Annotated in this window: 105 protein-coding genes, 1 tRNA gene and 1 pseudogene (1 of these 107 only partly in view); 33 read left to right on the top strand and 74 right to left on the bottom strand. The window is 71.3% G+C overall.

What is annotated here, in order from left to right:
- From scy to ACZ6JS_RS02165, 6 genes are all read left to right on the top strand, one after another.
- Window positions 1–3,529, top strand: partial view of a polarized growth protein Scy gene (scy, locus tag ACZ6JS_RS02190; protein WP_469295185.1) — the 3' portion only. 1,028 nt of this gene lie to the left of the window's left edge; 3,529 of the gene's 4,557 nt are visible here — the last part of the coding sequence; the start codon falls outside the window, past its left edge; its stop codon occupies window positions 3,527–3,529.
- Window positions 3,530–3,725: 196 nt separating this feature from the next.
- Window positions 3,726–4,664 (top strand): coiled-coil domain-containing protein, encoded by a 939-nt coding sequence (locus ACZ6JS_RS02185; protein WP_030660359.1) that lies wholly within the window; start codon window positions 3,726–3,728, stop codon window positions 4,662–4,664.
- A gap of 100 nt (window positions 4,665–4,764) precedes the next feature.
- Window positions 4,765–5,775 (top strand): ABC transporter ATP-binding protein, encoded by a 1,011-nt coding sequence (locus ACZ6JS_RS02180; RefSeq protein ID WP_469295184.1) that lies wholly within the window; start codon window positions 4,765–4,767, stop codon window positions 5,773–5,775.
- A gap of 2 nt (window positions 5,776–5,777) precedes the next feature.
- Window positions 5,778–6,554 carry an ABC transporter permease gene (locus tag ACZ6JS_RS02175; RefSeq protein ID WP_469295539.1) on the top strand — a complete coding sequence of 259 codons (777 nt, stop codon included), beginning with the start codon at window positions 5,778–5,780 and terminating at the stop codon, window positions 6,552–6,554.
- A 153-nt stretch (window positions 6,555–6,707) separates the two neighbouring features.
- Entirely contained in the window at window positions 6,708–7,823 is a 1,116-nt protein-coding gene (locus ACZ6JS_RS02170; RefSeq protein ID WP_469295182.1) for an ABC transporter ATP-binding protein, read from the top strand.
- A complete protein-coding gene (locus ACZ6JS_RS02165) occupies window positions 7,820–8,656 on the top strand; it encodes an ABC transporter permease (protein WP_469295181.1) in 837 nt (278 codons plus the stop codon). The genes ACZ6JS_RS02170 and ACZ6JS_RS02165 overlap by 4 nt, the downstream gene beginning before the upstream one ends.
- Before the next feature lie 17 nt (window positions 8,657–8,673).
- On the opposite strand, the gene ACZ6JS_RS02160 is transcribed toward ACZ6JS_RS02165, so the two are convergent.
- The gene (locus ACZ6JS_RS02160) at window positions 8,674–9,000 is read right to left on the bottom strand and encodes an ATP/GTP-binding protein (protein ID WP_469295180.1); all 327 of its coding nucleotides are present in this window, start codon (window positions 8,998–9,000) and stop codon (window positions 8,674–8,676) included.
- 229 nt (window positions 9,001–9,229) lie between these two features.
- Between ACZ6JS_RS02160 and ACZ6JS_RS02155 the strand changes: the two genes are divergently transcribed.
- Complete coding sequence (locus tag ACZ6JS_RS02155) at window positions 9,230–10,315, top strand: LLM class flavin-dependent oxidoreductase (RefSeq protein ID WP_469295179.1); 1,086 nt, start codon at window positions 9,230–9,232, stop codon at window positions 10,313–10,315.
- On the opposite strand, the gene ACZ6JS_RS02150 is transcribed toward ACZ6JS_RS02155, so the two are convergent.
- The gene (locus tag ACZ6JS_RS02150) at window positions 10,284–10,676 is read right to left on the bottom strand and encodes an SCO5389 family protein (RefSeq protein ID WP_030660337.1); all 393 of its coding nucleotides are present in this window, start codon (window positions 10,674–10,676) and stop codon (window positions 10,284–10,286) included. The genes ACZ6JS_RS02155 and ACZ6JS_RS02150 overlap by 32 nt on opposite strands.
- Before the next feature lie 219 nt (window positions 10,677–10,895).
- Between ACZ6JS_RS02150 and nucS the strand changes: the two genes are divergently transcribed.
- On the top strand, window positions 10,896–11,567 hold the full coding sequence (gene nucS, locus ACZ6JS_RS02145; RefSeq protein WP_031148292.1) for an endonuclease NucS: 672 nt from the start codon (window positions 10,896–10,898) through the stop codon (window positions 11,565–11,567).
- 51 nt (window positions 11,568–11,618) lie between these two features.
- On the opposite strand, the gene ACZ6JS_RS02140 is transcribed toward nucS, so the two are convergent.
- The 4 genes from ACZ6JS_RS02140 to ACZ6JS_RS02125 form a co-directional block, all read right to left on the bottom strand.
- The gene (locus ACZ6JS_RS02140) at window positions 11,619–14,174 is read right to left on the bottom strand and encodes an ATP-binding protein (RefSeq protein WP_469295177.1); all 2,556 of its coding nucleotides are present in this window, start codon (window positions 14,172–14,174) and stop codon (window positions 11,619–11,621) included.
- 191 nt (window positions 14,175–14,365) lie between these two features.
- On the bottom strand, window positions 14,366–14,689 hold the full coding sequence (locus tag ACZ6JS_RS02135; protein WP_030153791.1) for an STAS domain-containing protein: 324 nt from the start codon (window positions 14,687–14,689) through the stop codon (window positions 14,366–14,368).
- Between the two features lie 172 nt (window positions 14,690–14,861).
- Entirely contained in the window at window positions 14,862–15,710 is an 849-nt protein-coding gene (locus ACZ6JS_RS02130) for a 3-hydroxyacyl-CoA dehydrogenase family protein (RefSeq protein WP_037927951.1), read from the bottom strand.
- 161 nt (window positions 15,711–15,871) lie between these two features.
- Window positions 15,872–16,411 carry a hypothetical protein gene (locus ACZ6JS_RS02125; protein ID WP_469295175.1) on the bottom strand — a complete coding sequence of 180 codons (540 nt, stop codon included), beginning with the start codon at window positions 16,409–16,411 and terminating at the stop codon, window positions 15,872–15,874.
- Window positions 16,412–16,517: 106 nt separating this feature from the next.
- On the opposite strand from ACZ6JS_RS02125, the gene ACZ6JS_RS02120 reads away from it, so the two are divergent.
- Window positions 16,518–17,090: a cob(I)yrinic acid a,c-diamide adenosyltransferase gene (locus tag ACZ6JS_RS02120; RefSeq protein ID WP_469295174.1), complete on the top strand. Its 573-nt coding sequence runs from the start codon at window positions 16,518–16,520 to the stop codon at window positions 17,088–17,090.
- Window positions 17,091–17,095: 5 nt separating this feature from the next.
- On the opposite strand, the gene ACZ6JS_RS02115 is transcribed toward ACZ6JS_RS02120, so the two are convergent.
- Entirely contained in the window at window positions 17,096–17,671 is a 576-nt protein-coding gene (locus ACZ6JS_RS02115; protein WP_469295173.1) for a hypothetical protein, read from the bottom strand.
- 163 nt (window positions 17,672–17,834) lie between these two features.
- Here ACZ6JS_RS02115 and ACZ6JS_RS02110 point away from each other — a divergent pair, with 163 nt between their 5' ends.
- The 3 genes from ACZ6JS_RS02110 (at window position 17,835) to ACZ6JS_RS02100 (ending at window position 21,697) form a co-directional block, all read left to right on the top strand.
- A complete protein-coding gene (locus tag ACZ6JS_RS02110; RefSeq protein WP_469295172.1) occupies window positions 17,835–19,019 on the top strand; it encodes a sensor histidine kinase in 1,185 nt (394 codons plus the stop codon).
- A complete protein-coding gene (locus ACZ6JS_RS02105) occupies window positions 19,016–19,669 on the top strand; it encodes a response regulator (RefSeq protein ID WP_469295171.1) in 654 nt (217 codons plus the stop codon). The genes ACZ6JS_RS02110 and ACZ6JS_RS02105 overlap by 4 nt, the downstream gene beginning before the upstream one ends.
- Window positions 19,670–19,795: 126 nt before the next feature.
- The gene (locus tag ACZ6JS_RS02100; RefSeq protein ID WP_469295170.1) at window positions 19,796–21,697 is read left to right on the top strand and encodes a glycosyl hydrolase family 18 protein; all 1,902 of its coding nucleotides are present in this window, start codon (window positions 19,796–19,798) and stop codon (window positions 21,695–21,697) included.
- A 124-nt stretch (window positions 21,698–21,821) separates the two neighbouring features.
- Here ACZ6JS_RS02100 and ACZ6JS_RS02095 read toward each other — a convergent pair whose 3' ends face one another.
- From ACZ6JS_RS02095 to ACZ6JS_RS01975, 25 genes are all read right to left on the bottom strand, one after another.
- Window positions 21,822–22,268, bottom strand: a complete 447-nt coding sequence (locus ACZ6JS_RS02095; RefSeq protein ID WP_030660312.1) for a DUF2550 domain-containing protein — start codon at window positions 22,266–22,268, stop codon at window positions 21,822–21,824.
- 164 nt (window positions 22,269–22,432) lie between these two features.
- Complete coding sequence (locus ACZ6JS_RS02090; RefSeq protein ID WP_030027381.1) at window positions 22,433–22,804, bottom strand: F0F1 ATP synthase subunit epsilon; 372 nt, start codon at window positions 22,802–22,804, stop codon at window positions 22,433–22,435.
- A gap of 140 nt (window positions 22,805–22,944) precedes the next feature.
- On the bottom strand, window positions 22,945–24,387 hold the full coding sequence (gene atpD, locus ACZ6JS_RS02085; protein ID WP_030826852.1) for a F0F1 ATP synthase subunit beta: 1,443 nt from the start codon (window positions 24,385–24,387) through the stop codon (window positions 22,945–22,947).
- Window positions 24,387–25,304, bottom strand: coding sequence for a F0F1 ATP synthase subunit gamma (locus ACZ6JS_RS02080; protein ID WP_469295169.1), 918 nt, complete (start codon window positions 25,302–25,304; stop codon window positions 24,387–24,389). The genes atpD and ACZ6JS_RS02080 overlap by 1 nt, the downstream gene beginning before the upstream one ends.
- A 20-nt stretch (window positions 25,305–25,324) precedes the next feature.
- Window positions 25,325–26,920, bottom strand: a complete 1,596-nt coding sequence (gene atpA, locus ACZ6JS_RS02075) for a F0F1 ATP synthase subunit alpha (protein WP_350987888.1) — start codon at window positions 26,918–26,920, stop codon at window positions 25,325–25,327.
- A 129-nt stretch (window positions 26,921–27,049) separates the two neighbouring features.
- Window positions 27,050–27,865, bottom strand: a complete 816-nt coding sequence (locus ACZ6JS_RS02070) for a F0F1 ATP synthase subunit delta (RefSeq protein ID WP_469295168.1) — start codon at window positions 27,863–27,865, stop codon at window positions 27,050–27,052.
- Complete coding sequence (locus ACZ6JS_RS02065) at window positions 27,862–28,404, bottom strand: F0F1 ATP synthase subunit B (protein ID WP_030826858.1); 543 nt, start codon at window positions 28,402–28,404, stop codon at window positions 27,862–27,864. The genes ACZ6JS_RS02070 and ACZ6JS_RS02065 overlap by 4 nt, the downstream gene beginning before the upstream one ends.
- Before the next feature lie 37 nt (window positions 28,405–28,441).
- Entirely contained in the window at window positions 28,442–28,669 is a 228-nt protein-coding gene (locus ACZ6JS_RS02060) for an ATP synthase subunit c family protein (protein ID WP_046776171.1), read from the bottom strand.
- Window positions 28,670–28,749: 80 nt separating this feature from the next.
- On the bottom strand, window positions 28,750–29,556 hold the full coding sequence (atpB, locus tag ACZ6JS_RS02055) for a F0F1 ATP synthase subunit A (protein WP_046776170.1): 807 nt from the start codon (window positions 29,554–29,556) through the stop codon (window positions 28,750–28,752).
- A gap of 241 nt (window positions 29,557–29,797) precedes the next feature.
- The gene (locus ACZ6JS_RS02050; RefSeq protein ID WP_469295167.1) at window positions 29,798–30,235 is read right to left on the bottom strand and encodes a hypothetical protein; all 438 of its coding nucleotides are present in this window, start codon (window positions 30,233–30,235) and stop codon (window positions 29,798–29,800) included.
- 274 nt (window positions 30,236–30,509) lie between these two features.
- Entirely contained in the window at window positions 30,510–31,856 is a 1,347-nt protein-coding gene (locus ACZ6JS_RS02045) for an MraY family glycosyltransferase (protein WP_469295537.1), read from the bottom strand.
- Between the two features lie 104 nt (window positions 31,857–31,960).
- Window positions 31,961–33,190, bottom strand: a complete 1,230-nt coding sequence (locus ACZ6JS_RS02040) for a serine hydroxymethyltransferase (RefSeq protein WP_469295166.1) — start codon at window positions 33,188–33,190, stop codon at window positions 31,961–31,963.
- 245 nt (window positions 33,191–33,435) lie between these two features.
- Window positions 33,436–34,068, bottom strand: coding sequence for an arsenate reductase/protein-tyrosine-phosphatase family protein (locus ACZ6JS_RS02035; RefSeq protein WP_469295164.1), 633 nt, complete (start codon window positions 34,066–34,068; stop codon window positions 33,436–33,438).
- The gene (locus tag ACZ6JS_RS02030) at window positions 34,065–34,712 is read right to left on the bottom strand and encodes an L-threonylcarbamoyladenylate synthase (protein ID WP_030964254.1); all 648 of its coding nucleotides are present in this window, start codon (window positions 34,710–34,712) and stop codon (window positions 34,065–34,067) included. Before ACZ6JS_RS02030 ends, ACZ6JS_RS02035 begins: the two co-directional genes overlap by 4 nt.
- 49 nt (window positions 34,713–34,761) lie before the next feature.
- Complete coding sequence (prmC, locus tag ACZ6JS_RS02025) at window positions 34,762–35,607, bottom strand: peptide chain release factor N(5)-glutamine methyltransferase (protein ID WP_030853584.1); 846 nt, start codon at window positions 35,605–35,607, stop codon at window positions 34,762–34,764.
- A gap of 45 nt (window positions 35,608–35,652) precedes the next feature.
- Entirely contained in the window at window positions 35,653–36,732 is a 1,080-nt protein-coding gene (gene prfA, locus ACZ6JS_RS02020) for a peptide chain release factor 1 (RefSeq protein WP_469295163.1), read from the bottom strand.
- 126 nt (window positions 36,733–36,858) lie between these two features.
- Complete coding sequence (gene rpmE, locus ACZ6JS_RS02015; protein WP_030008686.1) at window positions 36,859–37,077, bottom strand: 50S ribosomal protein L31; 219 nt, start codon at window positions 37,075–37,077, stop codon at window positions 36,859–36,861.
- Between the two features lie 195 nt (window positions 37,078–37,272).
- The gene (locus tag ACZ6JS_RS02010) at window positions 37,273–38,373 is read right to left on the bottom strand and encodes an LCP family protein (protein ID WP_469295162.1); all 1,101 of its coding nucleotides are present in this window, start codon (window positions 38,371–38,373) and stop codon (window positions 37,273–37,275) included.
- A 363-nt stretch (window positions 38,374–38,736) separates the two neighbouring features.
- Window positions 38,737–40,824 carry a transcription termination factor Rho gene (rho, locus tag ACZ6JS_RS02005; RefSeq protein ID WP_469295161.1) on the bottom strand — a complete coding sequence of 696 codons (2,088 nt, stop codon included), beginning with the start codon at window positions 40,822–40,824 and terminating at the stop codon, window positions 38,737–38,739.
- 430 nt (window positions 40,825–41,254) lie between these two features.
- The gene (gene thrB, locus ACZ6JS_RS02000) at window positions 41,255–42,181 is read right to left on the bottom strand and encodes a homoserine kinase (RefSeq protein ID WP_030660261.1); all 927 of its coding nucleotides are present in this window, start codon (window positions 42,179–42,181) and stop codon (window positions 41,255–41,257) included.
- Between the two features lie 334 nt (window positions 42,182–42,515).
- Entirely contained in the window at window positions 42,516–43,586 is a 1,071-nt protein-coding gene (gene thrC, locus ACZ6JS_RS01995; protein WP_469295159.1) for a threonine synthase, read from the bottom strand.
- A gap of 6 nt (window positions 43,587–43,592) precedes the next feature.
- Entirely contained in the window at window positions 43,593–44,894 is a 1,302-nt protein-coding gene (locus ACZ6JS_RS01990) for a homoserine dehydrogenase (RefSeq protein ID WP_469295536.1), read from the bottom strand.
- A 127-nt stretch (window positions 44,895–45,021) separates the two neighbouring features.
- Entirely contained in the window at window positions 45,022–46,413 is a 1,392-nt protein-coding gene (gene lysA / locus ACZ6JS_RS01985) for a diaminopimelate decarboxylase (RefSeq protein WP_469295158.1), read from the bottom strand.
- A 19-nt stretch (window positions 46,414–46,432) separates the two neighbouring features.
- Window positions 46,433–47,407 carry an ArgS-related anticodon-binding protein NrtL gene (gene nrtL, locus ACZ6JS_RS01980; RefSeq protein ID WP_469295157.1) on the bottom strand — a complete coding sequence of 325 codons (975 nt, stop codon included), beginning with the start codon at window positions 47,405–47,407 and terminating at the stop codon, window positions 46,433–46,435.
- Between the two features lie 78 nt (window positions 47,408–47,485).
- The gene (locus ACZ6JS_RS01975; RefSeq protein ID WP_469295156.1) at window positions 47,486–47,983 is read right to left on the bottom strand and encodes a response regulator; all 498 of its coding nucleotides are present in this window, start codon (window positions 47,981–47,983) and stop codon (window positions 47,486–47,488) included.
- A gap of 82 nt (window positions 47,984–48,065) precedes the next feature.
- Here ACZ6JS_RS01975 and ACZ6JS_RS01970 point away from each other — a divergent pair.
- Both ACZ6JS_RS01970 and ACZ6JS_RS01965 read left to right on the top strand, forming a co-directional pair.
- Window positions 48,066–48,137 (top strand) — tRNA-Arg (locus ACZ6JS_RS01970).
- A gap of 176 nt (window positions 48,138–48,313) precedes the next feature.
- Window positions 48,314–49,075: a hypothetical protein gene (locus tag ACZ6JS_RS01965; RefSeq protein ID WP_469295155.1), complete on the top strand. Its 762-nt coding sequence runs from the start codon at window positions 48,314–48,316 to the stop codon at window positions 49,073–49,075.
- A 4-nt stretch (window positions 49,076–49,079) separates the two neighbouring features.
- Here ACZ6JS_RS01965 and ACZ6JS_RS01960 read toward each other — a convergent pair whose 3' ends face one another.
- The 14 genes from ACZ6JS_RS01960 to ACZ6JS_RS01895 all read right to left on the bottom strand — a co-directional run bounded on the left by ACZ6JS_RS01960 (window position 49,080) and on the right by ACZ6JS_RS01895 (window position 60,047).
- On the bottom strand, window positions 49,080–50,531 hold the full coding sequence (locus ACZ6JS_RS01960; RefSeq protein WP_469295153.1) for a tyrosine-type recombinase/integrase: 1,452 nt from the start codon (window positions 50,529–50,531) through the stop codon (window positions 49,080–49,082).
- Window positions 50,528–50,698, bottom strand: coding sequence for a helix-turn-helix transcriptional regulator (locus ACZ6JS_RS01955; RefSeq protein WP_007266569.1), 171 nt, complete (start codon window positions 50,696–50,698; stop codon window positions 50,528–50,530). Before ACZ6JS_RS01955 ends, ACZ6JS_RS01960 begins: the two co-directional genes overlap by 4 nt.
- A 320-nt stretch (window positions 50,699–51,018) precedes the next feature.
- Window positions 51,019–52,569, bottom strand: a complete 1,551-nt coding sequence (locus tag ACZ6JS_RS01950) for a YfjI family protein (protein WP_469295151.1) — start codon at window positions 52,567–52,569, stop codon at window positions 51,019–51,021.
- Complete coding sequence (locus ACZ6JS_RS01945) at window positions 52,566–53,492, bottom strand: bifunctional DNA primase/polymerase (RefSeq protein ID WP_469295150.1); 927 nt, start codon at window positions 53,490–53,492, stop codon at window positions 52,566–52,568. Before ACZ6JS_RS01945 ends, ACZ6JS_RS01950 begins: the two co-directional genes overlap by 4 nt.
- An 86-nt stretch (window positions 53,493–53,578) precedes the next feature.
- A complete protein-coding gene (locus ACZ6JS_RS01940) occupies window positions 53,579–53,869 on the bottom strand; it encodes a hypothetical protein (RefSeq protein WP_469287304.1) in 291 nt (96 codons plus the stop codon).
- Window positions 53,870–53,881: 12 nt separating this feature from the next.
- Entirely contained in the window at window positions 53,882–54,184 is a 303-nt protein-coding gene (locus ACZ6JS_RS01935) for a hypothetical protein (protein WP_469295149.1), read from the bottom strand.
- Window positions 54,181–54,786 (bottom strand): hypothetical protein, encoded by a 606-nt coding sequence (locus ACZ6JS_RS01930; protein ID WP_469295147.1) that lies wholly within the window; start codon window positions 54,784–54,786, stop codon window positions 54,181–54,183. Before ACZ6JS_RS01930 ends, ACZ6JS_RS01935 begins: the two co-directional genes overlap by 4 nt.
- A complete protein-coding gene (locus tag ACZ6JS_RS01925) occupies window positions 54,783–54,983 on the bottom strand; it encodes a hypothetical protein (protein WP_030717854.1) in 201 nt (66 codons plus the stop codon). Before ACZ6JS_RS01925 ends, ACZ6JS_RS01930 begins: the two co-directional genes overlap by 4 nt.
- Window positions 54,984–54,987: 4 nt before the next feature.
- Window positions 54,988–55,269, bottom strand: a complete 282-nt coding sequence (locus ACZ6JS_RS01920; RefSeq protein WP_469295146.1) for a hypothetical protein — start codon at window positions 55,267–55,269, stop codon at window positions 54,988–54,990.
- A gap of 140 nt (window positions 55,270–55,409) precedes the next feature.
- Window positions 55,410–57,587 (bottom strand): cell division protein FtsK, encoded by a 2,178-nt coding sequence (locus ACZ6JS_RS01915; protein ID WP_469295144.1) that lies wholly within the window; start codon window positions 57,585–57,587, stop codon window positions 55,410–55,412.
- A 54-nt stretch (window positions 57,588–57,641) separates the two neighbouring features.
- The gene (locus ACZ6JS_RS01910; protein ID WP_469295535.1) at window positions 57,642–57,986 is read right to left on the bottom strand and encodes an RRQRL motif-containing zinc-binding protein; all 345 of its coding nucleotides are present in this window, start codon (window positions 57,984–57,986) and stop codon (window positions 57,642–57,644) included.
- Window positions 57,986–59,083, bottom strand: coding sequence for a conjugal transfer protein (locus ACZ6JS_RS01905; RefSeq protein WP_469295143.1), 1,098 nt, complete (start codon window positions 59,081–59,083; stop codon window positions 57,986–57,988). Before ACZ6JS_RS01905 ends, ACZ6JS_RS01910 begins: the two co-directional genes overlap by 1 nt.
- A complete protein-coding gene (locus ACZ6JS_RS01900) occupies window positions 59,083–59,730 on the bottom strand; it encodes a GGDEF domain-containing protein (RefSeq protein WP_469295142.1) in 648 nt (215 codons plus the stop codon). The genes ACZ6JS_RS01905 and ACZ6JS_RS01900 overlap by 1 nt, the downstream gene beginning before the upstream one ends.
- Window positions 59,727–60,047 carry a hypothetical protein gene (locus ACZ6JS_RS01895; RefSeq protein ID WP_469295140.1) on the bottom strand — a complete coding sequence of 107 codons (321 nt, stop codon included), beginning with the start codon at window positions 60,045–60,047 and terminating at the stop codon, window positions 59,727–59,729. Before ACZ6JS_RS01895 ends, ACZ6JS_RS01900 begins: the two co-directional genes overlap by 4 nt.
- Before the next feature lie 895 nt (window positions 60,048–60,942).
- Here ACZ6JS_RS01895 and ACZ6JS_RS01890 point away from each other — a divergent pair.
- The gene (locus tag ACZ6JS_RS01890; protein WP_469295139.1) at window positions 60,943–61,632 is read left to right on the top strand and encodes an XRE family transcriptional regulator; all 690 of its coding nucleotides are present in this window, start codon (window positions 60,943–60,945) and stop codon (window positions 61,630–61,632) included.
- Entirely contained in the window at window positions 61,629–62,099 is a 471-nt protein-coding gene (locus ACZ6JS_RS01885) for an NUDIX domain-containing protein (RefSeq protein ID WP_469295137.1), read from the top strand. Before ACZ6JS_RS01890 ends, ACZ6JS_RS01885 begins: the two co-directional genes overlap by 4 nt.
- Here the strand turns inward: ACZ6JS_RS01885 and ACZ6JS_RS01880 are convergent.
- The 8 genes and pseudogenes from ACZ6JS_RS01880 to ACZ6JS_RS01845 form a co-directional block, all read right to left on the bottom strand.
- A complete protein-coding gene (locus tag ACZ6JS_RS01880; protein ID WP_469295135.1) occupies window positions 62,092–62,679 on the bottom strand; it encodes an HD domain-containing protein in 588 nt (195 codons plus the stop codon). The two genes, ACZ6JS_RS01885 and ACZ6JS_RS01880, sit on opposite strands and share 8 nt — an antisense overlap.
- A gap of 4 nt (window positions 62,680–62,683) precedes the next feature.
- Window positions 62,684–63,088 (bottom strand): GntR family transcriptional regulator, encoded by a 405-nt coding sequence (locus ACZ6JS_RS01875; protein WP_469295533.1) that lies wholly within the window; start codon window positions 63,086–63,088, stop codon window positions 62,684–62,686.
- A 165-nt stretch (window positions 63,089–63,253) separates the two neighbouring features.
- On the bottom strand, window positions 63,254–64,552 hold the full coding sequence (locus tag ACZ6JS_RS01870) for a serine/threonine-protein kinase (protein WP_469295134.1): 1,299 nt from the start codon (window positions 64,550–64,552) through the stop codon (window positions 63,254–63,256).
- Window positions 64,553–64,814: 262 nt separating this feature from the next.
- Complete coding sequence (locus ACZ6JS_RS01865; protein ID WP_469295567.1) at window positions 64,815–64,997, bottom strand: hypothetical protein; 183 nt, start codon at window positions 64,995–64,997, stop codon at window positions 64,815–64,817.
- A 63-nt stretch (window positions 64,998–65,060) separates the two neighbouring features.
- A pseudogene (locus tag ACZ6JS_RS01860) lies at window positions 65,061–65,561 on the bottom strand (endonuclease domain-containing protein); the annotation flags it as partial.
- 728 nt (window positions 65,562–66,289) lie between these two features.
- Window positions 66,290–66,544, bottom strand: a complete 255-nt coding sequence (locus tag ACZ6JS_RS01855; protein ID WP_469295132.1) for a hypothetical protein — start codon at window positions 66,542–66,544, stop codon at window positions 66,290–66,292.
- Window positions 66,545–66,975: 431 nt separating this feature from the next.
- Window positions 66,976–69,453 (bottom strand): helicase-associated domain-containing protein, encoded by a 2,478-nt coding sequence (locus ACZ6JS_RS01850; protein WP_469295130.1) that lies wholly within the window; start codon window positions 69,451–69,453, stop codon window positions 66,976–66,978.
- 120 nt (window positions 69,454–69,573) lie between these two features.
- The gene (locus ACZ6JS_RS01845; protein ID WP_469295128.1) at window positions 69,574–70,035 is read right to left on the bottom strand and encodes a DUF234 domain-containing protein; all 462 of its coding nucleotides are present in this window, start codon (window positions 70,033–70,035) and stop codon (window positions 69,574–69,576) included.
- A gap of 30 nt (window positions 70,036–70,065) precedes the next feature.
- Here ACZ6JS_RS01845 and ACZ6JS_RS01840 point away from each other — a divergent pair, with 30 nt between their 5' ends.
- The 3 genes from ACZ6JS_RS01840 (at window position 70,066) to ACZ6JS_RS01830 (ending at window position 72,463) form a co-directional block, all read left to right on the top strand.
- Window positions 70,066–70,701 carry a hypothetical protein gene (locus tag ACZ6JS_RS01840; protein WP_469295126.1) on the top strand — a complete coding sequence of 212 codons (636 nt, stop codon included), beginning with the start codon at window positions 70,066–70,068 and terminating at the stop codon, window positions 70,699–70,701.
- 315 nt (window positions 70,702–71,016) lie between these two features.
- Window positions 71,017–72,000 (top strand): XdhC family protein, encoded by a 984-nt coding sequence (locus tag ACZ6JS_RS01835; RefSeq protein ID WP_469295125.1) that lies wholly within the window; start codon window positions 71,017–71,019, stop codon window positions 71,998–72,000.
- Between the two features lie 67 nt (window positions 72,001–72,067).
- The gene (locus ACZ6JS_RS01830; RefSeq protein ID WP_469295123.1) at window positions 72,068–72,463 is read left to right on the top strand and encodes a DUF6479 family protein; all 396 of its coding nucleotides are present in this window, start codon (window positions 72,068–72,070) and stop codon (window positions 72,461–72,463) included.
- Window positions 72,464–72,662: 199 nt separating this feature from the next.
- Here the strand turns inward: ACZ6JS_RS01830 and ACZ6JS_RS01825 are convergent, their stop codons facing one another.
- Window positions 72,663–73,544, bottom strand: a complete 882-nt coding sequence (locus tag ACZ6JS_RS01825; RefSeq protein ID WP_469295531.1) for an ATP-dependent DNA ligase — start codon at window positions 73,542–73,544, stop codon at window positions 72,663–72,665.
- Window positions 73,544–74,440, bottom strand: a complete 897-nt coding sequence (gene ligD / locus ACZ6JS_RS01820) for a non-homologous end-joining DNA ligase (RefSeq protein WP_469295121.1) — start codon at window positions 74,438–74,440, stop codon at window positions 73,544–73,546. Before ligD ends, ACZ6JS_RS01825 begins: the two co-directional genes overlap by 1 nt.
- Window positions 74,441–74,471: 31 nt before the next feature.
- On the opposite strand from ligD, the gene ku reads away from it, so the two are divergent.
- The gene (gene ku, locus ACZ6JS_RS01815; RefSeq protein WP_469295120.1) at window positions 74,472–75,632 is read left to right on the top strand and encodes a non-homologous end joining protein Ku; all 1,161 of its coding nucleotides are present in this window, start codon (window positions 74,472–74,474) and stop codon (window positions 75,630–75,632) included.
- A 117-nt stretch (window positions 75,633–75,749) separates the two neighbouring features.
- Here the strand turns inward: ku and ACZ6JS_RS01810 are convergent, their stop codons facing one another.
- Window positions 75,750–76,679, bottom strand: a complete 930-nt coding sequence (locus ACZ6JS_RS01810) for a nuclease-related domain-containing protein (protein WP_469295119.1) — start codon at window positions 76,677–76,679, stop codon at window positions 75,750–75,752.
- A 205-nt stretch (window positions 76,680–76,884) separates the two neighbouring features.
- Between ACZ6JS_RS01810 and ACZ6JS_RS01805 the strand changes: the two genes are divergently transcribed.
- The 3 genes from ACZ6JS_RS01805 to ACZ6JS_RS01795 all read left to right on the top strand — a co-directional run bounded on the left by ACZ6JS_RS01805 (window position 76,885) and on the right by ACZ6JS_RS01795 (window position 79,857).
- Entirely contained in the window at window positions 76,885–77,517 is a 633-nt protein-coding gene (locus tag ACZ6JS_RS01805) for a hypothetical protein (protein ID WP_469295118.1), read from the top strand.
- 163 nt (window positions 77,518–77,680) lie between these two features.
- Complete coding sequence (locus tag ACZ6JS_RS01800) at window positions 77,681–78,541, top strand: hypothetical protein (RefSeq protein ID WP_469295117.1); 861 nt, start codon at window positions 77,681–77,683, stop codon at window positions 78,539–78,541.
- 83 nt (window positions 78,542–78,624) lie between these two features.
- Entirely contained in the window at window positions 78,625–79,857 is a 1,233-nt protein-coding gene (locus tag ACZ6JS_RS01795; RefSeq protein WP_469295530.1) for a histidine kinase dimerization/phospho-acceptor domain-containing protein, read from the top strand.
- Window positions 79,858–80,518: 661 nt separating this feature from the next.
- On the opposite strand, the gene ACZ6JS_RS01790 is transcribed toward ACZ6JS_RS01795, so the two are convergent.
- The 3 genes from ACZ6JS_RS01790 to ACZ6JS_RS01780 all read right to left on the bottom strand — a co-directional run bounded on the left by ACZ6JS_RS01790 (window position 80,519) and on the right by ACZ6JS_RS01780 (window position 82,560).
- On the bottom strand, window positions 80,519–80,791 hold the full coding sequence (locus ACZ6JS_RS01790; RefSeq protein WP_469295116.1) for a hypothetical protein: 273 nt from the start codon (window positions 80,789–80,791) through the stop codon (window positions 80,519–80,521).
- Window positions 80,792–80,801: 10 nt separating this feature from the next.
- A complete protein-coding gene (locus tag ACZ6JS_RS01785) occupies window positions 80,802–81,515 on the bottom strand; it encodes a TetR/AcrR family transcriptional regulator (protein WP_469295115.1) in 714 nt (237 codons plus the stop codon).
- Window positions 81,516–81,630: 115 nt separating this feature from the next.
- Window positions 81,631–82,560: an AurF N-oxygenase family protein gene (locus ACZ6JS_RS01780; protein WP_469295114.1), complete on the bottom strand. Its 930-nt coding sequence runs from the start codon at window positions 82,558–82,560 to the stop codon at window positions 81,631–81,633.
- Window positions 82,561–82,728: 168 nt separating this feature from the next.
- Here ACZ6JS_RS01780 and ACZ6JS_RS01775 point away from each other — a divergent pair, with 168 nt between their 5' ends.
- Window positions 82,729–83,844, top strand: a complete 1,116-nt coding sequence (locus ACZ6JS_RS01775; RefSeq protein WP_469295113.1) for a ferritin-like domain-containing protein — start codon at window positions 82,729–82,731, stop codon at window positions 83,842–83,844.
- A 222-nt stretch (window positions 83,845–84,066) separates the two neighbouring features.
- A complete protein-coding gene (locus ACZ6JS_RS01770) occupies window positions 84,067–85,281 on the top strand; it encodes a M23 family metallopeptidase (protein ID WP_469295529.1) in 1,215 nt (404 codons plus the stop codon).
- A gap of 127 nt (window positions 85,282–85,408) precedes the next feature.
- Here ACZ6JS_RS01770 and ACZ6JS_RS01765 read toward each other — a convergent pair whose 3' ends face one another.
- Entirely contained in the window at window positions 85,409–86,890 is a 1,482-nt protein-coding gene (locus ACZ6JS_RS01765; RefSeq protein ID WP_469295112.1) for a penicillin-binding transpeptidase domain-containing protein, read from the bottom strand.
- Window positions 86,887–88,257 carry an FtsW/RodA/SpoVE family cell cycle protein gene (locus ACZ6JS_RS01760; protein WP_469295111.1) on the bottom strand — a complete coding sequence of 457 codons (1,371 nt, stop codon included), beginning with the start codon at window positions 88,255–88,257 and terminating at the stop codon, window positions 86,887–86,889. The genes ACZ6JS_RS01765 and ACZ6JS_RS01760 overlap by 4 nt, the downstream gene beginning before the upstream one ends.
- A gap of 106 nt (window positions 88,258–88,363) precedes the next feature.
- Between ACZ6JS_RS01760 and ACZ6JS_RS01755 the strand changes: the two genes are divergently transcribed.
- Both ACZ6JS_RS01755 and ACZ6JS_RS01750 read left to right on the top strand, forming a co-directional pair.
- Window positions 88,364–88,771, top strand: a complete 408-nt coding sequence (locus ACZ6JS_RS01755) for a DUF6325 family protein (RefSeq protein WP_037631829.1) — start codon at window positions 88,364–88,366, stop codon at window positions 88,769–88,771.
- Window positions 88,771–89,184, top strand: a complete 414-nt coding sequence (locus ACZ6JS_RS01750) for an SHOCT domain-containing protein (protein ID WP_469295109.1) — start codon at window positions 88,771–88,773, stop codon at window positions 89,182–89,184. The genes ACZ6JS_RS01755 and ACZ6JS_RS01750 overlap by 1 nt, the downstream gene beginning before the upstream one ends.
- On the opposite strand, the gene ACZ6JS_RS01745 is transcribed toward ACZ6JS_RS01750, so the two are convergent.
- Window positions 89,150–89,617, bottom strand: a complete 468-nt coding sequence (locus ACZ6JS_RS01745; protein WP_469295107.1) for a hypothetical protein — start codon at window positions 89,615–89,617, stop codon at window positions 89,150–89,152. The genes ACZ6JS_RS01750 and ACZ6JS_RS01745 overlap by 35 nt on opposite strands.
- Before the next feature lie 590 nt (window positions 89,618–90,207).
- On the opposite strand from ACZ6JS_RS01745, the gene ACZ6JS_RS01740 reads away from it, so the two are divergent.
- On the top strand, window positions 90,208–91,401 hold the full coding sequence (locus ACZ6JS_RS01740; protein ID WP_469295106.1) for a C40 family peptidase: 1,194 nt from the start codon (window positions 90,208–90,210) through the stop codon (window positions 91,399–91,401).
- On the opposite strand, the gene ACZ6JS_RS01735 is transcribed toward ACZ6JS_RS01740, so the two are convergent.
- From ACZ6JS_RS01735 to ACZ6JS_RS01715, 5 genes are read right to left on the bottom strand one after another with little or no spacing between them, the layout of a single operon-like run.
- A complete protein-coding gene (locus ACZ6JS_RS01735) occupies window positions 91,317–92,612 on the bottom strand; it encodes a styrene monooxygenase/indole monooxygenase family protein (protein WP_469295104.1) in 1,296 nt (431 codons plus the stop codon). The two genes, ACZ6JS_RS01740 and ACZ6JS_RS01735, sit on opposite strands and share 85 nt — an antisense overlap.
- A 12-nt stretch (window positions 92,613–92,624) precedes the next feature.
- Window positions 92,625–93,245, bottom strand: a complete 621-nt coding sequence (locus ACZ6JS_RS01730) for a GTP-binding protein (protein ID WP_469295102.1) — start codon at window positions 93,243–93,245, stop codon at window positions 92,625–92,627.
- Complete coding sequence (locus tag ACZ6JS_RS01725) at window positions 93,226–93,615, bottom strand: DUF742 domain-containing protein (RefSeq protein ID WP_469295101.1); 390 nt, start codon at window positions 93,613–93,615, stop codon at window positions 93,226–93,228. The genes ACZ6JS_RS01730 and ACZ6JS_RS01725 overlap by 20 nt, the downstream gene beginning before the upstream one ends.
- Window positions 93,612–94,100 (bottom strand): roadblock/LC7 domain-containing protein, encoded by a 489-nt coding sequence (locus tag ACZ6JS_RS01720; protein ID WP_469295100.1) that lies wholly within the window; start codon window positions 94,098–94,100, stop codon window positions 93,612–93,614. The genes ACZ6JS_RS01725 and ACZ6JS_RS01720 overlap by 4 nt, the downstream gene beginning before the upstream one ends.
- Window positions 94,097–97,087: a sensor histidine kinase gene (locus tag ACZ6JS_RS01715; protein ID WP_469295098.1), complete on the bottom strand. Its 2,991-nt coding sequence runs from the start codon at window positions 97,085–97,087 to the stop codon at window positions 94,097–94,099. The genes ACZ6JS_RS01720 and ACZ6JS_RS01715 overlap by 4 nt, the downstream gene beginning before the upstream one ends.
- Before the next feature lie 398 nt (window positions 97,088–97,485).
- Between ACZ6JS_RS01715 and ACZ6JS_RS01710 the strand changes: the two genes are divergently transcribed.
- The gene (locus ACZ6JS_RS01710) at window positions 97,486–98,259 is read left to right on the top strand and encodes a protein phosphatase 2C domain-containing protein (protein ID WP_469295097.1); all 774 of its coding nucleotides are present in this window, start codon (window positions 97,486–97,488) and stop codon (window positions 98,257–98,259) included.
- Between the two features lie 30 nt (window positions 98,260–98,289).
- Here the strand turns inward: ACZ6JS_RS01710 and ACZ6JS_RS01705 are convergent, their stop codons facing one another.
- The 5 genes from ACZ6JS_RS01705 to ACZ6JS_RS01685 all read right to left on the bottom strand — a co-directional run bounded on the left by ACZ6JS_RS01705 (window position 98,290) and on the right by ACZ6JS_RS01685 (window position 104,713).
- Complete coding sequence (locus ACZ6JS_RS01705) at window positions 98,290–98,730, bottom strand: MarR family winged helix-turn-helix transcriptional regulator (RefSeq protein ID WP_469295095.1); 441 nt, start codon at window positions 98,728–98,730, stop codon at window positions 98,290–98,292.
- A gap of 139 nt (window positions 98,731–98,869) precedes the next feature.
- On the bottom strand, window positions 98,870–101,275 hold the full coding sequence (lon, locus tag ACZ6JS_RS01700) for an endopeptidase La (protein WP_469295094.1): 2,406 nt from the start codon (window positions 101,273–101,275) through the stop codon (window positions 98,870–98,872).
- Window positions 101,276–101,397: 122 nt separating this feature from the next.
- Window positions 101,398–102,153, bottom strand: a complete 756-nt coding sequence (locus ACZ6JS_RS01695) for a DUF4097 family beta strand repeat-containing protein (RefSeq protein WP_469295093.1) — start codon at window positions 102,151–102,153, stop codon at window positions 101,398–101,400.
- Between the two features lie 138 nt (window positions 102,154–102,291).
- Complete coding sequence (locus tag ACZ6JS_RS01690; protein WP_469295092.1) at window positions 102,292–103,170, bottom strand: sulfurtransferase; 879 nt, start codon at window positions 103,168–103,170, stop codon at window positions 102,292–102,294.
- Window positions 103,171–103,324: 154 nt separating this feature from the next.
- Window positions 103,325–104,713, bottom strand: coding sequence for a glycosyltransferase family 39 protein (locus ACZ6JS_RS01685; protein ID WP_469295091.1), 1,389 nt, complete (start codon window positions 104,711–104,713; stop codon window positions 103,325–103,327).
- A gap of 18 nt (window positions 104,714–104,731) precedes the next feature.
- Here ACZ6JS_RS01685 and ACZ6JS_RS01680 point away from each other — a divergent pair, with 18 nt between their 5' ends.
- The 4 genes from ACZ6JS_RS01680 (at window position 104,732) to ACZ6JS_RS01665 (ending at window position 111,752) form a co-directional block, all read left to right on the top strand.
- Window positions 104,732–105,349 carry a hypothetical protein gene (locus ACZ6JS_RS01680; RefSeq protein WP_469295090.1) on the top strand — a complete coding sequence of 206 codons (618 nt, stop codon included), beginning with the start codon at window positions 104,732–104,734 and terminating at the stop codon, window positions 105,347–105,349.
- A gap of 430 nt (window positions 105,350–105,779) precedes the next feature.
- Entirely contained in the window at window positions 105,780–106,520 is a 741-nt protein-coding gene (locus tag ACZ6JS_RS01675; RefSeq protein WP_030028984.1) for a response regulator transcription factor, read from the top strand.
- Window positions 106,517–107,614, top strand: coding sequence for a HAMP domain-containing sensor histidine kinase (locus ACZ6JS_RS01670; protein ID WP_469295089.1), 1,098 nt, complete (start codon window positions 106,517–106,519; stop codon window positions 107,612–107,614). The genes ACZ6JS_RS01675 and ACZ6JS_RS01670 overlap by 4 nt, the downstream gene beginning before the upstream one ends.
- Window positions 107,615–107,885: 271 nt before the next feature.
- Complete coding sequence (locus ACZ6JS_RS01665; RefSeq protein ID WP_469295088.1) at window positions 107,886–111,752, top strand: multifunctional oxoglutarate decarboxylase/oxoglutarate dehydrogenase thiamine pyrophosphate-binding subunit/dihydrolipoyllysine-residue succinyltransferase subunit; 3,867 nt, start codon at window positions 107,886–107,888, stop codon at window positions 111,750–111,752.
- A 495-nt stretch (window positions 111,753–112,247) separates the two neighbouring features.
- On the opposite strand, the gene ACZ6JS_RS01660 is transcribed toward ACZ6JS_RS01665, so the two are convergent.
- Window positions 112,248–112,539, bottom strand: a 292-nt coding sequence (locus ACZ6JS_RS01660; RefSeq protein ID WP_469295087.1) for a hypothetical protein, incomplete at its 5' end; no start/stop codon positions are given.

The raw sequence follows: 112,539 nt of genomic DNA, 5'->3' as shown, positions 1-112,539 counted from the left end.
CGAACGTCAGCGCACCGAGGCCGGCGAGCAGGCCCGTACGGCCGCGGCCGAGGACATGGCCGCGCAGCTGGCGAAGGCCGCCCGCACGGCGGAGGACGTGCTGAACAAGGCCTCGGAGGACGCCCGGGCCACCACCCGGGCCGCGTCCGAGGAGGCCGAGCGGATCCGGCGCGAGGCCCAGGCCGAGGCCGACCGGTTGCGGCTGCAGGCCGCGGCGACGGCGGACGAGCTCAAGGGCGCCGCGAAGGACGACACCGAGGAGTACCGGGCCCGCACGGTCGAGCTCCAGGAGGAGGCCCGCCGGCTGCGCGGAGAGGCCGAGCAGCTGCGCGCGGAGGCCGTCGCCGAGGGCGAGCGGATCCGCGGCGAGGCCCGCCGCGAGGCGGTCCAGCAGATCGAGGAGGCGGCCAAGACCGCCGAGGAACTGCTCGGCAAGGCCAAGTCCGACGCCGACGAGCTGCGCGCCGGGGCGACCACCGAGAGCGAGCGGGTCCGCGCCGAGGCCGTCGAGCGGGCCGGCACCCTGCGCAGGCAGGCCGAGGAGACCCTGGAGCGCACCCGCGCCGAGGCCGAGCGGCTGCGCGCCGAGGCCGAGGAGCAGGCCGAGTCGGTCCGCGCCGAGGCGGACGCGGCGGCCCTCGCGCGGCGCGAGGAGACCGAGCAGGCGCTGGCCGCGAAGCGGGCGGAGGCCGACGAGGAGCTCGTACGCCTCCACACGGAGGCCGAGAGCCGGCTGACCACGGCCGAGCAGACGCTGCGCGACGCCCGTGCCGCGGCGGAGAACATCCGCCGCGAGACGACCGAGGAGAACGACCGGCTGCGCGCCGAGTCGGCGGAGCGCATCCGCACGCTGCAGACGCAGTCCGAGGCGGAGGCAGACCAGCTGCGCACCGAGGCGGCGCAGGACGCCGGCCGGGTGCGCGCGGAGGCCGAGCAGGTCGCCGTACGGCTGCGGGGCGAGGCCGAGGCAGAGGCGGAGCGCGTGCGCTCCGAGGCCCAGGAGACCGCGGACCGGCTGCGTGCGGAGGCGAAGGCAGCCGCCGAGCGGGTCGCCGAGGAGGCCGCCGAGGCGCTGGCCGCCGCGCAGGAGGAGGCCTCCCGGCGCCGCCGGGAGTCCGAGGAGACCCTGGCCTCGGCCCGGACCGACGCCGAGCAGGAGCGGGCGCAGGCCCGCGAGCAGAGCGAGGAGCTGCTGGCCGCGGCCCGCCGCCGCTCGGAGGAGGCGCAGGCCGAGGCGGCCCGCCTGACCGAGGAGGCCGAGGCCCGCGCGTCCGAGCTGGTGTCGGCGGCCGAGGCCACCGCCCAGCAGGTACGCGACTCCGTGGCGGGGCTGCACGAGCAGGCCGAGGAGGAGATCTCCGGGCTGCGCAGCGCTGCCGAGCATGTGGCGGAGCGCACGAAGGCGGAGGCCGAGGAAGAGGCGGCCCGGGTCCGCGCCGACGCCTACGCGGAGCGGGAGCGGGCCGCCGAGGACGCGGGCCGCATCCGCACCGAGGCGCGCGCCGAGACGGACGCGGCGAAGGCCCTCGCGGAGCGGACCGTCGGCGAGGCGATCGCCGAGGCCGAGCAGCTGCGCGCCGACACGGCCGAGTACGCGCAGCGGCTGCGCACCGAGGCCACGGACGCGCTGGCCGCGTCGGAGCGCGACGCCGCCCGTACCCGGGCCGACGCCCGCGACGACGCCAACCGCATCCGCGGCGAGGCGGCGGAGTCCTTGGAGGCATCGCGCGCCGAGGCAGCCCGGATCACGGCCGAGGCTTCGGCCGAGGCCGAGCGGATCACCGCGGAGACCGTCGCGGCGAACGCGGCCGCGGTCGCCGGCGCCGAGGCGGAGGCGGAGCGGATCACCACCGAGGCGGCGGAGGCCGCCGAGGCCACCCGCATCGAGGCCGCGGCGACGCTGGACGAGGCCCGTGCCGAGGGCAACCGGCTGCGGAGCGAGGCCGCCGAGCAGGTCGACCGGCTCATCACCGAGGCGTCCGCGGAGGCGGACCGCCTCATCGAGGAGACCCGCGCCGCGAACGCGGCCACCGTCGGCGAGGCGGCGAAGGAGGCCGAGCGCCTCACCACCCAGGCGGCACGGCTGAAGTCGCAGGCGGCCGAGACGCTGGCGAGCGCCGAGCGGGACGCCGCGAAGATCATGGTCGACTCGCGTGCCGAGGGCGACCGGCTCATCGACGAGACCCGTGTGGCCAACGAGGCCATGGTCGGCGAGGCCGCGGCCGAGGCCGAGCGGTTGCGCGCCGACGCGGCCCGGGTCCTGGACGACGCCCGCGCGGAGGGCGGCCGGATCATCGGCGAGGCCACCTCGGAGGCGGACCGCGTCACGGCCGCGGCGGGCGAGACCCTGGCCGGCGCCGAGCGCGACGCCGAGCAGGCACTGGACGAGGCGCGCGCCGAGGCGAACCGGCTGCGCACCGAAGCGGCCGAGCAGGCGGACCGGCTCATCGCCGAGGCGGCGGCCGAGGCGGCCAAGCTCACCGAGCAGACCCGCAAGGACAACGAGCGCACAATCGGCGAGGCGGCGTCCGAGGCGGAGCGGCTGCGCGCCGACGCCTCGGAGGCGCTGTCCTCGGCGCAGGAGCACGCGGCCCGCACCCGGTCGGAGGCCGAGCGGGTCAAGGCGGAGGCCGCCACCGCGGCGGAGCGCACCCGCGCGGAGGCCCGTACGGAGTCCGAGCGACTGCTGGACGAGGCACGCGAGGAGGCGAACAAGCGCCGCAGCGAGGCGGCGGAGCAGGTCGACCGGCTCATCACCGAGGCGGCGGCGGAAGCCGACAAGCTCACCGTCGAGGCGCAGAAGCAGGCCCTCGCCGCCACCACGGCGGCCGAGGAGCAGGCCGACGCCATGGTCGACGCGGCCCGAAAGGAGGCGGCGCGGATCACCTCGGAGGCGACCGTCGAGGGCAACTCCCTGGTGGAGAAGGCCCGTACGGACGCCAACGAGCTGCTGGTGGGCGCGCGTACGGACGCCGCTGCCATAAGGGAGCGGGCGGAGGAGCTGCGGGGCCGCGTCGAGAGCGAGGTCGAGGAGCTCCACGAGCGGGCCCGCCGGGAGTCGGCCGAGCAGATGAAGTCGGCCGGTGAGCGTGTGGACAAACTGGTGCGCGCGGCGACCGAGCAGAGCGTCGAGGCCGAGGCGAAGGCCAAGGAGCTGCTTTCGGACGCGAGCAGCGAGGCGAGCAAGGTGCGCATCGCCGCGGTCCGCAAGGCGGAGGCGCTGCTCAAGGAGGCCGAGCAGAAGAAGGCCGAGCTGGCCCGGAAGGCCGAGAGCGCCCTGGCGGAGGCCAAGGCGGAGGCCGAGCGCCTCGTCGAGGAGGGCCGCCGCGAGCTGGAGGTCCTGGTCCGTCGGCGGCAGGACATTCAGGGGGAGATCTCCCGTGTCCAGGACGTTCTTGAGGCGTTGGAATCATTCGAGGCGCCTTCGGGTGGCGGGAAGCCCACGGTCGGCGGCCAGGGCCCGGGGGGCGCCAAGGCCGGAGTGTCCGCAGGTTCCACTCGTTCGGGTGGCAAGTCGTCGGAGGGGTAGCCAAGCGGTCCGGGTTGTGCGCACCTGATGGAGGTTCAGGCGAACGGGTGACAAGCATTCCGCCGCCTTGCCACTCAAAAGGGGTGTCATTGTCCAGATCAAACGCGGATTGACTCGATGACACGCCGCCTGGGCGCCTAGGATTCCCCTTAACACCTCACGTAGCACCTCATCGGTCTCATTCGACAGGAACCCCATGAGCGACACTTCCTCCCCCTTCGGCTTCGAGCTCGTGCGGCGTGGTTATGACCGCGGTCAGGTGGACGACCGCATTACCAAGCTGGTCTCCGACCGCGACAGCGCCCTTGGACGTATCAACTCTCTGGAAAAGCGGATCGAGGAGCTGCACCTCGAGACGCAGAACGCCCAGGCCCAGGTGAACGACGCGGAGCCGTCGTACGCGGGTCTCGGCGCCCGGGTCGAGAAGATCCTGCGGCTGGCCGAGGAGGAGGCGAAGGACCTGCGCGAGGAGGCCCGTCGCGCGGCCGAGCAGCACCGTGAGCTCGCCGAGTCGGCTGCCCAGCAGGTGCGCAACGACGCCGAGTCGTTCGCGGCCGACCGCAAGTCGAAGGCGGAGGACGAGGGCGTCCGCATCGTCGAGAAGGCCAAGGGCGACGCCGCCACCCTGCGCGCCGAGGCCCAGAAGGACGCGGCCTCCAAGCGCGAGGAGGCCGACGCCCTGTTCGAGGAGACCCGGGCCAAGGCCGCCCAGGCCGCCGCGGACTTCGAGACCAACCTGGCCAAGCGCCGCGAGCAGTCCGAGCGCGACCTGGCCTCCCGGCAGGCGAAGGCCGAGAAGCGCCTCGCGGAGATCGAGCACCGCGCCGAGCAGCTGCGCCTGGAGGCCGAGAAGCTGCGTACCGACGCCGAGCGCCGCGCCCGCCAGACCGTGGAGACCGCGCAGCGCCAGGCAGAGGACATCGTGGCCGACGCGAATGCCAAGGCCGACCGCATCCGCAGCGAGTCCGAGCGCGAGCTGGCGGCGCTCACCAACCGCCGTGACTCGATCAACGCGCAGCTGACCAACGTCCGCGAGATGCTGGCGACGCTCACCGGTGCGGCCGTGGCCGCGGCCAACCCGATCGTGGACGACGAGCCGGTCACCCGCGGCGTGCCGGCGCAGCAGAGCCGCTGACCACGGGGCATGACCCGCAGGTAGTCATTGAGCCTGATCGAGGGCCCTATGTCACCCGTTTGAGGTGGCGTAGGGCCCTCGGGCGTTCTAGCGTGGCCGCATGATCGAGCTCGATGGCCTCACCAAGCGATTCGGTGCGAAGACAGCGGTCGACAACCTCACCTTCCAGGTCAAACCGGGGTTGGTGACCGGCTTCCTCGGCCCCAACGGGGCCGGCAAGTCCACGACGATGCGTATGATGCTCGACCTCGACAACCCGACCAGCGGTGCGGTCAGGATCTACGGCAAGCGCTACCGGGAGCTCCGGGAACCGCTGAAGCACGTCGGGGCGCTGCTGGACGCGAAGGCCGTGCACGGCGGCCGCACCGCCTACAACAACCTTCTCTGCCTGGCCCAGTCGAACGGCATCCCCGAGCAGCGGGTGGCCGAAGTGCTGGACCTCGTCGGACTGACGCCCGCGGCACGGAAGAAGTCCAAAGGATTTTCGCTGGGCATGGGCCAACGGCTGGGAATCGCCGCCGCTTTGCTGGGTGATCCGCAGATCCTCATGTTCGACGAACCGGTCAACGGTCTGGATCCCGAGGGAATTCTCTGGATCCGCAATCTGATGAAGGGCCTGGCGGCGGAGGGGCGCACGATCTTCGTGTCCTCCCACTTGATGAGTGAAATGGCCCTGACTGCGGACCATTTGATCGTCATCGGTCAGGGAAGGCTACTGGCCGATACCTCTATGGCTGATTTCATTCACCAGAACTCCCGCAGTTACGTCCGCCTGCGCTCGCCGCAGGTGGAGCAGCTCAAGGACGTCCTGCACGAGGCCGGGATCGACGCCGTCGCAGTCCCCGCCACCGGCGCGCTGGAGGTCGACGGCGTAGGCGCGGAGCAGCTCGGCGAGCTTGCCGCCCGGCACCGGATCGTGCTGCACGAACTCAGCCCGCAACGGGCTTCACTGGAGGAAGCGTTCATGCGCATGACGGCGGACTCCGTCGAGTACCACTCCCACGCACCGGGCGCATCCGGCGCACCCGGCGCGGCCGACAACCCGGCCCGGCCGGCCGACGTGCCCGCCTGGGGCGCCTCCGTCGACTCCACGCGCAAGGGCGGGCGGTGACCATGGCCTTCTCCGCCGTCCTCACGTCCGAGTGGACCAAGATCCGCACCGTCGCCTCCACCAGCTGGACGCTCGCCACCGCGCTTCTGGTGACCGTCGCCATGGGCGCCGGCCTGTGCGCCGTGGTCAACGCGACCTTCGATTCCATGCCGGAGGCGCAGCAGATCGCCTTCGACCCCACCCAGATGAGCTTCTCGGGGATGCTTTTCGGCCAGGTGGCGGTGCTCATCTTCGGGGCCATGGTGGTAGGCAGCGAATACAGCACCGGCATGATCCGCAGTTCCCTTGCCGCCGTGCCCGTCCGCGGCTCCCTGCTGCTGGGAAAGCTCACCGTGGCGACCGCCCTCGCGCTGGTGGTCGGCCTCGCGACCGGATTCCTGTCCTTCTTCCTCGGTCAGGCCCTCCTCGGCGAGCACCGCACCACGCTCGGCGAGGAGAACGTCCTGCGCGCGGTGATCGGCGTCGGCCTGTACATGGCACTGCTCGCGGTGTTCGCCATGGGTGTGTCGATGATGCTGCGCAACTCCGCCGCCGCGATCTCGATCCTGATCAGCTTCGTCCTGATCCTGCCCATCGTCCTCAGCCTGGTCGACGCCACTCGCAAGATCGCCTACTACCTGCCGAACCAGGCCGGCTCCGCGATCATGCAGACCGTGTCCTCCCCCGCCGGCCCCTCGGACGCGCCCTACGGCCCGTGGGGCGGTCTGGGGATCATGGTCCTGTGGGTGGCCGCCGCGGTCCTCGGGGGCTACGTCGTCCTCAGCAAGAAGGACGCCTGACCGCCGGCCCCCTCCGGAAGGACTACGGGTCATGCCAGGGTCGGCGTCGGGGACAGGTCAGGGATCCGGCCGGGGACGGAACCGTAGGATCCTCGCTATCCTCTTAACCCTTACACGGGCGAGAGTCGTCCCGGCCTGGTAAGGGGCAGCAAGATGATCGAGGCAGTCGGCCTGACCAAGCGCTACGGCGCCAAGACCGCCGTCGACCAGTTGTCCTTCCAGGTCAAGCCGGGTCACGTGACGGGATTCCTGGGGCCCAACGGCTCCGGGAAGTCCACGACCATGCGCATGATCCTCGGCCTGGACCGGCCCACTTCCGGTCATGTCACGATCAACGGCTTCCCCTTCCGGGAGCTGCCGAACGCCCAGCGGCACGTCGGGGCCCTCCTCGACGCCAAGGCCGTGCACGGCGGCCGGCGGGCCCGTACCCACCTGCTGTCCATCGCCCAGCTCTCGGGGATCCCGGAGAAGCGGGTGGACGAGGTGCTGGCCGTCGTCGGCCTCCAGGACGCCGCCCGGCAGCGCACGAAGGGCTTCTCGCTCGGCATGGGGCAGCGCCTCGGCATCGCCACCGCGCTGCTCGGCGACCCCCAGGTGCTTTTGTTCGACGAGCCGGTCAACGGGCTCGACCCGGAGGGCATCCTCTGGGTCCGCAACCTCATGCGCCGGCTCGCCGCCGAGGGCCGCACCGTCTTCGTCTCCTCGCACCTCATGAGCGAGATGGCGCTGACCGCCGACCACCTGATCGTCATCGGCCGCGGACGGCTGCTGGCCGACATGGGTACGCAGGAGTTCATCGCGCACAACTCGGCCGGATTCGCTCGGGTGCGTGCGGCCGACACCAATCCCGATGGCCGGGACGCGTTGGGTACGGCCCTCACCCGGGCGGGCGGCCGGGTCCTCCAGGAGCCCGACGGAGCACTGCGCGTGACCGGCCTGGAGCTGCCGCGCATCTCCGATCTCGCGCACGCGGCCGGCGTACGGCTGTGGGAGCTGTCCCCGCACCGGGCCTCGCTGGAGGAGGCGTACATGCGGATGACGCAGTCCGCCGTCGAGTACACCTCCACCGAGGACCCGCGGGCCGAGCTGTGGGAGCAGGACCCGCTGGCCCTCCCGGCCTGGGAGGACGAGCAGGCGGCCCCCGAGGTCCCGCGCGCGGGCTTCTTCGCCCCGCCGCCGCCCGGAGCGGGCGGGAGCCCCTTCCTGATGCCCAGCAATCCCGGCGAGCTCGCGAGCACCGCCAAGGACTCCCCCGAGGACACCCGATGACCCCGACGACCACGACGCCGGACCAGCCGCGGAGCTACAGCTCTCCGCTGCCCTCGCCGCGGCCGCACCTGGGGCACGCCCTCGCCTCGGAGTGGACCAAGCTGATCTCGATCCGGTCCACCCTGTGGACGCTGGGCGCGCTCGTGCTGACCGTGGTCGGCGCCGGGATGCTCTTCGTCTCGCAGACCTCGGACCGGGACTACGAGTCCATCTCCTTCACCACGCCCGCCCTCTTCGGCCTGATGGTCGGCCAGGTCGCCGTGATGGTGCTCGGTGTGCTGACCATCTCCTCCGAGCACGCCACCGGACTGGTGCGGACCACGTTCACCGCCGCCCCGGACCGCTTCCGTGTCCTCACCGCAAAGTACCTCGTCTTCAGCATCACGGCCTTCGTCGCCACCTCGCTGTCCGTCTTCGTGGTCGGGATCGCCGCCTCCCTCGCCCACGGAGGGGCCGCCGCCGGTCCGCACACGGCCGACGAGTGGATGGGCGCCGCGGCCGGCTGCCTCTACGTCACCCTGCTCGGCGTGCTCGCCCTCGCGATCGGCGCCCTGGTGCGGCATTCGGCGGGCGCGATCGCCGTCATGCTCGGCGTGGTCACGCTGCCGCCGGTGCTGGGTGCCATGCTCATCGTCTGGGAGGCCGTGGCCCCCATCGGGCGGGAGATCCTCCAGCGCAACGTGCCGGTCGCGCTGAGCCAGCTGTTCGGCATGAAGGAGGGCGGCGACTTGGGCGCGGCGCCGAGCAACCTCTCGAACGTGCTGATCATCTTGCTGATCACGGGCGCGACCGTGGCCGCCTCGTACGTGATGGTCGGCCGCCGGGACGTCTGACGGAGCCCCGCCCGGGATCAGTACCTCGGCGCGTTGCGGGACCGCTGCACCTTCGTGGTGCGGCGGTCCTTCGCGTTCCAGCAGGCCTTGTGCCAGTGCCGCCGGTCGTCCACGCCGCCGTACTCGGGCCAGGCCACCAGGTGCGGGGTGCCGGAGGGGATCTCCTGGTCGCAGCCGGGGCAGCGGTAGCGCTTGCCCGCCGCGCTCGCGCCCGCGACGTGTCTGACCTTCCAGACCTCGCCCTGGTACTCCTCGGTGCGCTCCAGCCCGAAGCGGTCCAGGCCGATACCGGGGCGGTCGTCCGGGTTCTCGCCGCCCCTCGGGCGGTTGTTGCGCGGTGCCACGTATACCTCACGGATGGGCCGACGGCATGACTTTCTTCCAGACTACGCGCAGCGAGGCCGGGTACCCGCAGGGTGTCCACGGGGGGCGGGCCGACGGACCGGCACTGGCCCGACAATCCCAATAACTTTCGTGTCAGCCCGTGCCTTTGGCACGTGTCAGACGTTGTTGCCATAGGAAGAACCGGTCCACCTGGGGGAGGCCGCGTCAGCCGCGAGGAGGATGAAGGCGATGCGCGTAGGAGCGTTTGTACTGGCGGCCCAGTTCCCGGGCCAGGGACAGGGCGAGGCACTGCACCGGGCGGTGCGGACCGCGGAGGTGGCGGAGGAGGCCGGGCTCGACTCGGTCTGGCTGGCCGAGCACCATTTCGTCCCGTACGGGGTCTGCCCGTCGGCGGTGACCCTGGCGGGCCTGCTGCTGGGCCGGACCCGCCGGTTGCGGGTGGGCACGGCGGTGAGCGTACTGCCGAGCACGCACCCGGTCGCCCTCGGGGAGCAGGCGGCACTGCTGCACGTGGCCTCGGGCGGCCGTTTCACCCTGGGGGTGGGGCGCGGCGGGCCGTGGGTGGACCTGGAGGTCTTCGGAGGCGGCCTGGACGCCTACGAGAGGGGCTTCCCGGAGTCACTGGACCTGCTGCGGCGGTGGCTCACCGAGCCACGGGTGGGCGCCGCCGGCGAGCGGTACGCCTTCCGCGAGGTGGCGGTCGTACCGCGGCCGTCGGAGGCGCTGGACGGGGACGGGTCGGGCCCGGAGGTGATCGTGGCCTGCACCTCGCCGTCGTCGGTGCGGATGGCGGCGCAGCGGGGGCTGCCGATGCTGCTGGGCATGCACTGCGGGGACGACAACAAGGCCGAGATGGTCGCGCTGTGGCGCACCACGGCGCTGGCGGCGGGCCACTCCCCCGAACACGTCGCGGCGGCCGGGCACGTCTCCGCCGGGGTGTGCCAGATCGCGGACAGCACCGCCGACGCGCGGGAGACGCTGCTGAAGTCCATGCCGGGCTGGCTCAGGCTGGGCCTGGACGCGCACGTGACCGTGGACGGCCGCGTGCGCGCGATGCGTGATCCCGTCGCCTACACGGAACTGCTGTGCGACCTGCACCCGGTGGGCACCCCGGAGCTGGCGGCGGACCGCCTGGCGGCCACCTCCGCGCGCACGGGCATCACGCGCTTCGCCCTCCTGACGGAGGGCTCCGGCGACCTCGCCGCGACGGAGGAGAACGTACGACGGCTCGGCGTCGAAGTCCTGCCCCGTCTCGGCGGAGATCTACCGGCGTCGGCCCTGCTCAGCAGTCCCGCAGTTCCGGCGACTGGTTGAGCAGCTGGCCGCGGATCGAAGTGAACTTGGCCAGCCGGTCGTCCACCGAGGGATCCAGCGGGAAGACCGCCACCCGGTGGCAGTTCTGGAATGCCAGGCGCACTCCGAAGTGCCGCTGCAGCGCACCGCGTATCGCGTCACTCGCGAGTGCGCGCAGCAGCTGCCCACGCGCCTGCTCGTCGGGCGGCGGCGTCTGGTTGTCGGCGAACTGTCCGCCGTCCACCTTCAGCTGGGCCACCAGCGAGCTGATCATCTCCCATGCATAGGGCAGGGAGGTCCGGACGCAGTCGACGAAAGCGGCTTCGTCGACCTCGCCTCGCTCGGCCTGTTCGAGTAGGGCCGGTGAGACGTCGAGCGACATGGGTTCTCCTCTCGCGACCCCGGCTGACTGGTTGCCGGAGTCTTACGGGCAGGGAAGGAGATCGCGACGCAGAGTGCACGCTCGACGACCTCCCGCTCACCACCGTAGGCGCCCACTGGGTGACGCACCAGGAGAATGCGCATACAACGCGCCATCGGCGAACGGGGCTTTCAGGGGCGAATCGCGTGGAGGGCCGTAGGTCGAGTAGCGTTGCCGACCATGCGTCTCGTGATTGCCCGCTGCTCCGTCGACTATGCGGGCCGGCTCACCGCCCACCTGCCCTCGGCACCCCGTCTGATCCTCGTGAAGGCCGACGGCAGTGTCTCGATCCACGCGGACGACCGGGCGTACAAACCGCTCAACTGGATGTCGCCGCCGTGCACCCTCAAAGAGGGGAGCGGGGACGACGCCGGTGTGTGGACGGTCGTCAACAAGGCGGGCGAGAAGCTCATCATCACCATGGAAGAAGTGCTCCACGACTCCTCCCACGAGCTCGGCACCGACCCGGGGCTCATCAAGGACGGGGTCGAGGCGCACCTCCAGGAGCTGCTCGCCGACCGCATCGAAACGCTGGGCGAGGGCTACACCCTGATCCGGCGCGAGTACATGACGGCGATCGGCCCGGTGGACATCCTGTGCCGGGACGCCTCGGGCGCGACGGTGGCCGTGGAGATCAAGCGGCGCGGCGAGATCGACGGCGTTGAGCAGCTGACCCGCTACCTGGAGCTGCTCAACCGCGATCCGCACCTGGCCCCGGTCCGGGGCGTGTTCGCGGCGCAGGAGATCAAGCCGCAGGCGAAGGTGCTGGCGACGGACCGCGGGATGGACTGCGTGGTCCTCGACTACAACGCCCTGCGCGGCATCGAGGACGACAAGCTCCGGCTGTTCTGATCCCGCTGGAAACGAAACGGCTCCGTCCGCGAGGACGGAGCCGTCGGCGTTTCAGGGGGTGGCGACCGGCGAGGTGGCGGTGGCCGTGCCCGTTCCCGTGCCGGTGTCCGTAGGGGACGGCGCGGCGGTCTCCGTCGGCTCCTGGGTCGGCGCCTGGGAGGTCGTCGGGGCCGAGGAGGACGTGGGCGCCTGGGAGTTCGAGGGCGTCGTGGAGGGGCGCCGGGACGGGGTACGGCCGGGCGTGCGGCCGGGGGTCGGTGCGGCGCTCGCGCCCGGCGCCGGGGCCGTGGACCCCTGTGAGGGGGCCGATGCCGGCTGCTCCGGTGCAGGATCGCTCCCTCCGGTCTCCTGGACCGTCGAGGGCGTCCTGGAGGCTTCCGGGGTCGAGGAGACGGCGGGTCCCTGCGCGGGCGGCTCGCTGTCCGAGGAGCTCATCGCGAAGCTGACGACGGTGCCGAGCGCCACCGCCGCCAGCGCTCCCGCGGCGGCCAGCAGCACCAGCTTGCGGCGGCCCGCGTCCCGGACGGGCGGCGCGGCCGGAACCGGGGCCGCCGGGGCGGGCGCGTCCTGCTTCGGCGACAGCGGGAAGGCGTCCTCGAACACGGCCGACAGGGTCGTGGGCGGCTCGGGGCTCCGGTTCACCGGCACGACGGGGGTCATCCGCGTGACCGCCTCGGTGGACACCGGACCCGGGGGAACGGCGGCAGCGGCGGGGTCCGCAGGCGCCCCGGCGGGGAGGGCCGGAGCCGGCCGGGCGGCTGGGGAAGGCCGGGTGCCCCCCGTCGCCCGGGCTGACGGGGCCGTCCGGGCGGCGGAGGTCCTGCCGGCGGCAGGGGTGGCCACCGTCGTCGGCTCGGCGGCGGGAGTCGCCACCGTCAGGGCCTCCGAGGCCGTCGCGGGCGCTTCCAGGCGCAGCGGCGGCGACGCCGCCGCCCCCGCGACCTCACGGTCCACCACCAGCGCCAGAGCCCGCCGGCCGGCCACCGTGCCGCGCTTGTCCGCCAGCGCGCCCCGCAGTCCGATCGAGGTCTCCAGCTCGGCGCGGGCCCGGTCGAGCCGCCCCTCGCACAGGGCGAGCACGCCGAGCTCGTGGTGGAAGTACGCCTGCTCGGCGACCTCTCCCGCCTTGCGCGCGGCTTCCGCCCCCGAGCGCAGCACCCGCTCCCAGGCCTCCCAGTGCAGCGAGGCGGCAAAGGCGGGGGCGGCCGTACGCGCCAGCACCGCCGCGGCGACGACGTCAGCGCCGGCCAGCGCCGCCAGCACGGCGTCCGCCTCCGCCGCCACCCGCTCCGGGACCACCGAGGCGTGCCCGGTCCACCACGCATAATGCCGGGCGGCCGTACGGGCCTCCTCGGACGCGGTGTCCCCATAGCCGACGTCCTCGAGCTGGCGGGCGACGCCGGCGGCCAGCCGGTAGCGGGTCCCGACGGGCGTCAGCAGCCCGCAGGCCAGCAGTTCGGCCACCGCAGTGTCGGCGTGGGTGTCCCCCACGAGCGCCGGCAGGTGGGCGTGGTGCGGAAGTTCGCCGCCCAGCGCGCATGCGATCCGCAGGGCGGCCCGCGCCGATTCGCTGGCCCGCGAAGCCAGCAGCTCGGCCGGGGCCGCGCCTTCGGCGAGCGTCGGCAGCGGCACCACGCCGCTGTCGCGCGGGCGCTCCTCGAAGACGCCCGGCTCCTCCTCGTCGTCGTCCTCGTCGCCGTGGTTGAGCTCGTCGCGCTGCCGCAGCATCGCGGCGGCCTGCACGAAGCGCAGCGGCAGTCCCTCGGAGGCGAAGCTCAGGTCGCCCGCCCAGGCGGCTTCCTCGTCCGTCAGCGGGCGTCCCACGCCCGCTTCCAGCAGGGCCGCGCAGTCGGCCTTGCCGAGGCCGGTGAGGCAGACCTCTTCGATGTGGGAGTCGTCGGAGGGGGCCTTGGTGTCGGGGGTGGCCGCGAGCAGGTAGGCGCATTCGGGGGTGGCGCGCAGCAGCTCGTCGAGCGCGCTCCCGCCCATCTCCAGGTCATCGAGGAGGACGACGGCCCCGATGTCGCGCACGCGGGCGAGGAGCTCGTCGCGTTCGGGGCGTTCCCTCGGGGCGTCGTACACGGTCGCGTAGAGCGCGTGGAGCAGTTCTCCGGGCTGCTGGTGCCCGTGGCCGCTGAGCCGTACGACACCGTCGGGGGCGACGGACGCGCACTGGGCGGCGACCGCGTCGAGCAGCGCGCTGCGGCCGGACCCGGACGGCCCGGTCAGGCGGACGGAGCGGCCGCGGCCCAGGAGCCGGACGAGCCGCTCCAGCTCCTCGTCCCGTGCGAGCAGGGGCCGGGCGGGTATCGGGGGCCCCGGCAGTACGGGCGGGCGCGCCGCGGCGTCCCGGGCAGCGCGGCCGGCGGCGTCGCGCTTGGCGGGGCGGGCGCGTTCGGTGCCCGGCCGCAGCGGTTCGATCTCGCTGCCGTCGACGGGGTTGACGGTCAGGGTGAAGTCGCCGGCGGTCAGGGTGACGACCCGCGCAGGCCCTGCGGGCCCGGGCGGCGCCGCCCCGGGGAAGGCGGGCGCGGAGGCGGGGGCGGGCGACGCGGGGCCGCCCGCGGCCTGCTCGTCCCGCTCGCTCTGCCCTTGTGTACGGTCCATGACCCAGTCCCCCGATCGCGGGCCGCGCGCCTCGCCGTCGTACCGCCCGGCCGTCGCGCACCCGCTGTCGCCACTGGTCCGGTTTCCGCCCGAACCCTAGACGGTGGCCGGTCGTGCGGGAAACCGCAGGGGCTCGATCACCACCGGACCGTTACTTTCCGCAGGAAATGCAAAGGTCAGCGGCTTGCGGATCAGACCCGGGGAAGGGACTCGGCTTCCAGGCCGCCCTCGATCGCGAGGATCCGGTGCAGCCGGGTGGCGACGAGCAGCCGCTGCATCTGCGGCGGCACCCCCCGCAGGACGAGACGTCGTCCGGTCCGGCCGGCCCTGCGGTGCGCGCCCATGATCACGCCGAGGCCGGTCGCGTCCCAGGAGTCGAGCCCGGTGAGGTCGAGCACGAGGTCGCCGTGGCCGTCGTCGAGGGCGGTGTGGAGGGCCGTACGGGCGTCCGCCGCGCTGCGCACGTCGAGGCGGCCCCCGACAGCGAGTTCGGCGTGGTCGCCCCTGATGTGCATGTGTACTCCCGGCAGTACTGCGTACGTATGGCAACTGGTCCGTGGTCGGCAACTCTCACTGCAACTGACTGCCGCGCGGGCAGGGAAGTTGCCGACCGTGAGCGAACCGATACCTAATTCACCCTGACGGGTGAAGGCATTCGAACGATGGCGCTCAGTGGGTGGATCGTTCTCAGTGCTTGTAGAAGCCCTGGCCGCTCTTGCGGCCGATGTCCCCGGCGTCCACCATGCGGCGCATGAGCTCCGGCGGCGCGAACTTCTCGTCCTGGGACTCGGTGTAGATGTTGCTGGTGGCGTGCAGCAGGATGTCGACGCCCGTGAGGTCCGCGGTGGCCAGCGGGCCCATCGCGTGACCGAAGCCCAGCTTGCAGGCGATGTCGATGTCCTCGGCCGAGGCGACGCCCGATTCGTACAGCTTGGCGGCCTCGACGACCAGCGCGGAGATCAGACGGGTCGTCACGAAGCCGGCGACGTCGCGGTTGACGACGATGCAGGTCTTGCCGACGGACTCGGCGAACGCACGGGTGGTGGCGAGGGTCTCGTCGCTCGTCTTGTAGCCGCGGACCAGCTCGCACAGCTGCATCATCGGGACGGGCGAGAAGAAGTGCGCACCGACGACCCGCTCCGGACGCTCCGTCACGGCCGCGATCTTGGTGATCGGGATGGCGGAGGTGTTGGAGGCCAGGACGGCGTCCTCACGCACGATCTTGTCGAGGGCGCGGAAGATCTCGTGCTTGATCTCGATCTTCTCGAAGGCCGCTTCCACCACGATGTCGACGTCGGCGACCGCGTCCAGGTCGGTGGTCGTCGTGATGCGGGCGAGCGCCGCCTCGGCGTCCTCGGCCGTCAGCTTGCCCTTGGAGACGAACTTGTCGTACGAGGCCTTTATCCCGTCCGTGCCCCGGGTCAGCGCGGCGTCGGTGACATCGCGCAGCACGACGTCCCATCCCGCCTGCGCGGAGACCTGAGCGATCCCGGAACCCATGAGTCCCGCACCGATGACGGCGAGCTTCCCAGCCACTGCACACCCCTCGTTGTTCTCAAATACGGCACGGCTTCACAGCCACTCCGGCGGAGACTAGCGTCCGGGGGGTGCGGTGTGACCGCGAAGTAACACGCGTCACGTCTCAGATGACGGACATCACACCGGTACGGCCCAGCAGCCCTGCGCCGCCGTCCAGTTCATGTGACGCGGGTCGCGGCGTACCGCCCGGCCAGTGCGCGCAGCCGTCGCAGTTCCCTGCGCGCGGCGCCCGGGCGGCCGAGTTCGACGGCCATGGCGCCGCGGCCGGCGAGGTAGTGCGCGTCCGCCCTGGCCTGCGCGTCCGCTTCCGGCAGCGCGCAGATCTCCCGTTGCAGGAAGCGGAGCTGCTGCAGGAGGTCGCGGGCCGTCGGCACGTGGGGCGCCTGCGGCCCGTGCTTCGCGCGCAGCTCGTCCTTCGCGTAGTCCCAGACCCGTGCGTCGTGCTCTGCGGCACCCGGTTCGGCCGGGTGGTGGGGGTGTCCGGCCCATCGGGCGGCGTGCTCGCGCAGGCGGTCGACGTGGTCGAGGGCCTCCCCCAGACGCCCGGCGGCCACGGCCGCCCGCCCGGCCGCGGCGCATTCGGCCGGTTCGGCGAGATGGTCCGGGCCCGGCGCGTGCCGGGTGGCGAGGAAGCCCGCCAGGAGGTCGATCTGCTGGGCGGCCTCGGCCAACCGCCACAGGTAGTACGTCTCGGTCACGCAGCCCCTCTCCGGCTCCGGGGGCTCCGGCGGCCCCGACGGACCGTACGCGAGTGGCGGCGACCGCGCCCGGAATTTCCCCTGCGGGCCCGTCTACCCTGGCCGCATGGTGAACCTCACGCGCATCTACACCCGTACCGGCGACAAGGGCACGACCGCCCTGGGCGACATGAGCCGCACGGCCAAGACCGACCTGCGGATCTCCGCGTACGCCGACGCGAACGAGGCCAACGCGGCCATCGGGACGGCCATCGCGCTGGGCGCCCTCCCCGCCGAGGTCGTGAAGGTCCTGGTGCGGGTGCAGAACGACCTGTTCGACGTGGGCGCGGACCTGTGCACGCCGGTGGTCGAGAACCCGGAGTACCCGCCGCTGCGCGTGGAGCAGTTCTACGTCGACAAGCTGGAGGGCGACTGCGATCTCTTCCTGGAGCAGGTGGAGAAGCTGCGCAGCTTCATCCTGCCCGGCGGCGCTCCCGGTGCGGCCCTGCTGCACCAGGCCTGCACGGTGGTCCGGCGTGCCGAGCGGTCGACGTGGGCGGCGCTGGAGGTCCACGGCGAGACGATGAACCCGCTCACCGCGACCTACCTCAACCGCCTCTCCGACCTCCTGTTCATCCTGGCCCGGGTGGCCAACAAGGAGGTCGGGGACGTGCTGTGGGTGCCGGGCGGCGAGCGGTAGGCGGGTCAGCGCTCGGAGCGGGCCGGCGAGGGCTGCTCCTCGAAGGCACCCGCGGGCGCCTTCGGCGGCCACACCGTGTAGCAGACGGCGACGAGCGCGTGGATGACGACCGCCCGCAGGGCGCCGGACTGCCACGCCCGCAGCGAGCTGATGTCGCCCGCGTCGCCCACGTACCAGATCGCCGCCTGGAGCAGGCCGACGCCGACGGCGGCGGCGAGGACGGTCCGGGTCCACAGCTTCCACTCGTGCGCGACCCGGGCCTTCCCGTAGCCGGCACCGGCCGGCTTGGGGCCTCCGGCCAGCCGGTGGGCGGCGTGCCCGTCGAGCCACTTGATCGTGTAGTGGCCGTAGGCGACGGTGTAGCCGATGTAGAGGGCGGCCACGCCGTGCTTCCAGTCCGGCTCGGCGCCGTTCTTCAGGTCGATCGTGGTGACGACGAGCAGGACCAGCTCCATCAGCGGCTCGCACAGCAGGACCGCGGCGCCCAGCCGGGGCATCTTCGCGAGGTAGCGCAGGGCCAGCCCCGCCGCCAGCAGGACCCAGAAGCCGATCTCACAGGCGATGATCAGCGCGACGATCACGGGACTCTCCGTCCGCTCGGGTTGGTCGTTCCCCTCAAGGCTCCCGTCCGCCGCCGCCCGATTCGTCGTCGCGGATGACCATGTGCGTCTGCACCCTTCGATGTACCCGGACCTCGGCCGCTCCGCCGAGGTGCGGGGCACGTACACCCTGTTGGATGGGACCGTGACCGAGAAGAGCCTGCGCCCCCACCGTGACGACGTCCTCCTCGCGGTGGTCAGCGTGGCCGCGGGCCTGGTGTTCTGGTCGCTCGGCGTCTACAGCAGCCCCGGGCGCGGTCCGCTGCCTGCCTGGGCCGCTCTGGTGCCCCTCGTGGTGCTCGGCACGATGGAGCTGCTGCGCCGCACCGCCCCGCGGGTGACCCTGGCCGTCGGCACGCTGGGGGTGATCGCCGACCAGTTCACCGTCGGCAGCCTCGCCACCGTCGTGATCTTCACCGACCTGATGTACGCCGCCGTCGTGTACGGAAAACCGGCCATGGCCCGGCGGCTCCCGGTGACCACCGGCTTGATCACCGTCGTCGTCACGATCGCCTCGGTGGCCTGGCTGCGCACCCCGCAGGCGCTGCTGATCGGCGCGATCACCGGCATCGTGAGCTTCGCCCCCGCTTTGACCGGAGCCACCCTGCGCAACCACCGCGAGGCCGCCGAGGCAGCCCGGCTGCGCGCCGAGCAGACGGCGCTGCTGGCCGAAATGGACCGTAGCCAGGCCGTGGCCGCCGAGCGCGCCCGGATGGCCCGGGAGTTGCACGACATGGTGGCCAACCACCTCTCGGCGATCGCCATCCACTCGACCGCCGCGCTCTCCATCGACACGGCCGCGACCAGCCGCGACGCGCTCGGTGTGATCCGCGAGAACAGCGTGCAGGGGCTTGCCGAGATGCGCCGCCTGATCGGGCTGCTGCGGGACGCCGGGGGCGGCCAGGAGGCGGTCGCGGTGCCCTCGCTGGACGGGCTCGACGCCCTGATCGGGCAGGCGGGGACCAACGGCTCGGCGAGCGGGCTGACCTTCGTCCTGCACGACGACCGGCCGCCCGGGGAGCCCGCGGCGGCCCCCGTGGAGCTGGCCGCGTACCGGATCGTCCAGGAGTCCCTGACCAACGCCCTCAAGCACGCGGCGCCCGGCACGGTGACCGTACGCGTGGCGCACGAGGACGGACTGCTGAGCGTGGTGGTGGACTCCCCCTACGGCGACCGCCCCGGGCCGCGGGCACCGGGTTCGGGCGCCGGGCTGATCGGTATGAGGGAGCGGACGGAACTGCTGGGCGGGAAGTTCACGGCGGGCAGGGCCGGCAGCGTGTGGCAGGTGCGGGCGATCCTGCCCGCCGAGGAGAAGGCGGTGGAGATGTGACCATCCGGGTGGTGGTGGCCGAGGACCAGGCCGCGGTGCGGGCCGGGCTGGTGCTCATCCTGCGCAGTGCGGGCGACATCGAGGTGGCGGGCGAGGCGGCCGACGGGGAGGAGGCGGTGCGCCTGGCCCGGGAGCTGCGGCCGGATCTCGTCCTCATGGACGTGCAGATGCCCCGGCTCGACGGGGTGTCCGCGACCCGCCTGGTGGTCGAGGAGGGTCTGGCCGACGTGCTGGTGCTGACCACGTTCGACCTCGACGAGTACGTCTTCGGGGCGCTGCGGGCGGGGGCCTGCGGCTTCCTGCTGAAGAACGCGGACGCGGCGGAGCTGATCGAGGCGGTGCGGACCGTCGCGCGCGGGGAGGGCCTGATCGCCCCGGCGGTCACCAGGCGGCTGATCGCGGAGTTCGCGGCGCCGCGTCCGGCACGGAGCGGTCCTGCGCCGGAGCGGGAGGCGGCGGTCGCCTCTCTCACCCCCCGGGAGCGGGAGGTGCTGGGCGCGCTGGGCGAAGGGCTGTCGAACGCAGAGATCGCCGAGCGCCTGGGTATGGCGGAGGCGACGGCCAAGACGCACGTCAGCCGCCTGCTCGGCAAGCTGGAGCTGCGCAGTCGTCTCCAAGCGGCAGTGTTGGCGCAGGAGTTGGGCATCTGACGGACGAGGAGTGGCACCGGTCTGGACCTCTTGACGGTTGGTCCAGACCTTTCTACTCTCACGGGCAACACTGTGGTGAGCGTGCCATGACAAAGCGTGCTCACGGGCGGCGCAGGTCCCACCCCCATGTCGGCGTCGGCCCCACGACGGCGACGGACCTACGGAGGATCACCCTTGAGCACAGCATCCCCACCCCCCACCAGGCGCACCCGGTTCTTCACCCGAGTCGCGGCGGTCGTCGCCGTGCTCGCCCTGCCCGTGACCGGGCTCGTGGCCCTGGCCGGCCCGGCCCAGGCCGCGGCGTCCGCGACCGCGACGTACACCAAGGTCTCCGACTGGGGTTCCGGCTTCGAGGGCAAGTGGGTGGTGAAGAACACCGGCACCACCACGCTCACCGGCTGGACCGTGGAGTGGGACTACCCGGCGGGCACCTCGGTCACCTCGGCCTGGGACGCCACCGTCACCGGCTCGGGCACCCACTGGACGGCCAAGAACGTCGGCTGGAACGGCACCCTCGCCCCCGGGGCGACCGCCAGCTTCGGCTTCAACGGCTCCGGCTCCGGCGCACCCGGCGGATGCAAGATCAACGGCGCCTCCTGCGACGGCGGCACCCAGCCCGGCGACAATCCCCCCACGGCCCCCGGCGCCCCCGCGGCGAGCAACGTCGCCGACACCTCTCTGACCTTGACCTGGACCCCGGCCACCGACGACAAGGGCGTCAAGAACTACGACGTCTACCGGGGGTCCGCCAAGATCGCCACCGTCACCGGGACGAGCTACGCGGACGCGGGCCTGACCAAGGGCACGACGTACACCTACAGCGTCACCGCCCGCGACACCGTCGACCAGACCGGCCCCTCCTCCGGCTCCACCACGGTCACCACGACCGGCGGGGTCGTCCCGCCGGACCCGGGCGACAAGGTCAAGCTCGGCTACTTCACCAACTGGGGCGTCTACGGGCGCAACTACCACGTGAAGAACCTGGTCACCTCGGGTACGGCGGGCAAGATCACGCACATCAACTACGCCTTCGGCAACGTCCAGAACGGCCAGTGCACGATCGGTGACGCCTACGCCGACTACGACAAGGCCTACACCGCCGACCAGAGCGTCGACGGCGTCGCCGACACCTGGGACCAACCGCTGCGCGGCAACTTCAACCAGCTGCGCAAGCTGAAGAAGGCCTACCCGAACATCAAGATCCTGTGGTCCTTCGGCGGCTGGACCTGGTCCGGCGGCTTCCCGCAGGCCGCCGCCAACCCGACGGCCTTCGCCCAGTCCTGCTACAACCTGGTCGAGGACCCGCGCTGGGCCGACGTCTTCGACGGCATCGACCTGGACTGGGAGTACCCCAACGCCTGCGGCCTGTCCTGCGACAGCAGCGGCCCGGCCGCCTTCAAGAACCTGATGCAGGCCGTGAAGGCCCGGTTCGGCGCGAACAACCTGGTCACCGCGGCCATCACCGCCGACGCCTCGGACGGCGGCAAGATCGACAAGGCCGACTACGCGGGCGCCGCGCAGTACACCGACTTCTACAACGTCATGACGTACGACTTCTTCGGCGCCTGGGCGGCCCAGGGTCCGACCGCCCCGCACTCCCCGCTGACCTCGTACGCGGGCATCCCGCAGGCCGGCTTCAACTCGGCCGACGCCATCGCCAAGCTCAAGGCCAAGGGCGTACCGGGCTCGAAGCTCAACCTCGGCATCGGCTTCTACGGCCGAGGCTGGACCGGCGTCACCCAGGCCACACCCGGCGGCACCGCCACCGGACCGGCCCCGGGCACGTACGAACAGGGCATCGAGGACTACAAGGTGCTCAAGAACAGCTGCCCGGCCACCGGCACCGTCGCCGGTACGGCCTACGCCAAGTGCGGCAGCAACTGGTGGAGCTACGACACCCCCGCCACCATCGCCGGCAAGATGACCTGGGCCAAGCAGCAGGGCCTCAGGGGAGCCTTCTACTGGGAGTTCAGCGGCGACACCGCGGGCGGTGAACTCGCGAACGCGGTCCACACCGGACTCCAGTAGGCAGACGGAAGCCGGGGAGACGGGTCCGCCCCCCGTCTCCCCGGCTTCTTCATGCGCCTCTCGCCCGCCCCGGCCCGCCGCCCCGCCGGGGTACCGGGAATCGGGTAGCCCCCCAGCTCGGGGGCTAGGCGACGTTCACCCGCTGGCCGGGCGGAGCCGCCTCCAGCCACGCCAGGAAGCCCGTCAGCGCGTCCTCGCTCATCGCCAGCTCCAGGCGTGTCCCCCGGTGGAGACAGCCGAGCACGACGGCGTCGGACAGCAGGGCCAGCTCCTCCTCGCCCTCCGGGGCGCGGCGGGCGAGGACCTCGATGGAGGACCGCTCCAGCAGCCGGCGCGGGCGCGGGGAGTAAGAGAACACCCGGAACCACTCGATACGGTCACCGCTGTAGCGCGCGACCCCGTACACCCAGCCCTTGCCTGAGATGTCCGGCTCTTCGGACACACCCCAGCGCATGCTGCAGTCGAAGGTGCCGCCGGACCGCTGGATCAGTCTGCGCCGCAGTCCGAAGACGAACAGCCCGATCACCACCAGGGCTACGACCAGGCCGCTCACAAGCAGAGCGAGGAGCATCTTCACCGACCTCCTCGCTCATCGAATACGCATGAGAAAAAAACGGACCTGCATCGCCTCAGCCGCGACCCGGTCTGGAAAGTTCCAGAACGGACCGCGGCTGAGGTCTGCCGAGTCCCGCAGGTCGCCCTCCGGGACTCAGCGGTTGAAACTCCGACGGGCGATCAGCCCGTTACGGCGCGCAGCCGGACATCCGCGCGACGCTCGGCGGCCGCGTCGGCCTCCGCCTTCGCGCGCTCCAGTGCCCGCTCCGCACGCTGGACATCGATCTCGTCCGCGAGCTCGGCGATCTCGGCCAGCAGGGACAGCTTGTTGTCCGCGAACGAGATGAATCCGCCGTGCACCGCGGCGATGACAGTGTTGCCCTCGCTGGTGCGGATGGTCACCGGGCCCGATTCCAGCACACCGAGAAGCGGCTGGTGACCGGGCATGACGCCGATGTCGCCGGACGTGGTGCGGGCGACAACAAGGGTGGCCTCGCCGGACCAGACATTGCGGTCCGCCGCGACCAGCTCGACGTGCAGCTCAGCAGCCAAGGTGGCTCCTCGGGTCACCACCCGGCGGGTCTGCCGGGTGTTGGGTCAAATTCTAATGGGCGTGGGGAGAGGGACGGGACGCACCCGCCCCTCTCCTGTGAAACCTGCGAACCGGGTGCGCCCCTCGCGGAGCGCGCCGGTCAGGAGACGCCCAGCTCCTTGGCGTTGGCCTTCAGGTCCTCGATGCCACCGCACATGAAGAACGCCTGCTCGGGGAAGTGGTCGTACTCACCGTCGCAGATCGCGTTGAACGCGGTGATCGACTCGTCGAGCGGAACGTCCGAACCGTCCACGCCGGTGAACTGCTTGGCGACGTGGGTGTTCTGCGACAGGAAGCGCTCGACGCGACGGGCGCGGTGGACAACGAGCTTGTCCTCCTCGCCCAGCTCGTCGATACCGAGGATCGCGATGATGTCCTGGAGGTCCTTGTACTTCTGCAGGATCCCCTTGACGCGCATGGCGGCCGCGTAGTGGTCCGCCGCGATGTACCGCGGGTCGAGGATGCGGGACGTGGAGTCCAGCGGGTCCACGGCCGGGTAGATGCCCTTCTCGGAGATCGGACGGGAGAGAACCGTCGTCGCGTCGAGGTGGGCGAAGGTGGTCGCCGGCGCCGGGTCGGTCAGGTCGTCCGCGGGGACGTAGATCGCCTGCATCGAGGTGATCGAGTGACCACGGGTCGAGGTGATGCGCTCCTGGAGGAGACCCATCTCGTCGGCCAGGTTCGGCTGGTAACCCACCGCGGAGGGCATACGGCCGAGCAGGGTCGACACCTCGGAACCCGCCTGGGTGTACCGGAAGATGTTGTCGATGAAGAAGAGCACGTCCTGCTTCTGCACATCGCGGAAGTACTCCGCCATGGTCAGACCGGCCAGGGCCACGCGCAGACGGGTGCCCGGGGGCTCGTCCATCTGGCCGAAGACGAGCGCCGTCTTGTCGATGACGCCGGAGTCGCCCATCTCCTCGATGAGGTCGTTGCCCTCACGGGTACGCTCACCGACGCCCGCGAACACCGACACACCGTCGTGGTTGTTGGCGACGCGGTAGATCATTTCCTGGATCAGAACGGTCTTGCCGACACCGGCACCACCGAACAGACCGATCTTTCCACCCTTGACGTACGGGGTGAGAAGGTCGATGACCTTGACGCCGGTCTCGAACATCTCCGTCTTGGACTCGAGCTCGTCGAAGCTCGGGGCCTTGCGGTGGATGGGCCAGCGCTCGGTGACCTCGGCGTTCGCCTCGGGGTAGTTCAGCACCTCACCCAGCGTGTTGAAGACCTTGCCCTTGGTGAAGTCGCCGACGGGGACGGTGATGCCCTCGCCCGTGTCGGTCACCGGGGCCTGGCGGACCAGACCGTCGGTGGGCTGCATGGAGATGGTGCGGACCAGGCCGTCACCCAGGTGCTGGGCGACCTCAAGGGTCAGCGTCTTGAGCGCGCCGTCCTCGGCCGGGTCGGCGACCTGGACCTTGAGCGCGTTGTAGATGTCGGGCATCGCGTCGACGGGGAACTCCACGTCGACGACCGGGCCGATGACCCGGGCGACGCGGCCCGTGGCGGCGGCCGTCTCAACAGAGGTCGTCATTACTTGTCACTCCCCGCGGTCGCGTCGGCCATGGCGCTGGCGCCACCGACGATCTCGCTGATTTCCTGGGTGATTTCGGCCTGGCGGGCCGCGTTGGCAAGCCGGGAGAGGCTCTTGATGAGGTCTCCGGCGTTGTCGGTCGCCGACTTCATCGCGCGGCGGCGGGCGGCGTGCTCGGAAGCGGCCGACTGCAGCAGTGCGTTGTAGATACGGCTCTCGACGTAGCGCGGCAGCAGGGCGTCGAGGACGTCCTCCGCCGACGGCTCGAAGTCGAACAGCGGAAGGATCTCGCCCTTCGCACCGTCCTCCTCCGCAGCCTTGTCGAGGCTGAGCGGCAGCATCCGTCCGTCCACCGCGTTCTGCGTCATCATCGACACGAATTCCGTGTAGACGATGTGCAGCTCGTCGACGCCGCCCTCGGCCGTGTCCAGCTGGATGGCCTCGATCAGCGGTGCCGCGACGCGCTTGGCGTCGGCGTAGGCCGGGCTGTCGGTGAAGCCGGTCCACGACTCCGTGACCTTGCGCTCACGGAACCCGTAGTAGGCGACACCCTTGCGGCCGACGATGTACGCGTCGACCTCCTTGCCCTCAGCCCGCAGCCGCTCGGTGAGCCGGTCCGCCTGCTTGATGGCGTTCGAGGAGTAGCCGCCGGCCAGACCGCGGTCGCTCGTGATGAGCACGATCGCGGCGCGGGTCGGCGCCTCGACCTCGGTGGTCAGGGCGTGCTTGTTGTTCGAACCGGTCGCCACCGCGGTCACCGCACGGGTGAGCTCGGTCGCGTACGGCATCGACGCCGCCACCTTGCGCTGCGCCTTGACGATGCGCGAGGCGGCGATCATCTCCATCGCCTTGGTGATCTTCTTGGTCGCCGTGATGGCACGGATGCGACGCTTGTAGACCCGGAGCTGCGCTCCCATGAGTCAGGTCCCTTCCGTCGTCACTTGGAGACGTTGACGGCCGGCACGTCCTCGCCCAGGAGCTTGCCGTCCGAGGTCTCGAACTGGCGCTTGAAGGCGGCGATGGCGTCAGCGATCGAGCCCAGGGTGTCGTCCGACATCTTGCCGCCGTCGGCGATGGAGGTGAGGAGGTCCTTGCGCTCGCGGCGCAGGTGCTCCAGCAGCTCCGACTCGAAGCGACGGATGTCGGCGACCGGGACGTCGTCCATCTTGCCGGTGGTGCCGGCCCAGACGGAGACGACCTGCTCCTCGACGGGCATCGGCTGGTACTGGCCCTGCTTCAGCAGCTCGACCATGCGCTTGCCGCGCTCCAGCGAGGCCTTCGACGCGGCGTCCAGGTCGGAACCGAAGGCGGCGAACGCCTCCAGCTCACGGTACTGGGCCAGGTCGACGCGGAGACGGCCCGAAACCTGCTTCATGGCCTTGTGCTGGGCGGAGCCACCGACGCGGGAGACCGAGATACCGACGTTCAGCGCCGGGCGCTGGCCCGCGTTGAACAGGTCGGACTCCAGGAAGCACTGGCCGTCGGTGATGGAGATGACGTTGGTCGGGATGAACGCCGACACGTCGTTCGCCTTGGTCTCGACGATCGGCAGACCGGTCATCGAGCCGGCGCCCATCTCGTCGGACAGCTTCGCGCAGCGCTCCAGCAGACGGGAGTGCAGGTAGAAGACGTCACCCGGGTAGGCCTCGCGGCCCGGCGGGCGGCGCAGCAGCAGCGAGACGGCGCGGTAGGCGTCGGCCTGCTTCGACAGGTCGTCGAAGATGATCAGGACGTGCTTGCCGGCGTACATCCAGTGCTGGCCGATGGCGGAACCGGTGTACGGCGCCAGGTACTTGAAGCCGGCCGGGTCGGACGCCGGGGCGGCGACGATCGTCGTGTACTCGAGCGCGCCGGCCTCTTCCAGGGCGCCGCGAACGGACGCGATGGTCGAGCCCTTCTGGCCGATGGCGACGTAGATGCAGCGGACCTGCTTGTTCACGTCGCCCGAGCGCCAGTTGTCGCGCTGGTTGATGATCGTGTCGACGGCCAGAGCGGTCTTGCCGGTCTGACGGTCACCAATGATCAGCTGACGCTGGCCACGGCCGATCGGCACCATCGCGTCGACGGCCTTGTAGCCGGTCTGCATGGGCTCGTGCACCGACTTACGGACCATGACGCCCGGGGCCTGCAGCTCGAGGGCGCGGCGGCCTTCGGTCGCGATCTCGCCGAGGCCGTCGATCGGGTTGCCGAGCGGGTCGACAACGCGGCCGAGGTAGCCCTCGCCGACGCCTACGGAGAGAACCTCACCGGTGCGCTGCACCGGCTGGCCCTCCTCGATACCGCTGAACTCGCCGAGGACGATCGCACCGATCTCGCGCTCCTCGAGGTTGAGGGCGAGACCGAGGGTGCCGTCCTCGAACTTCAGCAGCTCGTTCGCCATGGCGGAGGGCAGGCCCTCCACCTTCGCGATGCCGTCGCCGGCAACGCTGACCGTTCCGACCTCCTCGCGCGAGGCCGCGTCCGGCTGGTACGACTGGACAAAGGTCTCCAGTGCGTCCCGGATCTCCTCCGGCCGGATCGTGAGCTCCGCCATCTGGGTTCCCTGCTCTCCTTGTTGGGCCTGAAGCTTCTTAGGGGTCTGGGGGTGACCCCCAGGAATCTTCTGCAAGTTCTGCACGGCCCAACCGGGCCGCTAGGAATGCTTTGTATTTTTGGTGGCTGGTCAGCCGGCCATGCGGCGGGACGCCTCTGCGAGGCGGTCCGCGATGGTGCCGTCGATGACCTCGTCGCCGACTCGCACCGAGATCCCGCCGAGGACCTCGGGGTCCACGTCGAGGTTCAGGTGCATCTGGCGGCCGTACAGCTTGGCCAGCACCGCGCCGAGACGCTGCTTCTGCACGTCGCTGAGCGGAACCGCGCTGGTCACGGTGGCGACCATGCGGTCACGGCGCTCGGCGGCGAGCTTGGAAAGGGACTCGAGTCCCGCTTCCAGGCTACGTCCACGCGGGTGCGTGACAAGACGGATCACCAGGCGCTCGGTGACGGCGTTCACCTTGCCGCCGAGCAGGCTGCGCAGCAGCTGGCTCTTGGCGGAGGCGGTCGCCGCGCGGTCGGTCAGCGCGGCACGCAGCTCGGTGCTCGAGGACACGATCCGGCCGAAGCGGAAGATCTCGTCCTCGACGTTGTCGAGCGCGTCGGTCTGCTGGGCCGCCGTGAGGTCGGCGGTGGCCGCCAGTTCCTCCAGCGAGTCCACCAGGTCGCGGGACTGCGACCAGCGGGACCGGGCCATGCCGGACACCAGGTCGAGGGTCTCCCCGCCGACCTGACCGCCGAGCAGCCGAGCGACGAGCTCGGCCTTGGCCTCGCCGGCCTGCGCCGGGTCCGTGATGACCCGACGCAGCGAGACCTCACGGTCGAGCAGCGCGGTGACAGCGGCCAGCTCACCGGCGAGCTTCGCCACGTCGACGGACGTGTTGTCCGTCAGCGCGTCGAGACGCTCGCGCGCGGAGGCCAGCGCCTCGCGGCTCGCTCCGTTCATCGGGCCGCCTCGGCCTTCTCCTCAAGCTCGCTGAGGAAGCGGTCGATGGTGCGGCTCTGCCGGGCGTGGTCCTCGAGGGACTCGCCGACGAGCTTGCCGGCCAGGTCGGTGGCGAGCTTGCCGACGTCCTGACGCAGCGCCTGAGAGGCGGCCTTGCGGTCAGCCGCGATCTGGGCGTGGCCGGCAGCGATGATCTCCTCACGCTGCCGCTGGCCCTCTGCGCGCAGTTCTTCCTTGAGCGCAGTGCCCTGCTCCAGCGCTTCCTGGCGCAGGCGCGCGGCCTCGTGCCGGGCCTCGGCGAGCTGGGCCTTGTACTGCTCCAGCACGCTCTGAGCCTCGGTCTGAGCGGCTTCCGCCTTCTCGATACCGCCCTCGATGGCCTCGCGGCGCTCTTCCAGAACCTTGTTGATGTTCGGGAGGAGCTTCTTCGCGAGGAAACCGAAGACGATGACGAAGGCGATCAGACCGATGACGAGCTCGGGGATCGGCGGAACGAGGGGGTTTTGAGGCTCCTCGGCCGCGAGAACCAGGAGGTTCACATCAGTGCCTTTCGTCGATTCGGACTAGTCGTGTTCGTCAGGCGTAGACGAACGGCATGACCAGACCGATGAGGGCGAGCGCCTCACAGAAGGCGAAGCCGAGGATCTGGTTGGCGCGGATCAGACCGGCAGCTTCGGGCTGACGGGCGAGCGCCTGGGTGCCGTTACCGAAGATGATGCCGACGCCGACGCCGGGGCCGATCGCCGCGAGGCCGTAGCCAACGGAGCTGAGGGAACCGGTGACGGCAGCAAGGGTCTGGGACATGCCAGTTCTTCCTTCTCTTTCACGGACCGGTGGGGGTTGGCCACCGGACGACTGGGGGGATTGCCTGGAGCGGGCCGCGCTCAGTGGTGCTCGGCGAGCGCGCCCTGCAGGAAGCTGCAAGCCAGCAGCACGAAGACGTAGGCCTGGACGGCCTGGATGAAGAGCTCGAAGGCGGTCATCACGATGACCATGACGAACGAGACGCCGGCGTACGCGATGCCGATCCCGTTCAGCAGGTACCAGCTGGCGATGGTGAACAGCAGCAGCAGGGTGTGACCGGCGAACATGTTCGCGAACAGTCGGACCGCGTGTGTGAACGGGCGGACCAGGACGTTCGAGAAGAACTCGATCACCATGACCATCGGCAGAACCGGGCCGAGCGTCTTGTCGTAGCCCGTGATGTTCTTGAAGCCGCCGACGAAGCCGTGGCGCTTGAAGGTCACCGACATCCACATGACGTAGATGACGAGGGCGAGACCAGCCGGGTACGCGATGACCGCGGTCACCGGGAACTGGGCGAGCGGGACGATGGACCAGAGGTTCATCATCCAGACGAAGAAGAACGTCGCGACCATGAAGGGGACGTACTTCTCGCCCTCCTTCTTGCCCAGCGTTTCGTAGACGATGCCGCGGCGCACGAAGTCGTAGCCCGCCTCGGCGACCATCTGCAGCTTGCCCGGGACGACCTTCGGCTTCCGGAACGCGGCCCAGAAGAAGGCGACGATGATGACCGAGCCCAGCAGGGCCAGGAGCATCGTCTTGTTGAAGTACAGGCCGTCCGCATCGCCGAACATCGGCTTGAACAGGAACGAGTACAGGGTCGGGCCCGGGAAGCCGCAGCCAGTGCCGTCTTCGAAATGACAATTGATCTCGAAGGCGAGCGTCATGTCAGCAGCACTCACCGCAGGGCTCCTTCAGCGTGGCGCATAGGTACGGCAACCTCGTTGTGTCGGCGCGGCGCACAGCCGCGGTTCGGCACTGGACTGGTGTAACGGATGGTGGGGCGGCAGTCAGGCATCGAGCCTCGCGATGGAACAGGCGTCAGCTCAGATGCCCGCGCCCGCAGTGCCGCAGTTGGCACCGGACGATAGCAGGATCTCGAACGCCCACTTATCCCGGCCCTACCCTTCACGACTTCGGTCCCGGATTTTCGGGCTTGTCGCCCTTCACCGAGTCCGGTTCGACGTAAAGGATCTTGGCCTTCATGTGGGCACGCGTCTGCGCGGCGATCCACACCAGGGTGGTGGCGACGAGCGTGATGGCGAAGGCCTTGGGGTTGAACAGCGTCGTGTTCTTGAACGCTGCGACAAAGACGAAAAGCAGCAGGATCTGGGCCGTGTAGAGCATGAGCCCCATGGCCTGGAAGAGGTGCGGAAGCGATTTCGCCGTGCGCTGCAGAACGACGAATCCGATGCCCATGAACAGGATCACGACCAGCGTCGCGACGACGGCTCCGACCACACCCTTGCCGCCGACGACAAGCCCACTGATCAACGCGGCGAGTGCGCCGGCGACGGCCGTGGGCACGGCGGCTTGCAGAAGGGATCGGACGTCATCTGACCGCATGGCGGTTTGCTCCGCGTGGTGGTGGGGGCACTGGACTCGTACGGGACGAGCGTAAGCCCGGTCCGAGAGAGAACCTCGGGCCAAGGGACCGTCGCACTACGGTCCTTCGGCTCTGTCGCCGGGTTTAGTGAACGGTATCACAAACTATTTGATGAGAGCTTTACCTGCCGGGTGTGCCGACTGTCACACATGAGAGTGACCCTGCGCGTGTGTGCGCGACAGGAGGGCCGACTGCCTGCTAATGGGCACCCATGTCGGATATGCGATGGGGCCGTCAGCGAGTGGATTCAGCCTTACGCCGCTCGGGGAAGCGCGAACGGGGGCCCACGGCGGTCGCTCCGTTGACGCCCGAGACGCCCGCGGCGATGGGCCTGGCGGGCTGGGGTTCGGCGCCCGACGCGTCCTGTGCGGCCGCCTCCGCGGCCGCCTCGGCCGCGCGTGCGGCGTGCCGGTAGCGCGGCGGGACCAGCCGCTCGGCCCAGGCCGGGGTGCGGGGCGTGAAGCGCGGCAGGAGCAGCAGGAAGAGGCCCACCGCGCTGAGCACGGCGATCACCAGCACGATCCACATCGCGGTGGAGTGCACGGAGTAGGCCACGGTACCGAAGGCGATCAGGCCCGACCAGAAGTACATGATGAGGACCGCGCGGCTGTGCGAGTGGCCGAGTTCCAGCAGCCGGTGGTGCAGGTGTCCGCGGTCGGCCGCGAACGGCGACTGGCCGTTCCACGTACGCCGCACGATGGCCAGGATCAGGTCCGCCATCGGGATCGCGATGACCGTCAGGGGCAGGATCAGCGGGATGTAGGCGGGCAGCATCGCGTGCGTCGCGTTGCGCTCACCACCGGCGAACAGGGCCAGCGCGTCCGGGTCAACCTGACCCGTCAGGGAGATCGCCGCGGCGGCCAGGACCAGGCCGATCAGCATCGAGCCGGAGTCGCCCATGAAGATCCGCGCGGGGTGCATGTTGTGCGGCAGGAAGCCCAGGCACATGCCCATCAGGATCGCGGCGAACAGGGTCGCGGGGGCCGCGGACTCGATCCCGTAGCCGAACCAGATCCGGTAGGCGTACAGGAAGAGCGCGGCGGCGGCGATGCAGACCATGCCGGCGGCGAGGCCGTCGAGTCCGTCGACGAAGTTGACCGCGTTGATGGTGATCACGACGAGCGCCACGGTGAGCAGGTTGCCCTGCCACTGGGTGAGCGGAACGGTGCCGATGAAGGGGACCGGGATCCACAGGATCGTCAGACCCTGCATGACCATCACGCCGGCGGAGATCATCTGGGCGCCGAGCTTGATCAGGGCGTCGATCTCGAACTTGTCGTCCAGTACGCCGATCAGCCAGATCAGGGCGGCGCCGGAGAGCAGGGCGCGCGGTTCGTTCGACTTCTCGAAGACCGCGTTGAGGTTCTGCAGGTGGTCGGCGACCAGCAGGCCCGCGCACAGGCCGCCGAACATCGCGATCCCGCCGAGGCGCGGCGTCGGCTCGCGGTGCACGTCGCGCGCGCGGATCTCCGGCATGGCCCCGGCCGCGATCGCGAACTTCCGCACGGGCCCGGTCAGCAGGTAGGTCACCGCGACCGTGACGCAAAGCGTCAGCAGATATTCACGCACTGGCTGCCCCAGATGTATCGCCGGCCATCTCAGCCCCACACATTAGCTGCGATGTCCCCTCCACCGAGGACGCGAGGGGGCCGTATACCGGTTCCACTACACCCCCCTTGTCCCATTTACCCCCCGTAAGGGGGAAATCCTGCTGTGAGCTCTCCGACGTCCGTACGTGTCTGCGCGGCTTCCCCGTGCAGCGCGGCGGCGAACATCTCCGCGATCCGGAGCATCTGCGGCTCCCCCATCCCCTGCGTGGTCACGGCCGCCGTGCCCATCCGCACGCCCCGCTGGTCCCCGTACGGCAGCACGCACGTGTCCAGCACGATCCCGGCGGCGGCCAGCCGGCCGCGGGCGGTCGGGCCGTCCACGCCCAGCGGCGCCGGATCGGCGGTGATCATGTGGGTGTCGGTGCCTCCGGTGGTGATCGTGAACCCGCGCTCCTCCAGCGCCCCGGCCAGCACCCGGGCGTTGGAGACCACCCGGTGGGCGTAGGTGGCGAAAGCCGGCCGGGCCGCCTCGCCGAAGGCCACCGCCTTGGCCGCGATGGTGTGCATCTGTGCGCCGCCCTGGGTGAAGGGGAACACCGCCCGGTCGATGCGCTCGGCGAACTCGCCGCCGCACAGGATCATCCCGCCGCGCGGCCCGCGCAGCACCTTGTGCGTGGTCGCGCAGACGACGTCGGCGTAGGGCACCGGACTCGGCGCGGCGCCGCCGGCCACCAGCCCGATGGGATGCGCGGCGTCGGCGATCAGGTACGCCCCGACCTCGTCGGCGATCTCCCGGAAGGCCGAGTACTCGAGGTGGCGGGGGTAGGAGATGGACCCGCACACGATGGCCCTCGGCCGGTGGGCCCGGGCGAGGGCCTGCACCTGGCGGTAGTCGACGAGGCCCGTCCCGGCGTCGACCCCGTACCCGACGAAGGTGAACCACTGGCCCGAGAAGTTGGCGGGCGAGCCGTGGGTGAGGTGCCCCCCGTACGGGAGCCCCATCGCCAGCACGGTGTCCCCCGGCCGCAGCAGCGCCGCGTAGGCGGCCAGGACGGCCGAGGATCCGGAGTGCGGCTGCACGTTCGCGTGCTCGGTCCCGAACAGCGCCTTGGCCCGCTCCACGGCGATCTGCTCGGCGAGGTCCGCGTATTCGCAGCCGCCGTGGTAGCGGGCGCCGGGGTAGCCCTCGGCGTACTTGTTGGCGAGCGGGGAGCCCAGCGCCGCCAGCACGGCCGTCGAGGTGAAGTTCTCGGCCGCGCTCAGCTGCAGCGTGCCGGCCTGCCTGCGGCCCTCCCCCGCGAGTACGTCGGCCATCTGCGGGTCCTGCCGGCGCAGCAGGTCCGTGGGCTGGGTGATGACGCTCATGGCGCGGCTCCAGGGGGGTACCGGGTACCAGCCACTGTAGGCCCGGCCCGCCCGTCACGCCTCGCGGCGACGCGGCCCCGCCGGGCAGGTCCCCCGCCGGGGCCGGCGGCGGGCCGTGGGGCCCATCAGGGCCGTCGCCACGGGGCGGCGGCCGGTCGGGCACCTTGCCGCCGTGCTCCTCGCACCGCTCGGCGCCCGCGGGCCTCCTGGGCACCGGCCGCTGCGCCCTCCTCCGGCCGCCGGGGTCAGCGGCGGGCCGTGACGCCCGTCAGGGCCGTCACCACGGGGTCCAGTGCCTGGTTGATCTCGTCGCCGATGGAGCGGAAGAAGGTGATCGGCGCCCCGTACGGGTCGTACACCTCGTCCGCGTCGGGCGACGGTGCCAGCAGCCACCCGCGCAGCGCCGCGGCGGCCCGTACGAGCGCCCGGGCCCGCTCCGCCATGCCGTCGTCCAGCGGCGGCAGCGTGGCCGGGTCTATGGCCCGGACCAGCCGGGTGAACTCTTTGAGCGTGAAGGTGCGCAGCCCCGCCGAATGACCCATCGAGATGACCTGCGCACGGTGGTCGCGCGTGGCGGTCAGCACCAGGTCGGCGCGTATGACGTGCTCGTCCAGCAGCTCGCGGCCGGTGAACCCGGACGTGTCCGCCCCGAAGTCCTCCAGCACGGCGGCGGCGTTCGCCTCCATCGGGGCGCCCTCGTGGCCCCACGTGCCGGCGCTCTCCACGATGAGGTCGCCGCCGACGGGGCCGCCGAGGCGGTGCGAGAGGGCGTGCCGGGTCAGCCGCTCGGTGATCGGCGAGCGGCACACGTTGCCCGTGCTGACGTGGAGTATGCGGAAAGTGTTTCCCCCTGCTATGCCACGCCCCTCAGGGCTCACGGGGCCACCTCGAGGTCGGGTACGACCTCCCGCAGCTGGTCGGCGCTGAGCGCCCCCTCGCGCAGCAGCACGGGAACCTTCCCCGTGACGTCGACGATGGACGACGGCTCGATGCCGGGCGTCGGACCGCCGTCCAGGTACACCGAGACCGAGTCGCCGAGCATCTCGCGCGCCGCGTCGCAGTCCTCGGGAGCCGGATGCCCGGAGAGGTTGGCCGAGGACACCGCCATCGGGCCGACCTCCGTCAGCAGCTCGATGGCGACGGGGTGCAGCGGCATGCGGACGGCCACGGTCCCATGGGTGTCGCCCAGGTCCCACGCCAGCGAGGGCTGGTGTTTGGCGACCAGAGTCAGCGCGCCGGGCCAGAAGGCGTCGACGAGCTCCCAGGCCTGCTCGGAGAAGTCCGTGACGAGGCCGTGCAGGGTGTTCGGGGAACCGATGAGCACCGGGGTGGGCATGCCGCGGCCGCGGCCCTTGGCGGCGAGCAGGTCGTGCACGGCCTCCGGGCTGAAGGCGTCCGCGCCGATCCCGTACAGGGTGTCGGTGGGCAGCACGACGAGCTCGCCGCGGCGCACGGCGGATGCGGCTTCGCGCAGACCCGTCTTGCGGTCCGTCGCGTCGTTGCAGTCGTATCGCCGGGCCATCAGCGGGCCTCCTCGTGCAGCAGGGTGGTGGCGGGGTTCGTCGGGCCGGTCACGGCAGCGCCTTGCGGGCCGTGGCGAAACGCGGGCGGTTGTTGAGGTCGGGGTGGTCGGCCGCGTCGGCCCAGCCCCGTTCCTCGGCGAAGATCCACGGCACCTGGCCGCCCTGGGTGTCGGCGTGTTCGACGACGACGATCCCGCCGGGCCGCAGCAGCCGGTGTGCGGTGCGCTCGAGGCCCCGGATGGTGTCGAGGCCGTCCTCGCCGGAGAAGAGCGCCATCTCCGGGTCGTGGTCGCGGGCCTCGGGCGCCACGTACTCCCACTCGGTGAGCGGGATGTACGGGGGGTTGGAGATGACCAGGTCGACCTGGCCGTCGAGCTCGGGCAGCGCGCTCAGGGCGTCGCCCTGGTGGACCGTGACCCGGGAGCCCTCGGCGTTCTTGCGGGTCCACCGCAGGGCGTCCTCGGACAGCTCGACCGCGTGCACGCGCGAGCGCGGCACCTCCTGGGCCATGGCCAGCGCGATCGCGCCGGATCCGGTGCACAGGTCGACGATCAGCGGCTCGACGACGTCCATCGCCCGGACGGCCTGTATGGCCCAGTCCACGACCGACTCGGTCTCGGGCCGGGGCACGAAGACCCCGGGGCCGACCTGGAGCTCCAGGTAGCGGAAGAAGGCGCGCCCGGTGATGTGCTGGAGCGGTTCGCGCGCCTCGCGGCGGGCGACGGCCTCCCAGTAGCGGGCGTCGAAGTCCGCGTCCTTGACGTGGTGCAGTTCCCCCCGTTTGACGCCGTGCACGAAGGCGGCGAGCTCCTCCGCGTCGAAGCGCGGTGAGGGCACGCCTGCGGCGGCCAGCCGCTGGGTGGCCTGGGCCACCTCGGCAAGCAGCAAGTTCACGCTGGTCCTCCGGGCTGCTGTCGTACGGGGGGTGAAGCCGGTCGGTCAGTTCGCGGCGGCGAGCTTGGCCGCGGAGTCCGTGTCCACGCAGGCCTGGATGACCGCGTCGAGGTCGCCGTCGAGCACCTGGTCCAAGTTGTACGCCTTGAAGCCGGTGCGGTGGTCCGAGATCCGGTTCTCCGGGAAGTTGTACGTACGGATCTTCTCGGACCGGTCCACGGAGCGGACCTGGCTGCGGCGCACGTCGGAGGCCTCCTGCTCGGCGGCTTCCTGGGCGGCGGCCAGCAGGCGCGACCGCAGGATGCGCATGGCCTGCTCCTTGTTCTGGAGCTGGCTCTTCTCGTTCTGGCAGGAGGCGACCACACCGGTCGGGATGTGCGTGATGCGCACGGCCGAGTCGGTGGTGTTGACGGACTGGCCGCCGGGGCCGGAGGAGCGGTACACGTCGATGCGGAGGTCGTTCGCGTTGATCTCGACCTCGACCTCCTCGGCCTCCGGGGTGACGAGCACGCCGGCGGCGGAGGTGTGGATGCGGCCCTGGGACTCGGTGGCCGGAACGCGCTGGACGCGGTGCACGCCGCCCTCGTACTTCAGGCGGGCCCACACGCCCTGGCCGGGCTCCGTGGCGCCGTTGCCGCCCTTGGTGCGGACGGAGACCTGGACGTCCTTGTAGCCGCCGAGCTCGGACTCGGTGGCGTCGATGATCTCGGTCTTCCAGCCCACGCGCTCTGCGTAGCGCAGGTACATGCGCAGCAGGTCGCCGGCGAACAAGGCCGACTCGTCGCCGCCCGCGCCCGCCTTGACCTCGAGGAGCACGTCCTTGTCGTCGCTGGGGTCGCGCGGGACGAGCAGCAGGCGGAGCTTCTCGGTGAGCTCCTCGCGCTGCTGGGCAAGCTCCTTGACCTCGGCGGCGAAGTCCGGGTCGTCGGCCGCGAACTCCTTCGCCGTCTCGATGTCGTCGCCCGTCTGCTTCCAGGCACGGAAGGTGGCGATGATCGGGGTCAGCTCCGCGTAGCGCTTGTTCAGCTTGCGCGCGTTGGCCTGATCGGAGTGGACCGAAGGGTCGGCGAGCTGCTTCTCAAGGTCGGCGTGTTCGCCGACCAGTTCCTCGACCGCCTCGAACATCGGGGGACTCCTGTGGTGAAAGTGCGGGGGGACTGCACGGGGGACGGGCTTGAACGACGACAAAGGCGCCGGTCCGGCCGCCCCCGAGTGGACAGGGGGCGGCCGAAGACCGGCGCCTGGGTCGCGCTACTTCTTGGCCGCGCCCTTGCCGAAGCGCGCCTCGAAGCGGGCCACACGGCCACCGGTGTCGAGGATCTTCTGCTTGCCCGTGTAGAACGGGTGGCACTCGGAGCAGACCTCGGCACGGATGGTGCCCTCGGTCAGGGTGCTACGGGTCGTGAACGACGCGCCGCAGGTGCAGCTGACCGCGGTCTCGACGTACTCGGGGTGAACATCGCGCTTCAAGGTGTCTCCTAGATTCGGGAGGGCGCCGGGTCGCAGGAGCCGAATTGCGCACTGCGTGAACCGGGGCCGACAGACCAGTCTGCCAGGACCGGGCTGCCTGTCAAAATTCTGAGGACACCACCCTCAACGGGAGGGGGTCCCGGTCTATTCCGGGGTCCCTTCCGGGGTGCTCCCGAGAGACCCCTGGGGCCGCGGCTACCGGACGACGGTCCCGGCCGTGCTCTTGTCCCCGGTGGAGTTCACGGTGGCCTCGGCGGGGATCGGGCGGTCGGCCAGCAGGGCGTCCCAGACCATCTTGGACTCCTTCTGCAGGGGCGCGACGCGGTTGGCGTCGAGGGCGTCCGCGGTCACGGGCAGGGTGATCATCTGCATGTCGGCGGCGTCGATGCCCTGGAGGCTCTGGGCGAAGCCGGCGAGCGACTTCACGTCGCCGAGCGCCTTGTCGGTGGTGAGCGCCTTTGTCCCGGCGTCGGCGAGGTCGAGGAGCTTCTTGGGGTTGTCGAACACCCCGACGCCCTTGACCTGCTTGATCAGTGCCTTGATGAAGGCCTGCTGCAGCTGTATTCGGCCGAGGTCTCCGCCGTCCCCGACGCCGTGGCGGGTGCGGACCAGGCCGAGGGCCTGCTCGCCGTTCAGCTTGTTGGGGCCGGCGGGGAGGTCCAGGTGGCTGTACTCGTCCTTGATCGGCTTGCTGGTGGTGACCTCGACCCCGCCGAGGGTGTCGATGATCTTCTTGAAGCCGGTGAAGTCGACCTCGATGTAGTGGTCCATGCGGATCCCCGACATCTTCTCGACGGTCTTGACCGCGCAGGCGGCGCCGCCGACGGTGTAGGCCTCGTTGAACTGCTTGCGACGGCCGCCCGGGTCGGTCCTCCCCTTGCCGCCGACGGCGCATTCGGGGCGGCCGGTCATGGTGTCGCGGGGTATGGACACGACGCCGGCCTTGTGGTGGCCCTCGTAGAGGTGGACGATCATCGCGGTGTCGGAGCGGGCGGAGCCGCCGTCGTCCCGGCCGTACTCGCCGTTGGCGCCGCCCCGGGAGTCGGAGCCGAGGACGAGTATGTCCATCGAGCCGTTGTCGACGTTCGCCGGGCGGTCGGTGCCCAGCGCCTGGTCGATGTCGACCGTCTTGAGGTTGCCGTTGAGCTTGAAGTAGAACCAGCCCAGACCCGCCCCGCCGAGCAGGACCACCACGGCGGCGCTCCACGCGGCTATGACGAGGGCCCGGCGGCGCGGCGCCGGTTTGCGCCGCCTGCCGGCGCCGCGCCGGCCGCGGCCCTTGCTGTCCTCGGTCATGGTCTCCTCGGTCCTGAGTCCGGTCCCCGGGTCCTGCCGGCCCGCCGTCCACCCCGCGGGTCCTCTGACACAGACGGGCGAACGACGTGAAGGGTTCCATGGCCGGCACAACCACCGTACGGCCGCCACTGACGTACGAACCGGGACAAAACTCTGGGTAGCGCCTTCCTCACCTGCGGTTTCGGGGTATGTGGCGGGAGGCCGCGCTCCGGGTGCGGTGTGGCGAAGCTCGCACGGCCCCGACGCCCTCCCGAGGTACCCCCGGTTGCAGGTGGAGAAAGCACGGCAGCCCCCGCCGCGGGTGTGCGGGGGGGCTGCCGTGGCGATGCCTCACGACCGGCGCGGGACGCCGGCCGACGGACCTCAGTCGTCGTTCTTGCCCGACGGGGTCGTCTTCGCGATCTGCATCAGGAACTCGGCGTTCGACTTCGTCTGCTTCATCTTGTCGAGGAGCAGTTCGATCGCCTGCTGCGAGTCCAGCGCGTGCAGCACCCGGCGCAGCTTCCAGACGATGGCGAGCTCTTCCGCGTTGAGGAGGATCTCCTCCTTGCGGGTGCCCGACGGGTCGACGTCGACGGCCGGGAAGATGCGCTTGTCGGCGAGCTTCCGGTCGAGCTTGAGCTCCATGTTGCCGGTGCCCTTGAACTCCTCGAAGATCACCTCGTCCATGCGCGAGCCGGTGTCGACCAGCGCGGTGGCCAGGATGGTCAGCGAGCCGCCGTCCTCGATGTTGCGCGCGGCACCGAAGAAGCGCTTCGGCGGGTACAGCGCGGTCGAGTCGACACCACCGGACAGGATGCGGCCGGAGGCGGGCGCCGCGAGGTTGTACGCGCGGCCCAGACGGGTGATGGAGTCCAGCAGGACGACCACGTCGTGACCCAGCTCGACGAGGCGCTTGGCGCGCTCGATGGCCAGCTCGGCGACGGTGGTGTGGTCCTCGGCGGGGCGGTCGAAGGTCGAGGAGATGACCTCGCCCTTGACCGACCGCTGCATGTCGGTGACCTCTTCCGGACGCTCGTCGACCAGGACGACCATCAGGTGGCACTCGGGGTTGTTCGTGGTGATCGCGTTGGCGATCGCCTGCATGATCATGGTCTTGCCGGTCTTCGGCGGGGCCACGATCAGGCCGCGCTGGCCCTTGCCGATCGGCGACACGAGGTCGATGATGCGGGTGGTCAGCACGCCCGGGTCGGTCTCCAGGCGCAGCCGGTCCTGCGGGTACAGGGGCGTCAGCTTCTGGAACTCCGGTCGGCCACGGCCGGATTCGGGCGCCATGCCGTTCACCGAGTCGAGGCGCACCAGGGCGTTGAACTTCTCGCGGCGCTCGCCGTCCTTGGGCTGACGCACGGCACCCGTGGTGTGGTCGCCCTTGCGCAGACCCGCCTTGCGGACCTGGGCGAGGGAGACGTACACGTCGTTGGGGCCGGGCAGGTAGCCCGAGGTCCGGATGAACGCGTAGTTGTCCAGGATGTCGAGGATGCCCGCGACGGGGATCAGCACGTCGTCGTCGGCGACCTGCGGCTCGTTCGGCGCGAACTCGTCGCGGCCGCGGCGGCCCCGGCGGTCGCGGTAGCGGCCGCGGCGGCCGCGACGGCCGCCCTCGTCGTCGAAGTCGTCCTGCGGGCCGGCGTCCTGGCGCCCCTGCTGGCCCTGGCCCTGACCGCGGCCGCCCTGCTGCTGGCGGTCCTGACGGTCGGCGCGGTCCTGACGGCCGCCGCCCTGGCCGCCCTGCGCGGGCTGGCCCTGGGCCTGGCCGCCCTGGCCCTGCTCGTCGGTCTTCGCGCCACGGTCGCGGCGGTCGCGCTGGCGGTCGCCGCGCTCCCGGCGGTCGCGGCGGCCGCGGCCCTCGCCGTCCTGGCCCTGGGCCTGGCCGGCGGAGACCGCGGTGGCGGCTTCTGCCTTGGGCTCGGCGGGCGCGGTGGCGGTGGCCGTGTCGGCCTTCTGCTCGACCTGTACGGAGACGGGGGCCGAGCCCTCCGGGCTGCCGGAGGGGGCCGTGGCGCGACGGCGGCGGCGCTCGCCGGCCGGGGCGTCGTCGCTGGCCGGCTGGCCCGGGATCTCGATCTGCGCCTGCGCGGAGGGCTTCTCGGCGGGAGCAGCGGGGGCCTCCGCCGGTGCGGCGTCGGCGGCAGCCGTACGGGCCTTGCTGGTGGCACGGCGCTTCGGCTTGGCCTCGGCGGTGTCCGCGGCGGCGGAGGCGGCGGCCTTGGGGGCACCACTGCCCGCCTGCGCCTCCTTGATGACCTCGATCAGCTGGCTCTTGCGCATCCGCGCGGTGCCCCTGATCCCGAGGCCCGACGCGACCTGCTGCAGCTCGGCGAGGACCATGCCGTCAAGGCCGGTGCCGGTGCGTCGCCGCCGTCCGGCAGGGGCGGCCGCGGCGCCCGCGGCGGGGGCACTGGTGTCGACAGAGGTGTCGGCAGCGCCCATCAGATCGGTGGTGTCGCTCACGAAGGGTCCTTCCCTGGAGCGGACGTCGGCCTGTCTGGCTCGGCGACCGGTTGTGCTGTCCGACGACGGTCCTAGGTGTGGACCGTGCCGGGGCGGTGGTCCGCCGATAGAGATACGGCGGAAAGAAACATGCGTGGGTTCCGGCGAGAAGCCCCCGAGCTGAGAGCGTGGGAAGATCACGCCGATTCCGGAGCGTGCTCGAAACTGCTGGAAGCGATCAAAGCAGTCGGGGAGGCTCCCGGAAGAAATGTGGTCCCGGATGGGGACACTGAGCACCGGGCCATTGCGGCTTCCGATGCGCACTTGAGACTAACACTACCGGATCCAATAGATATTCCCCCTCTCAATCACCGGCAATCGCGCCCTTCCGCGCGGGCGGCCTGCCCTGGCCGCCCGCCCCTGGCCGACTGGTCCTGCTCGAGGAGCAGGCCTAGCCGCCCTGGGTGCCCAGCGGAAGTACGCTCGCGCCCGCGGCGTCGAGGGCGAGCCGGTTCGCCGCCCACCCTTCGCCCGCGAGCTGCGCGACCTTGTCGGCCGCGTCGTTGTCGACCAGCGCGAGGACCGTGGGGCCCGCGCCGGAGATGACCGCGGGGATGCCGTCCGCCCGCAGTCGGTTGACGAGTGCCACGCTCTCGGGCATCGCCGGGGACCGGTACTCCTGGTGGAGCCGGTCTTCGGTGGCCGGCAGCAGCAGCTCGGGACGCCTGGTCAGGGCTTCCACGAGCAGGCCCGCACGGCCCGCGTTGACGGCCGCGTCCACGTGCGGGACGGTGCGCGGCAGCAGGCCGCGGGCCGTCTCCGTGAGGACCGGCCGGGAAGGTACGAAGACCACCGGAACGATGGATTCGGCGGGCTCCATCCGGATCGCCCGGGCACTGCCCCCGTCCATCCAGGCCAGGGTGAAGCCGCCGAGCAGGCAGGCGGCGACGTTGTCGGGGTGGCCCTCGATCTCGGTGGCGAGCTCCAGGAGCGCCGCGTCGTCGAGCTTCGCCTCGCCGCCTATGGTGACCGCGCGGGCGGCGACGATGCCGGCGCAGATGGCGGCGGAGGAGGAACCCAGGCCGCGGCCGTGGGGGATCCGGTTGGCGCAGACGACCTCGAGGCCGCGCGGCTGTCCGCCCAGCAGGTCGAAGGCGGTGCGCATGGAGCGTACGAGCAGGTGGCTCTCGTCCCGCGGGAGGGTGTCGGCACCCTCGCCCGCGATGTCGATGTTCAGGCCGGAGTCGGCCACCCGGACGACGACGTCGTCGTAGAGCCCCAGGGCCAGGCCCAGAGCGTCGAACCCGGGGCCGAGATTGGCACTGCTGGCGGGGACGCGCACCCGTACGGCGGCGGCGCGGAACGCTGGACCGGCCATCGTCCGATGACACTCCTTGTGACTGTGCGAGAACTTCGCTCTTCGCTGGCTCGCTGTGAATGTACTGGAGAACGTACGACACCCGAAGGCCCTCGGGGCAGCACCGCAGTCATATGCGCGGTGGCGGATGTAAGTACAGCGTATCGAAGGAAGGTTCTCTCGCGACATAGGGCGCACAGGAGGCGCACGATGCGTGTCGCGGGCTTCGACCGGGTTGGACCCGCTTCGGCCGCACTTTTGTCGTCGTACGAGGTGAGTTGCCGGGTTCCGGAGGGCCCGGGAGCGCCGTCACGGCACTCGGGGAACCTCCGGAACCCGACTCACGGTCGCTCGGTCAGACCAGGCCGAGGCGCACCGCGGCGGCTTCGGCGTCCACCGGAACGGTGACCGGCTGCGGAGCGCCGGCGACAGCCCAGTCGGGGTCCTTGAGGCCGTTGCCCGTCACGGTGCACACGATCTTCTGCCCCGGGTCCACCAGGCCCAGCTCGGCGGCCTTGAGCAGCCCGGCCACGGACGCGGCCGAGGCGGGCTCGACGAAGACGCCCTCCTGAGCGGCCAACAGCCGGTAGGCGGCGAGGATCTGGCGGTCCGTCACCTCGTCGATGAAGCCGCCCGACTCGTCCCGCGCCTGCAGCGCGTAGTCCCAGGAGGCCGGGTTGCCGATGCGGATCGCGGTGGCGACGGTGTGCGGCTCCTTGACCACCTCGCCGCGCACGATGGGCGCGGAACCGGAGGCCTGGAAACCCCACACACGGGGCGTACGGGAGGCCAGGCCGTCGGCCTTGTACTCCTTGAACCCCCTCCAGTACGCGGTGATGTTGCCCGCGTTGCCCACCGGCAGCACGTGCACGTCCGGTGCGTCGCCGAGCGCGTCGACGATCTCGAACGCGGCCGTCTTCTGGCCCTCGATCCGCACCGGGTTGACGGAATTGACCAGCGCCACCGGGTAGTTGTCGGACAGCGCGCGGGCGAGGTCCAGGCAGTCGTCGAAGTTTCCGTCCACCTGGAGGATCTTGGCGCCGTGCACGAGGGCCTGGCCCATCTTGCCCAGCGCGATCTTGCCGCGGGGCACCAGCACCGCGCAGACCATCCCGGCGCGCACCGCGTAGGCGGCGGCGGACGCCGAAGTGTTGCCGGTGGAGGCGCAGATGACGGCCTTCGCGCCCTCCTCCTTGGCCCTGGTGATCGCCATGGTCATGCCGCGGTCTTTGAAGGACCCGGTGGGGTTCGCCCCCTCGACCTTCAGGTGCACCTCGCAGCCGGTGCGCTCGGACAGCACCTGCGCGGGGACGAGGGGAGTGCCACCCTCGCGGAGCGTGACCACCGGAGTCGTTTCCGTCACCGGCAGGCGGTCCCGGTACTCCTCGATGATCCCGCGCCACTGGTGGGTGCGATTGCTGCTCATGGGTCCTTACTCCCCTTCAACACGCATGATGCTGGCGACACCGCGGACGGTGTCCAGCTTCCGCAGCGCCTCGACGGTCCCGGAGAGGGCGGCGTCTGCGGCGCGGTGGGTGACGACGACGAGGGAGGCCTCCTTGCCGACCCCGTCTGGACGACCCTGCTGCCGGACGGTGTCGATGGACACACCGTGCTCCGCGAACGTCGTCGCCACCTGGGCGAGGACGCCCGGCTTGTCGGCCACATCGAGGCTGATGTGGTAGCGGGTGACGACGTCGCCCATGGGGCTGACCGGCAGCTGGGTGTACGCCGACTCGCCGGGCCCCGTTGCCTCGGCGAGCTTGTTGCGGGCGACGGCGACGAGGTCGCCGAGGACCGCGGACGCGGTCGGGGCGCCGCCCGCACCGGGCCCGTAGAACATCAGCCGCCCGGCGGCGTCCGCCTCGACGAAGACGGCGTTGTACGCCTCACGGACGGAGGCGAGCGGGTGGCTGAGCGGGATCATCGCCGGGTGGACGCGGGCGGTCACGGACTCGCCGTCCGCGGCGCGCTCGAGGATGGCGAGGAGCTTGATGGTGCAGCCCATCCGCTTGGCGGAGGCGAAGTCGGCGGCGCTGACCTCCGTCATGCCCTCCCGGTACACGTCGTCCAGGCGGACGCGGGTGTGGAAGGCGATGCCGGCCAGGATCGCGGCCTTGGCGGCGGCGTCGTAGCCCTCGACGTCGGCGGTCGGGTCGGCCTCGGCGTACCCGAGGGCGGTGGCCTCGTCGAGCGCCTCCTGGTAGCCGGCGCCGGTCGAGTCCATCTTGTCGAGGATGAAGTTCGTCGTGCCGTTGACGATGCCCATCACGCGGTTGATCTTGTCGCCGGCGAGGGACTCGCGCAGCGGGCGGATCAGCGGGATGGCGCCGGCGACGGCGGCCTCGTAGTAGAGGTCGAGTCCGGCCTGCTCGGCGGCGGCGTGCAGCGCGGCGCCGTCCTGGGCGAGGAGCGCCTTGTTCGCGGAGACCACCGAGATGCCGTTCTCGAAGGCGGTGGTGATCAGGGTGCGGGCCGGCTCGATGCCGCCGATGACCTCGATCGCGATGTCGATGTCACCGCGTTTGAGGAGGGCGGTCGCATCAGTGGTGATCAGCGCGGGATCGATGCCCTCACGCACCTTGGAGGGGCGGCGCACGGCCACGCCGGCGAGCTCGACGGGCGCGCCGATCCTCTGCGTGAGGTCGTCGGCGTGCGTCGTCATGATGCGAGCCACCTCTGAGCCGACCACTCCACAGCCCAGCAGCGCCACCTTCAGCGGACGCGTACGCATCATTCGACCTACGCCTTTCGATCTTCCATCATTACCCCGCGCACCGTTTGCACGCAGGGTCTGAACCAGTCTCACCCAATGGACAGCACTTTCCATCTTCGGTCCATTGGCTGAGACACCTATTTCATTATCCGACGTCGAGTCGCAGGAGATCTTCCTCCGTCTCGCGGCGAACGATCACTCGCGCCTGTCCGTCACGCACGGCGACGACGGGCGGGCGGAGCGCGTGGTTGTAGTTGCTGGCCATGGAACGGCAGTACGCGCCGGTCGCGGGCACGGCGAGGAGGTCGCCGGGCGCCAGGTCGGCCGGCAGGAACGCGTCCTTCACGACGATGTCACCGCTCTCGCAGTGCTTGCCGACGACGCGCACGAGCATCGGCTCGGCGTCGGAGGTACGGGAGACGAGCGCGATGGAGTATTCGGCGTCGTAGAGGGCCGTACGGATGTTGTCGGACATCCCGCCGTCGACACTGACGTACGTACGGAGCCCTTCGAGCGGCTTGATCGTCCCCACCTCGTACAGCGTGAAGGCGGTCGGGCCGACGATGGCGCGGCCGGGCTCGACGGAGATGCGGGGGGCGCGCAGACCGGCGCTCTCGCATTCACGGGCCACGATCTCCGTGAGCGCCTTGGCGATCTCGTGCGGCTCGCGGGGGTCGTCGTTCGACGTGTAGGCGATGCCCAGACCGCCGCCGAGGTCGATCTCGGGCAGTTCGACGCCGTGCTCGTCGCGGACGGCGGCGAGCAGCCGCACGACGCGCTTGGCGGAGACCTCGAAGCCGGCCATGTCGAAGATCTGCGAGCCGATGTGGGAGTGGACGCCCAGCAGCTCCAGCGAGTCGTGCCCGAGGGCGCGGCGCACGGCCTCGGCGGCGGACCCGTCGGCCACGGCGATCCCGAACTTCTGGTCCTCGTGGGCGGTGGCGATGAACTCGTGCGTGTGCGCCTCGACGCCGACGGTCACGCGGATCTGCACGGGCTGGCGTACGCCGAGTTCGCGGGCGATGTGCGCGACGCGGGCGATCTCCTGGAAGGAGTCGAGGACGATCCGTCCGACACCGGCCCCGACGGCCCGGCGGATCTCGCCCTCGGACTTGTTGTTGCCGTGGAAGGCGATCCGGTCGGCGGGCATCCCGGCGGCGAGGGCGGTCGACAGCTCTCCCCCCGAGCACACGTCGACGTTGAGGCCTTCTTCCTTCAGCCACTTCACGACGGCCTTGGAGAGGAACGCCTTCCCGGCGTAGAAGACGTCGGCGTCCTTGCCGAAGGCGGTCGCCCAGGCCCGGCAGCGGGCCCGGAAGTCGTCCTCGTCGAGGAAGTACGCGGGCGTCCCGAACTCCTCGGCCAGCCTGGTGACTTCGATGCCGCCGACGGAGACGACGCCGTCGTCCTCGCGCCGGACGGTGCGGGCCCAGACCTTCTCGTCGAGCGCGTTCAGGTCGGCGGGCGGCGGGGAGTAGTGCCCTTCGGGCAGGACGTCGGCGTGGCGGGGCCCGGCGGGGTGGGCGGAGCGGCTCATCGGTTTCTCTCTTCGCGGGTCATAGGCGTTCGGGTGCGTCCATGCCGAGCAGGGCCAGGCCGCCGGCCAGCACCGTCCCGGCGGCTTCGGCGAGTGCCAGCCGGGCGCGGTGGGCGGCCGAGGGTTTCTCGTCCCCCTGGGGCAGTACGCCGTACTGGAAGTCGAGCAGTGCGTCGGCCAGCTCGACGAGGTGCCGGGTGAGCCGCTCGGGCGCGCGGTGGTGCGCGGCGGCCTCCAGGACGAGGGGGTGGTCGGCGAGGAGGCGCAGCAGGGCGGGGGCGTCGTCCACCTCGCCCGCCTCCGGGTGGAAGCCCAGCTGTGCGGCGTTGCGTACGAGGGCCCGGCTGCGCGCGTGGGCGTACCGCACCCGGAAGAACTCCCCGGCCTCGCCCTGTACGAGGAGCTGCTCGTCGGAGAAGGAAGGGGTCTCCCGGGCGGGGGTGGCGAGCATCGCCCAGCAGGCGGCGTCGGCCCCGTAGCGGGCGACGACGTCGCCGTCGCGCTTGGCGACGGGGGCGACGGGCAGGTGCACGGGTTCGGTGGCGCCCTGGAGGCGCAGGAGCCGCAGCACGCTCCGGCGGACGACGCGCTCGCGCAGCCCGAGCCCGCTCTCGTCGGCGGGGACGGCAGGGGCGGCAGCCCGGCGGACGTCCCGGATGGCGGTGTACCGGGCGTTCGCGTCCGCCACGAGGGCGGGCGCGGAGGGGGCGGGCAGCACGAAGTTGAGGAATCCTGCTCCGGTGACCTCGACCTGCTCGATGCCCGGCTCGGCGCCGAGCCGGCGGGCCAGTACGCCGGCCACGTCGCGGGGCGGGCGTCCGGCGGCCTTGGCGACCTGGAAGGCCACGGGGGTGGCGTAGTCCCCCACCCCGCCGGGCCGGGTCCGTTCGACGACGACCCGCTCGGGCACGGCCGCACCGGCGGCCAGCTCCCCGTCCGCGACGGCGCAGCGCACGGCGCGTACGACGCAACGGGAGAGGTCTGCGGGGGTCACGGGACCAGCCTAGGGGAGACGCCCGGTCATCCCGCGATGGGTTTCGCCATGTGAACAGCGGCCCGACCCGGCCCGGGCTCAGCCCCGGCCCCTCCCCGCGGGAGCGCCCTTCCTCCCGTCGCGCCGGTCCCTGCGCTCGATGAGCCGGCGGACGACGCGTACGAGCTCGGTGGGCTCGAAGGGCTTGGCGAGGAAGGCGTCGACACCGGCCGCGATCCCGGCCTCGACCTCATGCTGCGAACAGGCGCTGACGATGGCGACGGGCACGTCGCGGGTCCGCGGATCGGCCCGCAGCTGCGCGGCGGCCCCGAAGCCGTCCAACCGCGGCATGACCACATCGAGGGTGATCACGTCGGGACACACCCGGTGCACCACGTCCAGAGCCTCGGCACCATCGTTCGCGGTCACGACCTCGAAGCCCTCCAGCTCGAGATTGACCTTGATCAGCTGCCGGATGACCTTGTTGTCGTCGACAACGAGGACCCGGCCCGAGACGCCTGACACAACTCGAGAGTAGGTCCGCCCGGGCCCCCGCGTCCGGGTTTTTGCCACTTCCACCCCGTGCGGGCGACCCACTCCCCCGTCCCCCACAAAACGGTTCCTGATCACCCCGTGGAAGCTGGTAGTGTTCAACCCGTCGCCGCACCACAAGCGACACGCCCCCGTAGCTCAGGGGATAGAGCAACGGCCTCCGGAGCCGTGTGCGCAGGTTCGAATCCTGCCGGGGGCACTCCAGCTAGAACAGCACCGCAAGGGCGCTGACCTGCTGAAGTGCCAAGCATGAAGACCTGGACCCAGTCCCACTGAGTCCAGGTCTTTGTCGTTGTTACGCACTGATCGCGATAGACCTGCGATAGAGCAGCTGGAACCAGTGACGGCCGATCAACGAGCACCTAACGTGTCGCCATGGCACCGCAACATGACAACCCAGCTGCGCGACTTCGAGACGTGCTGCTCGCCGTACACGCCAGGTTCCCCGGCCAGCGAGACCAAGAACAGGTCCTCGCATGGACCGCGTTCGCCCAAACACTTGAGGTGGGCGAGAACACCGCGGACGGCGTACACGCCATCGCCAGCGTGATTCAGCTCCCCAGCCAAATCATCGCGGCGGTACGTGCCCTGGGCGAGGAGCAAGACGAGGAGGAGCACCTTCTCCACGGCCTCGACCTACTGGAAAGAGCGGTGGCTGGAGTTGCCGCACGCAAGCCGCTTTACCAGGTGTTCTTCGAGATCGTCCCTGGTGGGCACATCCCCCAGAGCGCGGCCATGCACGGGCTACTCTCCGTTAGTCGCACATTGCATCGCGCCAGCCCGGTTCAGTTCTTCTCTGAGGACGACCTCGCACGGCTCGAAAGCCTGATCACCGAGATGATGAGCGAGGTCGGCACGGCTGCGCTCCCCGGACAGCTTCGAATCCTGCTCCTGTCTCACCTGCACGCCATGCTGCAGGCAGTGCACGTCGCCCGAGTGACAGGCCGCGAGGACATTGAGGCGACATTCGATGCTCTATTCGGATCTGTCATCCGAAGGCCCGAGCACGTCGAGTCGATGCGCGAAGCAGGATTTGTCGACAGATTCCGCGATTGGATCAATTCCGTCAATGGAATGATCAGCATCGGCACCGGCGCTTTCGGGCTCGGCCAACAGGTCATGCGGATGCTCGGTTGAGCGGCTAGAACTCCCAATCCAGCTCCGCCTCAATCTTCGAGTTCATAGCTGCTTCCTGTCCGTAGATGCACCCTTCATAGACACGATGGATCACCTCAGGTGAGTTACCCACCCGACGGGCGACTTCGGCAACCGGAACTCCAGCGTTCAGCCAGGTCGTGATGCAGGTGTGCCTGAGGTCGTACGGCCGGCCCCCGAGGATGGATTCCTGGAGGTCCGGCGGGAGTGCGTACTCGCGGGCGTCCTTCCAGACCCGCCAGTACGTGCTACTGCCGACCAGTCCGAGACGCTCGTTGGTGAACAGCCTGCCGTCCGTGGCGGTGCCGAACTCGCGCAGGTGGTCACGGAGCATGGCGACCAGCGGCGGGGGAATCGGGACCGGGCGGTCTTCCTTGGCTTCGCGGGACTTCAGGCCTCGCTTGTCGTGACGCTCGCCGCTGTCGGTCCACTGCTTCCCGGAGACGGGATTCGTGTCGCGAAGGGTGAGTGTCCCCCACCCTGTCTCGGGCAAGTGGCAGTCCCGACTCTTCAGGCCCACAGCCTCGCTCGGGCGGAGCGCTGCGAAGTACATGACAGCGAAGAAGGCGACCAGACGGCGCCCCTTCTTGCGGTCCCATGTCCCGACGTAGGAGACCGCGGCCAGGAGCTGAGCGGCCTGCGTCTTGTTCACGAGAACCCGCGGATCCACGCGATCCGATGCCGAGGTCTTCACCTTCTTGAGCGCCACAAGGGGGTTCTCCATCAGTAGCTTCCGCTCGATGGCGTACTCCACCGCCGTGTTCAGAGCTCGGCGACGGCGGCGTGCAGTCTCACCTGCGGCCGGCGAGCCATCCAGCTTGAACGAGAGGCGGTAGTGGACGTCTCGCAAGATCTTCGGGTCTTCGAGGGCCGATACGAGGAGCGCCCGTTCTGACAGCCATCGGTGAGCGTCATCGAGTTCGGCCGGCGGCTCCAGCTCGGCGTTTGCCGGGACAACAGCCCAGCGAAGAGCGAGGCGTAGTTCCTCCACCTTGGGCATCTGCTTGCCCTGTTCGACCATGGCCAGGGTGACAGCCGCGAGTCCGTCCGCGATGCCCTCACGGGTCTTGGCAGCGGCTGTGGGCCAGCGCATGGCCATGTACTCGCGGCAGAACGTGAACCAGGACAGTTCCTCGCGGGCATCTGCGGGCTCTGCGGCCTGCGCGGCGGCTCGGACTTCCGACTCAGGAAGGCCGTCCTTGATACGGAAGGCCTCGCCGCGCTTCATCGCCAACCACAGTTCGGACCGGCGGCTCCCAGCAAGCGCCACGGTCGCAAACGTCTTGCTACTGACCTTGCCTCCGACGATCCAGCGGAGTTGATAGGGGCGGGTCTTGCTCTGAGCCTTGGTCACATTCCAGAGCCGAATGTCGAGGGAAAACCCTTCCGGGCCCGAGCCGTTAGTCTGCTCGGACCCGGAATCAGCGCCGTTCGTCACGCGGTTTCCTCTCGCATCTCCAGCCAACGGGTCAGCTCCGACCGCCGGATGCGCACGGACCCGTTCGGGAGCTTGATGGACTTGGGGCCTTTCTTGCACTGCCGCCAGCGGTAGAACGTGGCTCGCGGAACACCGATTTCTTCGACTACCTGCGGGATGGTCAGCATTTCGTCGCGAGGCTTGGCCACGGCGAGGCTCCTTCGGGGAGACAAGGGGATGAGTTGCGGAGCAGAACCCCCCGGACCGCTGACAGAACTGACAGAACCTGGGTGAAAACGCGCTGACCTGCGAGTTTCAGGCCTGGAGCGGCTCTGACAAAACTCGCGGAAACTCTGACAGAACCTCCGGCGGTGGTCTGCCGGGGTTGGCGGGTGGGTTCTGTCAGAGTTTCCGGAGGTTCTGTCACGACGGCCAGAAGGCATGTTTGCGCAGGTCAGCGCGCTAGGGCGGAGGTTCTGTCAGTTGTGTCGGTCTGACCGGGGTTCTGTCAGGCGTCGCCACGCCCGAGGCGGGGGTGCGCGTCGTACTTCGGGGAGGGAGGCCGGCCGCCGCGTCCGGTGCGCGGGGGCGGGGGCTGCTGACGGAGCCAGCCGTGTTCCTCCAGCAGGGCCAGGGCCGGATCGAGGTCAGCCATGGCGGGAAAGTCTCCGCGGGAGAGCTGCCGGAACAGGTCCCGCTTGGTGAATCCGCTCAGCCTCGCGTCCCGAATGTGGGTGAGGAGCTGGCGCGCTGCTTCCTGCGCCGGGTCGGCGCCCATGGCGTCGAACACGTGCTGCGCGTGGGCAGTGAAGTAGTCCCCGAGACGGCTGGCATCGGCCAGCGTGGCGGCCTCGATCGGTCGGGTCCACCCGCTGTCGGGGTGGGTGGCCAGGTGGAGCAGGCCAGCGATGCGGGCGACCGCGCCGTCTCGCTTGCTCGCCCACTTGACGATTCCCGAGAGTGAGCCGCCCTTTCCAATCCGGGACTCGGTGACCTTCTGGTAGGCGAGCATGACGGCATCGGCGTCGGGGGTGAGGGTGAGTACGGCCGGATCAGTCCAGCCGTTCAGGGCCATGGCCAGCCCTCCGAGCTGCCGGGTGTAGGTGTCGGCCACGTCATCCGGGATCAGCTCCGGGGTGAGGTTGCGGCGGCCGACCAGCGATTCAGGCTGCGCGTACAGGAAGCGGGCCAGCAGGCCACGGCCATCTGCCCCTTTGATCTGCCCGATGGATTCGAGAACTTCGGGCTGAATGGCGAGGCCCATCGTGACTGCAGGGTGTTCGACGTGCTGGGCCTCGCGGCCCTGCCGGTTGACCCTCACCATGTCCCCCGCGTGACCCTTGAGGAAGATCTCCATGTTGGGTGCCCCGCTGTAGCGGCCCGAGATGATTTCGAAGATTCCGCCCTCCGGGGAGAGAACGGAGATCCGGCCTTCCTGCTCGGTGAGCAGGGTGGCGAGGTTCTCGGGCGTCACGTCGTCCGCGACGAGTTGGGGTTTGCAGGGGACCTTGATCTCCTCGGCGGCCTGTGCGAGGGCTACGGCTTCAGCCGTGAGCTGGTCCCGGAGTCCCGGCTCGGCGTTCGCTGCCTTGGCCGCTGCTTTGTCGGCGGCGGCCTTGGCAAGGCGCGCGGTGGTTTCGGCCTCGGCGCGGGCCGGGCCGGAGAGTTCCACGAGTGCCTTCTCTACGGCCATGAGTGGCTCGGTCATCAGGGCGAACACGGCGCTCTTGCGGTTGCCGGGGTCCAGGGCCACAGCGGTGTAGAGGTTGACCGGCTCTCGCCACCGGCCGCGGACGCAGACGGTGGCCCGGCCGCCGGCGGCCGTGGCGATGACTGCCAGGGCCAGGCATCCGGCGAGGTCGGCGGGGGTCTGGGTTTCCTCGGCGACGGCGGCGACCATGGCGGACAGCCACGGCGGGAGGGCGTCCACGGGGAAAGCGGGGAGGTCCCGGCGGCCGGTAAGCGGGACCGGCTCGTCCCAGACCGGCCCGGTCACGTCCTCCGCGGCGAGGGCGTCGAACCCTGCCCACAGGTCGGCGTCCACGGGCTGCGCGGTCATGCCGCATCTCCCGTGGCGTTGCGGGCGCTGCGGTGAATGCCATCGCGGATACTCGCCGCGATGCGAGAAGGAGCGAGTCCCGTCGGTGCGGCAGCTGTGAGCGCGTCGGTTACTTCCGCCTCGGTGAGGGCCCCGGCGGCGATGAGGCGGCCGAGGGCATAGGCCGCGTTGTACAGCGTCGTGTTCTGGGCGCCAGTGACGGCAGCAGCGACCTTGGCAACCTCACCGTTCAGGGCGGCCGCCGCGTACCGGTCGGCCTTTCCGATGCGGGAGCGGAGTACGGCCACGGGGACCGGGGCGGGTGCAGGCGCCGTGATGAGAAGGTCACCGAGCCACGTGGGGAGGGGGGCCGGGGGTGCGTCGTGAATGATCTCGTACGAGCCGGTGCCGACCGTGCTGCCGACCGCGACCACGTACCCGCCCCAGGCTCGCGTGTCGACCTTCCACCCCAACCGTCCTGCGCTGCCACGTAGCTGCTTTTCGGCGGGGGCGGCGAAGTACAGGTGCTGTCCGCCACGGCGGGTGCGCACCGTGAACGTCTCGGTCGGCAGCCGCTTTCCCGCCCGCTCGCAGATCATGGCGAACACGTCCAGGCCGTCGGTCGCTCCAGCCCAGTCCGCGGGCGCGGGTCCCTCGTCGTCCTTGGGGATGTCGAGGTCTACGACCAGCAGGCCGGCGGGGCCGGTGGCGATGCCGACGTTGTACGGGGCGCTCTGCCAGCACGCGGTGATCTGTTCGGCTGCGAGGGTGGCGCGCTGTTCGGGGGTGCGGTGGCCGTCCGTGCAGCGGCCGGTGCGGGGGCAGTTGCGTTCGGGGTGGCCGGCGGGCCGCTTGTCTCCGGGGCGGAGCGGGAAGACGGGCCAGCCGCGCTCGGCGGCGGCCAGAGCGGCGCGCAGCAGCGAAGGGGTGGGGGTTGGTGTCATGCTGGGGGCTCTCCTGTTTCTGCGAAGGGACGGAGAAGCCGGGGCGGTCGCGGTCTTGTGGTGAGAGGCGGCCGCCCCGGGCATAGCTAGAGGTCGGTGAGCGCGGCGGTGGGGATCTCGTAGACGTCGATGACGTCGTTCACGCCGTGCCAGCGACCGGGGGTGTGGTGGATGTAGACCACGTGCAGCGGGATGCCGTCGCGGCCGGTGAAGGCGTAGACGTTGACCGCGTCGGCCTTCTTGGGGCTCTTGCGGGCGCTGCGGATGTGGGACAGAACCGCGATCACGCTGACTCGCTCGGGCCGGTAGCGGCGGCCGTCGACCTGCGTGTGCATCGTGGGGTGCTGCGTGGTGCTCAGGGCGGGACTGGAACTCAAGGTGATCTCTCCTCAGTGGTGGCGAATCCAGAGGGCGTATTCCTGGCGGACGTAGCCGCGGGGGTCTGCGGTACGGGGGCCGTCCGCGTGGTCGATCTCGATGAGCCGCCGGGCCGCTTCGGTGGCGCAGGTCGCGGCGTCGCCGCTGACGGGGTCGTCGTCGGTGAGGGCGATGCGGTCCAGGAGTGCGGCCTTGCGGAGCCAGAACTCGCGGACGTGAATGCCGCGGCGGCAGTCGCGGGTTCCGCGTACGGTCCAGCCGATTTCGCTGATGATGCTCGGCGCGGTGGCGTAGGCCGCCTCGGGCCCGGTCACCAGTCCTTCCCCTCGGCGGTGCGCAGTTCGGGCAGTCCCGCGTCCGTTATGGCCTGCGGGTTGAAGCCGGGGAGGTTGGCGCGGGTGATGAGGGCGTTGGCGAGCTGTTCGGCGTAGGCGGCGCCAGAGCGGGCGACTTCGATCTGTGCTCCGGCGCGCAACGCTTCGACGCGTTCGACGTGCGCGTGGTCTTCGCGGCGGCCGAGGGTGTGCCGCTCGTGCGCGACGGTCTCGCGGCGGTCGGTGCGCCAGTAACGGGCGGCGAGTCCATAGGCGACAGCCGTGGCCAGCGCCCACAGCAGGATCGGGAGGGAGAGGCCGTCGGCGTACCCGGCGACTCCTGCCAGGGCCAGACCGCCGGATGCGGCGAACGCGGTTCCGGCGATGACGCTGCCGCCGGAGTGGTTGCCCGCCGAGAACGCGCCGGCCGTCGCGGCCCCGGTGGCGAGGACGACCATCAAGGCCGCGTTGCCGACGGAGTGTTCGGCGCCGTTCGCGTTCCAGATCCGGCCCAGGATCAGCACGGTCGTGGTGGCCACGGCGGGAGCTGCCTTGGGGGCGAGATCGACGGCCCAGTGCCGGTAGGTGATGGATTCGTTCATCCCTGGCTCCCCAGGTCCGAGACGGCCTTGATGATCGCGGTGGTGAGCTCGTTGATGGGGCCGGAGGCACCGGTGGAGGCGAGGAAGAAGCCGAACATCATGGCGACGAACGCGGAGCCGTAGCCGAGGGTCTTGGAGCGCAGGAGGAAGAACAGGACCAGCCCGAACAGGGCGACGAGCGAGACGGTGATGGCCATGGGGCTATCCCTTCGGGGCGAACGTCTTGCGCGGGGCGGGGTTGGCGTCGCGGTAGGCGCGGAGCCAGAGGTTGTAGAGGTGGCGGCCGACGCGGATGCGCTTGCCGTGACCGTCGCAGCGGCGGCAGTGCTTGCCGCGCTTGAGTCGGCCCTTGCGGTCCGTCTTCATCGCGAAGCCGAAGCCACGGCACTTGCGGCAGGTGCCGAACGGCGATCCCGCACACAGGCTGACGTAACCGAGAGTGACGACGAGCAGACAGGCGCCAGCAAGGAGGATGAGGGCCATCAGGTGCCTTCCGGGCGGGGTTTCCGGTGTTTGCGCAGGTCGGCTGCTAGATGCGAGATCGCTGATGGGGAGCGTTTCGGGGTGCTAGCGGGGGTGCTAGACCTAGCAGCAATGGCCGCTAGGTCTAGCAGCGGTGCGAGTCAGCTCCCGGACCGCTTGCCATCACGGAGGGTGATGGCGGTGGTGATGTCTGCGCGGGCAATGCCGCGGCGGGTGGTGCCCTTGCCGGCGGTGGTGGAGCCCCAGACGTCCTGGGCGGTGATGCCGTGCGGCTTGAGATTCGTGGTGACCGTCTCGGCCTTCCAGCCGCTGTAGACCTCGGGGCGCAGGGCGGCGAGGCGGGCAGCGACCTTCTCGTTCCAGACCTTCTCCTCATCGGCCGGAACGACCTTGAGGATGTCGGCGAGGAGGTCGAAGGAGGCTTCGCCGCTTTCGGGTTCCTGGCCGATGGCGTGGCCGGTGACGTTGCCGTACTCCTCGCGCATCCTGCGGGCGCGGACGACGACCTGTTCGGCGGCCACCGCGTCCACGAACGCGGAGGCCACGATGCGCGGGTCGTCGCCCTCACCGGCCATCCAGCAGATGCCGCGGTCGGTGCGGGAGAACATCGTGGCCCGGTATCCGGCCTTGTACATCGACGTGCCCAGCACCATGTCGTTGGCGGGCTGGCCCATGACCTTCAGGCAGAACCGCAGCACCGCGTTCGCACTGATCCCGGTGGGCAGCGACTTCGCGTCCGGGCGCTGGGTGCCGAACAGGGTCACCATCCCGAGGGCCGGGCCACGCTTGCACAGGTCGGTGCAGATCTCTTCGAGCTCCTTGCCGTACTTCTCGTGCTCGAAGGGGACCTGACACTCATCGAATCCGGCGACGATCGGGTGTAGACCGAGGCTCTTGTCATTGGCCAGCTCGGCAGTCACCTTCGACTCCGGGCAGCGCGAGCGGGGCAGCGACTTGATGACCTTCGCCCGGCGCCGCAGCTCGGCCCGCAGCTCCCGCAGCGATTCGAGGACGTAAAGGATGTCCTCATCCTCATCCCCGGCCCGGTAGCGGTGACAGACGGGCTCCAGCGCGCCGAAGTCGCCGGTGCCCTTGAAGTCGAACGCGTAGAGCTGGGCGCGCGGGTCTAGAGCGGCGATGAGCAGGAACAGGCGCATCAGGAACGTCTTGCCCATACGCGGGATGGACCCGACGACCACGGAGGCGAACATCAGGGTGACGGCGACGTCGGCCATGCGCTGGTCGTTGCCGAAGACAACCGGCTTGAACAGGTCCACCTGCCCGGACTTCAGCAGCGGCCAGGCGGGCTTCTTGGTCTCGTTCATGGGCTTGTCGCCCACCCACAAGACCAGCCGCCCTTCGTGCTCGGTCGGGTCGGCCGAAGGCCACACGGAGCCCACCTTGCGGCGCAGGCCGGAGGCCAGCGGCTTACGGGCCTCCATGATGTCCTCGGGCGTGACGCCCCACGGGAGGTCCAGGTCGGCGCGGTAGCCGGGCCCGTCCCGGGTGATCTCCGAGGTGAACCGCAGGCCGTTCATGTCGCCGCCCTTCTTGATGGCGGCCGACAGCTTCGCGTTGCCGATGTTGTCCAGAGCCCGGAGCACGAGCATCCCGGTCAGCTTCTGGAGTTCAGTCTTGAGGACGGCCGGCCCGATCACCGGCTGATCCTTCGGGGCACCCCAGAAACCCGCGGTGAGGACCGCGGCCGAGGCGAGTACGGCGAGCCAGCCGGGGGCCATGACGTACATGGTCAGCGCGAAGCCCGTACCGAAGATGAGCCCCACCACGGTGACCAGCGTCCGCAGGCGCACCCGGCTGTCCCGCTGCCGCGACAGCTTCAGGTACTCGGCGGTGTTCTCCTTGTAGACCTCATAGGCCCGCAGCGGGGCCGCCTCGGCGTCCCACACCCACCGGTTGGTGTCACGGACCAGCCGAGCCATGCCGCGCGGGGCGAGCATGCCGAGCTGCAGCGCGTACCAGGGGGTGCGGATGCCGTGGAAGGCCGTGGCGTAGAACGCGTTGCTCGCGGCGCGCTGGGTGGTGGAGATGATCCCCGGCTTCGACTTCAGCCAGGTCGGGATGATCGGCAGGCGCTTGTACGTGGTGACGCCCGGGGACGGCAGGTTGGGCGAGTCGACCGGCCTCGGCCGGGGCGACTCGTCCTCGTCGTCGTCCGGGTCGGCCGGCGGAGCTGCCGGGGCGGGGGTCGGGTTGGCGGGGCGCTTGGTGGTGATGTCGAAGACCTCGGCGCCGGGACGCTCGGGCTCCTCGCTCTGGCCGGTGGCGTGGACATCAGACACGGTGGTCTGCTCCCTCATATCGAGTCGGGTGGAAGGGCCCGGACAGCGAGGTGTTCGGGCCCGCCGTGCAGGTCAGGCAGCGCGCTGGTCTTCGGGGTAGGCGCAGGGCACGCACATGCCGAGCGAGGTCGGGATGACGTAGCCCGCGTCCGTGCGGCACTCGGGGCAGGTCCGGCGGGCGGTGTTCGCCTTGGCGAGCGCTGCGGCCTTGCCCGGGGTCATCGGCCGGACCGGCTTGGCCAGGTCGACGCGGTACAGGTAGGCGGTCAGCGGATCCCGCCGGCGGCGGGGGCGCTCCAGTTGGGCCACGACGTCCTGCCCGCCGGGGCGCAGGCCAGCCGCGCGGAGCTGACGGCGGGTGGCCAGCCCGTCCGGGGCGAGCCTCCAGGAGTAGACGGGGATGCCGTGCCCGGCCATCACGCGGCCGGCGCTTCAGCCTCGGCGGCGCGCTCGGCCTTGAGCGTGTCGCGCAACAGACGGCCGTTGGCGGAGGAGGTGCGGACTGCCTTGCGGATGGCCTCGGCCGTCAGCTCGCCATCGGTCCAGTTGGCCGTGACCGACCGGGCCTCATCCAGCAGCTCATCCGAATCGCGCGTCGGTCGGGGCGTGCGGGCCGACTTCGGTACCCGACCGGTCGCCCGGCGCGGAGCCGACTCCGCAGCGGCAACCGACTTCACTGGGGCCGACTGGGGAAGCTCGACCGGCTCGACTACCGCAACCGCTTCGGGCAGTGCCAGCGACTCGATGGCGGGGATCGGGTCGGCCGACTCAAGGGCAGGAAGGTCGGCTGTCACGGTCGGCGCCTCGGGGGTCGACTCGTGCAGGTCAGACCCCAACCGATTTACGGTGATCCCTAGCGTTTCATTCTGGTTTGCGGGAGGGGTGAACATGGCGGCCAGGGCAGCGTCGGCGCCGCTGGTGAGCCTGTCGCGCTGGACGTCCAGGAGTCGGGCGCCCAGCGACGCGTCACCCAACCCGACTTTGCGGGCCAGCCGCCACGACGTCTGATCGGACCACTTCCGAACCAGCGCCCACGGGTGGTTCGCGGCACGAGCGCGGTGGTAGGCCAGGGACCGCACCACGGCGGCCGCCTTGGCTTCTGCCTCGGCGTCGCGGCCGTCCTGGTGGACCACGATCCGCCGGGCGAGGAACGCCATGCCCTCGGCCGCAACGCACATGCCCATCGGGGTCACGGCGTAGATCACGGTGCGGCCCGGGTCATCGGCGGCCATCGCCGCCATGACCGAGGCGGCAGCGGGCAGGGCCCACAAGCCCACCCGGATGATGCGGGGGGAGGACTGGCCGAGCATCGTCAGCCCGAGCAGAACCAGCGCGAGAACCGCGGTCGCACCCTCGCCGGCCGCGACTGCGCCCAGCGCTGTGCCCTTGCCGTAGGCACGGCTGATGTTGCTGTAGGTACCCGCGCCACCGGCGACACCGGTGGCGAGCATGGGCACGAACGCGGCCGTCAGCACGACTTTCTGCACGACAGTCAGTGCCTTGCGGGTCTTCATCACGCCACCTCCCCACAGGTGCCGGGGCGGCCGTCGCGGCGGCCGTTGACCGTCGCCTGTTCGGGGGCGCAGCCGTGGGCTTGGATCCATGGGGTGCCGGTGCGCTTGGCTCGGTACATCTGCTCATCCGCCACCCGCAGCAGCTCGGGCAGGTCCGCCCGGTCCGTACGCGGGTTGAAGCGGACCACGCCGATCGCAGCGCTGATGGTCAGCGAGTGCCCCCCGACGTCTACCGGCTGCTCCAGCCCAGCGGTCAGGCTGGCGAGGGTTTCGGCGAGCTGGTTCTCGCTGTACGCGGGAGCCACGGCGGCGAACTCGTCGCCCCCCAAGCGCCCCACAACGGCCGAGTTGCTGAGCGCCCATTCCCCCAGCCGCTCGCCAACGGCGCGGATGACCGCGTCCCCGGCGGCGTGGCCGAAGGTGTCGTTGATCTGCTTGAACTCGTTGAGGTCGATCAGGCACACCGCCCTCGGCCTGATCGACGACAGCCAGCGCCTGGCAGCCTCGGTGAAACCATCGCGGGTCAACAGCCCGGTGAGCGGGTCACGGCGGGCCGCCGCAATCCGGCGCCGCATCCACAGGCTGTGAACGGACCAGCCGGACGCGAGAGGAAGTGCTGCGGCCAGCGCCGTCATGGTGTGGCTCATGCCGCGTCCCCCATCCGGGCGGAACGGCCGGCGTCACGGGCAGCGGCACGCAGGAACGGAACCGTGCGGGTCAGGGCGTCGGCGTAGAGCGCGTCCCACGCGGCGATCTCGTCGCCACCCTCACCCAGCGCTGCCAGCTCCGCGATGACCTCACGGGCCACCGCCTCGCGGGCCGCACGCTCCTGGGCGGTCTCCGGGGTGAGCGGACCACGGAACAGATCCCGGTCGAGCCCGAGGGGCAGTTCATCGAAGCCGAGCGCCAGTTCTTCGAACTCGGCGGGGTTCACGATCTGGTGATTACCGATGTACGAACGCATGTCGATCTCTCCTGATGAGCGAAGGGAACCGGGGCGCCTCGGTCCGTGGTGAGAGGCAGCGCCCCGGGAGTGAAGCCCGAACTTCGCGGCTCCCCGCACCCCGCCCGTGCATGACGGGCGGGGGAGGCAACCGGCCGCAGCGCTGCGAGCGCTGCGGAAGGGAGAGCCAGCCGTGCGAGCAATGCCCGGCGGTGAAGCCCGGAGATGCATCGCAAGGCGGTTGAGCGGTGACACAAGGGGCGCGGCCAGCCGTACCGGTCCAGTACGGCAAGCGCCCGTAGATGTCGGTGGATCACAGGAGCCTCCAAGCCGGAGGGGTGAGGCTTCACCGGCACGCCGTTGCCACGGCGCTCCAGTCCCGAGCCCTGGGAGTCGGGTGCGTCATCGTCACTGCTCTGACGCCAGCAGGGCGGCGCGTACCGGGTGGCACCCCCTTTGAAGCGGGTGTTCTCCAGAGCCAGAACGCAAGAGAAGGTGTTGCCGCCGACGACAGCCCGTCGCCATGGGGACGGGGGTCACGCCCCGTCTCGTTTCGCTTGGCACGCTGTTGAGTTCTCAAGGAACGAACGCTGCCTTCGTACTCGCCCCCTCGGGCTTTCCTCCGGGCACAAACAGGTGGAGCCCTGCATCACCAAAGCGATACATGCTTGAACATGTACCTCACAGTGGCTCGCTCGGTCCGGGCTGTCAAGCCCTTCGTGATTTCCGAGCCGCTGCGGCGTGCCATCAGAGTGCCGCCGGAGACGGGGACGAAGTCACCACGTCACTGGACGACTTGGGACGTCCTCGATAGCGTTCCGTGGGGCGAGTACGTCCCTGGACGTCCCTGGGGGTGCAGATGGCAAACGAGCGCTTACGGTCCGCCATGCTGTCGAGCGGCGTGACGGTTGACGCCATGGCAGAGCATGTCGGGGTTGACCCGAAGACCGTCGAACGGTGGATCACGCAGGGGCGCGCGCCGTATCGCCGACACCGACTCACCATCGCGGCCCACCTGCGCGAAGACGAGGCGTACCTCTGGCCCGACGGGCTGCCTGACGGCCAGCGAAAGGACGCGGCGGACGCCGAGGTCCTCAAGGTCTACCCGCACCGGTCCTACGTCCCAGCCGATCTCTGGCTACAACTCTTCGGCAGAGCGGAGCGGGAAATCGGCGTCCTGGTCCACGCTGGCGTGTTCCTTGCGGAAAACCCACGCTGGACGCAGCTACTCAAGCTGAAGGCGTCCTCCGGCATCCGCGCCCGGATACTCCTCGGAGACCCGCAGAGCCCAGAAATCCAGCGCCGCGGCCAAGAGGAGGAGATCGGAGAAGGCGTTGCGTACAAGGTCCGCGAAGTACTGAAGCTCTACCGACCGCTCTACCACGTACCCGGTGTCGAGTTCCGTCTGCACCGGTCGACACTTCACAACTCGCTGTACCGGTCCGACGATGAGTGGCTGGTCAACACACAGGTCTATGGTGTCAGCGCTCCCATGGCTCCCGTACTTCACCTGCGGAAGGTGGCCGGGGCCGAGCTCGTTTCCACCTACCAGCAGAGCTTCGAGAAGGTCTGGAGCGAGGCCGTACCCATCGAAAGGCACGCATGAGCCGCACTGACTACTTTAACGATCCCTTCGCCCCACGGGCGAACAGCATCGTGCCAGCGGTAACTGCCTTCGTGGTCAACGACGCAGACGAGATCCTCATGGAACGCCGCTCAGACAATGGACGGTGGGGCATGCCCGGGGGCGTCCAAGAGATCGGCGAGAACATCGCCACTACGGTCGTACGAGAGGTCTCGGAGGAGACTGGCATCACGGTCGAGGTGGTCGGCCTGGTCGGCATCTTCACTGACCCCGGGCACGTGATCGCGTTCTCGGACGGCGAGGTCCGCCAGGAATTCTCTCTCTGTTTCCGGGCACGTCCCGTCGGAGGCAATATCAAGGTCAGCTCGGAATCGCTCGATGTCCGATGGGTCCCACGTGCCGAAGTCAACTCACTCGACATGTCGCCTACGACAAGGCTGCGAGTCGAGGAGGGCTTCCGCGGCTCGCTTACCCCTCGAATCAGCTGACGCTCTCCTGCACAGCCCCGGCCCAACGCCTCTGTACGCGGTCCACGCGGCTCAGCAGCTCGGGTCGGGCAGCGGAAACCGCACGGAACACGACGTGATCAGGCCCATAGCGGTCAAGCACCTCTACCAACCGTTGGCCGGGGTCAACGAGCTGCCCCGTGGGACTGCTGGTCAAGTCGCAGTAGGTGATCGCGTCCACCAGCTCAGGTTCCGCAGGGCCGAACTCCCCAAGAGCCTCGGACAATCCCAGCTCGGCGGCCTCCCACGGAGAAGATGTGTGGAAGGCCACGATGCTGCACAGGCGGGGGTCCGCTCCAACCACGTCACGGAGGTACCGGGCGCCGTCAATCATGTGCTGGCCCGTGGCCACGGCGGCCTGGGCATAGCCGACGTCGTGCGCAATGGCAGCCGCGGCCAGTAGTTCTGCGTCGTCGCCGAGCGCCGGCGCGAGGGTCAACGCTTGGGCGTACACCCGCCGAGAGTGAGCCCACCGGTTCGGGAGACTCTCCGCGAGCAGCGATTCGGCAAGATCATGCGCCCACCTAGCCAGCTTCACAGTGCATGCCCTCCGTGGCCGCATTGATTTAAGAGGTTGGGCTGACGAAGCGCCCAATACCCTGCCTTGCTTCGACGTACCCAGCCGCCTCAAGCTCACGTACAGCGCGACGTACGGTCCCCCTAGCCACACCGTAAGTCTCCGCCAGCTCTGCCTCGCTCGGGAGGCGGGCTCCAGGGGGAAGGACACCATTTTGGATCTGTTCCTGAAGTTCCGTCACGATCCGTTCGTAGGGTGCTAGATGTCGCGCAGCAGCGGCCTGCCAGCCAACGCCCGCCACGGCAACGATCTCGCCCGACTCCTCAAGGGTCCGCAGGGCTCGCCGAACCGTCGTTCGCGCTACGCCAAACTCCCGCCCGATCTCCGATTCGGACGGCAGACCATCACCGTAGGCCCCTCCAGCAATCCGCACACGCAGAGCCTCTGAGATCACGAGGTAGGTCCCGCGCGGACTGGATTCGGACACCCGATTCCCCTTAGGTAGCCAGACAACGACGCCTCAAGCGTCGCATGCGCTTCCGTCTGACGGACTGGACGGCCGCTCGGGGCCACACAGGCACTCGACGAACCAGCCGTGGCGATCCTTGACGAACCTGCTCTACTCGGAAGGCAGAGCCGACAGGATAGCGGTAGGTAGCGAATGCTGCCGAAGGTAGAAATTCATGAAACGTGCCTCTTCTGGATACTCGCGAAGAAGCGACGCAACCAACAGCACGTCCTCAGCCTCCCTCATTCGGGAAACAATCAAAGCGAACATCTCGCCAATGAAAAATCGATTGTGAGTCGCCCCGACGATTAGAATTCTCCGCAGCACCAACCTTCGGATCTCATAGTCGTCACTCGGGGCAACCAGCGCCACCTTACGGAAGAATTTTGCAATATCATCCGTATAGCTAAAAGGGTGACTCCCCTCAGAGAACTGATCGAACATTGAAACGATCTGGCGAAACTCGCGCGGCGCATGCTCTTCTAGGCGACGAAGCGTTTCGACCGAGAGTGCAGGGACGAAATCCTTGTAGAAGACTTCGTCGTCCGCTGATTCAACGAGAAGCCGGGCCAGCGATAGCGTGGCCTCCGAATCTCCTTCCAGCGACTCCGCGTTCAGAACGCGCGCCCTCTCCATCGGCGGCGTGAGGTCAGGCGCGCCAGTGACAAGCAGTTCTAGCTCCTGCCGAAACTCACTCATCGCCTGATATCGATCGAGCGGCTCCTCAGCCACAGACTTGGTAATCAGGTAGCGAAATTTCGCAGGAATCAGCTCACGCCTGAAATATGGAAAAGGGACGACTCCAGTCAGGCAATGATAGAAGATTCTCCCGATGGAGAATACGTCCGCACTCTGAGTCACCTCGTGAGCATCATCGTACTGCTCGGGGGCCATGTAAGCCACGCTACCCACAACAGTTTTGGACTGGGTAATCTTGGCACTATCCGAGTTCACATCCCTGCACAAGCCGAAGTCGGAAACAACCCACCGATCATTCAGATACAGGATGTTGGCCGGCTTCAAATCTCGATGCAACACACCTTCACTGTGCGCAAACTCCACCGCTTCGGAAATGGCAAGAATGATGTCAACGCTTTCCTCCTCGGAAAGCCGTCCGGCAGATATCCGCTGCTCCAGCGACATCTCCGCATACGGCATGGTAAAGAACGGACCATCGGGACTCTTGTAAATCCGCAGAATTGGCATAATGCCGTCATGGCGGAGAGTGGACTGGATTCGGACTTCCCGCTCGAATCTGATGCGATCCGCACTGCCTTCGCTTGCGTCAACGCTTTCTAGTGGTTTCTTTAGAACAACAACGTCCTGCGCCGCCCCTTCCCGAACAAGCCAGACCTCCCCTTGCCCTCCCGCGCCGATCTTCCTGATCTTGTGCACCCTGACAGCGGCCACGAGGAGTCCCCGTTCTCGCAGTTGGCTTCTTTGCCATGCTATGGATGGCCGCATCGTAGCGGCAGCAGGGGCCGCAGGGCGCCCCTATGCCGAACTAGCCGTAGCCCCCTGGCTAGCCGAGGAGCGCAGCAAGGACGACTCGCATCTGTGGTCGCCCTGCTGCCAAGCAGCGGCGTACTTCCAGCCGTCCACTCCACTGCACCTAGGCGGCACAGTAGTGGGCGGCGCCCCACACGGGGCGCCGCCCACTCGTCCACGCGACTCAGTTGACCGGTGCGAGCACGCCGATCGCTCCGTCGTCGCCCTTATACAACCGGTCCGCCTCGGCCTTCCAGATCAAACAGTTGACCTGGCGCATGTCGATCCGCGCCGCATCCATCCTGCGCGAGAAAACCGGATCTGCGACGATTGATCTAGCGGGTGGGTTCGCTAGATACTCATTCACCGTTGGAATCGTGCGCATAGTTATAGGCAGGCTTTCATACCACGGCAGCCCCCGCGCGTTGCAAGCGCTGCACAGCAGGCCCCGAATGCAATTTTCGCAACCCCGTGCTCGGGTCCCGCAACATGCGTGATCGTGATCGACGTGAAACTCACGCCCACCACCTGGCTCTATCGCCCTACAAATCGCGCAGGCGCCTCCCTGCGCCGCCAACAGTGCACTCAAGAAGGCTGCCGTAGTGCCAAATCTTTGCGCGCGTCCCCGCTGGGACTGGCAAGTACGGCAACGTCTCCGGCGCCCGTTAGCCCCCCGCACTGCAAATTGCCCGAGGGGAAGAACCTGGTCGCAGTCATCACAGATAATTTCACCCCGTTTCCGTATTGCCTCAACTTCGACCAGCGTTCGACGCTTAGCAATCGACCGGATCCCGCCAATTGTCCGCTGCTGCTTGTAATGAGCATTACAAAGCTGCCACGCGTAGACGGCCCGGCTACATTCAGCCACCTCACATAGCCCTCCAGCTCTGCTTCGTAGCGGCGCAAGGGGACGCCCGTTCTTTAGCTGCATGGCATGCCCCCCGCAGTAACCGCGAGTATCACTGAGCCTGTCGCACTCTTCGTAGGCGCACGGTTTTCGAGGTTGCCGAACCGATATCGCCGTAAGCGTTTTTCCCTCTCGCAGTTGCTTCCAATGCGTGTTGCAAAGGCCCTTGGCTGCATGGGGTCGCTCACAGCCTTCAAACGTGCAGGTCTTCAACACCCCTCCGCTCTGGATCACAGGCCCACGTGCTGAGGAAGGCTAACGTCAGCCAGTGACAAAGCTGCCCCGGACTCACCTATGGCCGCTGCGACCGTTGAGCCCCGCCAAGCTGGCAGGATCGAAGGTGTAACACGGCTGTCAGCGCACTGAGGCCGTACGCCCGGTGTCATGCCACCGTGGCCGGCACCCGTCAAGGAATGACACCGTGCCACCCGGCCGGGAAAGCCCAACTTCAGAGTCTGCTCGCCTCCAACGGCGGTAGCCGCGTGCACGGTATGCGATAGAACTCGCTGGCTCACGGGATCCGCCTCGCTAAAATCGCAGCTCAGATGGGGCACTTGGGCGGCCTCAGGCGTGCCCTCCGGAGCCGTGTGCGCAGGTTCGAATCCTGCCGGGGGCACTCCAGCCAGACCAGCGCGATCACGCCGCTGACCTGCTGAAGTGCCAAGCATGAAGGCCCGAACTCAGTCCCACTGAGTCCGGGCCTTTGTCGTTGTTACGCACTGTCCCCGTGTGAGGAGCGTGTGGGCCACGCGTCAGCCGGACGCATCGCTGATCACCCGTCGGGCCCGCTCGTAGAACTGCTCACGCGTCCCGTCCAGCCCGGCGGCATCCGGGCGGGTCGTGAGATTCGACAACGCTTCGGCAGTGCCTGCCGCCCACTCCCCGTACGCATCGAAGACGGCGTTGGCCCGCTGCCTGAGCTCCAGGTCCGGCATGACCTCGATGACGGGCAGGGCGTCGTCATGGTGCCGGCGGACGACGGCGGCGCACTCGTCGTACAGGAGCATGGCGGCCAGGGTGTCGGCCGCCTCCGCGGCCTCGCCGATCTTCGCCCAGCTGTGACCCCTTGACTGTCCTGCACCACCGTCGCGGTTACCGACCCCGTCGTAGTGGTCGTCTGCCTGATTGACGTAACGGACTTCATCATCGAACGCTTCGGAAGTGGCCCCCCTCACGCGATGGATAAGCACGTGCGGGCAGCACCCGCTCTGCCCGCAAGGCGCACCTGGGCACCCAGGTCTCCACAACCCGACGAGGAATGGGCCGGGTACGCGACACACCCTCAGCCCCCGGAGTACTGGCTGCCGCGGCTCGGACAACGGGCGGGGCGAGCCCCCTGAACGGCCACGGTCAGCACGGATCGCACCCCCCATCCCTGTCGCTCCGGTGCCGTGTGCGCCAGACGCGGGCACCGTCGCCGACGTCTGGCGGGTGCCTCCTAGCCGCCCGACGTGAGGGTGGCGGCCAACAGGCGAGCGCTGGAGCGGATGGCGCGGGCCGGTTCACCGTAGGCGGGGTGGGCCTGGTCCAGGGTGGGCATGAGGCTCGGGGCGCGGTCGTTGGGGGCGCGGTCGAGGAGCGTGATGCCGGTCTCGGCCTCCTGGGTGGGGGCGTAGCCGGCGGCGCGCAGGGCGGTGAGGGTCTCCTCGGGGGGTGCTGTGGAGATCAGGACGGTGGGGGCGATGCGGCGCAGGCGGAGTTTGGTCAGGCCGCGGGCCTGGGCCACCTCGGCGATCAGGGTGGTGTCGTCGGAGCGGATGCAGCAGGCGGAGCGGACGACCTTGAGCTGTCCGTGGGTGCGGGCAGTGTCCTTGATCGTGTAGGCGAGCGGCTGGGGCAGAGGGGTGCCGCGCTCGCTTGCCGCCGTGAGGCCGTTGAGGAGTTCGTCGGCGCTCCAGCCCGCGTCCAGGGCCCGGCGGACGGAGGTCGCCGTGATCCGCCAGACCACGGCGTGCCCTTCGGACTCGATGTCGCCGACGGCGGAGAGCAGGTCGGCCAGGGCGGGTGCGGGGGCGCCGGTGACGGTGGCGGTCAGGTCGCTCTGGAACCGGGCCGTGTCGCTGGGCTCGGGCAGCGCTGCGTACAGGTCCTCGCGGAGGGTGGTCACCGCCTTCGCCAGGGTGGGGCGGAGGGACAGGTCCTCGCTCAGGCCCTCGGAGCCGCGGGCAGACGGGTCCGTGTCCGCGCCGGGTACGGCCGGGTAGTGGTGGGCGGCGCCCGCCTCCAGCAGGCGGCACAGGGACCGGCCGACGGGGGTGAGCGCGCCGTGGGCGACCACGCCGAGCAGGGCCGCCTCGGCCAGGGTGGCCGCCGTGCGGTCGAGGACTCCGTCCAGGCCGGTCGGCTCCCCCGTGGCGTCTGCGGCCAGGTGAGCGCGCAGGGCGGGCTGGAACCATGCGGCCAGGGAGAGCAGTTCGGTGTATCCACGTGCGTTCGCGGTCAGCCCGTGTCCGTCGGGGAGGACGGCGAGCGCTCGTAGGACCCCGGTGCGCAGGGTCACGGCGTCCTCGTCCTGCGGGCTGATGAGCGCGACCGGGGTCTCGTCGGGGTCCGGCCAGTGGGTGAGAACCGCGGGGAGCACAGCCCAGGCGGCCAGCAGCGGCAGCAGCTTGCCTGCGGCGGGGGCGGCGGCCCAGGCGTCGTAGCGGTCGCTCGGCAGCAGCCGGGCGGAGGGCTTGGGGGCCTTGGAGTTCCGGCGGCCACGGGAGGGCGGCGCCGGTTCGTCCGTCTTGGGCGCGGCCAGGCCGGCGTTCATCGCGAGGTCCAGCCACAGCCGGGTGTCGGCCTCATCGGCCCCGGCTGCCCTGGCCAGCCGGCGGGTGTCCCGTACGGCGATCCCGCCCGCCTTGCGGATCGCGACCGGCTCGGCGGCCAGCGCCCGTAGGACCAGTTCGGCCCGCCAGGCGGCCGCCGCGGCGGCCGTGCCGCCCTCGCCCTCCCAGCCGGACGGCAGCGGCGCGGTGGCGGTGAACGGCTCCGGTTCCAGCCGGGGGCTGGGCGCCGCGCCCTCGTCGCGGAGCGCACGGGCTACCTCGTACGGAAGTTCCACCAGGTCGAGGCCGGAGGGGATCAGTAGTCCGCGCGCGGCCAGCCAGTCGGTGCCCTCGTCGCCGCTGCCGCCCTCCCGGAAGACGTACTTCGTGTCAGGGCCCGCGTACTGCGACCCGTACCGGCCGACGAAGCAGTGGGTGCGCAGCAGTGGCGGGCCGGGTACCAGGTGGTCCAGCAGTTCCAGCGCGCGGACCGGTGCGTCCGCCAGCAGGGCCCGCACCCGGGCGGGATCGGCGAGCAGGGCGGTGATCAGCTCCTGGGCCTGGTCGCGGGTACGGGCCGTGCCTTCGCCGAAGAGGTTCGCGGCGATCCGCTTGATCTCGGGGGCGTTGTAGGCGTGGGTCAGCAGCCGGGTGGCGGTGCGCCCGTAACCGTCGAACCCGGCGGCCCGGACATGCAGCAGCGGCGGCAGTGCCAGTTTCCCCTTGGGCGCGGGGAGCAACAGTGCGCGCTCCCGCAGTCGGGCGAGCGTGTGCTCTGCCCGCCGCCGCTTCTCTCCCGGCTCGAACCAGGCCAGTACGTCCCGCTCGGGTACCAGTCGGTCCGCGGGCTCCACCGGGGCGAAAGGCGTGCGCTGTTGCCAGGGATACCGGGGCCCGTCCTCGGCCTCGCCGCCGGCTACGGGCCCGTGCCGCTCCAGGGCGAGGGCGGCGATGGAGGCGAGCAGTTCCAGTTCTCCGGCGGTGCCCGCCATCAGGCCCTGGCCCACCGACTCGTCGGTGAGCAGGTGTTCGGCGAGCTCGCGGAGGGTGGTGATCCGCCGGTACTGGGCGGCGAGCGGCAGATCGCGCTCCTCCAGCAAGGCGGTCAGCCGCTCGGAATCCAGGGTGCCCAGCCAATTCGCGAGGGTGGTGCGCGCATTCACCCGGCCAGGCTAGCGTCGCCGGGCCACCGAAGCTGAACCGGCCGTGTCCGTCCCCTCAGACCGCCGCGCTCAGTGCCGCCGCGCGTACCTCACCATGCCTCCTCCTGGCGGTTTCCCTGACTACTGCCAGGCACGGACAAGGTCTTCCGGACTCCCGTGCGCCGCAAGAGGCAGATCGGCCTCGACACCCGAACGGGACACCACCACCACCAGCGCCGTGCTCGGCTCGCCGCCGGGCACGGCGAGCATGTCCCGCACCAGGGCGTCGTACTCACCCCGGCCGAACGGCTGCGACTCCAACCACTTCACCGGGCCGATGAAGTGGACCCGCCCTGCCACGGGTTCACGGTCGGCGCCGATCAGGTCGATCTCCGGGTTGTTCTGCCGGTTCCACCAACCGCCGACCGCCTCCGTCTGCGGCCACCTCTCATCGGGCAGCAGGCGCAGCAGCGACTCACGGACGACCGGCTCGACGGCCCGGCAAGAGCCGCCCGACCCCGGCGAGCGCGAGGCGCTCTCCCCCGCTCCCTGCCGGATGGCGGACAACCGGCTCTGTTCGCCTATGGTTTCGGAGTTGATCATCAGGCGGTGTGAGCGGTGAGGGGCGCGGACGTGCGCGGAGGGAAGAGCGCAGCGGGGGCCGTGGGGCTGGCTCTGCTGCTGGCGGGGTGCGGCGGTGGCGCATCGCAGACGGAGTCGGAGCCGCTCGGCAAGGACACGGGGGTCCGGTATGACAAGTCCCGGGTGCCGACGGTCCAGGACATGGCCTGTGACCGCAAGCGCGGCTCGACCCGGTACGGGCTCCGCGCCCGCAAGGACGATTCCCTGCCCGAGCACAAGGGAGCGAACGCCTCCGAGAACTACGTATGCCACGGCCCGGACCGGATCAGCCTTGCCGCCGGGGGGCGGACGTGGACGGCACCTCACATCGCGGCCGAGTACGACCTCTACGAGGCCGTTCCGGACCCGCTCAAGACCGTCAGGACCGTGTACCGCGAGTCCTTGGCCGAGGAGGACGAACGCACCCTGGTCGGCGAGGCGGAGACGGTCACCACCCGGACCGCCGCGATCACCTGCCAGAAGAACGTGTGGGAGACCTTCCCCATGACCACCTGTGTGTGGGCGAACCACGGCGCTGTCGGCGCGGTCGACTTCTACCCGCCTGCGGGCCGGCACCCCGACATTGCGGAAGCGGTCGCCCGGACCAAGGAACTCATCGCGAGCGGACTGGTGGAAACCCCGCACTGAACGCGTCGTATGCAACACACCCCCTCCGCCGACGCGTTGATACGTCGCCTGGCCGATGCACCGGCGGTTCCGCGGGACCTGCGCCGAGACGGGCTCCGCACCCGGGTCCGGACGTCGGTCACGAACCGGCTGAGCGCCGTGCCGCGCGCCGGGCCCCCGGTTCCGGTGGTCCGTACGAGGGGTGGGACGGGAATGCTGTGGGTTCGGGGGGTGGGTGGGGGACCCCACCCTGCCTAAGGTGGGTGGTGGGCCGCAGGGCGCCTCCGACCTGCCTGGTGCTTTGCGGGGAGAGCTCGAAGTGGATGGGGCGGCGCGATGCGTGAGCTGGTGGAGACGGCGAAGCGGTGGGTGGCCGAGGGGCGGGCGGGGTATCTGGCCCGGCCCGTCACCGAGCGGGGCTTCGGGCCGCGGGATCCCGCGGGGGCCGTGCTCGTCGACCCGCGGGGGGAGTGCGTCGGAAGCCTGTACCGCGGGGTCTTCGACGCCGAACTCGTCGCCGAGGCCGCGGCCCTGGCGCCCGGGGCCACCGCGCGGGTGTGCGAGGTGTCCGTGGCCGGGGACGAGGCCGTGGCGGCGAAGCTGACCTGCGGCGGGCAGGCCGAGGTGCTGCTCCAGCCGCTCTCGGCGATTCCCGCCGAGTGGTGGGAGCTGCTCGGCGAGGGTGCCGGGGTGGCGTTGGTGACCCGGCTGAACGAGGCCGCCGACCGGGCGTCCAGCGAGGTCGTGAGGGCCACCGCGGTGCCGGGCGACGATGCAGGGCGGCGGGCCGGGGAGCTGCTGGCCACGCGGCGGGCCGGGCGGGACACCCTGTACGGCGAGTCCGGCCTGGTGCTGGTCGAGGCGCACCCGTCGGCCCCTTGTGTGGTCATCGGCGGCGGCGGTGAGCTGGCCGCCGTCATCGAGCGGCAGGCGCTGCTGCTGGGCTGGGAGGCGGTGCGGGTCGAGGCCGCCGGGCCGGCGGTGGAGGTGATCGAAGCGCGCCGGGACGCCGCGTGCGTGGTCGTGCTGAGCCACGACGAGCAGTTCGACGTGCCGACGCTGCGGGCGGCGCTGGCCGCGGGGGTCCCGTACATCGGGGCGCTCGGGTCGCGGCGTACGACCGCGCGCCGGCGGGAGGGACTGCTCGCGGCCGGGGTCACCGAGGCGGAGCTGGCCCGGGTGCACGGGCCGATCGGGCTCGACCTCGGCGCCCGCACGCCTGCGGAGACCGCGCTGGCGATCTGCGCCGAGATCCTCGGGGTGCTGGGGGCGCGCAAGGCGGGGGCGCTGCGGGACGCCGACGGGCCGATCAACGCCTGAGCCCTTCACGCCACCTCGGTGCGCCCGCAAAGCGCATAAACGGGCGATGTGGGAGAAAATGCTCCGTATGGACATGATCCTGAGCGTGGACTCGATCCTCACGGATGTGGCGTGGTTCCCGGTCATCGGATTGGCCGTCGTCGCCATGCTGCTCGGTGGCTTCAAGCTGGGCCAGCTGGTCAGGGCCAAGGAGCCGCCACCCCCCGCCGCCGAGGAGCAGCCCCACCTGCCGAACGGGGGAGCCGTCTACGAGGTCCGCGAGGAGCGGGATCAGGTGGAGATCCCCGAGGGCGGCCTGAGGCCGCACGAGATGCAGGGCTACGGGAACTTCGGCTCCACCACCTCCAGCCACCCGGAAGAGGTCCGCAAGGAGCGCGAGTCCGGATACAAGCTGCCGGAAGGACCGGGGCCGCACCCGCAGCCCGGGGCTCCCCCGGACGCCGGGCGCGGGGCACACTCCTGAACCGGCAATCCTGCGGTCCTGCGGTCCTGCGAGAGTCGGAGGGCGCACTCCTGACCCGTCGGTCCTGCGGTCCGGCGAGAGTCGGCGGATCCGGGGAGCCGGCCGTCCGGCCTGGTCCGGGGAGTCCGCCGTCCGGCCGTCCGGCCGTCCTGGGGACGACACGACCCGATCACCCTCTGGCCCGCGCCTCCCGCGCGGGTCAGAGGTCTGTCCGCAGCCGCAGCACCTCCGGCGGCGGGTGCCGGGCCGAGGTGTGCCGGACCTCCGCCGTGAGCGGTGGGTCCAGGACGCGGTAGGGGACCTCCCCGAGCCCGATGGCGGTGACGGTGGCCAGCGGCTCGGCGGTCCCGCGCGCGGCGGCGGCCTCGGCCACCTCCCGGCGGAGCGCCGCCGTCAGCGGGCTCGACACCAGCGGCGTCTCGTCCCCGACCGGCAGGACGAGCACCAGGGCGAGCGGCCGGCGCGGGGTGCCGGTGTAGCCGACCACCGCCGCGTCCCGGACGTCCGTGTGCCGCAGCTTCTGCCAGCCGCGCCGCCCGGCGGGGTAGGCCTGGTCCAGCCTTTTGACGACGAGGCCCTCGATGCCGCTGGCGGGGAGCGTCTCGTACCAGGTGGCGGCCAGTTCCGGGTCGGTCGTCATCGGGACCGGCTGGAGCGGCGGCCCGAGAGGCAGGAGCAGGTCGACGAGGAGGGCCCGGCGGCGTTCGTACGGGCGGGCGCGCACGTCCAGCCCGGCCAGTTCCAGCACGTCGAAGGCGGCGTACGAGGCCGGGAGGCTCTGCGCGAGCAGGGCGGCCCGCGCGGCGGTGGCCGCCGCGCGCCGCTGCACCAGTGCGAAGTCCGTGCGGCCCGCGTGCCAGACCACCACCTCGCCGTCGAGGACCGTCCCGGCGGGCAACCGCAGGGCGGCCGCGGCCAGATCGGGGAACGCGCTGGTGACGATCCGCCCGGAGCGGGCCTGGAGGGCCACGTCGGCCGCCGAGCGCGCGATGACCAGCCGGTGCCCGTCGAACTTCGGCTCGTACGCCAGCCCCGCCCCGCGCGGCAGGGTGCGTACGGCGGCGGCCAGCGCCACGCGGATCACGGCCGGGCCCTGGGGAGCGGCCGGCCCTGCGCGGGGTCGGCCAGCGGGGCGAAGAGGTCGCCGTCGCGGCCGAGCCGCGGTCCGATGTCGTCGGCGAGGAAGACCAGGTCGGCGGGGGTGCGGCAGGCTTCGACCTCCGCCCAGGACACGGGGGCGGAGACGGTGGGCCGGGCCCGGGCGCGCAGGGTGTAGGCGGCGGCGGTGGTCTTGGCGGCGGCGTTCTGGCTGTGGTCGACGAAGACCTTGCCGGGGCGCAGGGCCTTGGCCATGCGGTGCACCACGAGGTCGGGGAGTTCGCGCTCGGCCTCCTGGGCGAGCTGTTTCGCGTACGCGGACACCTGCGCGGACGGGGTCGGCTCCAGGGGCACGGCCAGGTGCAGGCCCTTGGATCCGGAGGTCTTGGCGTAGGCGTCGAGGCCGTCGGCGGCGAGGCGCTCGCGCAGCCACAGGGCGGCGGCGCTGCACTCGACGACGGACGCGGGCGCCCCGGGGTCGAGGTCGAGGATCATGCGGTCGGCGACGCCGGGGCTGCCGGCCGGCCACTGGTGGATGTGGAACTCGACGACGAGGTTGGCGGACCACATGAGGGTGGCCATGTCGGCGACGACCACCTGTTGGGCGGAGGGGTCCTCCGAGCGGGGTACGGGGGTGGTCCTCACCCAGTCGGGTGAGCCGGGTGGCGGGTTCTTGGTGAAGAACAGCTGGCCGTCCGGTCCGTCCGGATAGCGCAGGAAGGACACCGCCCGGTCGTGGATCTGGGCGAGCAGGGGCTCCGCGACGGTGGCGTAGTAGTGGAGTACCTCGCCCTTCGTGAAGCCGGTCTCCGAGTAGAGGACCTTGTCGAGGTTGCTGAGCGCGATGCGACGGCCCTCCACCAATGTGATCGGCGTCATACGATGAGATTGCCACGAAACAGGAGGAACCGTGCGATCCATCTGGAACGGAGCGATCTCCTTCGGCCTCGTCAGCATTCCGATCAAGCTCGTGAATGCCACCGAGAGCCACTCGATCTCCTTCCGCCAGATCCACCTCGCCGACGGCGGCCGGATCCGCTACCGCAAGGTGTGCGAGCTGGACGGCGAGGAGGTGCCGGGCGCCGAGATCGGCAAGGGGTACGAGGAGGCGGACGGGTCCGTCATCCCGATCACGGAGGAGGACCTGGCGCAGCTGCCGCTGACCACGGCGAAGACGATCGAGATCATGTCGTTCGTGCCCGCCGAGGAGATCGATCCGCTGCAGATGGACGCGGCGTACTACCTGGCCGCGAACGGGGCGACGGCGGCGAAGCCGTACACGCTGCTGCGGGAGGCGCTGAAGCGGAGCCGGAAGGTGGCGATCGCCAAGTACGCGCTGCGGGGGCGGGAGCGGTTGGGCATGCTGCGGGTCGTCGATGACGTGATCGCGATGCACGGGCTGTTGTGGCCGGACGAGATCCGGGTGCCGGAGGGAGTCGCTCCGGACGCGGAGGTACGGGTGCGGGACGCCGAACTCGACCTGGCGGACGCGCTGATGGCGACGCTGGGCGAGGTGGAGCTGGAGTCACTGCACGACGACTACCGGGACGCCGTGGAAGCGATGATCGCGGCGAAGGCGGGCGGGGCGTTCGAGCCCGCGGAGGCGACGGTGGAGCCCGCCGGCGGGCAGGTGATCGACCTGATGGCGGCGCTGGAGAAGAGCGTGCGGGCCGCGAAGGCGTCGCGGGGCGAGGGCGGGGGCGGGGCGGAGGACGGCTCCGGCGCCGAAGCCGGGGAAGGCGCTGGGGAAGGGGCCGACGTCACGCCGATGCGGCGGCGGGGCGGTCCGGGCCGGAAGACGACGGCTGCGCCGAAGGCCGTCGGCGGGAAGAAGTCGACGGCGGCTTCGGCGAAGAAGACCGCGGCGGCCGCGAGGACCACGTCCAAGAAGAAGTCCACCACCGCCAAGTCGGGGACGGCCGGATCGACTACTGCCAAGTCGACCGCAGCCAAGTCGAGAACGACCAAGTCGACTGCCAACAAGTCCACTTCGGCGGCAAGTGCGAAGAAGGCCGGTACGGCGGCGGGGGCGAAGAAGGCCGCAACGCCGCGAAAGCGGGCCTCTGCCTGAAAGGCGCTCCGGTGGGCGGGGCGGGGGCTGCGGCGCTCTCCTCCCTCCCCGGCGGGGGCTGCGGCGCTCTCCTCCCTCCCCGGCGGGGGCTGCGGCGCTCTCCTCCGCCGCGCCCCTTCACTGTTGTCCGGGGCTCCGCCCCGGGCCCCGCGCTCGGAGCGCCGACGGGGCCGGATCCGGGGCGGCCCGCCCACCTCGCGCCTCGAACCCGCGCGGGGCCGGAGTGGGCCGGGAGCGGGGCGGCGGGGCCGGCGGGAGCCAGGTCCGGGTGTCGCGGGCCTGGGCGAACAGGGCTTCGACGTCGGGGGGTTTCAGGGCCTCCGGGGAGGCCAGGAGGTCCGGTGTCGCGGTCGGCGGCTGGAGGATGCGGATGTCGCGGACCGTCGGGGCGGCCTCCAGGCGGGAGGCGTCCACCACCGCGAGGGCCGGCGTGACCTTCGCGGCCAGGACCGCGGTCGCGCGGTCCGCGGCTGCGCGGATCCAGCGGGGGTCGGGGCGGGGTTCCGCGCGGCCGACCGTGAGCAGCAGGTCGCCGACCACCGCGCGCTGCCGCCGCCCCGGGACCGTACGCACGCAGAAGATCCCTGCCGGGCCGATGACCAGGTGGTCGATGTGGCCGAACCCCAGGAGCGGCACGCAGTGCAGGGTGCGCCAGCCGTCCGGTTCCAGGGCGTCGAAGGCGTCGCCCATCCGCTGCTGCGCGGTCAGGTCCTGGCGCAGCCGGTGTCGCGACCGGGTGCCCCCGGAGCCGTGTTCCAGCTCGGCCAGGAGGGTTTCGCCGGGCCGGTTCGGCGCCAGGTCCGCATCCGGCGGCATGGCGAGGCGGCGCAGGTCGGCCGCGGTGGGGACCGGGGGCGGCCCGATGGACACCGAGCCGCTCAGATAGGGCCGCAGTACGGCCAGGACGGCATCGCGGTGGTCGTCCGCGAGGACGCTGATCCGGTTGGCCTGGCGGTCGTACCAGGCGACCGCCTGCCCGTCGGGCAGGTTGACGTACAGTCGGCCCCGTCCGGGCCGGCCGCTGGGCAGTACCTTGAGTCCGCGCATTCGCCCTCACCCCCGCCGTCCATGTGAGCAGCCGGGGCGCCGCACGGCAATCCCTCGGTTGTGTAACGACTCCGACGGAACCTTGCGACTTCGCTGTTACACGAACGGGGTGTCGCCGCAACGGCCGCCGCCTAGGTTTGTTTGTCGCACCTGGAGACACCAGGCCCCGACCAGGGCACCGACGCCCCAGCCAGAAGGACCTCTCGTGAGCACCGTCCGCCGCCGCACTCTCGTTCGCGCCGCCGCCGTGACCGCCTGTGCCGGCAGCCTGCTGGCGCTGCCCACCGCCGCCGCTCTGGCGGAAGGGGTTCCGGCGGCCTCGTCCGCGCGCTCCTCGGCCCCGCAGCGGACCCTGGTCAAGAGCCTCTCGCTGGCCGACGGGGTGTCCACGGCGAGGATCTACCGGACGGCCGAGGGCGCCTACCAGGCCGACATCCTGGCCGCCGACGGCGCCAGGGCCACCACTCTGACCAGCCGTGACGGGGTGACCGAGATCGGCGGCTCCGGCAACCTGCACGCCGCCCTGGACGCCGAGGGACGGCTGACCTCCTGGGCGGGCGACGCCCCCGCGCGGGGCGGCAGCCACGCCGTCGTGGGCGAAGGGCACAAGACCGGCACCCGCGACGGGCAGATCGTCCCGGTGTCGGCCGAGCAGCGGGCCGCCGCGGGCGACACCCGCGCCCTGGAGGCCGCGTCCGCGGAGGGCCGACGACTGAGTACGCTGGCCGACGAGCCGGGCGACGGCCTGCTGCTGCTTGCCGCCGGCGGCGGCATCGCCGCCGTGGGGGCGGCCGGGCTCGGCTTCGCCATGCTGCGCCGGGGACGCACGGACGCCTGACCGCCGTCCGTACACCCGTACGCGCGGAAGGCCCGCTCGCCCGCATCGCGGCCACCGAAGGGTCGGCCCGGGCATAAGGGGCGCACCTCCGCATAGGGTGGATGCGATCGACCGTCGTCGCAAGGCGCGCAGAAGGGCACGGGGGGCTGTGAACAGGGGTGCCGTGAAGAGGTTCGTTTTCGGCGGTTCCGCGCGCCGCCGTTCCACCGCTCCCGCCGTGGCCCCGTTGCTGCTCCTCGCCGTGCTCCCGCTGTTGGCGGGCTGCGGCGACACCGGCGGCCTGGTCGGCGCCGGGGCGACCGCGACCGCGAGCGGCCCCGTCCACCTGTGGCCCGAGCGCCTGGGGGCGACAGTACCGCCGGCCGATCCGGCCGGCGCCCCGCCCGAGTACGTGAAGGGGATCCCGCCCGTCCGCGACCAGGACGTGCACGGGGTGGATCCGGTGATCCTCGTCCAGGCGGAGCTGCGGGCCCATCCGAAGACCGGGGTCGGGGCCGACGGGATGCCGGCCGAAACCGCGGCGGCGATCAAGGTCTGCAAGCAGGGGGCCGCGGAGCCCGCGTCGTGCCCGGTGCTGGCGCCGTACTACCGGGACCTCACCGGCGACGGCAAGGACGAGTTGATAGTGGGCATCGAGTTCCCGGACAAGAGGATGTCCGTACGGGTCTACACGGCGGACGGCGACGGGCGTCTGAACCGGATCATGGCGACCACGCAGACCGTCGTCTCGGTGGAGCTGGCCGGTCGGGACGTGGTGCTGCGGGTGCCCAGCGGCAACCGCGGCTACGAGCTGATCACCGCCTGGTCCTGGGAGGAGAAGCAGCGCACCATGCTGCCGACGCGGGAGCAGATCGTACGGGTGCCCGCGAACCCGCCGGGTCCGGAGGACCGCGGTCCAGGGACCGGTCCCGGGACCGGCACCGGTGGCGGTGGCGGTGGCGGTCTCGGACCCGGGACGGGCTCCGGCCCGGGCCCCGGCCCGGGCCGCGGCGGCGGTCCCGGGCCCGCACCGGACCGGCCGTGACCGTGACGCTGCGCGGGAGCGAGGACCGGGCGCGGGCCGGAGGGCGGATGCGGACCGGAGGCCGGAAGCGGTTGCGGCTGCGGCTGAAGCTGCGGCTGCCCGCCTGGACGGCCACGCTGACCTGGAAATCGGCGTGCTTCATCGCGGTGATGTGCTGCTCACTGGCAGCCGTGCTCGGCGCGCTGGTGCACGTGGAGGTGACCCGCCAGACGGTGGCCACGGCGCGGGAGAAGGCGCTGGGCAAGCTGAGCGAGGTCACGGACCGGTACGAGGCGGGCGAGCCGCTGCCGCCCGGTTCCGGACTGGACCCGGTGGGGCTGCCGCCGGGACTGCGGGCGCTCGCGGTCGGCGGGCACCGCGGAACGGTCGTGGGGGAGCACCGCGGCCGCCCCATGATGTGGGCGGCCGGCCCGGCGGACGGCCGGGCCCTGGCGACGGCGATCGACTACGGGCAGAGCGCCCGTACCATCAGCGGACTGGACAACGCGATCATCGGGTCGTCGGTGCTGGCGATCGGCGGGACGCTGCTCGTGGGCGTGTTCGCGGTGACGCGGGTGACGCGGCGGCTGCACCAGACGGCGACGGTGGCGCGGCGGATCACACAGGGCGACCTCGACGCCCGGGTGGACGACCCGCGGACGAAGGACCCCTCGCGGCGCCAGGACGAAGTGGCGACGGTGGCCGGGGCGCTGGACACGATGGCGGGAAGTCTGCAGTCGAAGCTGGAGAGCGAGCGGCGGTTCACGGCGGACGTGGCCCATGAGCTGCGCACGCCACTGACCGGCTTGCAGGCGGCGTCGGAGCTGCTGCCGCAGGGCCGGCCCACGGAGCTGGTGCGCGAGCGGGTCCGCACGATGCGGCAGCTGACGGAGGATCTGCTGGAGATCTCGCGGCTGGACTCGGGCAGCGAGGCGGTCGAGACGGACCTCCACCAGCTGGGGCGGCTGGCCCGGCGCGTGGTCCGGGCCTCGGGGACGGACACGGAGGTGGTCGTCCTGCGGGATGCCCACGTGGAGACGGACCGGCGCCGGCTGGAGCGGGTTTTGGGGAACCTGGTGGCCAATGCCCATCAGCACGGGCGGCAGCCTGTGGTGCTGACGGTGGACGGGCAGGTGGTGACGGTACGGGACCACGGTGACGGCTTCCCGGACTACCTGCTGGCACACGGCCCGCAGCGCTTCCGCAGCGGGGGGAAGGGGCATGGGCTGGGCCTCACCATCGCCGTGGGCCAGGCGGCCGCGATCGGCGCGACGCTGCGCTTCCGCGCCGCGGAGGACGGCGGAGGCTTGGCGGTCCTCACCCTCCCCGGTTCCTAGCGGAGGCGTCGGAGCCGGCCGAGCCGCCGCCAGTCCACCGCCGGGCGGAGGCGGCCGCGGTCCGGGACGGCAGGCCGGGGCCGGCCATTCCGCCTCCGGGCGCATACGGGGGCGGCCCTGCCGGCCCCGGGCCGCAGGGCCGACCGGAGCCGGAGGCCGACGGGCTGCGGCCTCAGGCCGGGGCCCGGGGCCGCAGGCCGCAGGCGCAGGCCCGAGCGGAGCCGGAGGCCGGCCGGCGCGGCCCCGGCGTCGGCCGAATCCCGGCCGCAGGCCGGACCGGGGCCGAAGGCCGTACCGCAGGCTGGGACCGGCCAATTCGCCGCCGGCCGAATGCGGGCGCGGACCTCTGCCCACCCGGGCCGCAGGCCCGAGCTGAGCCGGAGGGCCGCAGGCGCGGCCTCAGGCCGGGGGCCGGGCCGGCAGGCCGGAACCGCAAACCGCAGGCGGGCCGTAGGCCGGGCAAGCGCGGACTCCGAGCCGGACCTCAGGACCGGAATCGGGCCGGGGGCGGAACGCCGGAGCGGAGCCGGAGGCCGGCCGACGCGGCCGCAGGCGCCGCGCTCGGTCGCGGCCCGGGCGGCCGATCCGGGCCGAAGCGGGCTCGATACCCAGGCCCGACGGCGCCCGCCGCCCGGTGGCCGTCGGCACCGGCCGGCGGGTGTCAGTCCTTGGGCCGGGGGGTCTTGGTCCAGGGCCAGCGGGGTCGCGGCTTGGTGCCCGAGGGGCGGAACGCGTACTTCCAGCCCTTCTGCAGGCCCAGCCGCTTCGAGTAGCCCGACGGAACGCGTTCGTACAGGAGCACCGTCGGCGGGCCGTCCGGCGTCGGGACGGGGATCTCGTACCACTTCGGCGGGTGTCCGGTCGGGCCGGTCAGGATCGGGAGGACCCGGCCGTCCATCGGGCCGCCCTCGAACGGGGTCGGTTCGCTTCTCACCCCACCAGTGTCACAGCAGGTGGGCGGCCTCGGAGACCACCGGCATCACACGCCGGGCCAGGTGCCCCACCGGGCCGTCCGCCGATTCCATGGCCAGGGCCGCCCGGGCGGCGGCCGCGGTCTCCGGGTCCGTGGCGGCGGTGGCCGTCAGCAGGGCGATGAACTGGTCGAGCAGCCAGTCGCGGAGGGTGTCGACCTCCGGCTGCTTGCCTTCGTCGATCCATATGAGGGAGGCGGCCTCGACCGCCGTGATCCAGGTGCGGACCATCATGCGCAGCCGGGGTCCGGGCGCCGGTACACCCAGGTGGAGGAGGATCTGCTCGGCCGCGGCCCTGCGGATCCCGTCGACGGTCGCCGTCGTGCGGGAGGTCTCCACGACGCTGCCGCCCTGGAGGAGGGCCGCGAAGCCGGTGTCGTGTTCGTCGACGAATGCGAGGTAGCGGTCGAGGGCCCGGGACAGCCGCCGGGTGAGGGGGCCCTGCTGGGTTTCGGCGAAGCAGAGTTCGAGCAGGTCGGCCGCCGAGCGCAGGGCCGCCTCGTACAGCTGCTGTTTGCCGCCGGGGAAGTAGCGGTAGACGAGCGGGCGCGAGACCCCGGCGGCCTCCGCGACGTCGTCGAGCGAGACCTCCTCCGGGGCCCGGTGCGCGAACAGCGAGAGGGCCGCGTCGAGGAGTTGGGCCCGCCGCTCCTCGACGCTCAGCCTGCGGTACGCGCGTACGGTCATGACCGCAGGGTAGCCCGCGGGCGGCCGGCCGAGGCCCGCGTCCGCGAAGTCCCGCCCCCGTCCGCCCCGCCCGAAATCCTCCGCCGGGGCCCGGCCCCCTCCCCCGTCGCCTCCTCTACGCCAGGAGGCCCGAGCTCTGCCACAGCTTCCGGCCGACGCCGCGCAGTACGCCGATGTCGTCGAGGAAGTCGGTGAGCCGCTTGGCTCCGGTCTGCATGACCTCGCGGCGGTGGCCGCTGGCCCGGACCTGGGCGACCGCTTCGCGGCGGTCCAGTCCGACGTTGTCGTAGACGGCCGGGTTCACGAACGCCAGGGAGAAGACGCGCGCGGCCTCGCCGCAGCTGATCCGGGTGAGCTCCTGCTCCCAGCGCGGGGCCGTCAGCATCTGGCGGCGCAGCTCCTCCCGGGCGTACCGGACGTGCCGGGCCTCCTCGATGACGTGGATCCGGGTGACGCCGCGGACCAGCGGCTGGATGCGCTCGTCCGGGAAGGTCAGCCGCTGCATCCAGTCGAGGATCTCCTCGCCGAGCAGGGTGCAGGCGAAGGAACCGGGGGTGGTGGAGACGGTCTTCAGGATCCGGGCGAGGTTGTGGTTGAGGCGGGAGACCGGGTATGCGGGGCTGCCGCTCTTCTGGATCATGCGGGCGAACATCATCGAGTGCCGGCACTCGTCGGCGATCTCGGTGAGCGCGTACCGGACGTGCTTGCTGGTCAACGACTTGTCGTAGATGTGCCGGACCATCAGCTGCATGAGGATGATCTCGAACCAGATGCCGAGCGAGCCGAGCGCGGCCGCCTCGTGGCGGGAGAGGTCGATGCGCTGCTCCTCGCCCATCTTCTTCCAGAGCGGGGTGTCGTAGAGGGAGAGCAGCTCGGGCGGCCAGTAGTACTTGCCCTCGACCATGGGGGCGTCCCAGTCGAGTTCCTTGTCGGGGTCGAAGGAGTGCTTGGCGGAGGATTCCAGCAGGCGCTCGGCTATCTGCTCCCGGTCCTTGAGGAGGCCGAGGGCGTCCCTGAGCGCGGCTCGTTCGGTCACGGTCGTCATGGCTTCGGACACCTCGTCGTCGAGTTACCGGCGGTCACTGCTTATGAGACTGCTTGTCAGCAAGGTCGTCAATCCCCCGCGCACGACTTGTTGACCCCGCGTCTACCAACGTGTGACTCTGCCAACTGTCCGGTCCTGCACGGCAGTACGCGAGACGAGGGGGCGTCAGTGTCGACGCACGAGCTCTACACCGGGGACCCGGGCGAGGCCGTCTGGCAGGTCCCCGCTTCCGGCTCCGCCCGCTTCAGCTGGGAGTACGACGACGGCCGCGAGCGACTCCTCGCCCTGTACCAGAAGGGCAAGGACAAGCAGTGGGACGGCGCCAAGCGCATCGACTGGGACATCGAGGTGGACCCGTACGATCCGCTGGGGACCCCCGACGAGGCCCTGCCGCTGTACGGGACGCGGCACTGGGCCAAGCTCACCGAGGAGGACAAGGGCGAACTGCGCCGGCACTACACCGCTTGGAACTTCAGCCAGTTCCTCCACGGCGAGCAGGGCGCGATGGTGTGCGCGGCGCGCATCGTCGAATCCGTTCCGGACCTCGACGCGAAGTTCTACTCGGCCACGCAGGCCATGGACGAGGCCCGGCACGCCGAGATCTTCGGGCGCTTCCTGCACGAGAAGGTCGGGATGCTGTATCCGGTCAACGACAGCCTCCAGGGGCTGCTCGGCGACACCCTGCGCGACTCCCGCTGGGACATGCCGTACCTGGGCATGCAGGTGCTCATCGAGGGGCTGGCGCTGGCCTCCTTCGGTCTGATCCGGGACACGACCACCAAGCCGCTGCCCAAGCAGCTCCTCGCGTACGTGATGCAGGACGAGGCCCGGCACGTGGCGTTCGGGCGGATGGCGCTGCGCGACTACTACCGGCAGCTGACGGACGCCGAACTGCGCGAGCGCGAGGAGTTCGTGATCGAGGGCTGCTACCTGATGCGGAACCGGCTGCTCGGGGTGGAGGTCCTGGAGAACTTCGGCCTCCCGGCGGAGGAGGCGGAGCGGCTCAGCGAGCGGTCCGAGTTCCTACGCCTGTTCCGCACGCTGCTGTTCAGCCGGATCGTGCCGTGCGTGAAGGACATCGGGCTGTGGGGCGAGCGGCTCCAGCGGGCGTACGTGGACCTGGGCGTCTTCCACATGGGCGATTCCAACCTGGACCTGCTGATGAGCCAGGACGAGGAGATCGCCGAGGCCCTCGACCGCGAACGCTTCGCGGCCGAGGAGTCGGCGCGGATGGCGGAGGTCGAGGCCGCCATCGCCGACGGCGGCGGCCGGCCGCAACCCTGACGCCGGGGCCGGCCGCAACCGTGACGGCGGAATCCGGCCCGGGCCGGATACGACCGGCGGGTATGCGCCTCCGGAGATGTGGCGCGAAGATCCATTCCCCCGGTCGAGGGAAGTGGATAACTTCTGCGCCTGATCATCTTCCCGGACCGCAAGACCTGTTGGAGGACGACTGTGCAGTCCGCTGTGTCCCGCCCCGTGCTCGGCGCCCTGCTCGCCGGCATCATGACGCTCGGCCTGGGGTCCGTCACCGCCACTCCCGCCCGGGCCGCCACGGCCGCCTGTACGGGGTCGGTTTCGCTGTACGGCGCCCTCGCCGACGGCCGGCTGACGTACTCGCAGATCAACCCGTCGAACGGCGACCGCATCAAGACGCTGGTCGGACCGGACCTGGGCTTCACGCCCAAGGCCATGGCCACGCTGAACTTCAACACGGTCCTGGTCACCGACACCAACGGCGCGCTCTACCGCGTCGACGTCCAGACGAACAACCTCTCGCTCGGCCTGGTCGGCCCCCCGGTGCAGATCGGCACCGGCTGGACCCACGACAAACTCACCTACGACGGCCACGGCCACCTCTACGGCACCGCCGGCGGCGTGCTCATCCAGTACCTGGTCTCGCAGGACAAGCCTGCCGGCTCCCAGCACATCGGCCAGCGCAAGGAGATCGGGACCGGCTTCGTCCTGAAGACCCTGTCCTCCTCCGACGACGACCGGCTCATCGCCAACACCGCGGACGGCCGCCTCCTGGAGTACAGGATCGACAGCGCCGGCGGCTGGTCGGGAGCCGAGCTGGTGGCCTCCGGGTGGTCCGCCTTCGAACAGCTCGTCTCCCCCGGCGGCGGCCTCTACTACGGAGTCACCGGGGCCGGCGGCATGTACTGGTACCAGGACGTGAACCCGGCAGACCGTTCCGGCACCGACATCGTGTACCACAACGACGACCCCGTCGACGTCTCCGGCTGGACCCAGACCCTCCTGTCCGCGCAGCCCGGGACCGCGACCTGTTCCGGTGGGAACTACGCCTACGTCCTGCCGCACGCGGCTGTGCCGCGCAGCGAACTCGACGACCCGCACCACGACTACGCGGCCATCGACATCCAGGTGCCGACCGGCACGCCCGTCTATGCGGTCACCAGGGGAACCGTCAGCTACCTGGACGGCGGCTTCGGCAACGGCATCCAGATCAACGGCGCCGACGGCGCCACCTACATATACGGGCACCTCAACCAGCGGGGCGTGGCGGCCGGGTCCAGTGTCGCCCCCGGCCAGTACCTGGGCGAGTCCGGGAACACCGGCCAGTCCACCGGCCCGCACCTGCACTTCGAGATCCGCATCGGCGGCGTGAAGCACTGCCCCCAGGCCATGCTCCGCGACCTCTACGACGGCCTCGCCCCGCAGGCGCCGAGCTCACTGCCGACCAGCGGCTGCTCGTACTGAGTACCGGGCGGCCCGGTGGCCGGCCGGCCGGACGGCCACGATCCGCGAGGCCCCCGGCCGCTCGGCCGCACAGCACGCCCGGCCGCACAGCCGCCCGGCCGCCTGCCTGCGGTCCCCCACACGCGGTCTACGGAGCCTGCGGCCCCGTCCGGCGCGCGGCCAGCGCGGCCTCCATCACCGCCCGCGCGATCGGGGCCGCGGCGCCGTTGCCGCTGATGTCGCCCCGGTTCGCCGACGCGTCCTCCACCACCACCGCCACCGCCACCGCCGGCTGGGCAGCGCCCTCGGTGCGCGCCCAGGAGATGAACCACGCGTACGGGGTCCCCGCGTTGCCGACGCCGTGCTGGGCGGTGCCGGTCTTCCCGCCGACCACCGCACCCGGGATCGCCGCGTTCTTTCCGGTGCCGTTCTCCACCACCTTCACCATCAGCTCCTGCATGCGCAGCGCGGTGGCCGGGTTCATCGCCCGCCCGAGGCTGCGCCGGTCGCTGCGCCGGACCGGGGAACCGTCGTCCTGGGTGGTCCGCTCCACCAGGTACGGGGCGGCGAGCTCGCCGCCGTTCGCGACGGCCGCGGCGACCATCGCCATCTGGAGCGGTGTCGCCGTGGTGTTGAACTGCCCGATCGAGGAGAGGGCCAGCTGGTCCAGGCTCATGTCGGTGTCGAAGTTGGACCGGGAAACCCACGAGGGAACCCGCAGACCCTCTGTGTTGAAGCCGAACCGGCGCGCCGCGTCCACCATCCCGCGCAGCCCGATCCGCACCCCGATCTTCGCCATCACCGTGTTGCACGACCACTGCACGGCCTCGGCCATGGAGGCGTCCTCGCAGCCCGTGGCCGCGTTCGGCAGCAGGGTGCTGGTGCCGGGCAGCGGGTAGGGGTCCGGGGTCCGGGTCGGCGCGTCCACGTCGGTGACCACGCCCGCGTCGAGGGCCGCCGCAGCCGTCACGATCTTGAAGGTGGAGCCGGGCGGGTACGTCTCGCGCAGCGCCCGGTTGAGCATCGGCCTGGCGGGGTCCTCGTTCAGCGCCGTCCAGGCCGCCTTTGCCCTCGTACCCGTCCCCGAGAGTACGGAAGGGTCGTACGAGGGGCTGCTCACCAGCGCGAGGATCTTCCCGGTGGCCGGTTCGAGGGCGGCGACCGCGCCGCGTTTGCCGCCGAGCCCGGCGTACGCGGCCCGCTGCATGGCGGCGCGGACGGTGGTGCCGACGTTGCCGCCGGCCGGGCGGCCGCGGGCCAGGTCGTACCAGAGCGGGAACGCCGACAGCCCCGGGTCCGTGCCCGACAGGATGGCGTCCTCGGCGCGCTCCACGAAGCTGGTCCCGTACGTCTGGGAGGAGAAGCCGGTGACGGGCGCGTAGAGCGGGCCGTTCGCGTAGGTCCGCTCGTAGCGCAGCAGCTGGCCGCTGTCGCGGGAGCCCGTGACGGGCCGTCCGTCGACGAGGATGTCCCCACGGGGCTCGGCGTAACGCTCGATGGCGGCCCGCTTGTTGGCCGGGTTCGCCCCGTACGCCGCGGACTCCCAGACCTGCACACGGGCGATGTTGACCAGCAGGGCGAGGAGCAGCAGCGCGCAGAAGTACGCGCACCAGCGGATGTAGCGGATCACTCGGCCGCCTCCTGCGCGGGACGGGGTCTGCGCGCGCTGTCGCTGAGCCGGACCAGCAGGGCGACGATGATCCAGTTGGTGACGACGGAGGAGCCGCCCTGGGCCAGGAAGGGCATGGCCATGCCGGTGAGCGGGATAAGCCCTGTGACGCCGCCCGCGATGACGAACACCTGGAGCGCGACGATCGAGGCGAGGCCGGTGGCGAGCAGCCGGCCGAAGGGGTCGCGCAGGGCGAGGCCGGCGCGGAAGCCGCGGGCGACGAGGAGCGCGTAGAGGAGCAGGATCGCGGTGAGGCCGACGAGCCCGAGTTCCTCGCCGGCGGTGGCGAGGATGAAGTCCGACTTGGCGGCGAACCCGATGAGGAAGGACTGGCCGTGGCCGAGGCCGGATCCGAGGAGCCCGCCGGCGCCGAAGGCGAAGAGGGACTGGGCGAGCTGGCCGGGGCCCTCGCCGCGCTCGATGGAGGCGAAAGGATTCAGCCAGTCGTCCACGCGGCTGTTCACGTGTGGTTCCAAGGTCCCTACGGCGTACGCGCCGAGGGCGGCGAGCAGCAGTCCGATGGCGATCCAGCCGATCCGCCCGGTGGCTGTGAACAGCATGATGACGAAGAGGCCGAAGAACAGCAGCGAGGTGCCGAGGTCGCGTTCCAGCACAAGCAGGCCGACGCTGAGCAGCCAGATCGCAAGGATCGGGCCGAGCACGCGGCCGGGCAGGAGGCGCAGCTTCCAGAAGAGGTGCCGACCGGTCAGGGCGAGGGCCGTGCGGTTCGCGGCGAGGTAGGCGGCGAAGAACACGGCGAGCAGGATCTTGGCGAACTCTCCCGGCTGGAAGGAAAGCCCGGCGAAGCGGATCCAGATGTGCGCGCCGTTGACCGCGGGAAAGAAGACGGGCACCAGCATCAGCACCAGGGCGGTGGCGACGGAGAGGTACGCGTAGCGCTGGAGCACCCGGTGGTCGCGGAGCAGCGCGACGACGAGGACGAAGAGCACCACGCCGAGGGCGGACCACAGGAGCTGGTCGTCGGCGGTGGGGTGGCCGGGGGCGGTCGCGTCGAGGCGCTGGATGAGGACCAGGCCGAGGCCGTTGAGCAGGACGGCGATGGGGAGCACGAGGGGGTCGGCGTAGGGGGCCCGGAGTCGGACGGCGAGGTGTGCGAGCAGCGCGGCTGCGGCGAGGCCGACGGCGTACCGGTCGGCGGGGTCGGGGATGCGGCCTGTGGTCACCAGGCCGACGTGGAGATGACCGAGCAGGGAGATCAGGACGGCGCCGGTCAGGAGCGCCAGCTCGACTCCCCTGCGTTTGGGCGCGCCGGCTTGGGGTGGCGGGGGCGGGGAGGGCTCCGCCACCTTCGCCGTCAGAGCGGTCATACCCCGAAACGTAGCAAGCCGACGGATGGTATGTCCGCTTATGTCATAGTGTGCCGAAGAGTCGTCATAAACGGTCGAAACTGTCGAAAGTGAGGAGCCGAGGCGCATGGGGCCTGTGGAATTCATCGTCCTCGCCTTCCCGGAGGAGCAGCTGCGCGTGCCGGCCGTCGAGGCCGTGATGGGGCTGCGCAAGACGGGGGTGGTCCGGCTGATCGACGGGCTCGTCGCCACGAAGACGGCGTCGGGTGAGGTCCTCGCGGCCGAGTTCGACGAGTTCGTGGAACTGCACGGCCTGCTGACGGGGCGGGACGCAGCCCGGCTGATCGGGCCGGAGGACGTGCACGAGGCGGCGGACCTGCTGGAACGCGGCAGCTGCGCGCTGCTGCTGGTCGTCGAGCACGTATGGGCCGAGGACGCGGCGATCGCCGTACGGGCGGCGGGCGGGCGGATCGTGGGCTCGGTCCGCATCCCACCGGACCGGGTCCCGGCGGACCCGCGGGCAGGGGTGGCCTGATGTTCATCCGCCCGATGGGAGTGACGGTCCACGCCGCGAACCGCCCGGCGGGCTCCCCCCTGCTGCGGGGGCTGCTGGCACGGGCCTCGGGCGTGGCGCAGGAGACGGCGGGCGCGGTGCGCCCGGAGGAGCCCCCGCGCGGGGGCCTGCTCGCCCGGGCGGTGCGGGCGGCGGAGCCGGATCTCCTGGAGGAGCCGGAACCGGAGCCGATGGACGAGCCGGAGCCCGAGGCCGACTACGAGCCGGAACCGGAGCCGATCGACGCGGTGTACTGGCACACCCGACCGGAGCCGGGTCCGTCGGCTCCCGCCGGCCTGGCCGCGGAACTGCGCCAACTCGCCGACCTGGCCCGCGAGGGCCTGCTGACGCCTCAGGAGTTCACGACGGCGAAGGCCCGGCTGCTGAACCGCTGACGGCGGCGCGCCGCCCCGCGGCTGCGACCGCGGCGGCGGCACCGGCCAGCCCGAGGCCCAGGACGGTCGGATTGACGTATCCCGGGACGGAGCCGGAGTCGTAGTCCCCGCCGCCCGTGGTCTCACAGACGAAGCCGAGCGGCACGTAGCTCACCCTGTAGTCGACGACCTGCCCCACGCGCTCCGCCGGCGCCGCCCGACAGGGCGGCAGCGGCGACGATCCGGCTCCGCCGTCCTCCGCGTCCAGGACCGCGCCGGCGATGTGGAGCAGCCCCCACGTGTAGAAACCGAGGGCGCAGGCGCCCAGCAGACAGGCGAGGGCCGTGAGCCAACCGCGCCGCCCGGAGCGGATGAGGGCGGCAAGGCCGCGGCCGAGGAGCGCCGGGGCCGTGAGCAGCCCGGCCGGAATGAGCAGCAGGAGGAGGAGCGCCATCGGCCGAGTCCATCAGGCGGGCTGCTCGCCGACCATGATGGAACCCACACTTCCGGCCCGGGGACCGTCACAGTGCGGACAGGTCACCCCGCGTGGCGCGGCCAAGGTCTCGGCGGGGCCGGAGTGCGGGAGGGGCACGGGACGGCTTCGGGGACGCGGCGGGGGCGGCGGGCGGCGGGGCGGCCGGGCTTCAGCCGGGCAGCCGGGCTTCGGCCGGGCAGCCGGGCTTCGGCCGGGCAGCCGGGCTTCGGCCGGGCGGGATCAGGGATGTGCTGGGGGTTTCCCGTCAGTCCCATCGTCTCTCCGGTTCGGGCCGGTCCCCACACCCTCGCCGCGCCTCCCACACCCCACCCCCGCCCCGCTTCCGCCGTGCTCCGACCCCGCCGCACCCCTACCCCCGCCGCGCCCCCTACCCCGTGGCGTTACGCCCCCCGCCCCTGTCTCCCGCCCCCGCCTCCCGCCCCCGGCCGGTGTCGGCGCGCCGTGCCGCGGTCCCGCCGCCAACCGGGTGGTGCCTTTCGACCGGCCGACTCCGTTGGGCGATTTGTCATACCGGGCGTGGCAGCATCGGCGGTCTCGGAGGTGATCCCATGTCATATCGGGGGCTTCGCGCTGCCTGCATCGCCGTAGCGCTCCTCGTCGCCGGGCCGGTCCAGAACGCCGGCGCCGAGCCCGGTCTGCCCGAAGGGGAGAACGTCGGCGCGCTGCTCACCCGCCTGCAGGGGCTCTACCAGAAGGCGGAGGAGGCCTCCGAGGCGTACAAGGCCACGGAGGACGCCCTGGAGGCGGGCCGGCGGGAGGAGCGGTCGCGGGCCGCCGAGCTCGGCAGAGCCCGTACGGCCCTCGACTCCGAGCGGGCCCTCGCCGGGCGGCTCGCCCGCGAGCAGTACCAGGGTGGCCAGGGCCTGTCCCCGTACGCCCGGATGCTGCTGGCCGGGAACCCGCAGGCGGCCCTGGAGCAGCGTCGGCTCGCCGCCCGCGAAGGCGCCCGCCGGGCCGCGGCGCTGAGCCGTCTCGCGCGCGGCGAGAAGGAGGCCGACGCGCTGGCGGTGCGGGCCCGCAAGGCCCTGGACACCCGGCAGACACTGGCGGCGCGGCAGAAGGTGCACAAGGACGAGGTCGCCTCGCAGCTCAAGCAGGTCGAGCGGCTGCTGGCCTCGCTGACTCCGGAACAGCTCACCCGGCTGGGGGCGCGCGAGGCGGAGAAGACCGCGGCGGCGCAGCGGGAGCTGGTGACCTCCGGGGCCCTGCCCACGCGCACGGGCACCCCCACGGCCGCCGGCGGCGCGGCCCTCACGTACGCGGCGGCGCAGATCGGGAAGCCGTACGTCTGGGGCGCGGAGGGGCCCGGGTCCTTCGACTGCTCGGGCCTCACCTCTCAGGCCTGGGCGCACGCAGGGCGGAGCATTCCCCGGACCAGTCAGGAGCAGTGGGCGCAGCTCCCGAAGGTGCCCCTGGACCAGCTGCGGCCGGGGGACCTGGTGGTCTACTTCCCCAAGGCCACGCATGTGGGGTTGTACGTCGGCGACGGCAAGGTGATCCAGGCGCCGCGGCCGGGGTCCGTCGTGAAGGTGTCGCCGATCGCCGCGAACCCGCTGCTCGGGGCGGTGCGGCCGGACCCGGGCGGGACGCCGCTGGCGGAGTTCACCCCGCCGCCGCTGCCCGAGGCGGCGGGGGCGGCGGCGGGGGACGACGCCGGCTACTCCGCCGAGGAGGCTCCCACGGCCGAGGAGTCGGAGTCGGAGACGGAGACGGAGGCGGAGGCGGCCACCTCGGCCAGGTAGTCCGCCGCGTCCTCGGGATCGTAGAAGTACGCGTCGAAGTCGGCCGGGTTGTCGAAGCCGTTGGCAAATCGATTCGCCACCGGCTGGAGCTGCCCGGCCGCGCCGATCAGGTTGAGCACGTGCTCCGGCGGAACGCCCAGCATCGCGTTCGTCCACTGGGTGACCGGCTTGCCCGTGGTGAACCAGTACTTGTCGAAGGTCGCCTTCATCCATGCCTCGTCGAACGGGTTGTCCCCGTGCATGAGGATCGAGGAGAGGTACGAGGCCGCGCACTTGGAGGCGGAGTTCGAACCCTGCCCCGTGATCGGGTCGTTGGCGACGACCACGTCGGCCACCCCGAGGACCAGCCCGCCGCCCGGGAGGCGCCCGATCGGGTTGCGGACGACCGGCGCGTACCGGCCGGAGAGGGTGCCGCCCGCGTCCGTCAGCTCCACCTTCGTCGCCCGCGCGTACTCCCACGGCGTGTACTTCTCCATCAGCCCCAGCGTGAGCGCCAGGTGCTCCGCCGGGTCCTTGACGCCCTCGAAGACGTCGAGCGGACCGCCGGGGATGCCCTCCCAGAAGAGGATGTCCGCGCGGCCCGAGGTCGTCAGGGTCGGCATGACGAACAGCTCGCCGACGCCCGGGACCAGGTTGCAGCGGACCGCCTCCGTCTCGGGGTGCTCGGGGCGCGGGCCGAGGCCGTGCACGTACGAGACGGCCAGCGCGCGCTGCGGGGCGTCGTACGGGGAGCGCGCCGCGTCCCGACCGAACATCGACACCAGCTCGCCCTTGCCGGCGGCGATCAGCACCAGGTCGTAGGTGCGGGAGAAGTAGTCGAGGTCGGCGACGGACGCGCCGTGGATGACGAGCTGGCCGCCGCGCTGGGTGAAGGCGTCCAGCCAGCCGGACATCTTCACGCGCTGGTCCACGGACTGCGCGTAGCCCTTGAGTCGGCCGAGCCAGTCGATGGGGCGGCTGCCGTCGGGTGCGGCGACCGAGACGCCGAGGCCCTCGATCTTCGGGGCCTGCTGCTCCCAGAAGTCGATCCGGAGGTCGCGCTCGTGCTGGAGCGCGGTGTCGAACATGCACTGGGTGGACATGACCCGACCGGTGCGGATCTCGTCCGCGGTCCGGTTGGACATGAGGGTGACCTCGTAGCCCTTCGCCTGGAGTCCGAGGGCGAGCTGGAGACCGGACTGGCCGGCTCCGACGACAAGTATCCTGCGCATCTCTCAAGTCCTCTATTCGGGAGTGCTGTCGAGGGCGTGGCCCACCAGCGCCAGCAGGGATTCGATCACCGTCCGGCGCTCTCGCGCGTCCATGATCACCACGGGTACGTGCGGCGGGACGCTGAGCGCCTCGCGCACGTCCTCCGGCTCGTACGACTGTGAGCCCTCGAAGTGGTTGACGGCGACGGCGTACGGCAGCCCGGAGCTCTCGAAGTAGTCGAGGGCGGGGAAGCAGTCGCGCAGGCGGCGGGTGTCGGCCATGACGAGCCCGCCGATGGCCCCGCGGACCAGGTCGTCCCACATGAACCAGAACCGTTCCTGGCCCGGGGTCCCGTACACGTAGAGGACGAGGTCGTCGTCGAGGGTGACGCGGCCGAAGTCCATGGCGACGGTGGTGGTGTGCTTGTCCGGGGTTCCGGTCAGGTCGTCGGTGGGGACGCTGGCCTGGGTCATCACCGCCTCGGTGCGCAGCGGGGTGATCTCGGATACGGAGGAGACGAAGGTGGTCTTACCGACCCCGAAGCCACCCGCGACCAGCACCTTGACGGCGACGGGTGCGCGGGAGCGGTCGTACTGCCAGGGCTGGACAGGTTCGTCGTCCAGCTCCGGTCTGTCAGAGACGGCGAAGGCCACCGAGCACCCTTTCCAGCAGCGCGCGTTCGGGCCGGCCGGAGCCGTGACCCGTTCCGTACACACGTATCCGGCCCTGGTCGGCGAGGTCGCTGACGAGGACGCGGACCACACCGAGCGGCAGTTTCAGGAGCGCGGCGATCTCGGCGATCGTGCGCATGCGCCGGCAGACCTCGATGATGGCGGGCATCTCGGGCATACGGTCGGGCTTCTGCGGCTCGGACGCCTTGGTGTCCAGGGCGGCGACGAAGGTCTCGACGTGCAGGACCTGGGTGAACCGTGTCCGTCCGCCCGTGAGGGAGTACGGGCGGACGCGGGCGGGACGGCGGTCGGCTCCGCGTATCGGGAGTCGGTCGGCGGCCGGTCTCCTCACGGGGTGTTCTCCATCGACTGGCGCAGCTCACTGCGGACTTCGGGGGTCAGGACGTGTCCGGCGCGGCCGACGAACAGGGCCATGTGGTAGGCGACGACGCTCATGTCGCAGTCGGGCGTGGCGTGCACGCCCAGCAGTGAGCCGTCGCTGATGGCCATGACGAAGACCGAGCCGTTCTCCATCGCCACCATGGTCTGCTTGACGGCGCCGAACTCCATGAGGGCGGCCGCCCCGGTGGTGAGGCTGCCGAGTCCGGAGACGATGGTGGCGAGGTCGGCGGACGCCCCACGTGGCCCCTTGGGCCTCGGCGTCGCCTGTGGTTCGCCCGCGCCGCCCCCTGCGGGGTCGGAGGACAGGAGCAGCAGCCCGTCCGAGGAGACGACGGCCACGGAGTTGACGCCGGGCACCTCCTCGACCAGGTCGGTCAGCAGCCACTGCAGGTTGCGGGCCTGGGTGCTCAGTCCGTACGTACTGGGCGCGGTCATGTGCGTGCCTCCTGTGCGCTGTCCCCCTGGTCGGTATTGCTCTGTCCCTGCCCCCGGTCCTGCTCGAGGTCCTGCCGCAGGTCCTGCGCGAGTTCGGCGGCGACGACGCGTCGGCCGTCCTGGGCTCCCTGGTAGAAGCCCCCGAGCCGGCGCCGCAGTTCTTCGGCGTCGACCCGGCGCGGCGGCTCGGGCCGTACGTCCTCCCTGCGCGGGGCGGCGACGGTGCGCGGGGTGCGCTTCGGCAGGCCCTTGTCGGTGACGGGGCCGCCGCCGTCGGCGGGGTCGGCGGGGTCGGCAGGGTCGGCAGGGTGGCTGCCCTGGCGGGGGAGCCAGTCGGCCTCGGCGGGAGCGTGTGCGTGGTCCCCTGCGGGGGGCTCGGCGGGGTTGGCCTCGGCGGGGTCCGGCAGCGTGAAGTCGGCCGGGTCCGCGTCGTGGACGATGCGGGCGAGGAGCTGCTCCCCTGCGGGGGGCTCGGCCGTGAACACCTGGTCCGCCGGGAACTCGTCCTCGGCCGGGGACGCCGCGGGGGCCTGGTCCGCCGGGAACTCGTCCTCGGCCGGGGACGCCGTGGAGACCTGGTCCGCCGGGAACTCGTCCTCGGCCGGGGACGCCGTGGAGACCTGGTCCGCCGGGAACTCGTCCTCGGCCGGGGCCGCCGCGGGGGCCTGGTCCGCCGGGAACGCGGCTTCGGCCGGGGAGGCCTGGTCGGCCGGGGACGCGGTGGGTACCTCGTCGGGAGACGGGAGGCCGGCGTCGGCCGGGGCCGCCAGGGCCTCGGCCAGGGTGACCGGCGTGACCGGCTCGGCCGGGACGGCGGGCCCGGCGGCATCGGTGAGTTCTTCGCCCAGCTGTTCGGGCGCGGCGTGCGCACCGCGGCGACGGGTCGGGAGGGTGTTCTCGTTCGCCTCCGCTATCACGCCCGGCAGGTGCAGGGAGGGTGCGCCCGGGGTGGCCAGGGTGTGGACGGGTGAGGCCGGCGGGGTGGCGGGCAGCAGTGCCGCGGGGACGACCACCAGGGCCTCGGTCCCGCCGTGGCGTGCGCCGCGCAGCTCCGCGGTGACGCCGTGCCGTGCCGCGAGCCGCCCGGCCACGTACAGGCCGAGGCCGAGGCCGTGCTCCTCCTCGGGTTCCTCGTCGTAGGCCTCGGGCGTGGCCAGCCGGGCGTTCAGCGCCTCCAGGCGGTCCCCGGTGACACCGATGCCCTGGTCGACGACGGAGAGCACCACGTCGCCGTTGTCGAGCGTCCAGCCCGAGACCTTCACCTTGACGTCCGGCGGGGAGAACGTCGTGGCGTTCTCCAGCAGTTCGGCCAGCACGTGCGAGATGTCGTCGGCGGCGTGCCCGGCGACCTGCGTGTACGAGGGCAGCGCCGTGAGGTCGACTCGCTCGTAGCGCTCGATCTCGCTGACGGCGGCCCGCATCACGTCGACCAGCGCCACCGGCAGGCCCTGCCCGTGGCCGTGTTCCTGCCCGGCGAGGACGAGCAGGTTCTCGTTGTGGCGGCGCATCACGGTCGCCAGGTGGTCCAGCTTGAAGAGGGTCGCGAGCCGGTCCGGGTCCTGTTCCTTGGACTCCAGCTCCTCGATGACGGCGAGCTGGCGTTCCACCAGGCCCAGCGTGCGCAGCGAGAGCGAGACGGAGGTCGTCGACATGATGCGGCGGTGCTCCTCCAGCCCGGCGCGCAGCTTCGTCAGCTCCTCCTCGAGCACCTCGCGGCCGGAGGCGAGCGCCTCGTTGCGGCCGATGATGCGGCGCCTGTCGGCGTCGAGCCCGGCGATCCGGGTGTGCAGGGAGACCGTCTGGTCGCGTACGGCGTTCAGGTGCCGGACGACCTCGGCGAACTCGTCGTTGCGGCCGGTGAACCGCACCGGTTCCACCGAGCCCTCGGGCGTCGCCAGCCGCTCCGCGCCGCGCCGCAGGACCGACAGCGGGCGGGTCAGCGAGCGGGCGACGGCGGTGGCGAAGCCGACGGCGACGAGGAACAGCAGTCCGAGCAGGGCGACGAGGATCTCCAGCCGGGTCACGTCGTCGTCGCGCAGGGAGGCGAGGGCGGAGGCACGTTCGCCGGCGAGGGTGGCCTCGACGGTGCGCATGCGGTCGATGCGCGAGGTGAGCGCGGCGCCGACGGCGGCTCCGTCGGTCTTGCGGTCGGGCGTGGCCAGGGTGGGCCGGTCCAGGAGCCGCTTGAGGTGGTCGTCGGCGGCCTTGACCTCGGGGCCGGTGACGGTGGCGGTGAGGGTCTGGCGTACGTCGGGCCGGGCGACCCGTGTGAAGTCGTCGAGGGCGGCCTGTTCCCGTACGCGCGAGCGCTGGGCGGCGGCGGTGAGTTCGTCGACCGTGGCCGAGCCCGGGGGCTGTTCGCCGCGGGGGACGGCCAGCGCGCCGAGCAGCAGTCCGCGGGTGGCCGAGGCCTGGTCCACGGCCTGGCCCAGGGGTGCGAGCGGGCGGGTGGTGGCGAGGGCGGCCTCGGCGCGCGGCGGGGTCAGCTCGGCGAGCCGGGTGCCCGGGGCGAGGAGTTCGGTGATGACGCCGGTGTAGGCCTGGTGGGCGGCGAGGGCGGTGCCCTTGCCGTCGACGGCTTCGGTACGGACGGACGCGACGCGGGCGAGGGCAAGGGCGAGGGGTTCGTCGACCACGGCCGCGGCCTCGGCGATCTGCCGGTCGGTGCGCTGGGTGCGTTCCTGGAGGCCGCCCTTGGCGGCGGCGGGGCGGCCCTTGGCGGCGTACTCGACGACGGCGTCGCGCTCGTCGGCGAGGACGTGCGTGAGGGTGAGGATCTGGCCGGTCTGCTCCGCGAGGGTGACCAGCCGCTGGGAGTCGTTCAGCTCCCTCGCGGCGGTGACGACGGCGGGGGTGCCGGCCGCGAGGACGGTGAGTCCCGCGACGGCGACGCCGACGACCAGCCGGCTGCGCACGCGGACGCGGCGTCCTGTGGGGGCCGGGCCTTCGGCGGCGGTGCCGTTCTTCCGAGACCGCTTCTTCTGCACCGGTGCTCGCAATCCTGTACGTGTGCTTTTGCTCGTCTACTCGTGTGGCCGAGGTATCGGCCGGTCAACAAGTAAACGCCCCCTGCCCCCTCGTACCGCCTCAGACCTTTGCAGCGTGTTGGGGAGAGAGCCGCACATCGCCCACCCGGCCACTCGAACGAGTGAACATCACGGATGAGTTGGCGACCAACTCGGGCACCCGGTCCCAGAGCCGCTCCGTGGACAGGCGGTTGAAAGATCGATGCGGGCTTTGGCAGTATGCCCGCCCACATCGGCCCTCCCGCGCCCGGGCCTTGCCGGCCCGGGCCCCGGGCGCTTCGCGGACAGGGGACATCTACCTTCCACCCCTGGTACGTACCAAGCCCGCCTTTCAGGCCTCCGGCGGGCAGAATGCCCGCATGCGCATCGACCTCGCCACGGCCCCCGGCAGTCAGGAACGCCCCAATGAGGACTGGGTGTCGGCCTCGGCGCCCGCTTCGGGAGGCGGAGTCCTCGTGGCTCTCGACGGGGTCACCCCGCCGGCGGGCGACGACGGGTGCGTGCACGGGGTGCCGTGGTTCACAACCCGGCTCGGCGGCCGATTGACCGAACTGTCCGGATCGCGACGGGACATGCCGCTGGACCGGATCCTGGCCGAGGCCGTCCGCGCCACGGCCGCGGCCCACCGTGACACGTGTGACCTTTCTCACGCCCGCACCCCCCAGGCGACGGTGGTCGTGGTCCGCTGGGACGAGGCGTACGTGGAGCACCTCGTGCTCTCGGACTCCGTGCTCCTCCTCCAGGCGCACGGGGGCGAGGTGACCGCGGTGCTGGACGACCGGCTGGACCGGCTGCCACGGGAGGTGCTGCGCTCGGTGGCCGCGACGGATGCCCTGCGCAACGCCGAGGGCGGCTTCTTCACGGCGGCCGCGGACCCGGCCGTGGCGGCCCGGGCGGTCACGGGGCGCACCCCGCGGGGGCTGGTGCGGGCGGTGGCCGCGCTCACGGACGGGGCGAGCAGGTGGACGGACACGTTCGGGGAGGGCGACTGGGCGGAGTGCCTGGCGGTACTGCGGAAGGAGGGTGCGGCGGGCCTGATCGGCCGGGTCCGCGCCATCGAGTCCGACCCGGCCCGCCCGCCGGCCCGCTACAAGCGGCACGACGACGCGTCGGCGGCCTACGCGGAACTCTGAGCGCGCCGTTGGCGCGGCCCGGCCGCCGCGCTACTCGGCGCCGGCGTTCAACTGGTGCAGCAGCCGGGCCAGTTCCGCCACCTCGCCGCGGTCCCAGCCGGCGAGCTTGCGCATGTACTGCTCGCGCCGTGCGCCGCGTACCCGCAGGAAGCGCGCACGGCCCTCCTCGGTGAGCCCGACGAGGAAGGCCCGTCCGTCGGCGGGGTCCTGCTCACGGGCTACCAGGCCCAGGACTTCCAGGGCCCGCAGCTGCCGGCTCATGGTGGCCTTGCCGACGCCGAAGTAGGAGGCGAGGTCGGTGGCCCGCTGCCGGCCGGCCGCCTCCAGCCGTACGAGGAGCCCGTACGCGGCGGGCTCCAGCTCGGGGTGGAGCTCGCGGGCCATCTCGCCGGATGAGGCGCGGGCCCTCCGGAGGAAGACGGACAGCTCCCGCTCCAGGGCAAGGAACTCCTGGTCTTCACTCCCGTGCACGTCCCGCTCCTTCTTCGATGTCCGGCACCCCGTCGGGTGGGGGCCCAGTATTTCGCAGCGGGTGCGCGGACGGCCCGGGGCCCCGCCGCAGCGGCGCCCCGGGCCGTCCGGAAGCAGTCCGGAGAGTGGCGGTCCGCCGTCAGGCGGCGGCGGTGACCGGCGCCAGCGCCCCGTCCAGGGCGAGTTCCAGCACTTGGCGGACGTCGGTCACCGGATGCACCTCCAGCCCCTCCAGCACCTCCGGCGGGACGTCGTCGAGGTCGGCTTCGTTGCGCTTCGGGATGATCACGGTGGTCAGGCCGGCCCGGTGGGCGGCGAGCAGCTTCTGCTTGACCCCGCCGATCGGCAGGACCCGCCCGGTCAGCGAGACCTCGCCGGTCATGGCCACGTCCGTGCGCACCTGCCGCCCGGAGAGCAGGGAGGCGAGGGCGGTGGTCATGGTGATGCCCGCGCTCGGGCCGTCCTTGGGCACCGCTCCGGCCGGGAAGTGGATGTGCACGCCCCGGTCCTTCAGGTCGGCGACGGGGAGCTCCAGTTCGGCGCCGTGCGAGCGCAGGAAGCTCAGCGCGATCTGCGCCGACTCCTTCATCACGTCGCCGAGCTGGCCGGTGAGGGTCAGTCCGGCGGCGCCCGTCTCGGGGTCGGCCAGCGAGGCCTCCACGAAGAGCACGTCGCCGCCCGCTCCGGTCACCGCGAGGCCGGTGGCCACGCCGGGGACGGCGGTGCGCCGTTCGGCCGGGTCCTGGGCGGACTCGGGCACGTGGTGCGGGCGGCCGATCAGGCCCCGCAGCTCGCCGGCCCCGATGCGGTAGGGCAGTTCGCGCTCGCCCAGCTCGTGCTGGGCGGCGACCTTGCGCAGCAGGCGGGCGACGGCCCGCTCCAGGGTGCGCACGCCCGCCTCGCGGGTGTACTCGCCGGCCAGCTTGCGCAGGGCGTCCTCCTCCAGGACGACCTCGTCGGCGGCGAGCCCGGCGCGCTCCAGCTGGCGGGGCAGCAGGTGGTCGCGGGCGATGACGACCTTCTCGTCCTCGGTGTAGCCGTCGAGGCGGACGAGCTCCATGCGGTCGGCGAGGGCCTCCGGGATGGACTCCAGGACGTTGGCGGTGGCCAGGAAGACGACGTCGCTCAGGTCCAGCTCCACCTCCAGGTAGTGGTCTCGGAAGGTGTGGTTCTGGGCCGGGTCGAGGACTTCCAGGAGGGCGGCCGCGGGGTCGCCGCGGAAGTCGGAGCCCACCTTGTCGATCTCGTCGAGCAGGACCACGGGGTTCATGGATCCGGCTTCCTTGATGGCCCGGACGATGCGGCCGGGCAGCGCGCCGACGTAGGTCCGGCGGTGGCCGCGCACCTCGGCCTCGTCCCGTACGCCGCCGAGCGCGACGCGGACGAACTTGCGGCCCATCGCGTGGGCCACGCTCTCGCCGAGCGAGGTCTTGCCGACTCCCGGCGGGCCAACGAGCGCGAGCACGGCGCCGCCTCGCCGGCCCCCGATGACGCCCATGCCGCGCTCGCTGCGGCGCTTGCGCACGGCGAGGTATTCGGTGATGCGGTCCTTCACGTCGCTCAGACCGGCGTGTTCGGCGTCGAGCACGGCCCTGGCGCCCTGGATGTCGTACTGGTCCTCGGTGCGCTCGTTCCACGGGAGTTCGAGCACGGTGTCCAGCCAGGTGCGGATCCAGGAGCCCTCGGGGCTCTGGTCGCTGGACCGCTCCAGCTTGTCGACCTCCTTGAGCGCGGCCTCGCGGACCTTCTCGGGGAGGTCCGCGGCCTCGACGCGGGCCCGGTAGTCGTCGGACTCCGCGCCGTCCTTCTCGCCGTTCAGCTCGCGCAGTTCCTTGCGTACGGCCTCCAGCTGGCGGCGCAGCAGGAACTCGCGCTGCTGCTTGTCGACGCCTTCCTGGACGTCCTTGGCGATGGACTCGGCCACGTCCTGTTCGGCGAGGTGGTCGCTGAGCGCCTTGACGGCGAGCTTGAGGCGGGCGACGGGGTCGGCCGTCTCCAGCAGTTCGACTTTCTGCTCGACCGTCAGGAAGGGCGAGTATCCGGAGTTGTCCGCGAGGGCGGAGACCCCTTCGATCTGCTGGACGCGGTCCACGACCTGCCAGGCGCCGCGCTTCTTGAGCCAGCTGGTGGCGAGGGCCTTGTACTCCTTCACCAGCTCGGCGACGGCGCCCGGCAGCGGATCGGGGACCGACTCGTCCACGGTCTCGCCCTCGACCCACAGCGCCGCTCCGGGGCCGGTGGTGCCGGCGCCGATCCGGACGCGGCCGAGGCCGCGGATGAGCGCGCCGGGGTCGCCGCCGGAAAGGCGGCCGACCTGCTCGACGGTTCCGAGCACTCCGGTCGCCGCGTACGTGCCGTCGACCCGCGGCACGAGCAGCACCCGGGGCTTTCCGCTGCCGTTCTTTCCGGCGGCGGCCTGCGCGGCCTCCACGGCAGCGCGCACCTCGGCGTCGGACAGGTCCAGCGGGACGACCATTCCGGGCAGCACGACCTCGTCGTCGAGCGGCAGTACGGGCAGGGTGAGCGATACGGACGTCGAAGCCATGATCTTCCCTCCGGCAGTGAAGTTGAGCTATGCCGACTCAATGCATCTGCGCCTCGTGATGTTCCCCAACCCCCGTTCGCCGGGGGCGAACAGGCCCTCGGCGGTGCCCGGACCGGGCTCGGTCAGCTGTTCAGGGGGGAGATGCGTACGTCGCCCGAGGTGGTCTTCGCCGAGAGGCGGGACGGGGCGGAGGCGTCGTCGGGGAGGGTGACGTCCCGGTCGCCGGAGGTGGTGGAGACCGCCAGGCGGTAGGGGGCCGGCGGCACCTTCAGGCTGACGTCGCCGGAGGCCGTCTCGACGAGCACTGAGGAGGGCGCCTTCGCGAAGTCCAGGCGCGCGTCGCCCGAGGCCGAGCGCACCGACGCGCTCGGCCCGGACAGGCCGGTGGCGGTGATCTCGCCCGAGGTGGTGCTGATCCTCAGAGGTCCGGCGATGCCCTCGGCCCGGATGTCGCCGGAATCGGCCTCCAACTCGGCGGCGGCGACGCCGGTCACGGTGATGTCGCCGCTGTCGCTCTCCAGCGTGACCTTCGCGGAGGCGGGGACCTCCAGGCGGTAGTCGATGCGGCAGTCTCCGGAGCAGCCGTTGGTGAAGGTGAGCACTCCCGCGCTGACCTGCTGGCCGGGGGTGGGGGCGGTGGCTCCGCGGTAGTGGACGGTGCGGCGGACCGTGACGCCGGGACCGGTGCCGGGCGTGACCGCGATCGACCCCGCCCGGGCGCCGGTCACCTCGACGGCGGTGACCGCCTCGGTGACCGCCGTGTCGGCGCGGGCCGTCTTGCGGGGGCCTTCGACGAAGGAGCATCCGGCCAGGAGGACGCCGGCCGCGAGGGCGACGGCCGCGCGGGCGGCCCGGCCCGCCGTGGTGTGGGAAGTCATGCACCGATCCTCCGGCGCCGGCGCCGGACGGCCGATGGTGCCGGTACCCGGATCCGGTGTCGGGTTATCCCCCGTCTCCGGCGGCGCCCGGCCACCGGCCACCGGACCCCGGCTCCCGCAACCCGTGGGAAACCGCCGTCACCGGCCCGGGCCGGTGACGACCGGGCGCTGCGGCGAGGGCAGGCCCCATTCGCTCCAGGAGCCGTCGTACACCGCCAGGTCCCGGTAGCCGGCGAGGTCTGCGCCGAGTGCCAGTACGCAGGCGGTCACCCCGGAGCCGCAGCTGAAGCGGAGGCGTTCACGGCCTCCCGCGGCCGCCTCGAGGGCCGCGCGGAGTTCCCCGGCCGGGCGCATCAGGCCGTCGGGGCCCTGGAGTTCGCCGAAGGGGAGGCTGACGGCGCCGGGCATGTGGCCGCCGCGCAGGCCCGGACGGGGTTCGGGGGCGGTGCCCTCGAAGCGTTCGCGGGTACGGGCGTCCAGGACGGCCGCGGCCGGGTCGGCCAGGGCCGCGGCGACGGCATCGGCGTCGATCAGCAGCCCCGGGCGGGGCCGGGCGGTGAAGGAGCCGCGCGGCCCCCCGTAGTCCGGGGCGGCGGTCTCGACGGGCAGGCCGGCGGCCGTCCATGCGGGCAGTCCCCCGTCGAGGACGGCGGCCCGGTCGAAGCCCATGGCGCGCAGCATCCACCAGGCGCGGGCGCTGGAGTAGACGCCGGCGCCGTCGTAGACGACGACGGTGTCGGTGTCGTGGAGGCCGAGGGCCCGCAGCGCCTCGGTGAAGGCGGCGGGGCCGGGCATGGTGTGCGGGGCGGGGGCCGTGTGGTCGGAGAGGGCTCCGTCGAGGTCGAAGGGGCGGGCGCCCGGGATGCGCCGGCCGGCGGCGCGGTGGGCGCCGACGGAGGCGTCGAGGACGACCAGTCCTGAGGCGCCCAGCCGGGCGGCGAGCCAGTCGGACCCGACCAGCGGTCCGGGGTCCGCGGGGCCGGGCTCGCGGGGCGCGGGGTGGTCGGACGTGGGCATAGGGCAGCACCTCCTGAAGGCTCGGCGGCCGCACCCGCCCGCGGGGGGGGTGCGGCCGCCGACTGTGCGACGCGGTCGCCCCCATCCTCCGGCGCGGCCCGGCCCGGCCCGCAACCGCCCCCCGTCCCGGGCGGGTTGGCGGCCGGGCGCCCCCTCAGGGGGTGCTGCAGCCGCCCGGACGGGCATAGACGGCGACCCGGGCGCCCCGTACGCCGGTGACCGAGCAGAGGTCGAAGCGGCCGGCCAGCACCTCCCGCTTGACCGCCTCTCGCGGGTACGGGTCCAGGGGCTGCCCCGCCGGGTCCTGCAGGGCGATCACCCGGGGCGAGGCGAGCAGCGCCGCGCGGATCCGCTCGGGGGGCAGCTCCGTGCCCTGGAGGCTGTGCGAGGCGGCCGGGCCGGATGCGAGAGCGGCGTCGCGCAGGCCCGCGCGGACGTCCGGCGAGGACAGCAGCCACTCGCGCCTGCGGGAGGGCATGAACACCACCGCGTCCCCCGGGCGGGCCCGCTCGCGGACCGCGGCGGCCACCGCGAGGACGTCGTCCTTGCGGCTCTCAGGGGTGCGCAGCCACGCCGACCAGACGCCGAACGGTACGAGGAGGGCGCCCGCCAGCACCCACGGCCACCACTCCCGGGCGGCGGCCAGCCGTGCGCCGGCCAGCAGGGCGGGCCCGGCCAGTGCGTAGAGCACGTACCGGTCGACGTACCAGGGGTTGAGCAGCGAGATCGCCATGAGCAGTCCGGGCGGCAGCAGGACCAGGGGCAGCGCCACCCGAGCGAGGTCCTTCGGGGCACCCCGGGCGAGCAGCAGGGAGGCGGCGCCCACCACGGCGTACGCGGCCCAGTCCTGCCAGCTCGGCCGGCCGAGCCAGCCGAGCTGCTGGTGCGCCTGGCGCACGCTGACCGCGGCGAGCGGCAGCAGCAGGACGACGACGGTCGCGGCGCTCCACCGCCAGCCGGGCGCGCGGCGGGCGGTGAAGGCGTGGGCGAGCAGTGCAAGCGCGGCGAACTCGTGCAGCCAGCAGCCGATCAGCAGCACGACGGTGTAGGCGATCCACCGCTCGCGGAGCATCAGGTAGGTCGACCACACCACGGCGGCCGCGACCAGCGCGTACGAGCGGCCTTCCTGGGCGTACATCTGGACGGGTGGCAGGAGGGCGTACAGGCAGCCGGAGACGAGTGCGGCCCGCTCCCCCGCGAGCCGGTGTGCGACGGCGGCCACGCCCGCCGCGGCGAGGGCGGTGGCGGCGACGGAGGGCAGCCGCAGCGCCCACAGGCCGCCGTCCCAGGCCCGGAACACGCCGTGCATGAGGACGTAGTACAGGCCGTGCACGGCGTCGACCCGGGCGAGGAGGTCCAGGATCGCGCCGGGCGTGCGGTGCGCCACCTGCCAGGTGACGGATTCGTCGCGCCACATGCTGCCGCCCCGCTCCAGGCCCCACAGGCCGAGGACCGCGGCGAGCAGCGGCGGCAGCAGGCGCCATGGCGCGATGCGTCTGATGGCGGCCTCCTGAAGCTGTCGGATCGGGGGTGCGGACTCCATACTCGGGGGTGGACCCGAGTGGCTGCGGAGGTGGGTGTGCGCGCGTTCCGGGCGGTGGCGGCGGTACTTCTGGGTGCGGTGGTCCTGGCGGGGTGCGGACCGTCCGGTTCCGGGGGTGGCGACGACGCGCCGCCGAAGGGCTCCGCGGGGCCGGCCGCGAGTGCGGGTGCGAACGCGGACCCGGCCGCGAGCCCCAGCCCCGGCCGGAGCGCCGGCCCGGGCGCGGACCCGGCCGCGAGCCCCAGCCCCGGCCGGAGCGCCGGGCCGGGCGCGAGTACGGGTGCGGTGCCCGCCCCCGGGGAGACCCTGGTCCGGGTCACCCGCAGCGGGGGCTTCGCCGGGGAGACCCATACCCTCGTCGTGAGGGGTGACGGCTCCTGGTCCCGGCTGGACGCGAAGGCGGGGCCGGAGGGTGCCGGGAAGCTGTCGGAGCAGGGCCTGGCAGCGCTGCGCACCGCGCTCCGGGAGGCGGACTTCGCACGTCTGCCCAAAACGGCGACGGGCGGTCCCAAGATCTACGACGGGTTCTTCTACGCCTTCGTGCACGGCGGGTACGAGGTCGCGGGCGAGCAGGGGTCCCTGCCGCCGGCCCTGGTGAAGGTGGTGGACGCGCTGCCGCCGTTCACGCAGGGCTGAGCTCCCGCAGCAGCCGGTACGGGCACCCGCGCGGCCGGGCCGGCATGTCCACGCGGACTCCGCGCAGCTCGGTGCGGCCTTCGGTCGGGCCGCAGCCGAGGGGCGCCTGCCCTTCGGCCTCCCGCGTTCGACGGCGGCGGTCGCGGCACTCCGTCCCGATGTGCCGAAGGACACTCACGAACCGGTCTGCCCCCACGGTCGCGGACCGGCCTTGTGGGCCCCCTCCAACAGGGATCCGACGGGGTCGAAGCCGGTGGGGCGCCTGACCGCCCCACCCGCCGGATGCCGGTCCCGCAGGACGGCCGGCACCCGGTACAACCCATTCCATTTACTCAGGTCCAGCGCATATGCCGTGTCCGAACCCCACGTAGCCGCAGGCCGGAGCCTCCTCTACGCTGCACCCCATTCAGCGGGATCTTCAGGGGCGGACATGGAACAGACACACACCACCCACACCGGCGCCGCGGCAACCCCCGGCGCCCAGCGGCGTGTGCTCGTCGTCGAGGACGACCGCACCATCGCGGAGGCCATCGCGGCCCGGCTGCGCGCCGAGGGCTTCCAGGTACAGACGGCCACCGACGGCCCGGCGGCCGTCGCCGCGGCGGAGAGCTGGCTGCCCGAGCTGCTGGTCCTCGACGTCATGCTGCCCGGCTTCGACGGTCTGGAGGTGTGCCGCCGGGTCCAGGCGCAGCGCCCGGTCCCGGTCCTGATGCTCACCGCCCGGGACGACGAGACCGACATGCTGGTCGGGCTGGGCGTCGGCGCCGACGACTACATGACGAAGCCGTTCTCCATGCGCGAGCTGGCCGCACGCGTCCACGTCCTGCTGCGGCGGGTGGAGCGGGCCACGATCGCCGCCCACACCCCGCGCGGCGCCACCCTGCGCCTGGGCGACCTGGAGATCGACCACGCGCAGCGCCGGGTCCGGGTGCAGACCGAGGACGTCCACCTGACCCCGACCGAGTTCGACCTGCTGGTGTGCCTGGCCGGGACCCCGCGGGCCGTGCTCTCCCGGGAGCAGCTGCTGGCGGAGGTCTGGGACTGGGCCGACGCGTCCGGGACCCGTACGGTCGACAGCCACATCAAGGCCCTGCGGCGCAAGATCGGCGCCGAGCGGATCCGTACGGTCCACGGCGTCGGGTACGCCCTGGAGACCCCGGCCCAGCCGTGACCGGCCGGGCGGAGGGGCCGCGCCAGCGCCCGCGCCAGCGGCCCACCGGAGGGCTGCGGCCCTTCTCGCCGTTCTCGATCAAGACCAAGCTCGGCACGCTCGTGGTGGTCTCGGTCTTCATCACGACCGGCCTGCTCCTGGTGGCTCTGCGCACCGACACCGAGCTGCGGTTCATCACCGTCTTCTCCGTGATCGCCTCGATGCTGATCACGCAGTTCGTGGCGCACAGCCTGACGGCACCGCTCGACGACATGACGACGGTCGCCCGGGCGATATCCCACGGCGACTTCACGCGGCGGGTGCGGGGCGCCGGACGCCGCGACGAGCTGGGCGACCTGGCCTCCACCATCAACCTGATGGCGGACGACCTGGAGGCCGTGGACCGGCACCGCAAGGAGCTCGTCGCCAACGTCTCGCACGAGCTGCGCACCCCGATCGCCGCGCTGCGTGCGGTGCTGGAGAACGTGGTCGACGGGGTCTCGGCCGCCGACCCGGAGACCATGCGCACCATGCTCAAGCAGACCGAGCGCCTCGGCCGACTCGTGGAGACCCTGCTGGACCTGTCCCGGGTGGACAACGGGGTGGTACCGCTGAAGGCCCGCCGCTTCGAGGTGTGGCCGTACCTGTCCGGGGTGCTGAAGGAGTCGGGGCTGGCGGCCTCCGGCCGGCCGGGGCTGCTCTCCGGCTCCGGCGGGCACACCCGCAACGACGTCCACCTGCACCTGGACGTCTTCCCGCCCGACCTGTGCGCGTACGCCGACGCCGAGCGGCTGCACCAGGTGGTGGCCAACCTGATCGACAACGCGGTCAAGCACAGCCCGCCGCACGGCAGGGTCACGGTCCGCGCCCGGGCCGGCGAGGCGCCCGGAGGCCTGGCGCTGGAGGTCCGGGACGAGGGCCCCGGCATCCCGGAGGCCGAGCGCCACCGGGTCTTCGAGCGGTTCAACCGGGGCAGCGCCCGCGGCGGCGACGGCGGCACCGGACTGGGCCTGGCGATCGCCCGCTGGGCCGTGGAGCTGCACGGCGGCCGGATCGGGGTGGCCGAATCGTCACGGGGCTGCCGCATCCTCGTCACGCTTCCGGGCAGCTCGTAGGTCCCGTGTTGACGTAGGGTTCGACTGGGAAGGACATGATCTCGGCCACACGTACCCGGGGTCCGTCAGGGGTGCGAAGCCAAGGGGGCCGCAACCTCGGTGCCCCCTACCCGAACCAGGCTGGTTTCCCGCCATTCCACGTCATGAAACCCGCCGTTCGATGTGACCTGCACGACGTAAGTCCCGCCCGGCCTGCATGCAGCGGTCGAGGAGGCGTAGCCTTTATTCCCGCTGTCCATACCTTGTGAAGCGGAAGAGGGCGGTTGCCGCCGTGTCGCCACAGTCCCCCAGTAATTCGAGCACCACGACCGAAGCAGCAGAGGGCGGGAAGAACCCTGCCTCAGGCTTCGGCGCGAATGAGTGGCTCGTCGACGAGATCTATCAGCAGTACCTCCAGGACCCGCAGTCGGTCGACCGGGCCTGGTGGGACTTCTTCGCCGATTACAAGCCGGGGGGCGCTGCCGCTCCGGTGACGTCGGCCGGTCCCGACAAGTCCACGCCGACGGACGGCGCCTCCGCACAGGCCGCCACCGCCGTCGCCGGGACTCCGCAGGTCGCCGACGCCGCCACGGGGGCGGCGGACGCCGCGCCCGCGCACACCGCGACGCCGACTCCTCCGCCTGTGTCAGCTCCTGCCCCTGCTCCTGCCATCCCCTCTGGTGCCCCTGCTGTGACTGTCACCTCCCAGGCCCCGGCCGCCGCACCGGCCGCGCCCGCCCCCGCCTCCGTAGCCCCGCAGAAGGCCGCGCCCGCCACCGAGGCCCCCGCGGGCCCCGAGCTGGTGACGCTCCGCGGCCCGGCGGCTGCCGTGGCCAAGAACATGAACGCCTCCCTCGACGTCCCGACGGCCACGTCCGTCCGCGCCGTCCCGGTGAAGCTGCTGTTCGACAACCGCATCGTCATCAACAACCACCTGAAGCGGGCCCGGGGCGGGAAGATCTCCTTCACGCACCTCATCGGCTACGCGATGGTCCAGGCCATCAAGGCCATGCCGTCGATGAACTACTCCTTCGCGGAGAAGGACGGCAAGCCGACCCTGGTCAAGCCCGACCACGTGAACTTCGGCCTCGCCATCGACCTGGTGAAGGCCAACGGCGACCGCCAGCTCGTCGTCGCCGGCATCAAGAAGGCCGAGACCCTCAACTTCTTCGAGTTCTGGCAGGCCTACGAGGACATCGTCCGCCGCGCCCGCGTCGGCAAGCTGACGATGGACGACTTCACCGGCGTCACCGTCTCGCTGACCAACCCCGGCGGCCTGGGCACCGTCCACTCCGTGCCCCGCCTGATGCCCGGACAGTCGGTCATCATGGGCGTCGGCTCCATGGACTACCCCGCCGAGTTCCAGGGCACCTCGCAGGACACCCTGAACAAGCTGGGCATCTCCAAGGTCATGACCCTGACCTCGACCTACGACCACCGGGTCATCCAGGGGGCGGCCTCCGGCGAGTTCCTGCGCATCGTCGCGAACCTGCTGCTCGGCGAGAACGGCTTCTACGACTCGGTCTTCGAGTCGCTGCGCATCCCGTACGAGCCGGTCCGCTGGAACCGCGACATCGACGCCAGCCACGACGACGACGTCACCAAGGCCGCCCGCGTCTTCGAGCTGATCCACTCCTACCGGGTCCGCGGCCACGTCATGGCCGACACCGACCCGCTCGAGTACAAGCAGCGCAAGCACCCCGACCTGGACATCACCGAGCACGGCCTCACCCTGTGGGACCTGGAGCGCGAGTTCGCCGTCGGCGGCTTCTCCGGCAAGTCCATGATGAAGCTGCGCGACATCCTCGGCGTGCTGCGCGACTCGTACTGCCGCACCACCGGCGTCGAGTTCATGCACATCCAGGACCCGAAGCAGCGCCGCTGGATCCAGGACCGCATCGAGCGCCCGCACACCAAGCCCGAGCGCGAGGAGCAGCTGCGCATCCTGCGCCGCCTGAACGCCGCCGAGGCGTTCGAGACCTTCCTGCAGACGAAGTACGTCGGCCAGAAGCGCTTCTCCCTGGAGGGCGGCGAGTCCGTCATCCCGCTGCTCGACGCCGTCATCGACTCGGCCGCCGAGGCCCGCCTCGAAGAGGTCGTCATCGGCATGGCCCACCGCGGCCGCCTGAACGTCCTCGCGAACATCGTCGGCAAGTCGTACGCGCAGATCTTCCGCGAGTTCGAGGGCAACCTCGACCCGAAGTCCATGCACGGCTCCGGCGACGTCAAGTACCACCTGGGCGCCGAGGGCACCTTCACCGGCCTCGACGGCGAGCAGATCAAGGTCTCGCTCGTCGCGAACCCCTCGCACCTGGAGGCGGTCGACCCGGTCCTGGAGGGTGTCGCCCGCGCCAAGCAGGACGTCATCAACAAGGGCGGCACGGACTTCACGGTCCTCCCGCTCGCGCTCCACGGCGATGCGGCCTTCGCGGGCCAGGGCGTCGTCGCCGAGACGCTGAACATGTCGCAGCTGCGCGGCTACCGCACCGGCGGCACCGTGCACGTGGTCATCAACAACCAGGTCGGCTTCACCGCCGCCCCGGAGTCGTCGCGTTCGTCGATGTACGCGACCGACGTGGCCCGCATGATCGAGGCGCCGATCTTCCACGTGAACGGCGACGACCCGGAGGCCGTCGTCCGCGTCGCGCGGCTCGCCTTCGAGTTCCGCCAGGCGTTCAACAAGGACGTTGTCATCGACCTCATCTGCTACCGCCGCCGCGGTCACAACGAGTCCGACAACCCGGCGTTCACCCAGCCGCTGATGTACGACCTGATCGACAAGAAGCGCTCGGTGCGCAAGCTCTACACCGAGTCCCTCATCGGCCGCGGCGACATCACCCTGGAAGAGGCCGAGCAGGCGCTCCAGGACTTCCAGGGCCAGCTGGAGAAGGTCTTCGCGGAGGTCCGCGAGGCCGCCACGCAGCCCGCGGTCTCCGCGGCGCCGGCGCCCGACCAGGCCGGTTTCCCCGTCGCGGTGAACACCGCGATCTCGCAGGACGTCGTCAAGCGGATCGCCGAGTCCCAGGTCAACATCCCCGAGGGCGTCACCGTCCACCCGCGCCTGCTGCCGCAGCTGCAGCGCCGCGCGGCGATGATCGACGAGGGCACCATCGACTGGGGCATGGGCGAGACCCTCGCCTTCGGCTCGCTGCTGATGGAGGGAACCCCGGTCCGGCTGTCCGGGCAGGACTCCCGCCGCGGCACCTTCGGCCAGCGCCACGCGGTCCTCATCGACCGGGAGACCGGCGAGGACTACACCCCGCTGCTGTACCTGTCCGACGACCAGGCCCGCTACAACGTCTACGACTCCCTGCTGTCCGAGTACGCGGCCATGGGCTTCGAATACGGCTACTCCTTGGCCCGTCCGGACGCGCTGGTCCTCTGGGAGGCCCAGTTCGGTGACTTCGTCAACGGCGCCCAGACCGTCGTCGACGAGTTCATCTCCTCGGCCGAGCAGAAGTGGGGCCAGACCTCCGGCGTCACGCTGCTCCTCCCCCACGGCTACGAGGGCCAGGGCCCGGACCACTCGTCCGCCCGCCCGGAGCGCTTCCTCCAGCTGTGCGCGCAGAACAACATGACGGTCGCGATGCCGACCCTCCCGTCGAACTACTTCCACCTGCTGCGCTGGCAGGTCCACAACCCGGCCCACAAGCCGCTGGTCGTCTTCACCCCGAAGTCGATGCTGCGTCTGAAGGCCGCGGCGTCGAAGGCGGAGGAGTTCACGAGCGGTTCGTTCCGTCCGGTCATCGGTGACACCACGGTGGACGCGAACGCGGTCCGCAAGGTCGTCTTCTGCGCCGGCAAGGTCTACTACGACCTGGAGGCCGAGCGCGAGAAGCGCGGCATCACGGACACCGCGATCATCCGCATCGAGCGCCTGTACCCGCTCCCGGGTGCCGAGCTCCAGGCCGAGATCGCCAAGTTCCCGAACGCGGCGAAGTACATCTGGGCGCAGGAGGAGCCGGCGAACCAGGGTGCGTGGCCGTTCATCGCGCTGAACCTGATCGACCACCTCGACCTGGCGGTCGGCGCGGACGTCCCGGCGGGCGAGCGCCTGCGGCGCGTCTCGCGCCCGCACGGCTCGTCCCCGGCGGTCGGCTCCGCGAAGCGCCACCAGGCGGAGCAGCAGCTCCTGCTGGACGAGGTCTTCGAGGCGTAGCCAACCCAGTACCAAGACCGGAAGGCCCGGCCCCACACAGGGGGCCGGGCCTTCCGGCATGCGGGGGCTCCCGAACGGAACGAATGGGTGATGGAACGGCGACGCGTACTACCGACCGAGCCGAAACCCGCCCATTTGTGTACTTTTAGCGCTCAACCCAGCGCATTGCGTAACCGGTGCGCGGAAGTACAGCCACGGAGGGCATATGCGCAAGCTTCAGCAGGTTGTGATCGTCGCGCTGGCGGCAGGGACGCTGGCCGCCCTGGGGTCCGGATCCGCCCAGGCGGACCAGAGGACCGCAGCGGTGCACACGCCTCGGGCGGCCCTGCCGCAACTCCCGGCCCTCCCCCCGCTCCCGCGCCTCCCCCAGCTGCCGCAGCTCACCCACCTGGTGCGGCTCGCCCAGACATCGCAGGGCCAGCACACCCCGGCAACCACGACGATGAGCCCAGGCGCAACCCCGGTAGCGTACGGCCCCTACGCTCCATACGCACCCTATGCCCCATATGCGCCATACGCTCTCACGGCGTCGGGCACCCCGAGCACGCCCAACACGCCCAACACGCCCAACACGCCGAACACTCCGAACACCCCGAACACTCCGAACACGCCCAACACCCCGAACACTCCGAACACGCCCAATACCCCCAATACGGCGAACACGCCGAACACGCCCAATACCCCCAACACCCCGAACACTCCGAACACCCCGAACACTCCGAACACGCCCAACACCCCGAACACTCCGAACACGCCCAATACCCCCAATACGGCGAACACGCCGAAC

This window comes from Streptomyces sp. NPDC046349 (genome assembly GCF_055587885.1).
The sequence above is the reverse complement of the archived record's forward strand: the minus strand, read 5'-3'. Positions and strand labels throughout refer to the sequence as shown.

What these genes read in the sequence shown, in the direction of transcription:
- ACZ6JS_RS02185 (WP_030660359.1), top strand. Translation starts at nt 3,726, where the DNA reads ATGAGCGACACTTCCTCCCCCTTCGGCTTCGAGCTCGTGCGGCGTGGT.
- ACZ6JS_RS02180 (WP_469295184.1), top strand. Translation starts at nt 4,765, where the DNA reads ATGATCGAGCTCGATGGCCTCACCAAGCGATTCGGTGCGAAGACAGCG.
- ACZ6JS_RS02175 (WP_469295539.1), top strand. Translation starts at nt 5,778, where the DNA reads ATGGCCTTCTCCGCCGTCCTCACGTCCGAGTGGACCAAGATCCGCACC.
- ACZ6JS_RS02170 (WP_469295182.1), top strand. Translation starts at nt 6,708, where the DNA reads ATGATCGAGGCAGTCGGCCTGACCAAGCGCTACGGCGCCAAGACCGCC.
- ACZ6JS_RS02165 (WP_469295181.1), top strand. Translation starts at nt 7,820, where the DNA reads ATGACCCCGACGACCACGACGCCGGACCAGCCGCGGAGCTACAGCTCT.
- ACZ6JS_RS02155 (WP_469295179.1), top strand. Translation starts at nt 9,230, where the DNA reads ATGCGCGTAGGAGCGTTTGTACTGGCGGCCCAGTTCCCGGGCCAGGGA.
- ACZ6JS_RS02150 (WP_030660337.1), bottom strand. Translation starts at nt 10,676, where the DNA reads ATGTCGCTCGACGTCTCACCGGCCCTACTCGAACAGGCCGAGCGAGGC.
- nucS (WP_031148292.1), top strand. Translation starts at nt 10,896, where the DNA reads ATGCGTCTCGTGATTGCCCGCTGCTCCGTCGACTATGCGGGCCGGCTC.
- ACZ6JS_RS02140 (WP_469295177.1), bottom strand. Translation starts at nt 14,174, where the DNA reads ATGGACCGTACACAAGGGCAGAGCGAGCGGGACGAGCAGGCCGCGGGC.
- ACZ6JS_RS02135 (WP_030153791.1), bottom strand. Translation starts at nt 14,689, where the DNA reads ATGCACATCAGGGGCGACCACGCCGAACTCGCTGTCGGGGGCCGCCTC.
- ACZ6JS_RS02120 (WP_469295174.1), top strand. Translation starts at nt 16,518, where the DNA reads ATGGTGAACCTCACGCGCATCTACACCCGTACCGGCGACAAGGGCACG.
- ACZ6JS_RS02100 (WP_469295170.1), top strand. Translation starts at nt 19,796, where the DNA reads ATGTCGGCGTCGGCCCCACGACGGCGACGGACCTACGGAGGATCACCC.
- ACZ6JS_RS02095 (WP_030660312.1), bottom strand. Translation starts at nt 22,268, where the DNA reads ATGCTCCTCGCTCTGCTTGTGAGCGGCCTGGTCGTAGCCCTGGTGGTG.
- atpD (WP_030826852.1), bottom strand. Translation starts at nt 24,387, where the DNA reads ATGACGACCTCTGTTGAGACGGCCGCCGCCACGGGCCGCGTCGCCCGG.
- ACZ6JS_RS02080 (WP_469295169.1), bottom strand. Translation starts at nt 25,304, where the DNA reads ATGGGAGCGCAGCTCCGGGTCTACAAGCGTCGCATCCGTGCCATCACG.
- atpA (WP_350987888.1), bottom strand. Translation starts at nt 26,920, where the DNA reads ATGGCGGAGCTCACGATCCGGCCGGAGGAGATCCGGGACGCACTGGAG.
- ACZ6JS_RS02070 (WP_469295168.1), bottom strand. Translation starts at nt 27,865, where the DNA reads ATGAACGGAGCGAGCCGCGAGGCGCTGGCCTCCGCGCGCGAGCGTCTC.
- ACZ6JS_RS02060 (WP_046776171.1), bottom strand. Translation starts at nt 28,669, where the DNA reads ATGTCCCAGACCCTTGCTGCCGTCACCGGTTCCCTCAGCTCCGTTGGC.
- atpB (WP_046776170.1), bottom strand. Translation starts at nt 29,556, where the DNA reads ATGACGCTCGCCTTCGAGATCAATTGTCATTTCGAAGACGGCACTGGC.
- ACZ6JS_RS02050 (WP_469295167.1), bottom strand. Translation starts at nt 30,235, where the DNA reads ATGCGGTCAGATGACGTCCGATCCCTTCTGCAAGCCGCCGTGCCCACG.
- ACZ6JS_RS02040 (WP_469295166.1), bottom strand. Translation starts at nt 33,190, where the DNA reads ATGAGCGTCATCACCCAGCCCACGGACCTGCTGCGCCGGCAGGACCCG.
- ACZ6JS_RS02030 (WP_030964254.1), bottom strand. Translation starts at nt 34,712, where the DNA reads ATGGCCCGGCGATACGACTGCAACGACGCGACGGACCGCAAGACGGGT.
- prfA (WP_469295163.1), bottom strand. Translation starts at nt 36,732, where the DNA reads ATGTTCGAGGCGGTCGAGGAACTGGTCGGCGAACACGCCGACCTTGAG.
- ACZ6JS_RS02010 (WP_469295162.1), bottom strand. Translation starts at nt 38,373, where the DNA reads ATGACCGAGGACAGCAAGGGCCGCGGCCGGCGCGGCGCCGGCAGGCGG.
- thrB (WP_030660261.1), bottom strand. Translation starts at nt 42,181, where the DNA reads ATGGCCGGTCCAGCGTTCCGCGCCGCCGCCGTACGGGTGCGCGTCCCC.
- thrC (WP_469295159.1), bottom strand. Translation starts at nt 43,586, where the DNA reads ATGAGCAGCAATCGCACCCACCAGTGGCGCGGGATCATCGAGGAGTAC.
- ACZ6JS_RS01990 (WP_469295536.1), bottom strand. Translation starts at nt 44,894, where the DNA reads ATGCGTACGCGTCCGCTGAAGGTGGCGCTGCTGGGCTGTGGAGTGGTC.
- lysA (WP_469295158.1), bottom strand. Translation starts at nt 46,413, where the DNA reads ATGAGCCGCTCCGCCCACCCCGCCGGGCCCCGCCACGCCGACGTCCTG.
- ACZ6JS_RS01965 (WP_469295155.1), top strand. Translation starts at nt 48,314, where the DNA reads ATGGCACCGCAACATGACAACCCAGCTGCGCGACTTCGAGACGTGCTG.
- ACZ6JS_RS01955 (WP_007266569.1), bottom strand. Translation starts at nt 50,698, where the DNA reads ATGCTGACCATCCCGCAGGTAGTCGAAGAAATCGGTGTTCCGCGAGCC.
- ACZ6JS_RS01950 (WP_469295151.1), bottom strand. Translation starts at nt 52,569, where the DNA reads ATGACCGCGCAGCCCGTGGACGCCGACCTGTGGGCAGGGTTCGACGCC.
- ACZ6JS_RS01945 (WP_469295150.1), bottom strand. Translation starts at nt 53,492, where the DNA reads ATGACACCAACCCCCACCCCTTCGCTGCTGCGCGCCGCTCTGGCCGCC.
- ACZ6JS_RS01930 (WP_469295147.1), bottom strand. Translation starts at nt 54,786, where the DNA reads ATGAACGAATCCATCACCTACCGGCACTGGGCCGTCGATCTCGCCCCC.
- ACZ6JS_RS01925 (WP_030717854.1), bottom strand. Translation starts at nt 54,983, where the DNA reads ATGGCCATCACCGTCTCGCTCGTCGCCCTGTTCGGGCTGGTCCTGTTC.
- ACZ6JS_RS01920 (WP_469295146.1), bottom strand. Translation starts at nt 55,269, where the DNA reads ATGGCCCTCATCCTCCTTGCTGGCGCCTGTCTGCTCGTCGTCACTCTC.
- ACZ6JS_RS01915 (WP_469295144.1), bottom strand. Translation starts at nt 57,587, where the DNA reads ATGAGGGAGCAGACCACCGTGTCTGATGTCCACGCCACCGGCCAGAGC.
- ACZ6JS_RS01910 (WP_469295535.1), bottom strand. Translation starts at nt 57,986, where the DNA reads ATGGCCGGGCACGGCATCCCCGTCTACTCCTGGAGGCTCGCCCCGGAC.
- ACZ6JS_RS01905 (WP_469295143.1), bottom strand. Translation starts at nt 59,083, where the DNA reads ATGAAGACCCGCAAGGCACTGACTGTCGTGCAGAAAGTCGTGCTGACG.
- ACZ6JS_RS01900 (WP_469295142.1), bottom strand. Translation starts at nt 59,730, where the DNA reads ATGAGCCACACCATGACGGCGCTGGCCGCAGCACTTCCTCTCGCGTCC.
- ACZ6JS_RS01895 (WP_469295140.1), bottom strand. Translation starts at nt 60,047, where the DNA reads ATGCGTTCGTACATCGGTAATCACCAGATCGTGAACCCCGCCGAGTTC.
- ACZ6JS_RS01890 (WP_469295139.1), top strand. Translation starts at nt 60,943, where the DNA reads ATGGCAGAGCATGTCGGGGTTGACCCGAAGACCGTCGAACGGTGGATC.
- ACZ6JS_RS01885 (WP_469295137.1), top strand. Translation starts at nt 61,629, where the DNA reads ATGAGCCGCACTGACTACTTTAACGATCCCTTCGCCCCACGGGCGAAC.
- ACZ6JS_RS01880 (WP_469295135.1), bottom strand. Translation starts at nt 62,679, where the DNA reads ATGCGGCCACGGAGGGCATGCACTGTGAAGCTGGCTAGGTGGGCGCAT.
- ACZ6JS_RS01855 (WP_469295132.1), bottom strand. Translation starts at nt 66,544, where the DNA reads ATGCTCCTGTACGACGAGTGCGCCGCCGTCGTCCGCCGGCACCATGAC.
- ACZ6JS_RS01845 (WP_469295128.1), bottom strand. Translation starts at nt 70,035, where the DNA reads ATGATCAACTCCGAAACCATAGGCGAACAGAGCCGGTTGTCCGCCATC.
- ACZ6JS_RS01835 (WP_469295125.1), top strand. Translation starts at nt 71,017, where the DNA reads ATGCGTGAGCTGGTGGAGACGGCGAAGCGGTGGGTGGCCGAGGGGCGG.
- ACZ6JS_RS01830 (WP_469295123.1), top strand. Translation starts at nt 72,068, where the DNA reads ATGGACATGATCCTGAGCGTGGACTCGATCCTCACGGATGTGGCGTGG.
- ligD (WP_469295121.1), bottom strand. Translation starts at nt 74,440, where the DNA reads ATGACGCCGATCACATTGGTGGAGGGCCGTCGCATCGCGCTCAGCAAC.
- ACZ6JS_RS01810 (WP_469295119.1), bottom strand. Translation starts at nt 76,679, where the DNA reads ATGCGCGGACTCAAGGTACTGCCCAGCGGCCGGCCCGGACGGGGCCGA.
- ACZ6JS_RS01785 (WP_469295115.1), bottom strand. Translation starts at nt 81,515, where the DNA reads ATGACCGTACGCGCGTACCGCAGGCTGAGCGTCGAGGAGCGGCGGGCC.
- ACZ6JS_RS01780 (WP_469295114.1), bottom strand. Translation starts at nt 82,560, where the DNA reads ATGACGACCGTGACCGAACGAGCCGCGCTCAGGGACGCCCTCGGCCTC.
- ACZ6JS_RS01770 (WP_469295529.1), top strand. Translation starts at nt 84,067, where the DNA reads ATGACGCTCGGCCTGGGGTCCGTCACCGCCACTCCCGCCCGGGCCGCC.
- ACZ6JS_RS01760 (WP_469295111.1), bottom strand. Translation starts at nt 88,257, where the DNA reads ATGACCGCTCTGACGGCGAAGGTGGCGGAGCCCTCCCCGCCCCCGCCA.
- ACZ6JS_RS01755 (WP_037631829.1), top strand. Translation starts at nt 88,364, where the DNA reads ATGGGGCCTGTGGAATTCATCGTCCTCGCCTTCCCGGAGGAGCAGCTG.
- ACZ6JS_RS01750 (WP_469295109.1), top strand. Translation starts at nt 88,771, where the DNA reads ATGTTCATCCGCCCGATGGGAGTGACGGTCCACGCCGCGAACCGCCCG.
- ACZ6JS_RS01745 (WP_469295107.1), bottom strand. Translation starts at nt 89,617, where the DNA reads ATGGCGCTCCTCCTCCTGCTGCTCATTCCGGCCGGGCTGCTCACGGCC.
- ACZ6JS_RS01740 (WP_469295106.1), top strand. Translation starts at nt 90,208, where the DNA reads ATGTCATATCGGGGGCTTCGCGCTGCCTGCATCGCCGTAGCGCTCCTC.
- ACZ6JS_RS01735 (WP_469295104.1), bottom strand. Translation starts at nt 92,612, where the DNA reads ATGCGCAGGATACTTGTCGTCGGAGCCGGCCAGTCCGGTCTCCAGCTC.
- ACZ6JS_RS01720 (WP_469295100.1), bottom strand. Translation starts at nt 94,100, where the DNA reads ATGACCGCGCCCAGTACGTACGGACTGAGCACCCAGGCCCGCAACCTG.
- ACZ6JS_RS01710 (WP_469295097.1), top strand. Translation starts at nt 97,486, where the DNA reads ATGCGCATCGACCTCGCCACGGCCCCCGGCAGTCAGGAACGCCCCAAT.
- lon (WP_469295094.1), bottom strand. Translation starts at nt 101,275, where the DNA reads ATGGCTTCGACGTCCGTATCGCTCACCCTGCCCGTACTGCCGCTCGAC.
- ACZ6JS_RS01695 (WP_469295093.1), bottom strand. Translation starts at nt 102,153, where the DNA reads ATGACTTCCCACACCACGGCGGGCCGGGCCGCCCGCGCGGCCGTCGCC.
- ACZ6JS_RS01690 (WP_469295092.1), bottom strand. Translation starts at nt 103,170, where the DNA reads ATGCCCACGTCCGACCACCCCGCGCCCCGCGAGCCCGGCCCCGCGGAC.
- ACZ6JS_RS01685 (WP_469295091.1), bottom strand. Translation starts at nt 104,713, where the DNA reads ATGGAGTCCGCACCCCCGATCCGACAGCTTCAGGAGGCCGCCATCAGA.
- ACZ6JS_RS01675 (WP_030028984.1), top strand. Translation starts at nt 105,780, where the DNA reads ATGGAACAGACACACACCACCCACACCGGCGCCGCGGCAACCCCCGGC.